We start from the raw sequence: 115,343 nt of genomic DNA, 5'->3' as shown, positions 1-115,343 counted from the left end.
ATGAAAAAATTGCTTGCCCCGCCTACATTCGATGCATTAATAATAGTTCCTGTAGAAGTCTTTATTTCAGCCGTGTTGGAATTTGAAATATTCCTCACAAAAATAATTGCTCCGGGTGCTGAAACGGGATTCGGAAGGAAAAAATCATCGTCATTAACGGAAGGATTTACGCTTACCACTGTGCTTGTGATGTTGCTTCCGTTTGCAGTTAATGTCTGCGGTGTGGAACTGATCACGCCATTTACTTCCAGCTTGGTATTGGCCGTTCTTACCGTTGGGTCTACTCCGATGCCGAAATTACCGTCTTTATCTATAGAGCTGTTATAGTGGTTGACATAATTGCTTGAATTGGTAGGCGATGTTCCGAACCAGACTTCGCCACCTCCGTTACGGCCTGTTCTCAATACCAAAGAGCCTAATAAATTGGGCGCTGCAGCGGCAACATTATAAGCATATCCTTCAAATGCAGCAATAGATCTTCCATTTCCCACAACCGTAGGTGAAGCAGGTGTTCCACCCGTCATCACATTGTGATACGCGATAGACTGCGAAGTACTGGAACCCGAAAACAGCCCGACATTGATATCAGCATCGCCCTGGCCGGCTATAGACAACAGATCTATAGGATCAGCAGTACCAATGCCAACTTTTCCATCCGATTTTACGACAAAATCATTGAGTTCCTGGGTAGCCGTAGAAATGGCAGCATTATCCTTACCTCCGTCAATATGAAAAATACCTTTAGGTGTTGTAGTGTTTATACCCACCTGAGCACTGAATAGCAGGGGGCAAAACAAAAGTAATAAGACTTTGTTTTTCATCATTTTATATTTTTTTGAACCCCAAATGTACAAATTTGTTTAAATTAAAAATAAAAAGTGTCAAAATTTCACATTAAAAATAAAAATCTGCCATTTCAGCCACTCAAAAATGGTTGGCATACAATTAGCGAATTAGAAGACAGAAATAATTAAAAAATTAAATATATTATGTCAGTAAACTTTAAACCATTAGCAGACAGAGTTTTGATCGAGCCGATCGCTGCAGAAACTAAAACAGCTTCAGGTATTATTATTCCGGACACCGCAAAAGAAAAGCCGCAGGAAGGTACTGTGGTGGCAGTAGGCCCTGGAAAAAAAGATGAGCCTACAACTGTTAAAGTAGGTGACAAAGTTCTTTATGGAAAATATTCAGGTTCTGAATTAAAACTGGAAGGAAAAGATTATTTAATTGTAAAAGAAGGAGATCTTTTAGGAATAATCGGCTAATAGCTGATGGCTTTTGGCTAATGGCTTTCCAGCATTGAAACTAGCAAAATGAGAGATTTTAAAAAGTTTGAAGTTTGGCAATTGAGTCATCAATTAACTTTAAAAATTTATACTGCAACCAAAAACTTTCTAAAGAAGAAATTTTTGGATTAACCTCTCAGATCAGAAGATCATTTGCTTCAATCGGATATAATATTTCAGAAGGAAGTGGAAGAAATTCTGATAAAGAATTTGCTAATTTCATCAATATTGCATTAGGATCGTCCAACGAAGCCGAAAACCAGTTAATTCTTGCTAAAGATTTGGATTACATTGAGGAAAATGATTATCAAAATCTTTTATCTGGATTAACAACCTTAAAAAAGAAGCTTGCAACACTTTGGAACAGGCTAAACGGAAATTAAAAAATCAAATTATAAAAATAAACCGCGAATTGCTGAAGCCAAAAGCTAAAAGCAAATCGCCAAAAGCTTAAAACAATGGCAAAAGAAATAAAATTCGATATTGAATCAAGAGACGCTTTAAAAAGAGGGGTTGATGCATTGGCTAATGCAGTAAAAGTAACGTTAGGTCCAAAAGGAAGAAACGTGGTAATCGAAAAATCTTTCGGTGCTCCTCACGTAACCAAAGACGGGGTTTCTGTTGCAAAAGAAATCGAACTTGAAGACAAAGTTGAAAATATGGGTGCTCAGATGGTGAAGGAAGTGGCTTCCAAAACCAATGACATCGCGGGTGACGGTACGACTACTGCTACCGTTTTGGCACAGGCTATCGTAAGAGAAGGTCTTAAAAACGTAGCTGCTGGTGCAAACCCGATGGATCTTAAAAGAGGAATCGACAAAGCGGTAACTGCTGTTGTTGAAAACCTTAAATCTCAGTCTAAAACAGTGGGTGATTCTACGGAAATGGTAAAACAGGTTGCTTCCGTATCTGCTAACAATGACGAAACAATCGGTGCTTTGATCGCTGAAGCTTTCGGAAAAGTAGGTAAAGAAGGGGTAATCACCGTAGAAGAAGCAAAAGGAATCGATACAACGGTAGACGTTGTAGAAGGAATGCAGTTCGACAGAGGATACCAGTCGCCGTATTTCGTGACCAACCCTGAAAAAATGTTGGCTGAACTTGAAAATCCATACATCCTTTTAGTGGAGAAAAAAATCTCTTCTATGAAAGAATTACTTCCTGTTCTTGAGCCGATTGCTCAGGGAGGTAAATCTCTATTAATCATCTCTGAAGAAGTAGAAGGTGAAGCTTTAGCAACTTTAGTGGTAAACAAATTAAGAGGTTCTCTTAAAATTGCTGCCGTTAAAGCGCCTGGATTCGGGGACAGAAGAAAAGCAATGTTGGAAGATATCGCGATCTTAACTGGCGGACAGGTAATTTCTGAAGAGCAAGGTTTCACGATGGAAAACATCTCTTTGGATATGCTGGGAACTGCTGAAAAAGTTTCTATCGATAAAGACAACACAACGATCGTAAACGGTGGTGGTGAAGACAGCAAGATCAAAGGTAGAGTAAACCAGATCAAAGCGCAGATGGAAACGACTACTTCTGATTACGACAGAGAAAAACTTCAGGAAAGATTGGCTAAGTTAGCCGGTGGTGTTGCTGTTCTTTACGTAGGTGCTGCTTCTGAAGTAGAAATGAAAGAGAAAAAAGACAGAGTAGATGATGCACTTCACGCAACAAGAGCTGCTGTTGAAGAAGGTATCGTTGCCGGAGGTGGTGTTGCTTTGGTAAGAGCGATTGCTGCTTTAGAAAACCTTACAGGAATCAATTCTGACGAAAGCACAGGGATCAAAATCGTAAAAAGAGCGATCGAAGAGCCATTGAGACAAATCGTTGCCAACGCAGGGGGTGAAGGTTCTGTAATCGTTGCGAAAGTAGCAGAAGGACAAGGTGACTTCGGGTACAACGCAAAAACCGACGAGTATGTAAATATGCTTGAAGCAGGAATCATTGACCCTACGAAAGTAACAAGAGTAGCCCTTGAAAACGCAGCTTCCGTATCCGGAATGTTATTAACCACTGAATGTGTCATCACTGAAGTGAAAAAAGACGAACCGGCCATGCCAATGGGCGGAGGAATGCCAGGAATGATGTAACGGTCAGCGACCGAGACAATTTAATATACTAACCGTTCTGATTTTCAGAGCGGTTTTTAATTAACCTATATGCTAATCAAACAAACTAAGAATATCTAGAATTTCATAACTAAAATAGCCATTCCGTTTATGAATGGCTAAAATGTGGCGGGGCACTGGCATCGAACCAGCACACTAGCATATAATATTTAAAATTTAACATAAATCTTTAGTTGGTTGGTAACCCGCCTGCAATGCCAACAGCCCCGCCAATTTGCATAAAATTAATGCTTAAAAAAGTTAGAATAATTCCAATTATTAGATGAACAATTACAGTTTTTACTATTTCCATAAAATTTATTTTTTTAAAGTGAATAATTAAGTGACTGATAATAACAACTAAAACCTCTTTTAAATGCCAAACTTCAAAGAACTTTGCTAGGGTTCCCAGATCTTCAGGTTTCCCAATACACAAAGATATATTAATTTTACGGAGTAATAATAAAAAAACCAACACCAAAAATTCCCCCGATGTCGCGGTTTTGCATTTCGTAACTTTACAGCTACAAAAGTCTTTTTCTAATGTCATAAACACAAAAAATCACGAAAAACCATTTCGATAAGATCTTCAATCAATTAAACGTGACTTCCAACTTCTTCGTTAAATACACCAAGAGCTTTTGTGAGCGGTTTTTTTCGTTTCAGATTATCAAAAATTTGTAACTTTGAATAGCAACAGAAATTTAATTTCTTTGTTAAGGAAAATATTATTATAAATTAACTAATAACTATGGCTAAAAAATCAACACAAAAGCAATCTGATAATTCTAAAAAGATTGAAACATTCAGGAGTGCAGAAACTGGTCGATTCGTAACAAAACAGTTTGCTAAAAGAAATCCGAAAAGCACTATAAAAGAAACAAGAACGGGAGGCCCAAAATCACGAAATAATGGATGATAAAGATAATATAGGTAAATCTTTAAAAGATTGGCTAACTGATTTTTATGACGATACAGGAAAAATTAGTGAGCTAATTCGAAATGCAGCATTCGCAGGAATAGGAATAATTTGGATTTTTAAAAATTCAGATTCTTCAAAGAAAATGTTACCACTTGAATTAATTTGTCCTTTAACATTTCTTGTAATTGCTTTATTTTTTGATATAGTTCAGTACATTTGGAGAGCATTAAATATATATTTCTATTATAAAAAATATGAAAGTAAATATGATAAGAATCAAATTCGAAATAAAGATTTGGACGATGTAAAACTTCCTAATTATATCGAATATGGAACTTGGATATTTTTTATATTAAAAATTTTCTTCGTTTTATTTGCTTATCTTAAAATTTATTTTTTCTTAATTGAAAAAATATAGAAGCAAAAAAATTTGTTAAAATGTTAATGGCTTAAGCTTACTTTACAAACAGCTATAAATGGAGATCTATAATAATTTTATAACAGATAGCAATTCAAAAATATTTATAAAATGAACTATGAATTTGATTTAGAAACATCTATTAAATGGATTCAATTAATTTTAAATTTTTTGGCAGTAGGAACAGGTGCCATAATTTATAAATCATACATTGAAAATTTAAGATCTACTATTTTATCCAAAGATGAACAAGTGAAAACAATAGAAAAACATTTAAATTTTTGGAAAGACAAAGCGAATGATTTGGAAAAGAAATCTCCTGAATTTATGGAGAACGCACTAAATCAAAGGATAAAAACAAGAGAAGATGAAATCAAAAGATTAAGTGAAGATAAAGGTGTACACCAGAAAGAAATTGAAATTCAAAAACAAGAGCTATCAATTTTAAAGATTGAGCTTGCAAAGACTAGGGATTTCAAAACAAATTTATCTTTTATCGGGGAAGATTTTGATGATTACTTTTTTTCACGCGAAGGCGATTTAGAAATTGTAGAAATTGGAATTGTTGGAGTTGATAGTGGACAACTTATGATTACTGATCCTTTATATATTCGAGATGAATGGCAAGAAGAAGAATTTGAAGACTTAAGAATTTACAAAGACGTTACAACTGGAAAAACTTATCAATACCAAAAAGACTTTGACAATTATCAAAATGTAATTGAAGGTTTTGATATTGACGTAAATGAATTAATTAAAATAGAAAGATTCGTTGAAGTACCAATTAAGAGAGATTTTAATTATTCATATGCAGGTGCATCCTATGCAACTTTGACAAATGAAGGATATGGAGAATTAAAATTTAAAAACGGTGAAACAGGAGCTGGCGTTTCATTTCGTACAGCTTTTGGAGACGGTATTTACCCTGTTTATGGTGAAAAATATGATGATAAGTTAATAAGAATTTATATAAACGTTATTTGAGTATTACTGCAGAGAATAACGTATTGCCAAAAGTTGGGACTGAAGTACTTATACTGAACTTTGCTTTATTGAGCTATAGTATTTATTTAAGTTTGATACTAAGGTCTTTGCCTTTGATAATGTCCGCAACATTAATGATAATCCTTAATAAACAAAACATTCAAAAACTATAATCCCCACGCTGGCGCGAGCTTCCAAGCTCGTGTCATCTCCCTTAGCAGAGCAATATTTCTCCGGATCTTTCCCACAAATTGCACAAGACCTCCGTACATCTCCGTTGGTTACCCACAACTTGTGCAAGACATCCGTAGTCCTCCGGAGGTTTCCCGCAAGTTGCGCAAGACTTCCGTACATCTCCGGAAGTGTAAAACAAGAGTGTTTGTAACCTCCGTACACTGCATTTCGTTTCCCGCAAGTTGTGGGAGACTTCCTGCAACTGCATTTAGTCATAAACATACTTGTTGTTAACCTCCTGCAATTGCATTTGGTTTCCCGCAAGCTGTGGGAGACTTCCTGCAGCTGCATTTCATCATAAACACATCTGTTGGTAATCTCCTGCAAATAGTACCCTAATGGGTTATTGATTCACTTTTGTTCCGGCTCTAATTTTACAAATAAAAAACGGGGATGCTAAAAACCGGGAACAGAGTAAGCCACAACTAAAAATTAGAGCTATGAAAAACTTATTGATCACCATTACATTATGCACAAGCTGCATTGCCTATTCTCAATGCAATTTTGACCAGACCGCATTTGACGGTATTGCTGCAAAGTATCAAAATGACTTTACTACATTAGAAAAAAGATCGCAGGACATTGCAGACGAAGCGCCGAATCCCAATGCTGTAGGAGCTGCAATAAATATGGACTTTGATTTTAAAATGGTCCGTAAAGACTTTTCATGCAGCATACCGCAGATAACGATGAAGGACAAAAAACTATCATTCGACACACCACAGGTTACCATGAAACTGAAATCCATAAAATTTAAAAAACCTGTAACCAAGATGGTACTAAAGAAAACGGGACAATATCCGGTGTTCAAAGGATGGACTGTAAAATGGAAAGACATAAAAACTTCAGTGCCGGTAGTGACCATGGAAGAACAGGAAATTAAAACAAAAATACCCGAAGTAAAAGTCGAAACTACCGACATCATAACTGCCATCCCTGAAATAAAAATGGTAAAAAAGGACATGTCTCTCAATTTGCCGTCGGTAACGGTAAAAAAAGTAACCGCTGAAGTAAAAAAAATAGAAGACCGTGCAAAAGGTGTTTCTGTGGAAAGTGAAAAGCTTCAGGAATCTCAAAATGAAGAATTTGCCCAGGCCATCCATAAAAGTTTTGAATGTCAGCGAACAGATTTGATTGTTTCCAGGACAAATCTGGAAAGTGAATTTTCAACCTCTGTTTCAGAAATTGAAAACAGTATTGCTCAGTTAAGAGCTAATGGCTTAAATCCTGAATCCATAAAGGGTGATCAGGGTGAAGATATCAACCTTATTGCGATCAGAGATGAACTGCTTTTAAAAAAGAAAGAAGCTTTTGAGCAAATCGATGCAGCCATCGAAAAAATGAATACGGAAGAAAAAAATGCAATCAGTATGCTGGCAAAGAAAACAGAAGCATAACGGCGTATCACTGAAACAGCTTCATACTGCTAACCGTTCTGATTTTTCAGAATGGTTTTTTGTTTTACAAAATAGGGTATCATAGGCAAGATTAAAAACGTGCAGCTGTTTTGCTTTTTCTATTCTTCACTTCAAAATTTTGGTTTAAGTTTGTGCTATAGAAATATGGCTTCATTCCTTCTTTTTTATTCAAATTCTTTGAAGGCTCGTTGCACATACTTCTGTGTCACACATAATTTAAATAACATTCGCTAACCATGAAATTCAGATTAACTTTTGCCATTCTTCTATTGGTTTTTTCTCACATATTTTCACAAACAAAACTTTTTGAAAGTATCAAAAATGAAAATTCAGATTCACTGAAAATAATCGGGATGTATTATAACTGGGATCAAAACAAAACATATGAGAAATATAATTTTTACATAACCGATAAAAAAACCATCGATTCTCTCATTAATAATACCTACTATAATGGATTAACAGAAAATATATCTGAACAAAACAATTTTTCAATTATTGTAACCAAGAATAATCAAATTCTTGATCGATGGTCCGTAAGTCCCAAATTTGAAAATATTAATATAAAAGGAAAGTCTCACAAATTTGATATTTCAACATTGGCCAGGCTTGCCGAAAAATTTCCATTCAAATACAACTGGTATAAGCAGGAATTCAAAAACAGAGCAGAGTTCGAAAAGTTTTACAGCAATAAAATCAAGGATAAGAATACATTATTTATTTACAAACCGGACTTTGTCTATGAGGGATCTTTCGAGATCCAATTCCCTAAAAATGAAACATTTCTTCACCCAAAAGCTATTGATGAATATTTAAGACCCAAAATAGAGAAAATAGCCAAAGATGAAAAATTTAGCATTGGCTATGTCCTGACAGAATTTAATATGAAAAACAGAGACCAGTACACCATGACGGTTTCGGGTTCAAAAAATATTTTTAACAAGCTAAAGGAAACAGAAGGGAAAAAAGGAAACTGGGTACCCACAAAACTGGAAGCGCAGATATTTGAGAAAACAGAATTTTGAGTCATGAATAAAGTAAAATTCAGACATCATCTCAATGAAGCAACAAAGCTTTTATTTGAATTAACAAAGACACTTTGCTATAATAATCTTAAAGACGACTCTAGATACATAATAACTCCAAACTCACGGACAGTTGATGAGCACTTAAATGAAAAAGAAATTGTTATCTTAAAAACATGGAATCAATATGAAGGTAAACTTTTAACAGCCGAGCAGATAATTGATCTTCTTTACCATGATAATAAAGTACCTGTCTGGATTAATATGACAATAGATGAAGCAAGACCTGATATAACCGTAATAGATTTGCTTTGTAGCAGACGGCTTAGAGATGAAACCGAATTGATGCATCCGGGAGTTCCACCATTTCACATACAAGTTGCAATACCTCCGGACAATTTAAAAATAGAAGTTGATGGAAGGTTTGATATTAATTGGAAAAAAAAGCATGACGAAAACCAAAAACCTAAAGGAATTTTAAATACTTTGAAAAAATTGATAAAGAAAAACTGATTTCCGCAGACATAAGCGTCCCGATCGTACCTACCAACCGCTGGCGCGAATGTCTCACTCGTGCCTACAACTAAAACTATTCATTCTCACCATTCAGGCGCTTCAGAATAACCGTCCGCAAATGTTCTTCATGGGTATCGCCCCAATTTCCCAACGCCGCAATGACGGGAATCAATGTTTTTCCGAAATCCGTTAGGCTGTACTCTACTTTGGGCGGGACTACCGGATAGATTTTTTTGGTAATCAATTCATGATCTTCCAGTTCTTTCAGCTGAATATTCAATACGCGTCTGGTGGCATCCGGGATTTTTCGCTGCAGCTCGCTCGGACGCAGATGTCCCTGATGAATAAACCACAGCAAACGGATTTTCCATTTGCCGTACAGCACTTCGCCTATTAGATCCAAACCGCAATTCAGGTTGGGTAAAATTTTCCGTTCATACATAAAGCAAATGTATACCTATGTTCCAAATTGTGCAATAGGGGAAAAATTGTTCCCTATCCGAATCGTAATTCCGTACTTGTGAGGCGCGTACATAAGTCTCAACTTTGCCATAAACAAAACAATCAAAATGGAACAGCAATTTAATTTCAACAATGAACTGTCAGGCAAAATCGCATTGGTAACCGGAGGCACAAAAGGAGCCGGAAAAGCAATTGCAGAAAGGCTTTTACAGGCCGGTGCAACAGTCATCATTACCGCAAGAAACACTCCCGAAGAGGAAAATGGAAACCTGCATTTTATTGCAGCGGATTTAAGCAAATCAGAAGGTTCACAAAAAGTAGTCAGCGAAGTGCTGACAACCTATGGAAGGCTCGATATCCTGGTAAACAACCTCGGTTCTTCCGAAACACCCGCGGGAGGTTTTGCCGTATTAACGGATGAAAACTGGGAATCAACGCTTCAGGCCAACCTGCTTGCTCCCGTTCGTCTGGACAGAGGATTCTTACCCCAAATGATCGGTCAGAAAAGCGGTGTTATTATCCACATTGCTTCTATTCAGGGTAAACTGCCGCTGTATGATTCTACTTTGCCTTATGCCGCTGCCAAAGCGGGATTAATCAATTACAGCAAAAGCTTATCCAATGAAGTAACGCCAAAAGGGGTTCGTGTGCTGACGGTTTCTCCGGGATGGATCAATACACAGGCATCGGTAGCATGGCTGGGCGAGATCGCAAGAAATGCAAATACTACTGTAGAAGAAGCGCAGCAGGGTGTCATGGATGCATTAGGCGGAATCCCTTACGGAAGACCTGCCGAACCGGAAGAAGTAGCGGAATTAGTCGGCTTTCTTGTTTCGCCGAGAGCCGCTTATTTAACAGGAACCAATTTTGTCATCGACGGCGGAACCATACCAACCATTTAATCAACTTAAAATTTTAATACAATGAATTTACCAAACGTAGTAACCGAATTAGTAAAAGCGCAGAACAATTTCGACAGCGCAGCATACGCCAACTGTTTTACCGAAACAGCCGTAGTGTTTGATGAAGGAAAGACACACAACGGAAGAACCGAAATAAAAGACTGGATCGACAAAGCCAATAAAGAATACCAGGCAACGATGAAACCGTTAGACTATTCGGAAGCGGAACATACCTTAAAAGCTGAAGTTGCAGGCAATTTTCCGGGAAGTCCGGCGATCCTTACCTATTATTATGAATTTGAAGACGGATTGATCCGGTCTTTGAAAATCGTATAATCCATTAAGCATAACTATTTAAATGCAAGGCTGAAGTTTGTACTTCAGCTTTTGTGCTTCTGGTAAAGTTTTGCACCTCCAAACCCTTAATGTTTATCACCATACCCAACGTCGGCGCTGGTGCCTCATACAGCAATCACTATTAATAATGCTTTAACAGGAACAATATTGTAATTTTGTTTAAAATAGACATCATGAAAAAAACCTTTGAATTCCTGAAACAACTTGAGAAAAACAATAATCGCGAATGGTTTGCATCGCACAAAGAAGAATATGAATCAGCAGTCAGAGAAAACAAAATGCTTTTCAATAAGGTGCATGCTGAACTTCAGAAATACGACAATATAAAAGGAATTCATATTTTCAGGATATACAGAGATGTCCGGTTTTCAAAGGATCAGATGCCGTACAAAACCAATTTCGGAGCCGGGTACTCCCGTGTTAAACCAATGCTGAGAGGCGGATATTATATTCACCTGGAGCCCGGTAACAGCTTTGTAGGCGGCGGATTCTGGGGACCGGATGCCAAAGATCTGCTCCGTATCCGGAAAGAATTTGAAATCAGCACCTCTGAAATTGAAAAAATTACTTCGGACAAAACGTTCATCAGGTATTTTAAAGAAATTCAGGGTGATGCAGTGAAAACAGCACCCAGGGGTTTTGATAAAAACCACCCTTCGATTGACCTGATCCGGAAAAAGCAATATGTGGTGATGAGAAAATTTACCGATCAGGAAGTTGCATCGGAAGGGTTTCTGAAAGAAGCATTACTCACTTTCCTTGCCATGCGCCCTTTCTTTGACTACATGAGCGGAGTGCTTACTACGGATCTGAACGGGGAATCTTTAATTTAAACTTTATCTGATCCTTCAGGAACTGCTCAGAAAACATTTAAAATTTAATCTTTAAAAAGAATACGTGTTTGTAATTACTTATATTAGAAAACAATAATTATGAAATACTTTATCAGCCTTGTATTACTGTGTTTTTCTATAGCTTTATTTTCACAGCAGCCATATCATCCGAAATATATTGTTCCACAAACCATAGAAATTGATTCTCTTTACCAAACGGAAGATATCAATTTATTTTATTTAAAACCGGTACAGTATATCGGCAATTTTCAAAAAGAAATATCGCTGGAGTATAATGATTCGGATAGATATAGCAAAATCCTTGAAAATAATTACAGAACCAAAAATCATAACGAACTGAATAAGGAGTTTATGACACGGAAATATGAAAACATTATCATTTTTGTGGATATATCCCAAAAGACGCCTTTAAAAAGAACAGAACTGGACACCTTAAAAATTTCTTTCGAAGAATATGATGCTAAACTCGACAGTCTAAACTCCGGAATGCAGATTGTCCATCCCATTCCTTTCCTTTCAACTTATTATGAGGGCTTTCCGGTAACTATATATAACTCAGGAAATAAAGAAAACATCATAGGCTTCGGAAATACGGTAGCTTTGGAACTGGAAGCGCTCGATAAAGAAAATAAATGGCAGAAAATCTATCCTTACCGCTACTATTCTTGTGGAACGGGCATTAAGTTTTTTGTCCTAAAACCTGATGAAATTGCTACAGTATTTGAGCCGCGCCTGAGCGGTGATTTTCATACGCGGTTCAGATACAGATTAGGAAATATCATTTCCAATGAATTTGAAGGAAACATCAACTACAATTACATAACCCATAGCCAGACCCAATAAAATAATTTAAAGATTATAGCAATGTTCATATGATTCTGATCTCAGCTTATTTTTCCATGTAAAAACAAATTCTTAAGTTTACAGGTTACTCAAAATTCAAAACAAATCACAATGGAAAACAAAGAGCAACACATTTCTGATCATGGTCCATTCTATCACGGGACAAAAGCTGACCTGAAAATCGGGGACATGCTTACCGCCGGATTTGAATCCAATTATTATCCGGAGATTATGATGAACCACATCTATTTCACAGCTTTACAAAACGGGGCCGGACTTGCAGCGGCACTGGCAAAAGGTGATGGAAAGGAACGTGTCTACATCGTGGAACCTACCGGAGCATTTGAAAATGACCCGAACGTAACCGATAAAAAATTCCCCGGAAACCCTACCCGCTCCTATCGCAGCACGGCTCCTCTTAAAATTGTGGGCGAAGTAACCGAATGGATCAGGCTTACCGATGAAGAAATCCAAAACTGGAAGGAAAGAATCGCAAAACTAAGGGAAAATCCAGGTGCGGAAATTATCAATTAAATCATCACAACAATTCTTTAGTCTTATGAAAAAAATAATCTTAGACCTTGCTGTAACGCTAGACGGGTTTATTGAAGGGCCAAACGGCGAAATCGACTGGTGTATCATGGATGATGATATGGATTTTGATGGCTTTCTTGAAAACATCGATACCATATTTTACGGAAGAGTAAGCTATGATTCCTGGGGAAATTATCATCCGGGAGAAGATGCCGGAGAAGAAGAAATACAGTTCTGGAAAAAAATACATGCTAAGAAAAAAGTAGTATTCTCCCATCATCAAAGGGAAGATCAGAATGCCGTTTTCACCAATGATATTGAGAAAACAGTGCAGGAAATAAAACAGCAGCCGGGAAAAGACATCTGGCTGTATGGCGGTGCCGGACTCATCAGAACGTGTATTAATCTGAACCTGATAGACATTTACAGAATCTCCGTTCATCCGGTTGCCTTAGGAGACGGAAAACCTTTATTTGAAGAATTGAAGGAAAGATTATATTTGAAGCTGATCAAAACCAATATTTTCAGATCCGGAGTCGTACAGCTGATCTATGAACCTTTACATCACAACCAATAACCATAACAACATGACCTATTGAGGGCAGCATTATCTCTGCTGATTATTCGGCTATAGTGCATACAGCAGCGATTCTGAAAAAAGGGAGTTTATTTAAGATTTAAATTTCTCATTGGAAACAAGTTATCCCTAAAAAAATAATTCCGGAGCAATTGTTTTTTAAGTATATTCGTTAAAAATTTAAGTATGAAAATAAATTTATTCCTTCTGCTGATGGCTTCAGGCGTCATTTCAGCACAGACAACGATTACGAAAGCGTTTAACGATCCTGTAAGCGGGGAAACCGCAAATTATTTGTCCGTTACGGGAACACCAGATAACTCGGCAACAGGTTCTAATGTAACCTTCAACAATGCTTCTCTGGGATTTGGTCCGGCGGCTGTTACCAGCTATTCAACACCCACCTCAACAGAAATTACCACCTTCCCGAATTCTACCTTAAAAATGGCAGGCCCCGGAAATACGGTATATTACAAACAATCTGCCTCCAAGCTGGAAATTACAGGATTAGTCACCACCGATGCTACCCTGAATCTTGCCGCAAACAACGGGACTTTTATTTCCTATCCTGCAGCTTTCGGGTATTCCGAGACGGATCAGGCACAGGGAACATTCAGCTCAACTGCTGCAAACGGATTGTGTAAAGGAACAGTCAGCATTTCTGCAGATGCTTCAGGAACCCTTATTTTAGGTTCTTCTAATTTTACAAATGTTCTCAGGATAAAATCTGTTCAAAGCTTCAACCTCTATGCTGCATCAGACACTTTCTTTCTATTTCCGATTGGCTCTATTGTAAATACTTCCTATTCGTATTATAACAGCACTTATAAATTTCCTTTGCTGACCACCATTCAGACCGTAGTCAATGTTCCGTTAGCCGGAATCAACAACCAGACCACCAATTCGGCACAGGCCCTGAATACCGCAAACCTGGCCACAAAGGATCTGTATGTTCAGAAAGACAGGCTGAAAGTATATCCTAATCCTGCTCAGGAATTTATTGAATTGAAAGGAACAGCAGAAAGCTATACAACGGCAAACATCTATACCCTGGACGGTAAGCTTGTAAAAACTTCCGGTATTACCTCCGGAAAAATACAGGTCTCAGACCTGCCTTCTGCTTCTTATTTTATTGAAGTTTCAACAAAAGACAAGAAGACGGAAACCTCAAAATTTATCAAAAAATAGATAAACCCGAACAATATATCCGCCAGAAACTCTGAGCGGATTTCTTTTTAAGCAGGGTGCAGATGCGTCTTTTTAGTTTGCATGCAGCGGACACGCCTGTAAACAGCTTGTAAACAGAATCTTATTCATGAAGCAAAACGGATTACCGAAATTATTTTGCCCGCTTTTTGCTTGTACCTCAATACTTCAAATCTTAACATATTAAATCATGAAAAAATTCTTACTCATCATCCCCTGCTGTATGCTGACCACAGCAAACGCACAGGAAATCCCCGCTCCGCCGTCGGAAAAAATGAACATCATTAAAACAAATGTTACGGCATACGCATTCCGAAATATAAACCTTACTTATGAACGAGTCATTAACAGATGGTTTTCAGTGAATATGGGTTTTGGCGCCATGCCGGAAGGAAAAGTTCCTTTTATCAATTCCTTTTTAAACGATGAAGACGAAAAAAGATTTCAGAACCTCGAAGCCAAATCTTTTAACTTCACCATAGAGCCGCGTTTTTATCTTGGCGCAGGATACGGAAAAGGATTCTATGTGGCCCCCTATTACCGCTATTCGAAAATTACCTCCAATACTTTTGACTTCTACTACGACTATACCTTCAGCGGAACGACCTTTCAGATTCCTCTCAAAGGTTTCGGAAACGCCAACGGAAACAGTGGCGGTGTAATGGTAGGCGCCCAGTTTTTCCTCACCACAAGCCGCAGCCTTGTCCTTGATTTCTGGATTGCAGGGGCCCACTACGGAGCAGGAAAGGGAGACTTTACGATGACCAGTGACATCCCTCTTACTCCCGATATGCAGGCTGAACTAAAAAGGCAGATCGAGGATCTTGATATTCCTTACGTCAATTATACGGTAGAAACCAATACCAACGGAGCCCGCGTGATTATAGACGGCCCCTGGATCGGTTTCAGAACAGGACTGTCCCTCGGATACCGGTTTTAAAAATGAGATCAGAATAGAAACCTACAGCAGAAGTCAGACTTCTGCTTTTTCTTTTTATCACCAGTGCCGGGACTTCGAGAGCCTCAGTCCCCGGTGCCCATCACTCCTTGTCATTTCGTGGAAGTTTTTAGGTATTATTCGTAAAGTCAGTGAGGTAAATCTTCGTTGAGATCCTTTCAGGATGACAAATGCGAAAATAATAATTAACTAGTGTCCACACCAACGACAACCGGGGACTTCGAGAGCCTCAGTCCCCGGTACCCATCACTCTTTGTCATTCCGTGGAAATTTTTAGGTATTATTCGTAAAGTTAGTGAGGTAAATCTGTGTTGAGATCCTTTCAGGATGACAACCGTGGACTTCGAGAGCCTCAGTCCCCGGTGCCCATCACTCCTTGTCATTCCGTGGAAGTTTTTAGGTATTATTCGTAAAGTCAGTGAGGTAAATCTGCGTGGAGATCCTTTCAGGATGACAAATGCGAAAATAATAATCACCTCGCAACGACAACAACGACAACACCCGTGGACTTCGAGAGCCTCAGTCCCCGGTGTGATACTACTCTTTGCCATTCCATGGGAATTGTGATATGATACTACGCTGCAGCGATATCTGCGTAATCCTCGGGAGACAAAAAACATGACAACACCTCCGTACCCCGAGTTTAATATTTTTTTAACCTGCTAAACTTTTCTGTAATGACCGGAGACCCTAACTTTGCACAAAACTTACCTAATGAAGCAAGGATTAGCAATAATAACGCTGCTTTTTTCACTATCCCTTTTCAGTCAGCATGGAAGCACGGACACCGCACAGGTGGTGATCCCCAACCGGTACAACACTGTTGAAGCCCGGGCAAAACCCTATGTCATTATGATCTCTGCAGACGGATTCCGTTATGACTACGCAAAGAAATACAATGCGGAGAACCTTCTGAATTTATCCGGCGAAGGAGTCCGGGCCGAAGCCATGATTCCCGGTTATCCCAGCATTACCTTCCCCAATCACTGGACCCCTGATCACCGGGCTTTACCCCTCTCACCACGGGCTTATTGATAATTATTTCTACGATTATAAAAGAAAGGCACCCTATGCGATGAGTGATAAAACCAATGCCGAAGACGGCAGCTGGTACGGTGGCCTCCCTCTTTGGGGACTGGCAGAGCAGCAGGGAATGCTTTCCGCATCTTTAATGTGGGTGGGCTCGGCAAGCGATGCCGGGGGAACACGGCCAACCTATTATTATCCCTACCACGAAAAATTTTCACCGCAGGAGAAAGTTGACAAAGTGATCAACTGGCTGAAGCTTCCCATGGACAAAAGACCCCATTTTATTTCTCTTTATTTCCCCGAAGTGGATGCAGGCGGACATCATTTCGGGCCTGACGCAAAAGAAACCGAAGATGCCGTTCACAAGGTGGATGCAGCCGTAGGCGAACTGGTACGGAAAGTGGGCGAACTGGGTCTGCAGAATGTCAATTTTATTTTTGTCTCCGACCACGGAATGATCAAAGTAGACGGCAGCAATCCCCTGGAAATCCCGCAGCTGCTGCTGGATAAAAACAGATTTGATATTTACAATTCCCAGACTTTATTAAGAGTGTACGTCAAAAATCCGGCTGAGGTTAAAAGCGTTTACAAAGAATTACAGGTTCATAAAACCTCAGATTATGAAGTGTATCTTGATAAAAAGTTTCCCCGATACCTGCATTTCTCCGCAAAAGATGATTACTATGGCAGAATAGGACAAATCCTCCTGGTTCCCAACGCTCCTAAGATATTCCTGGAAAAAGGCAAAAAGCCTTCCGCAGGAAAGCATGGCTATAATCCGGCAGTGGTTCCTGAAATGAAAGCCACCTTTATGGCATGGGGTCCGGCATTCAAAAGCCATAGGACTGTTGGTGAATTTGAAAATGTGAACGTTTATCCGGTGGTTGCAGATATTTTAGGTTTAAAGATCCGCCAGCCCGTGGACGGAAAGCTGAAAGTGCTGAAACAGATCATAAAATAAACCCGTTGTGCATTTGATTCTTTTCGTCACTTCGAGTAGCTTTGAAAAAGCGTATCGAGAAGCTTATAATTTTGAAGACAGGTTCCATTCTCGATACATTTGTTCTCCACTTTGTTGCGAAAAAACACTCGAAGTGACGAAGTGACTATCGAAATGACAACCGTGGACTTCGGGAGCCTCAGTTCCCGGTGCCCATCACTCCTTGTCGTTCCTTGGGAATTTTTAGGTATTATTCGTAAAGCTAGTGAGGTAAATCTGCGTGGAGATCCTTTCAGGATGACAAATGCGAAAAATAATAATCACCTTGCAACGACAACACCCGTGGACTTCGAGAGCCTCAGTCCCCGTACCCATCACTCTTTGTCATTCCTTGGGAATTTTTAGGTATTATTTGTAAAGCTAGTGAGGTAAATCTTCGTTGAGATCCTTTCAGGATGACAAATGCGAAAAATAATAATCACCTCGCAACGACAACACCCGGGGACTTCGAGAGCCTCAGTCCCCGGGTGGCTGCAGCCCTAGAAGCCACAAGTACCACTACTCTTTGTCAAAAAAAAACTCCGGCCGGGATTGCAAAGCGGACTGAAAAAAAACACTTAAAATCAGTGACGCTTTACCCCATGCCGGAGCAATCAAAAACATGATGAGTATTTCAAAATTACGTTCAGGAATAGGTTCCCGAACTTTGGGTGGTCTGCATCGTACGGTGCAGACACTCTGCATCGGTCGATGCATACCTCCTGCATGCATCGGTGCAGACCCCCTGCATGCACCGATGCAGACCCTCTGCTCTACTGTACCGTCAGCACCTTATCCAATAATGCGGTACGCGGTTCTTTGAGCATCATGCTCCCCGAGAATTGGGTAACCACCTTCAGCTGGTACGTTCCTGCCGGTAATGCCGGAATAACCACCATCAGTTCAGAAGGATTATTGGTGACGATATCGCTGACCTCTACCTGAGTGCTGGCCTGCGAAACAGTGTCTGTGAAGAATATTCCTACTGCAGGATCGTCTCCGGCCACCTTGAGCTTGCTTCCGGAAATCCTGAGGTTCCTTCCGGGAGTCAGGAGGTCGTTTACCGAGCCGCTTTTCACATCTTTCACCTGGAGGATCACCGTGGAAGCATCAGCGATCCCCAGGATGTTGACTTCAATATTCGGGATCTCTGCCCTGAGCTTCTCTCCCTGGTTGAACTGGAAAATGATGCTGTGCTTATCCTTATTAAAAGTCTCCGAAGGGCTGTCGAATACTCCGCGGATGGTAGTGCTGGCGGTAAAGTAGCCCGTATTGACAGAATACCCGTCACAAAGCTGATAGGCCATTTCTTTCAGGAAAAGCTCCGTGGCATGGGCCATCGCGGAAGCGGAGACATCGGCGCCGCCCCTGTTGACGGCGGCTTCGCAGATCTGCTGTACCGTAAGAGGACGCTCGCTCACGGTTCTCGCGATATAATCATTGGGATTGTCTTTGGTTAAAACATTGTCGTAGAGATACGCTTTAATTTTGTGTAAAATAGGCATTGTTTTAAAATTTAATGTTAGTTACTGATTTATCTGAACCCTCACGGGGTGAAGTCTTTAAGACAGCTTAATGTACTTACGGATGGCAAATCCATTTGGATGGGTCTGCTTTCCAGGTTATTATTTCCTGATCATTTTTCTTACGGTAGTAATCCCGTCATGCTCTATCCTGAGCAAATAGGTACCGCTCTGCAGGCTGCTGACATCCACCGGCTTTCCAAATTGTGCCTCCTGTTTCATCATCAGCTTACCGGAAAGATCATGCACTGTTATTTTTATGACAGCCCCTGTGTGGCTGCTGTGGTCTATGGTTATGGAAGACCCCGCAGGATTGGGAGCGAATGTTGCGGATCCTTCATTACGCTGCATCGTTTCCGTTACCGATAAGGTTCCTCCCTGCCCTGCGGTAAGCCCGGCAGAGTTTGTGGTAAAGGCATATTCCTTTATGGTAAGCGTTCTGTTGACCAGCTCTACCAGGATCCAGCCGTAATACACCGTTCCGGAGAAGGTGGCTTTAAAGCCAATGTATCTGTTTCCCAGATTCTGGAAGTTGGGCGTAAAATAATTGCCGATAAAAGGGTCTGAGTTGAGGCTGTATACCGCGGAAGAATTGATGGCAGCACCGAAATTCAGCGGGGTTACATACAAGGCATTTTCGATCACATACATCTTATCAGAAATATCGGAAAAAGAGCGAAGATGGATGTACCATTCATTGCTGTTGTAAACGTCCCATCTGAAGGAATAGTCTACGAGCCCGTCATTGTTCAGATCGATAGGATAAATACTGTTTTGTGAAGCGCTGGTCTGTGGTGAGGTAACCTGCGCGGTAAAAGAAAAATCAGGCTGTGGATTGACCAGAGTGATCTGGCTTTTCGCTGTGAATGCTGCTGAAAGCGTTAATAAAAGAAGTAATTTTTTAAGCATCGATTGTTATTTTTAGGGATTATTCTATTTATGGTTAAACTACCCGACTGGGTATGATACTGTACCGGCAGGATAACTTTACAGTTCTGTTCCTTTTTATTTTGCAATAAGCACTTTCTGTGAAGCCGAAGTACCGTCCTTATAATAGACTTCCAGTATATATTCGCCGGGCTGTAGAGAAGAAACATCAAGACGGTTTGCACTAGGATAGCTTTTTACCTGTTTTCCTTCGGCACTGAACAGCGTGGCTTGAGTAATCTTTCTGCTGGTATCGATCATGATAAAATCATGGGCAGGATTAGGATAAATTCTGAAGCTGTTTTTTACGGCAGCTTCCGCTGTTGATAATGACGTTACAATATTGACATTAAAGTCATATGGATTTCCGAACGATCCAAAACTTCCATTGGAACAGGGGCTTAAAACTACGGAACTGCTATAAGGATAGCTCGCCTGCGTTCTTACGAGTCTTGCCCGTGTAATTCCTGTAAGTGCCGTACCGGGAACGGTAAAAGTTCTTGTAAGAGGAACGGCGGTCTGAGAAAAAGCAGGAAGCGCAGCATTGATGGTATTGCTGTTCTGCAGTACAATCTCAGAGGTTTCAAAAGTATTGCTGTGGTCATAGTCTATCCACAGTGCAAAATAAATAGGCTCAAAGTCCGGTGTCGTATACGGATTAATGGTAATGGTATTGTTCCCTGATTTGGTAAGGTCTCCGAAGACGGTTGTATTAAAATATTTATACGTATTGGCTGTTCCGTACGTTCCTAAACTCCCAAACGAAAGGGTTACTCCGCCGATGGTAATGTCCTTGAACATATTATAACCGGAAAAATAGGTGCATGCACAATAAGGTGCCGGATTTGTGATCTGGCTTTTTGCGGTAAACGCTGCTGAAAGCGTTAATAAAAGAAATAATTTTTTAAACATCTTTGTTTTTCATTTGTTAAAGGGTTAATATTAAATGGTTGATGAAAGCAGCGCACGTGCATGCGCTGCTGTTGAATATTGAACTGTATCTTATGATAATAATTCTTTGATTGCTTTTATAAAACCTTCAGGGTTTCAAAACCCTGAAAGTTTGCTGGTAGTTGATCACGGATTACAAATCCGCGATATCGGACAATTAGATTAAGTTATTCTCTATAAACCAGAAGGAATTGAAGCCGAACCCGAATTTAGACCTCCAAGATTAACGGTTACATCAGGAAGCGTTTTGACAATAGAATTATTAATAACTAAACAATATATTGTCCATGTACCATTACTTGATGTTGTTCCACCGTCATAGTCGGCTTGTAATCTCCACGTACCTCCGGACTGATATGCATTTAAAATCAAAGGGTTATATACGCCACTTGCACCCGAATTAATAGTATTAACACTGAAGCTACTTCCAACTACCACTACAGTATATTGGCTTGTAGGAATATTGGTATTAAAGTTACTTACCCAATCCTGTTGAACATTTGATAATACATATCTTATATAAGTAATGTTAGAAGTATTTCCGGAAGAAGAACTTGCTATTTTAATTTCTCCTGTCGTATTATCTCTTACTAAAGTTGCTACATTCGTAGATCCGGCAGAACTGGCTGCTGTTCCTATTCTTACATTACCATTGACATCCAACGTTGTAGAGGGACTGGTTGTTCCTACCCCTACCCTGTTATTCGCCGCATCTACCGAAAGCGTGGTTCCGTCTACTGAAAAGCCATTGGTTGCCGTAGAGGTGAAAGCCAGTGTATTGGCGCCTTGGGTTACCGTAGTATTTCCGGATAGAGAACCACTGCCTTTGTAGATACCGCCCGTACCGGTTGCAAGATCTGCATTGGCCACCGTACCGTCTAAGATCTTAGCTGAGGTTACTGCATCTGCGGCAATAGCGGGAGAGGCAGCTGTCCCGGATAGGTCTCCTGCCAACTGTACAATTCCTTTCGCCGTGGTAGTAGCATCTCCTACTGCCGCACCGCTTGTAATCTTTTGCCATGCACTGCCGTCATAGAAATAATATCCTGCGGCCGTAATATTGGCAGTCTTAGTGCTGGGTGCGGTAGCGGCGGCCGTGGCATAAATAATAATCCCTGCCTGTGCAACATTGTACTGCGCATCCCCGGCTTGGATCTGGTCACCGGTTAATCTCGGCGGCAAAAGCCCCTCCGGCTTGCTGCCGTTGGTGGTCTGTGCCATAATGTCTAAAGTAGCTTTCGGGGTATTGTTATTGATCCCCACTTGCGCAAATATGGTAAGGCTGAATAAAGATACAGCCAGGGTAATGATATTTTTCATTGTTGTTGGTTGTTTGGTGTTAAGGTGAGCTTGGCTCATATTGTTATAATTTTTGTTTCTTTAAATCCTTCAGGGTTTTCAAAACCCTGAAAGTTTGCTGGTAGCTGATCACAGATTACAAATCCGCGATATCGGTGTTATTGTATTAATTTAAAATTGTGTACATATTATTCCATATGTCGTGGATGCTGAACCATTACCCATAGATAAAACTTCTACTTTTACGAGTGTTGAATCTCCTGGATAGGCAAGCCAAAAGGTGTTTTTCTCTGTATAACTGATTCCGTCACCTGTACCAAATCCCAAAGGTTGATAAGTACTCCAATTTGATGTTGTAAAGGTGTGACTAAGCGTATCGGAATAATATCCGCTCCCTTGCCAGTTTTCTTCTATACTTCTATATATTACTATACTGGCAGATGGGGGATAATTTAATCGATATTCAGGAACATTATTATTGATACGAACTTCAAATCGTCCAATTCTTACGGTCTTATTAACATCTGATAATGCAGAATTATATAAGGTTTTTAATATAATAGAACCTTGATTTGGAGAAAACTCTATTGGACTATAATAGACATTCGTCCAAGTATTTCCTGAAGCTGCATTAGTGTTGACAATTTTTGCTACAGTTTTAGCTGAAATTATAAAGCTTGTATTGCTGTTAATACTTTCCGAAGAAGCTGCATTTATTGTAATATTATATATTGTATTATTGACAATTTCATAAGCTCTACCCTTACAATTACACGAAGCCGATAAACCTGTTGGCAATGTAAAGACAGCGTCGGAACTACCATTATAATTTATATAGTAATCATTTGCAGTCAAAGTATAAGTGGATGATGTTACATTTACATAATTAGTTCCAAGGGAGCCATTGACTTGTAATTTTGATCCAGGTGAAGTAACACCGATACCTAGATTACCATTGTCCTTTACCACTACATCCGTTCCGACAGCTCTTGCAGTACCGTCTGCATTGGTTCCTACCTTTACCATCGTATTGCCGGTGTCATTCACCCAGGCATCATTGGTGGTATCTCCGGTTGCTCCAGTCAATTTCTGCCATGCACTGCCGTCATAGAAATAATATCCTGCGGCCGTAATATTGGCAGTCTTAGTACTGGGTGCGGTAGCTGCGGCTGTGGCATAAATAATAATCCCTGCCTGTGCAGCAGTGTACTGCGCATCCCCGGCCTGGATCTGGTCGCCGGTTAACCTTGGCGGCAAAAGCCCCTCCGGCTTGCTGCCGTTGGTGGTCTGTGCCGTAATGTCTAAAGTGGCTTTCGGGGTATTGTTATTGATCCCCACTTGCGCAAATATGGTAAGGCTGAACAAAGATACAGCCAGGGTAATTATATTTTTCATTGTTGTTGGTTTGTTTGTTGTTAAGTGAGCTTGGCTCGTAATTTTTATTTAATTAAATACTTTACAGTTCCATCACCTGTGCAGGCTCCGGCTTACTGTATAATCCTTCGACACCCGATTATTTTAAACGCTGTGCCGTAAAATAGAAATAATAATTGGTACCATCCCTCCTGGCATGCCAGGTACAGTTATACCATTCTTTATTTGGAAACGTAAGCATTGCGTTAACATATTCTCCCTGCCCGATCGCGGTACTGAAATTATCATCGCCATCAATATTATAGCTGTAATAACCAGATGCAATAGTGGTATCCACGCCATTCACATAAGAATCATTGGTAGACAGGGAAGATACATTATAATTAACAGGGGATGAAGTACTGTTGTACAACTTCGGACTGGTATCTCCATCTCTGTACCAGCTTTCAATAAAATCCATCCTTAATCCATTAATAAAGATAAAATCTGCCTTCTGAGCGGCTGTTGTTTCTTCGTAGGCAGCCCTTCGGTTAATGGTGGTGGTATTGTTCACTGCTTTTCCGGTCATTAATCCCCTGCTTCCGCCCTTCGATAAAAATTTCGATACCGGTACCGTGATGATCGCGGATCTTATTTCACCGATCACGAAAGGCGTGGTATTTTGCCCGATCGTTGCGTTACAGCTGAAACCCAGGAAGTTTACCGGTACCGTTATGGTTGTTGGGGAGCTAAAGTTGGGGGTTCCCGTCACTGAATAGGTAATATACCCGTTCCCTTTGTTAAGCGTACCCTCATCTAAAGTGAACGTAAGACCGTTCTGGGTAAAGGTTGTCCCGCCGGAATAGCTTCCCCCGTTTCCCCCGGAATAGTAAACCGTTAAAGTCCCGGAATAGGCGGTACCTGCAGCAAATGCGGCCGGAGTAATAAATGCCGTGTTGCAGTTCAAACCTGTAATAACAGGATTTACCGTGGTGGTATTATCTATTTTCCTCCATTCCTTACCATTCCAGAATACAAAGCCTTTATAGGTGAGCGTACCGGCACCCGTGTTATAGGCCAGCAATCCTGTTGCAGGAGATGGTATCGTCACTACATCCGTAGCGCTTGCTAATGCTACTCTCGGGATGAGCACCCCTTTGCTGACAGAGGTAATATCCAGCGCTGCGCTGGCATCAGGAGCACCCGTTCCGATACCTACAGCACCATTATCCTTTATTACGAAATCTGTTCCGGCGGCTCTTGCCGTACCATCCGCCTGGCTGCCCAGCTTTACCATGCCGGTGCCGGTGTCATTGATCCAGGCATCATTCGTGGTATCTCCTGCACCACTCCCTATTTCCTGCCATTTGCTTCCATTGAAAAAATAATAGCCTTCTTTGGTAATATCTGCTGTTTTGCCGCCCGGAGCGCTGGGTACGGTGGTTACATAAATAATGGCACCTTTCTGTGCAGATCCGTACTGTGCGTCGCCGGCTTTCAGCTGATCACCGGTTAACCTCGGAGCAATAAGACCTTCCGGCCTGCTTCCGTCTGTTGTTTTGGCTACGATATCCAATGTAGATTGAGGACGTATTGTATTGATTCCAACCTGCGCAAAAAAAGCTGAGCTTACTAGTAAAACAGGGAGTATGATAAGTTTCTTCATCGTGTGTTATTTAAAATATGTTTTTGTTTGTTATTTTTTTATTGGTTACAAATTATTCATGATTACAGCCGGTAAAAGAATACCGAACAGGAGGAGGTCTGCTGAGATGGCAGGCTATGGTCTTTGAAACCCGAAAAGGGTATATTGCTATATGGATGAGATTGTCTTTCAGGCAGAGTGGCAGAAGAACGTTCCAAACCACAGAGACTGCCGTTTTATGATGTTTCCTGAAAGAAGGAGGATCTACCGGAACAGCTATGGATGAAGAGCCATCTGCATTTCCAAAAAACAATCTGCCTTCCGGGCTGTTTCTGTACATTGCCGGAACATGCTGATTCACATGATATTTTTGAGGAGAGGCCAGGGAAGCAGAAACGCCCTGTAAAGATGTGTCTGTTTTGCCTTTCTTTCTAAGGCTTATGTCTACGTTTCTTCGTTCCGCTTTCATCACATATACCGCTGAATCTCCATGCAGGAAGCTGTCTTCTGAAATAAAAATAACGGAATCCGGCGGAGAAGAGGCCTGGAAGAACTGTGGAATCCCGGAAAAGAATAGCAGCACCCCTATCATCCTTGCGCAGAAACGCAGGAACGAGGGAAACTGTACTGTATTCATCACGGGTGTCTTCATTGTGTGTTTAAAAACAGCCCGGGATTTGACTGTTTTCTCTTACAAAGATAGATAAATAATTGAAACAACGAAATTACAATGATCTGTTTTATAACTCCTTAGTTTCGTACACTCACCCTGTGGCAGATAGAAAGAGCTTCCGCAGATATGCCGCATAAAAAAAACTCTCCGGAGAGAGTTCTTTTAAAATATCCTGTCAATCATTACAAAGACTGCATATCAATTACAAAACGGTATTTCACATCGCTTTTCAGCATTCTTTCATAAGCCTCATTGATTTCGCTCATTTTGATTAGCTCAATGTCTGAAACGATATTGTGTTCGCCACAGAAATCCAGCAACTCCTGGGTTTCAGCGATACCGCCAATCAGTGATCCTGCTACGGAACGGCGCTGGAAAATCAACGGTCTTGTGCTGGGTTCGGTTTCCTGGAATTCTCCCACAAAACCTACAAGAACTAAAGTACCGTTTAATGCCACGGTCTGCATATAAGGGTTGATATCATGCTCATAGGGAACGGTATCAATAATTACATCAAACTTACCCCTTACCGCATCCATCTGTTCCTGTTCAGTTGAAATCACTACATGATCCGCGCCCAACGTTCTGGCATCTTCGGATTTACCGGGTGTACGGGAAAACAGGGTGACCTCAGCACCCAATCCTTTAGCCAGTTTAATGGCCATATGTCCTAACCCGCCTAATCCCACTACGGCGACTTTAGAATCCGGACCTACGTTCCAGTGTCGTAGAGGAGACCATGTGGTAATTCCTGCACAAAGCAACGGTGCCACTGCAGCAAGATCAAGGTTTTCCGGAACGCTGAGAACGAAACCTTCATCTACCACCACTTTCTGGGAATACCCTCCGAATGTTTGGCCTCCCAGATGTTTGTCTTTTCCGTTGTACGTTCCTGTAAACCCCTTCTGGCAATATTGCTCCAGATCATGTTTACAGCTCTCGCATTCTCCGCAGGAATCCACCATACACCCTACTGCCGCAAGATCTCCCACTTTAAATTTGGAAACTTCACTACCGACATTGGTAATTCTCCCTACAATTTCATGCCCCGGAACAACGGGATACATGGATCCTCCCCAGTCGTTTCTTGCCGTATGAAGATCAGAATGGCATACTCCGCAATACAGGATTTCAATCTCAATATCTTTAGGGGTTACTTCTCTTCTTTCAATATTCATTTCGGCCAGGTCCGCAGTGTTGGATTCTGCACCGAACGCTTTTACTGTGAATGTATTCATATCGTATTTAAGTTTGTACTAAAATTAATAATGTTATGGCAAAAATCGTATGTTTATGATGAATTAAGCTTATATAAATTACAGAATGATATACCAATTTTACCGTGACCGCAAAATCTGCGCCTTAAATATGGTAATTTTGGTTTCTGAAGAATTAAATATATGAAAGATCAGGTTAATTTTATCGAAAGTATTTCCGAATACAATAAAATGGTAAACCATGATACGCTGCATCCTTTGGTGAGTATCATTGATTTTTCCAGATCCGGCCCTGTCTGCCAGTTCAGGAGAGCCTTCGGCTTTTATACCGTCTTTTTGAAGGATGTCCTGTGTGGAGATCTGTTTTACGGAAAACATAACTACGACTACCAGGAAGGAACGCTGGTCTTCATTGCCCCGGAACAGGAGTACGGAATAACGAATGACGGAAATCCTATACAGCCTGCAGGTTTTGCACTGCTGTTCCATCCGGACCTGATCAAAGGGACCAGCCTGGGCACTACGATTGGTGATTATAATTTCTTCTCTTATGAAGTTCACGAAGCCCTACACCTTTCCGAAAAAGAAAGAGAAATCATCCTGGATTGCTTTAAAAACATACAGCTTGAGCTGGAACAGGCTATTGACAAGCACAGCAAGTCCCTGATCGTTAACAACATTGAACTTTTCCTCAATTACTGCATGCGTTTTTATGACCGCCAGTTCATCACGAGGGACCATATCAACCGCGGCGTGATAGGAAAATTCGAAACATTACTGGATGACTATCTGAACTCTGAAAAACCCAGGACCATCGGTTTTCCTATGGTTCATTATTTTGCTGAACAGCTTAACCTGTCAGCCAATTATTTCGGAGATGTCATGAAAAAGGAGCTTGGCATTTCGGCACAGGAATTTATTCATAATAAGCTTATTGATGCCGCAAAACGGCAGATCACCGATCCTTCAAGATCCATCAGTGAAATTTCTTATGACCTTGGTTTCAGGTATCCGCAGCATTTCACCAGATTATTCAAAAGTAAAACAGGAGTATCTCCTACCGCATACAAAGCGTTGCAATAATTATCTCAGTAGGATAAGATATTAAGTATTTTTTTGGCTTAAAAAAGATTAATTGCTACATTTAAGGTAATCATAATTTTGTTGGATGACAACACAGCAACACAAGAAAATCCATACCTTTCATACTTCTTTCGGAACCATTCCGGCATTAAAGGGAAATGGGGTCATCAGGGCGAAAAGTATTCGCTATGCCCGCTCTCAAAGATTTAAAAAGCCGGAACCCTTACCATATCCGGAGCATGATGAAATTCCGGATAAAACCCCGGTATGCCCACAAAATGTAAGTCCTCTGCTGGACAGGCTGATCCAGAAAACAGATGTGGAACAGTTTGAACCGGATGAATCCCCGCAGTTTCTTACCATTACACGTCCCGAACACTTTAATGAAAACGAAAAGCTTCCCGTTATCGTCTGGATTCATGGTGGCTCCTATGAAATCGGATGCGGTGATCTTCCCACGTCTGATCCTTCCGTGTGGGTAAAGGAACAGCACATTATTGTTGTTTCGGTATCGTACCGGCTCGGGCTTTTCGGTTTTTTGGGAGGTAGTGAAGAAAGGCCGGCCAACCTGGGATTGTATGATATGATTGCCGCTCTCCAATGGATAAAACAATACATCCGCGACTTTGGCGGAGATCCTGAAAACATTACCCTGTTCGGACAGTCATCCGGAGGTGATGCCATTGCACATCTCATGATCTCGGAAGAAACGGAAAATTTATTCCGCCATGTGATTATCCATAGTGCTCCGCTGGGATTCAGGATCAACAGGCAAAAGATGTCCCATGAGTTTTTCCTCAAGACGGATATTTTAAAAGATGAACCCGATGCGCTTAAGATGGTAGCAGGATATCGCACTTTTTTACCTTCTTTCAGAAAATACGGATTGAAGACCTCCATGCCATTCTGCACGCAATATGGCCATCCTCCGTTATGCCAGGAAGAAGAAACCATGCCGAACTGGAAACAAAATGCAAAGAAGTATGATGTTTTAATAGGCTCCAATCAGGATGAAACGGCTTTTTACGTGAAAACCTCGCAAACAGGCATTTATACTTATCTACCCCAAAGAATTCTGAATAAGATTGTAAGAAAAACTACGGCGTCAATCTATGAAAAACCGGCCAAGGCGTTTGCAGAAAATCTTGCAGCCGGTGGCGGAAATGTATACCAGTTTGTTATTCGGTCTACCCTAAAGAGCAATAACATCGGCGCATCGCACTGTGTAGATCTGCCTCTGTTATTTGAAAACAAGGAAGCCTGGCAATCAGCAGAGCTGCTGAAAGATGTTCCATGGGAATATATTCAGGAAAACGGGAAAAAGCTTCGGGCGCTCTGGGCAGAATTTGCGAGATCCGGATCAATCTCAGAAGATTCAGAAAGGCCTGAAATCCTTAAGCTTAAAAAAGTTAAGAATTAAACGGATTCATCCTAAAAAATATCCGCAAGGTTTGTCATTCAACACAGCTTTTATACTCTTGCCGTACATGACAAAACTTACGGATGATCATTATAAATATTGTTGGCTTGCAGTTACAAGGCTACTCTTCGATCCAGACACTTACGTTCCCTGCAGGAACAGGGAAATTTCCCCAGCCATTTTCATCGATTGTAACTTTATCTTCAAATCTTCCCAATACATCATAGAAGGTTTTCCCGATGTATCTTTCGCCCATTTCCATAGGCTTTTCATAGGCCTCTTTATTGCTGAGCACAACCGCACATCCCGAATGTTCATCATCTCCTTCACGAACCCATCCGAGGCAATTGGCGTCTTCAAAATAATCCCGCTGCTCTCCGTACGCATGATCTTTTCTGGCTTTCAGCAACTCCTCGATACCGTCTACCTTATCCAGAAATATTTCCTGGTCATTCCCTTCCCTGTCTTTATCAACGTAATGCGCTCCGTACAAATCCGGATAAAATACACATGGATATCCGTCCTGACGAAGTAAAATTAATGCATACGCCAATGGTTTAAACCATTGTTCTACCGGTGCTTCAAGATCCTGTAAAGGCTGGGTATCGTGATTATCAACCAGGCTCACTGAATGCAGCGGATCGGCCTGGGTAAGCGTTTCATCAAAGATTCTGCGGAGATCATAAGAATCCCCTTCATTGGAAGCGGTATGGAAATTATTCTGTAATGAGCTGTCGAAAAGGCTCATACAACCCTCCGTCACATCAATATATTTCTGAAGAAGACCCAGATATCCCGGAGCCCAGTATTCTCCTACCGCAAAAATATTTTTGCCGGAGTTGGAACGCAGCAGCGTAAGCCACTCTTTATAAAAATCAAATGAAATATGTTTCAGGGCATCCAGCCTTACGCCGTCAAAATCTGTCTGATCAAAATACCATTTTGCCCAGTTGTTGAGCTCTTCTCTTACGAAAGGATTGCGGTGTTCCACATCATTAAACATGAGATAATCATAGTTTCCTTTTTCATCATCAATCATCTCTTCCCAGTCGGTTCCATATTCATTTTTAATTTTAAAAATATGAGAATCCATGCCTTCTGCATAGTCTACGCCACTGAAGCACGTATAATTCCACTCAAAGTCCGAATATTTTTTTCCGCGGCCGGGAAAAGTAAATTTGGTGTATGACTGTATCTCGATTTCGCCGGAAATTATTTTATCCCGGTTTTCTTCATCTACTTTCAGGGCCTTGAATGTTTCAAGTTCGTCCCCTCCGGCTTTGTGGCCGAGAACGATATCAACAATAATCTTGATGTTGTGTCCTTTTAAAGCCTTTATGGCTTTTATATAATCGTCTTTTGTTCCGTATTTTGTGGGAATAGTTTCTTTCTGATCAAATTCTCCCAGATCAAAAAGATCATAGGCATCATATCCGGTAGAACAACCACCTCCCGTTCCTTTGTAAGCGGGTGGAAACCATACTGATGTAATTCCTAATTCAGCCAGATATGGAGCGTTATTTTCTGCTTCTTTCCATAGTTTCCCTTCTCCTTCCGAGTACCAGTGGAAGTATTGAATCATCGTTTCATTCATAAAATTGTAAAATTTGGTTACTACAATTTACTGAAAATATTCGAGATTATTGGTCTTCAAATTCTTTGAACGGAATTTTTAGTTGAACCGACACCTGTTTTTTTTCTTCAGTATTGAGCTGGGAAAGGGATAAACCGAGTAACCGAACAGGTTTGTCGAACGGGCGTAGCTCCCAAAGCTGTTTTCCGGTATTAAAATATTCTTCTGCGGAAGAGAAATATTCTTCCCGGGTGATGCTTCTTGTAAAAAGGGAGAAATCTTTGTATTTAATTTTCAGGGTAAGCGTACGTCCGAGAATATTATTTTTCTGAAGACGGCTCTGGAGCTCTTCACTGAGACTTTGTAATTTCTCGTTGATCTGATGTTCATCAAAAAGGTCTTCAAAAAAGGTTCTTTCTACCGCTACACTTTTCTGGATCCGGTGAGGCTTTACTTCAGAATGATGAATTCCCCGAACGACATTATAGTAATAGGCTCCGGATTTTCCGAACATCCTTGTGAGGTCTTCTACAGATCTTTTTTTCAGATCTTTTCCCTTGTAAATGCCTAAGCTAAACATTTTATTCGCCGTCACCTTCCCCACTCCGTAAAACTTTTCGACCGGTAATTCTTCAAGAAAACTTTCTACCTTATCCGGATGAATGGTTTTTTGGCCATTCGGTTTATTAATATCTGATGCTACTTTAGCCAAAAATTTGTTGATAGAAATTCCCGCAGAAGCCGTTAATCCTGTCTGTTCGAAAATCTTCTGGCGAATCTCCCTGGCAATCTGATTAGCAGACTCTATTCCCTTTTTGTTTTCCGTGACATCAAGATAGGCTTCATCCAATGATAAAGGCTCTACCAGATCGGTGTATTCATAAAAAATCTCCCTTATTTTCCTTGAAATCTCCTTGTACCGCTGAAATCTGGGTGAGACGAAAATAAGATGCGGACACTTTTCTTTCGCAGTTTTACTCGGCATCGCAGACCGTACCCCGAACTTTCTTGCTTCGTAGCTTGCCGCTGCGACAACTCCCCGATGCTCTCCACCCACTGCAATAGCTTTCCCTTTTAATGCAGGATTATCATGCTGTTCTACAGAAGCATAGAATGCGTCCATATCGACATGAATAATTTTGCGAAGGAGAAAAGAAGAATCCATACCGCAAAGATATGGATTCATTTTATGTTTTCATTTCAAGCTAATTTCTTTTGTCTTGAAACAAAAGAAACAAAAGTTCAAGACTTGGAAACTCCGACTAAAAATAAATTCTGTTCTCTAAAAATTCTAAAATTCGCGCGAATCAAAATCTGCTCTTCATTTCAATTAATTTGTCGCGCTCAAACAGTAGAATTTTTTTAACGTTTGCAGATTTTATTTTCTTAACGTCTCCATTTCCTATGTCATTTTATTTCAATAAGAGATCAATGGTTGCCTGAATATCCGGATCTTCCGGCGAGATGGCGTAATATTTGGCAATGGCAGACTTCTGATCAATCACCATGTATCTCGGGATCCAGTTGAGATCGATATAGTTGTTGAAATCATTTTTCCAGCCGGAAGCGAACCAGTAATTTTCTTTGTCTTTCATATCAAATCGTTCCAGGCTTTTGTCAAAACCTTCTTTGGAACGGTCTAATGAAAGGAACACAAAATCGATATTTTTATTGCTGTCTTCTAATTCTTTGGCTTTCGGAAGCGCTTTTAAACAATCCCTGCACCAGCCCGCCCAGAAATCAAGCACTAAAACTTTTCCTTTATGCTGATCCAGGATCTGCTGTATGGTGACTGTTTTACCCTCTTCATTTTCAACCTTCTGAATTAATGCTTCTTTGGAAAAACTTGTTTTAAGAACTTCGGGAGCTTGTTGTGAACAGCCCAAACCGAAAATTCCTATCGTTAATAATAAAAACAGTTTCTTCATTTTAAAAATCGTTTCTGCAAATCTAAACAATGAAAAATAATTAGAAAGCCTCAGCCGGAAATTTGTACTATTGAAAAATTCTATAACGGTTGCGGATAGTTTTTAACGAGACCTTTTACCACCGTAATTACATTAGGCATTGCTTTATTGGCAGCATTCAGAACTTCTTCGTGAGAAACGGAGAACGCGATATCAGGTCCGCCCAGATCAGTAATTACGGAGATTCCAAAAACATTTATTCCCATGTGTCTGGCTACAATAACTTCCGGAACAGTACTCATTCCCACCATATCACCACCGATGGCTTTTATCATTCCGTATTCCGCAGGGGTTTCAAAAGTAGGTCCCTGCAGTGCCACATAGATTCCCTGGTGAATGTTGATATTATTTTCCGAGGCAACCTTTTCTGCCACTGAAATCATCTTTTTGCTGTATGCTTCGCTCATATCCACAAATCGTGGACCGAATGCATCAATATTTCTGCCACGAAGCGGATGTTCAGGCATCATGTTGATATGATCTTTGACGATGGCAATATCTGCAATTTTATATTCAGAGTTTACGCCGCCGGAAGCATTGGAAAGGATCAGATTTTTTATGCCTAGCAGATGAAAAACCCTGATCGGCAACACCACATTTTCCATAGAATGGCCTTCATAATAATGAAAGCGGCCGCTCATCATTAATACTTTTTTGCCTTCCAGCATTCCGTAGATTAATTTTCCGCTGTGGCCGGCAACTGTTGTTTGAGGAAACTCAGGGATTTCAGCATATTCCAGGGTATGAATTGTCTCTACCTCATCCTGGAGTTTTCCTAATCCCGAACCCAGAACGATGGCAAAATCAGGAGTATCGTTGATGACGCCTTGTATGAAGGCTGCTATTTTTTTAATTTTTTCTAACATAATCCAGGATGATTTGGTTAAATTCTTCCTTCTTATCTATTATTACATTGATAGGCCAGTAATAAACGATATCTCTTAAGTAATCAAAAGTTTTAAGGCGTACATAATCTTTTTCAGTGGTTAAAATCAACTTATATTCGCCCATCTTTTTATATTCTGCCACGATATTTTTAATATCCGCTTCCGTAAAGTTGTGATGATCTCTGAATTTCAAATGTTTTACTCTCTGCGAAAATTTAGCAAGATGGTTCAGTAAAGGTTTCGGATTTGCAATTCCTGTGATCAGAAGAATATCGTAATAATTCAGGTTGTTATCCGGAAGCATTTTTTCTTTCCCGTAAACATTTTCATCGTAACCTATAGATGAAAAAAATATTTTCTGACGTCCGGTAGGTCTTATTCTTGAAATATAATATTGCTTGGTTTCTTCAGTAAGTTCATCCGGACATTTGCTGACCATGATAATGTCTGCTCTTCCGGATCCGGCCCGTGACTCCCTCAAATCTCCTGCAGGAAGAAGATGATCTTTAAAATAAGGATCATTAAAATCGGTCATCATAATGGTGAATCCCGGTTTTATGGCTCTATGCTGCATCGCATCATCCAAAACCAGAACATCAAGGTCCATATCGGCAATTACCTTTTTGGCGCCGGGAACTCTCTCTTCGGAAACAGCAATAACAAAGCGGTTCTTAAAACGTTCGAACAATTGCATGGCTTCATCACCCACCATTTTATAATTGCTTTCATAATTGGTGACAGCATAGCCTTTTGTAAGCCTTCCATAGCCTCTGGAAAGGACTCCCGTTCTGTAATGTTTTGACAAAAACTGCGCAAGATACATTACCATAGGAGATTTTCCGCTTCCGCCTACAGAAAGGTTACCGACACAAATGATCGGTGTTTTGAATTTTGTTGACTTAAAGATTCCCAGATCATACATTGTGTTTCGGATACCCGTTACCATGCGATAACCTAGGGAAAAGGGATAAAGGTACCATCTTTTCATACCTTGCAAAAATAGGAATTTTCGTATGGATTTAGCTTACTATGGTACTTACTTTTCGAGATTTATTTTAAATAAATATTTAAAAGTATTCAATCTGAATTCAAACTGCAATTATTTAAACATTAAGATTTTAAAAGGTTTTGAGAGAATTAAGGAAATATCTTTGATATTTTATAGGGCGCGGCGCTACTTGTTTTACTTGTCAACCTTTACCATTTCTTTTTTAATTTTAATTTCTTGTGTCTTTATTGAAAATTTCAGGAAAAGTTGAAAGCGGTTTCTAAATTGTGTTGATGATTATCATTAATTAAAGTAATTTTGCTTACTTATTTTATCACAGTGAGGTATTTTATAGAATTTTCCTACAACGGCAAGAATTATTTCGGATATCAGATCCAGCCCAATGCTGTTTCTGTACAGGAAGAAATGGAGAAGGCACTTTCCACAATATTAAGAGAAGAAATTAAAACTACCGGCGCAGGAAGGACGGACACCGGCGTGCATGCCAAGAAAATTTTCGCACATTTTGAAACCGAGAAAGTTCTTGACGAAGATCTGCCAAGAAAATTAAACAGTTTTCTTCCGGCGGACATTTCGGTGAAAAGAATTTTTCCGGTGAAAGATGATTTTCATGCAAGATTTGATGCTACCTACAGAACTTACGAATATTATATCTCTCTGGAAAAAAACCCGTTCACGGAAGAATCTGCCTGGCAGCACTGGAGAAGACCGCTTGACATTAATAAAATGAATGAAGCCTGTAGCATTTTATTTGAATATGAAGACTTTACCAGCTTTGCCAAACTTCATACCGATAATAAAACCAACCTCTGTAAAATCTATAAGGCAGGATGGGAACAAAACGGGAGTGAGCTAAAATTTACTGTTTCAGCGAACCGTTTTCTGAGAAACATGGTAAGAGCCATTGTAGGAACGATGGTAGAAATAGGTGCCGGAAAATTACAGCCTGAAGACCTCCGTAAAGTCATTGAAAACAAAAACAGAAACTCAGCGGGTACTTCTGCCCCGGCTCACGGATTATATCTTGTTGATGTGGGCTATGATTTTGAATAATTAATCTATATCATAAATGACAGCGATCTGAAATTTTCTATGACTATTTCTATAGCTGGTAAAGATTGTCAAATTTTAAAATCTTATTTTTGCATAGAATTTCAATATAATTCTTTCTTCAATTCGTACAATGAAAAAACAAGATACCTGGGGAATTATCAAAAGGCTGTTCTTTATCGGAATGAAATTCCGTTCGTGGTTCATCCTTACGCTGATCATCTCCATCATACTGGCTATGGTTTCTACCTACAGGCCTTACCTCACCATGGAAGTGGTAGATAACGACATCACCAAGCTGAAAGACAAGGCTTTAATGATGAAGCATATCTACATTTTGGTAGGTCTGGTTTTCACAGAAACTGTTTTAAATTTTTTCCTGGTTTATTTTTCCAATTATATTTCACAGAATGTGATCCGGGATATCAGACAGAGACTTTATAATAAACTTATTTATTTTAAAACTTCATTCTTCGATAAAACACCAATCGGGCAGCTGGTGACAAGAGCAGTAGGAGACGTTGAAACTATTGCCACGGTGTATACGGATGGTTTCCTGATGGTTTTCGGGGATGTTCTGAGAATTCTTTTTGTGTTGGTGATGATGTTCAGTACCAATGTTCATCTCAGCTACATTACGCTGGCTATTCTTCCTTTAATGGTTGTTATTACTCGATTTTTTCAGAAAAGACTTAAAAAAGCATTCGGGGATGAAAGAAACTGGACGTCTAACCAGAACTCATTTGTTCAGGAAAGACTGGCCGGAATGTCGATCATTCAGGTGTTCAACAGGCAGGAATCTGAATTTAAAAAGTTTGATGAAATCAATATCACGCTAAAAGGCGCATTACTGAGAACGGTTTTTATTTTTTCCTTATTCTTCCCGGTGGTTGAATTAATCTCTTCGCTTTTCATCGGATTTATCCTCTTTTATGGAGGCTACATCACCATCAGTGCCGGAGTGGTTATAGCATTTATCCAGTATATTTCTATGCTGATCCGTCCTTTAAGACAGATTGCAGACCGGTTCAACAATATCCAGCGGGGTATCGTAGGAGCTGAAAGAGTATTGGGATTAATGGATGAGGAAAATTCGATGCCGAATACAGGAACCGTACAGAAAGATCATTTTGAAGGAAAAATTGAATTCAGAAATGTACATTTTGCTTATGATGAAAAGCAGGAAGTATTAAAGGGAATTGATTTTAAAGTAAATCCGGGCGAGACTGTCGCTATTGTTGGTGCTACCGGAGCGGGAAAATCCACGATTATCAGCCTGATCACCAGATTGTATGACATTAATTCAGGAAATATCATTATTGACGATGTGGATCTTAAAGATTATGAACTCTATTGCCTCCGAAGTCATATTGGTGTAGTGCTACAGGATGTTTTCCTGTTCCACGGAAGTATTTTTGAAAATCTTTCGTTTGGTGATAATTCCATTACGCTTGAGCAGATCAAAGCCGGAGCAAAGGAAATTGAAGTTGACGAGTTTATTGAAAGCCTTCCGGGAGGTTATGATTATGTAGTGAGTGAAAGAGGTTCTTCCATCTCCCTGGGTCAGAGACAGCTTTTATCATTCCTGAGAGCATATCTTTCAGATCCTAAAATCCTGATTCTCGATGAAGCGACCTCATCTATTGACCATGAAAGTGAGAAACTGATCCAGCGAGCCACGGAAAAAATCACAAAAAACAGAACGTCCATTATCATTGCACACAGGCTTTCCACTATTGAAAAGGCAGACAAAATTATCGTTATGGAGCACGGTAAAATTGTGGAAGAAGGAAAGCATCTTGAACTTCTGGATAAAAACGGATATTATGCTACCTTGTACAAGGCCCAGCTGAGACATGAAATTGAACTGGAAGAAGAGGATAGCAAAAAATAATACAATGAAATCTATATAGAATAAAAGGTTAGAATCTCAGGTGATTTTAACCTTTTTTGTTTTAATTCATATTTATTTTGTGTATTAATTGATCGGTTAGCCAGGTACAAAGCTTATTTTAAAGGACTTTTCATATTATAAAATTTTTTGTTTAATTTTTTTGTTCGGTAATAACATTATTCAATTCATGAAAAATTTATTAAAATGATTTAAAAACAAATAATTCATTGCTAAAATTATAAGCATTTCTTATTTTTATATAGAAAAATTCATTATCTTTATACTGATTTTCATTTACACCCCTTAATTTTGGTAGGGTGTTTGATATAAAAGTATAGTTTTAATTAAAATCCAAAAAATAGATGAAAAATATCCAAGACGAATTTCAGGTTTTTAAAGATGAATTGAGAAAGTTGAATATTGAGGTTCAGAAAGTGGTAAAAGTTGGAAATGGCAGTATGGATTTCCATGAAGTTTTTTACAAATCGCCGAGATATGAAGATGTAAAGAGCGTATATGTTCAGAGACATAATCTGGATAATATCCTCCAAAAATTTAAGCAAGCCTATCATTAAATAGAACCCGCGGCTCAGATTCTCTGAGCCGCGGGTCTTTTATATATTCTGTTTTAATCTTTATCAAGAGAAGATGTTTTCTTCGTGTCTCCCATTCTTGAGTAAACGATCAGTGAAAAGAAAATACAGCCGGTAATATACCAATAAAAATAATGCTCTACATGCTGCTGTTTAAACCATAATGCCAGATATTCTGCCGTTCCTCCGAAAACCGCTACCGTCAATGCATATGGAAGCCCGACTCCCAAAGCTCTTACTTCAGACGGGAAAAGCTCAGCCTTTACGACTGCATTGATAGATGTATAACCACTTACAATAATTAGTGCAGCCATGATCAGAAAGAAAGCACCCCACATGGAAGTGGTCGTACTTAAAGCGTCCAGCAGCGGATAAGTGAATACTGTTCCCAAGATCCCGAAACCCAGCAGCAAAGGTCTTCTTCCTATTCTATCCGAGAGGGCTCCAAAAAGAGGCTGCAGACAGGCAAAAATAAAGAGCGAAACAAAAGAGATCAATGTAGAATCTTCTTTTGTAAGATGAACGGTATTTACCAGAAATTTCTGCATGTAAGTAGTATAGGTATAGAATGCAAGCGTTCCGCCTAAGGTGAGACCTACTACTGTCAGTAGTGCTTTAGGATGTTTCAGTAATTCTTTTATAGTCCCTTTTTTATTTTCCTCTATCTTTTTTTTACTTTCAAAAGCTTCCGTTTCGTGGAGATTTGCTCTCAGGTACAACGCAATCACGGAAAGCAGTGCCCCGATGACGAAAGGAATTCTCCAGCCCCAGTTTTCAAGCTGGCTTTCCGTAAGTAATATTTTTTGTAAAATCAGCTGAATTCCGAGTGCGATGAGCTGTCCGCCAATCAAAGTCACATACTGAAAACTGGAATAAAATCCGCGTCTGTCGGAAGTTGCCATTTCACTGAGGTAAGTTGCAGATACACCATATTCTCCTCCCACACTGAGACCTTGCAGAAGACGTGCTGTTAATAAAAGTAACGGAGCCAAAACTCCTATTGCATCATACGTTGGTGTTACTGCAATCAGCAACGATCCGAAAGACATGAGCAATACTGAAAACGTCATGGCTTTTTTCCGTCCGATCCGATCTGCAATACTTCCGAAAAGCCAACCACCAACAGGGCGCATAAGAAAGCCAACGGCAAAAATTCCCGCTGTGTTCAGCAGTTGTGCCGTCATATCAGAATCGGGGAAGAAAGAGTTTGAGAAGTAAATGGCAAATGCGGCGTACGCATACCAGTCGTACCATTCAACAAGATTTCCGATGGATCCGCCTACAATAGCTTTTATTCTCCCGGCGGTAGTGATTTGAGTAGTTTTCATGCCGGAAAGATATTTCTTTTTCGATATATGTAAAAGATGGTTGAGTAAAATTTGCAATGAAAGTGGCTTGACGATAATAATTATTTATCTGAATGTCTATTGCTGCAAAGCTAAAGACGGCTTTATTCACGTAAAAACAAATAACGTCTGAAAAATTAAACTGATAAAAATATCCAAAAAAACTGTAGTAAGTATGGGTAATGATGGGATAAATTTCGGGGCGGCAAAGTCACGCCTGAAATTATTTGTAAAGAGTTTTGTTATTATTCTTTAATAAGCTGTTCAAAAGTAGTTGATCCGTCTTTTAAAGTGATTTCCAGATAATAACTTCCGGATTTCAAATCTGAAATATTGATTTCTTTCCCATCCACTTTCACGGTTCTGATTTTTCTTCCTGCAGAATCAAAGATGTCTGCCGATTTGATCTTATCAGCATTTTTGAAGCTTACCGTTTCTTTTGCAGGATTAGGATACAGCATTATCTTCTGTTTTTCCGCTACAACTTCTCCTGTTGCCAGCGCTGAAGCTCTGGTGAGAGTAGCATAGTCTCTTAAAGAACCATGATAAGCAAGACCTAATGCACCAGCTCTTCTTGCATAGAAAATATCAATATTTGAATTGGTGTTGGACAATGCGAAATCTCCTGCACCTCCTGCTAAGCTTCTGGTGGCTATAACCGTTCTTGTACTTCCGGAAACCGTGTCCGATGTTACAGTCCAATCCTGGGAAGAGTCAGCAGAAGGAGTTACACCTATTCCACTAAATGTGTAATCCCTGTTTGCAGAAGAATTATAAATAAATCCGTCTGCTCCGGAGGCCATTCCACTTGTTCCAAAACCTATGGCCAGCATGGAATTGCTGTCTCCTGTGAGTACCAGAGTCACTGTAGTAGGATTGGTAACGATTCTTACTGTCATACCTGTAGTCGGCAGACTTATTGTTCCTGTCGAAAAAGTCTGTGCTCCGATCAAAGATGCCAGAGCCATTGATAAAGTAAGTAAAACTTTTTTCATATGTTAATTTTTTAAGAGATTAATGATTTCTTTATTATTGGTCTGCAAGGCATACTCGAAAGGAGTCATTCCCTGTGAATCTTTTAAGGTTTTATCAGCTTTGTATTTTAGTAACAGTTCGGTTAATTCTTTATTACCGGACTTTACTGCCCAAAATAGCGGAGTTATTCCTGTGGCATCAGCAATATTAGGATTCGCATTTTTCTTCAGAATATATTCTACCAATTCTTTATTGTATCTAAAGGCGAGTCCGGCGAGAGCGGTACCTTCCCTGCTTTTATAATTTACATCTTTTACATGATCAATCAGAAATTTGGCCACCTCAACATTTCCTCTATAGCATGCAAGAATGAGTGGTGAGAATCCGTTTTCATTGGTTTGGTTAATGACATCCGGGTCCTTTTTCATAAGTTCTTTTACTTCCTCAACAGTTCCGGTACGGGCGACATCAAAAATTGATTTTGCGTTGTCCTGGGCAAATGTCAAAGTAAGTCCCAGGAATATACTTAATATTATAATGATCTTTTTCATTGTTTAACCAAAATATAATTATATTCAACATTCACTGTTTCCGCTACTTTTTTCATTACCATTTTAGGGATTGTCACTTTATGATCCGCAGCTTTTACCGTAAATCCTCCTGACATAAAAATTTTTCCGTCTTTGGCATATATTGTTGCAGTTGAGGTGTAAGCCTTTGCCACTCCGTGGAAATTAAGAGTTCCCTGAACCGTAAATTTCTGAGGTGAAGCCGTAAGTTTCGACTTATCAAAATTCACAATTTTACCGGTAAATGTAGTTTTTGGAAATTTAGCCGTTTCTGCATAGCTTTCATTAAAATGCTCTTCCATGAGTTTGGTTTTAAAATGAAAGTTTTTAACCACTGAAACAGAGGCAACATCTCCGTTATCGGCGTTGAGAACAACAATATTATTGTCGTCCTGTGCAAATACATCTTCAAAAAGAGGAACTGAGGCTTCAAAGGTCACTTTTCCTGTTTTAGACATATATTTTTGGGCAAAAAACAAGTTGCCCGTTATCATTAACATGATGAAAATAATCAGCTTTTTCATAATAGATATTTAGTTTTCGGAAAGGCCGTCGGCTTTCCATTTGGTGATGATATTGATTTGTGCAGGTGACAAACTTCCGCCCTGCGGCATTTTCAGAGGATCTCCATTGGGCCTGCTGATTCGGTCTATAATATTATTGATATTATTTTTCACCTGATTATAATTGGTCAAAGCCTGAGCACCGGGAGAATGGCAACTCACACAGTTGGCATCAATAATTGCTTTAACATCTTTATTATAAGTTACTTTTTCAGCAATAGGCGTATTATCCGAGATCTCTTCATAGGTTCTGCTTTCACAGGCAATAAATACTGCTGCCGTTGAAATGATATATACAAACTTTTTCATATTAAAAAACTCTATAAAGATTAAATCCGAAGAAAATCTGTCCTTTTTCCCACTTTCCCGTAGCATTGGTGAGATACCCAATATCTGAATTGATTTGCGAATTGGTAAACAACAGTTGAAAAACGTGGCCTCCCGTTTCAATATCCATCCCTACGGACAGAGGATTTTTATAAAAACTGTGGTTATCAAAATTCACGAAATATTCTGCATTAATCGATATTCTTTTTGAAATCTTGTATCTTCCCCCGATACCTGCCAGAAACTGATCTTTATCTTCAATTGTCGGTTCGTAAAGATTTTTATGAACATAAGAAGGAGTTAGCTGCAGTGAAAAATCATCATTAAATCTTCTGGAAATCAAAGCCTGAGTAAGATAAGAAAGTCTGTCTGCGAACTTTAAATGAGGATAATTATCCGTGCTCAGATCTGTATTTACGGCCAATACATTGTACCCTACAATATCCACCGGGAAATTATCATTTTGCTTCACCAATCTGTATTTTGCGCCGCCCTCAAAAGTTTTCTGATTGGTTTCTCTTGATAAATTTAATGATAGCCAGTCTGTAGCTCCATAAATAACCCCAAGTTTGGTTGAGGCATCATCCAGTCCGAAAAAATCTTTGAAGCCTTTGCTTACATCACCAAAACGGTGTGCCACAACAATGTACCACTCTTTTTTTGCGGGTAATTTAGTAGATTGTCCGGTTACAATCTGCAATGCCTTAAAAGCAGGCTGGGAAGTATCGGTATTTTTTGTTTGAATGGTGTCAATATCTTTCAGCAGATCCTCCTGTGCAAAGGTGAAACCTGAGATCAATACCGACAAAAATAGTAAGGTTTTTGTCATACAATTTCTATTAAAGTTTAGTATGACAAACTTATATACTTATGCTATCAAAAGTGCGTGATAAAAGTCACCGACCGGATTGTTTTTATCAATCAAATTGTTAAATTAATTAAATATAATTTATTAGCCTTGTATAACATTTTCATTAAGAGGTAATTTTATGCCTTCTTTGGTTTGTGAAATGTCGCCTTCATTCTCAATTTTTTTCAAAACACGGCTTACTACTTCTCTGGAAGTCCCCAGATTGCTTGCTATTTCGCGATGGGTAAGTTTTATAGGATTACAGCCGGTGATTGAAATCTGCTGCCGGATATAATTTAATACTCTTTTATCAAGTCTGTGAAAAACGGCATCGTTTACCATACTCATGACGTCTGAAAATCTTTTGTCATATTCATGGTAAAAAACACGATTGATTTCCGGATATGCAATCAGCCAATCGTGGATTATTGATACCGGAACAAGCATGATTTCAGAATCTTCTTCTGCTACGGCATATACCCTGCTGATATAGTCTGTAAAAATAGATGAAAAAGTCATCAGACAGCTATCATTAGTTCTGATGTAATAATAAATAAGTTCACGGCCGTCATTTAAAGTAAAAACCCTTACAGACCCTTTAATGAGAAAGGGTACAAATTTGTTTTTCTGACCTTCACGAATAATTTCAGTCTTTGCCTTTACTTCTGTGACGACTGCATTTTTATTAAGTTCACCTAAAAATTGTTCGCCTAAAAAACCAAATTTATTACGAACAAACTGATTATTTACCATATCCTAATACCATATCTTGAAGCAAAGATATAAAATTGTGACATGGATTTTATATTTTTTTAATCTATTAATAAGAATTATAAAATAATAGGAAATTACAAACAATATACAATTCTAATTAGTAGCAACGTATGAAATAAAGCATTTATATCATATAACAGCAATCTATCAGCATAAAAAAATGCCCCATTAAAAATGGAGCACTTCTGTATGTTTATGAGTAAATCTTAAGCGTTTACGTTGTTTCCTCCTAATACGAAAGGTTCAACTTCTTTGATTTCTCCGAATTGTTGCTCATAGTTAGCAATATTCTGTTGAAGAGCAGAAAGTACTCTTTTTGCGTGAAGTGGAGCAAGGATAACTCTTGATCTTACTTTCGCTTGCTGTACACCCGGCATTAACTGGATGAAATCTACTACAAACTCAGATGGAGAGTGGTTTACCAAAGCTAAATTAGCATAGATACCAGCCGCTACCATTTCGTTTAATTCGATGTTGATGTTTCCGTCTTGTGGGTTTTGATTGTTGTCCATTTGTTATAAATTATATTTTAAAAAATTCGAAATTTGAGATTGTGAAAGTATAAAAATAATTTCAAACCTCAAATTTCAAATTATAAATTTTAGTTAAGATCTTCGAATTCTTTCTTAGAACCAACGATTACATTCTGGTATTCTTTAAGACCTGTACCTGCAGGAATTCTGTGTCCTACAATTACATTTTCTTTAAGACCGTGCAGATCATCAACCTTACCTGCAACTGCTGCTTCATTAAGAACTTTCGTTGTTTCCTGGAACGATGCGGCAGACATGAATGATTTAGTCTGAAGAGCTGCTCTCGTAATACCCTGCAATACTGGCGTTGCCGTAGCTGGTAAAGCTTCTCTTACTTCCACTAAAGCCTGATCTTCACGCTTTAACTTAGAGTTTTCGTCTCTTAATTCTCTTGCCGTAATCATCTGACCCGGTTTGAATACTTTAGAATCTCCCGCCTCTACTACAACTTTAAGACCGAATACTCTGTTGTTTTCTTCCAAGAAATCATATTTATGTTCAAGAGCACCTTCAAGGAACTGAGTATCACCTCCGTCAACGATAGATACTTTCGTCATCATCTGTCTTACGATGATTTCGAAGTGCTTGTCGTCAATTTTTACCCCTTGTAAACGGTAAACTTCCTGAATTTCATTTACCAAATATTCCTGAACAGCTGTTGGGCCTTTGATTCTCAAGATATCGTCCGGTGTGATAGATCCGTCAGAAAGTGGCGAACCAGCTCTTACGAAGTCATTCTCCTGTACAAGGATCTGGTTGGATAATTTAACCAAATAAATTTTTCTCTCCCCAGTTTTAGCTTCAACGATCAATTCACGGTTACCTCTCTTGATTTTTCCGTAAGAAACTACCCCGTCGATTTCTGTAACCACCGCTGGGTTTGAAGGGTTTCTTGCTTCGAATAATTCGGTAACTCTCGGAAGACCTCCGGTGATATCCCCTGCTTTTGCAGATTTTCTAGGGATTTTAATTAAGACTTTACCAGCCTTAATTTTTTCACCATCGTTTACCATTAAGTGGGCTCCTACCGGTAAGTTGTATGCTTTCTGCTCAACTCCTTTAGAATCTACCACTTTTAATGTTGGTACGGCTTTCTTATTTCTGGATTCAGAAATTACTTTCTCTTCAAATCCTGTCTGTTCGTCAATTTCCAATTGGAATGAAACCCCCTGGATGATATCTTCGTATTCTACCTTACCTGCTGTTTCAGCAATAATAACGGCGTTATACGGATCCCATCTACAGATTACATCTCCTTTTTTCACTTTATCACCAGGTTTTACTGCTAATATGGAACCATAAGGTACGTTGGCTACCATTAATGGTGTTCTTGACTCATTATCAGCAACCAATCTGAATTCCGTTGAACGGGAAACAACCACTTCAGCAGTATTACCGTTTTCATCTTCAGAAGTAATGGTTCTTACTTCATCCATTTCAACGATACCGTCTCTTCTTGCAACGATTGATGGGTTTTCTGATACGTTTCCTGCAGTACCCCCTTGGTGGAATGTTCTCAACGTAAGCTGAGTTCCCGGTTCCCCGATGGATTGTGCTGCAATTACACCTACCGCTTCACCCATGTGAATCATTTTACCTGTTGCTAAGTTTCTACCGTAACATTTCGCACAGATACCTTTCTTAGCTTCACAAGTTAATGGTGAACGAACTTCAACAGCTTCTAATCCTGCTTCCTCGATTCTCTTAGCTAATGCTTCAGAGATTACCTGGTCAGCTTCAGCGATTAGTTCATCACTTTCAGGATCGTAAATATTATGTAAAGAAACTCTACCTAAGATTCTTTCGGAGATTTTTTCAACGATCTCGTCATTTTTCTTAAGTGCAGTAACTTCTGTTCCTCTTAACGTTCCACAGTCTTCTTCTGTAACGATAACGTCCTGTGCAACGTCTACCAATCTTCTCGTTAAGTAACCGGCATCGGCCGTCTTAAGAGCGGTATCCGCAAGACCTTTACGGGCACCGTGGGTAGAGATAAAGTATTCTAGGATGGAAAGACCTTCTTTAAAGTTTGCAAGAATCGGGTTTTCAATGATCTCCGCTCCGGTAGAACCGGCTTTCTGCGGTTTTGCCATCAAACCTCTCATCCCTGATAACTGACGGATCTGTTCCTTAGAACCCCTCGCCCCGGAATCAAGCATCATGTATACAGAGTTGAAACCACCCTGATCAACTTTCATTCTGCTCATGATCATCTCCGTTAATCCTGCGTTGGTGTTTGTCCAAACGTCGATTACCTGGTTATAACGTTCTGTATCGGTAATTAGACCCATGTTATAGTTGGCTCTAATTTCGTCTACAGTTTCGATTGATTGTGCAATCATCTGCTTTTTCTCAACAGGAACTACAATATCACCTAATGAGAAAGAAAGACCTCCTTTGAATGCGTTTGAGTAACCTAAGTCTTTCATCGCATCAAGGAACTTCACAGTGGTAGGGAAATCCGTATCAGCAAGGATCTTACCGATAACGTTTCTTAATGATTTCTTCGTTAAAAGCTCATTAATATATCCTACCTGTTTCGGTACAATCTGGTTAAACAAAATTCTACCTACAGAAGTTTCGATCAGTCTTGTAACGATTTCACCGTCTTCTTTAACCGGAAGTCTACATCTTACTTTAGCATTTAAAGATACTCTTCCTTCAGCATAAGCGATTTCCGCTTCTTCAGGAGAATAGAATGCAAGACCTTCGCCTTTTACTTTCATATCTTCTGTAGAGCTCAATTCTTTGGTCATGAAATAAAGACCAAGAACCATGTCCTGAGAAGGTACCGTAATTGGAGAACCGTTTGCTGGGTTCAAGATGTTCTGAGAACCTAACATCAATAACTGAGCTTCAAGGATTGCTTCTGGGCCTAACGGTAAGTGTACCGCCATCTGGTCACCGTCGAAATCCGCGTTGAATGCTGTCGTTACCAATGGGTGAAGCTGAATTGCCTTACCTTCGATCATCTTAGGCTGGAATGCCTGAATACCCAGTCTGTGAAGCGTAGGTGCCCTGTTCAATAGTACCGGGTGACCTTTCATCACGTTTTCAAGGATATCATATACTACAGGTTCTTTTCTGTCGATGATTCTCTTTGCAGATTTTACGGTCTTTACAATTCCTCTTTCAATCAGTTTTCTGATAATGAACGGTTTGTAAAGTTCAGCAGCCATATCTTTAGGAATACCACATTCGTGAAGCTGTAAGTTCGGACCTACAACAATTACAGAACGCGCAGAGTAATCTACCCTTTTCCCTAATAAGTTCTGACGGAAACGACCTTGCTTACCTTTCAATGAATCTGAAAGGGATTTCAATGGTCTGTTAGATTCAGATTTTACAGCTGAAGATTTTCTTGTATTATCGAATAATGAATCTACTGATTCCTGAAGCATACGCTTCTCGTTTCTCAAGATTACTTCAGGAGCTTTAATCTCCAATAATCTCTTCAAACGGTTGTTTCTGATAATAACTCTTCTGTAAAGGTCATTCAAATCGGAAGTTGCGAAACGTCCACCATCCAACGGAACCAATGGTCTTAATTCCGGCGGAATAACTGGAAGCACACGCATAATCATCCACTCAGGCTTGTTGATCATTCTTGTATTAGCACCTCTTAATGCTTCTACAACGTTCAATCTTTTTAAAGCCTCAGTTCTTCTTTGTTTTGAACCTTCATTGTGAGCTTTATGTCTTAAATCGAAAGACAATGCATCAAGATCGATTCTTTTTAATAACTCCTCAACAGCTTCAGCACCCATTTTAGCGATGAATTTGTTTGGATCGGAATCATCAAGATATTGATTCTCAATTGGAAGAGTTTCCATGATATCAAGATACTCTTCTTCTGTCAAGAATTCCATATTCTCGAAATCGGAACCGTCTAATTTTTTAGCAATCCCCTGCTGAATCACTACATATCTTTCGTAGTAGATGATCATATCCAATTTCTTGGAAGGAATTCCTAAAAGGTAACCGATTTTGTTCGGTAAAGAACGGAAATACCAGATGTGAGCAATTGGAACTACCAAATTGATATGTCCGATTCTCTCTCTACGTACTTTTTTCTCCGTAACCTCTACTCCACAACGGTCACAAACGATCCCTTTGTAACGAATTCTCTTGTATTTACCACAAGCACATTCGTAATCTTTTACGGGACCGAAGATTTTTTCACAGAACAAACCATCTCTTTCAGGCTTATGCGTTCTGTAGTTAATGGTTTCCGGCTTAAGAACCTCCCCTCTCGATTCCTGAAGAATCGATTCCGGAGAAGCTAAACCGATGGTTATTTTATTAAATCTACTTGATTTATTTTTATTTGACATTTGTTAGATTTTAAATTTTAGATTTTAGATTTTAGATTAATTTCAGAATGTCTCCATTCAGCATTGATAATTTAAAATTTAAAATTATTCCTCTAGTCTTACGTCTAATCCAAGACCTTGTAACTCATGAAGTAGTACATTGAATGATTCCGGAATACCTGGTTCAGGCATCGATTCACCTTTAGCAATGGCTTCGTAAGTTTTCGCTCTACCAATTACGTCATCCGACTTCACGGTAAGGATCTCTCTCAGGATATTTGATGCTCCGAATGCTTCAAGAGCCCAAACCTCCATCTCTCCGAATCTCTGACCTCCGAACTGAGCTTTACCTCCTAACGGCTGCTGAGTAATCAATGAGTATGGACCGATCGAACGTGCGTGCATCTTATCATCAACCATGTGTCCTAATTTCAACATGTAGATCACACCCACTGTCGCTGCCTGTGTAAATCTTTCTCCGGTACCACCATCATAAAGATAGGTGTGACCAAATTTAGGAAGACCTGCTTTCTCAGTATATTCAGTGATCTGATCAAGACTTGCTCCGTCGAAGATTGGTGTCGCGAACTTCAATCCTAATTTCTGACCAGCCCATCCAAGAACGGTTTCATAGATCTGACCGATGTTCATACGTGAAGGTACTCCAAGTGGATTCAATACGATATCTACCGGTGTTCCGTCTTCAAGGAATGGCATATCTTCTTCACGAACGATTCTTGAAACGATACCTTTGTTACCGTGACGTCCTGCCATTTTATCTCCTACGTTCAGCTTACGTTTCTTAGCGATGTAAACTTTAGCCAACTTCATGATACCTGCAGGAAGTTCATCTCCGATTGAAATTGCGAATTTCTCACGGTTTTTAACCCCTTGAATATCGTTGTACTTGATTTTGTAGTTGTGAATTAATTGTTTGATTAATTCATTTTTATCGTTATCAACCGTCCAGTCTGAACCGCTAACGTTTACATAATCTTCAACTGAAGTCAATAATTTGTGAGTAAACTTCACTCCTTTACCGATGATTTCCTCATCAAGGTCATTTTTAACCCCTTGAGAAGTTTTACCGCTTACGAGTGTATTTAATTTTTCAATTAAAGTGTTTCTCAAATCATCAAACTTAGCTTTGTAAGTGTTTTCAATTTCTTCAAGCTTAAGTTTTTCTTCAGTTCTTTTCTTTTTATCTTTAATGTTTCTTGAGAACAATTTCTTGTCGATCACAACACCTCTTAATGAAGAATCTGCTTTTAATGAAGCATCTTTTACATCACCAGCTTTGTCACCGAAAATCGCTCTAAGAAGTTTTTCTTCAGGAGTCGGGTCAGATTCACCTTTTGGAGTGATTTTACCAATCATGATATCTCCAGGCTTCACTTCAGCACCGATTCTGATCATACCGTTCTCGTCAAGATCTTTAGTAGCTTCTTCAGAAACGTTTGGAATATCTGCTGTAAGCTCTTCCATACCTAATTTGGTATCACGAACTTCAAGAGAATATTCATCTACGTGGATTGAAGTAAACCAGTCTTCACGAACAACTTTTTCGTTGATTACGATCGCATCCTCGAAGTTGTATCCTTTCCAAGGCATGAACGCAACCACTAAGTTTCTACCAAGAGCCAATTCTCCTTTTTCAGTAGCATACCCGTCGCAAAGTACCTGTCCTTTTTCCACTACGTCACCTACTCTTACATTTGGTCTTAGGGTAATGGTTGTACTTTGGTTGGTTTTTCTAAACTTAGTTAAGTTATATGTTTTAGTAGCAGACTCGAATTGTACTAAATCTTCGTCTTCGCTTCTTTCATATTTAATTACGATTCTGTCAGCATCAACATACTCTACAGTTCCTGTACCTTCAGCGTTAATCAAAATTCTTGAATCTCTTGCAACCTGCTGCTCAAGCCCTGTACCCACTACCGGAGCCTGTGGCTTCAATAGAGGAACTGCCTGACGCATCATGTTAGATCCCATCAATGCACGGTTAGCATCATCATGCTCCAGGAACGGAATCAATGAAGCTGAAATACCGGAAATCTGGTTTGGTGCTACATCAATAAGATTAACCTGAGAAGGTTCAACTACCGGATAATCACCATCCAATCTTGCAATAATTCTGTCTGTTAAGAAGTCACCATTATCACTCAATTCAACGTTTGCCTGAGCAATTACTTTATCTTCTTCATCTTCAGCATTTAAGTAGATAGGATCAGCATTAAGATCAATCTTGCTGTCTGCTACTTTTCTATACGGCGTTTCTATGAAACCAAGTCTGTTGATTTTAGCATAAATACCTAAAGATGAAATCAAACCGATGTTCGGTCCTTCCGGAGTTTCGATCGGACAAATTCTTCCGTAGTGCGTATGGTGAACGTCTCGAACCTCGAAACCTGCTCTTTCTCTTGATAAACCTCCAGGCCCTAGTGCAGAAAGTCTACGCTTGTGCGTGATTTCTGAAAGCGGGTTGGTCTGGTCCATGAACTGAGAAAGCTGGTTGGTACCAAAGAACGAGTTGATTACTGATGTTAACGTTTTAGCATTAACAAGATCAAGCGGAGTAAAGATTTCGTTATCTCTAACGTTCATTCTTTCCTTGATTGTTCTTGCAATTCTTGAAAGACCTACACCGAACTGTCCTGCCAACTGCTCACCAACCGTTTTAATTCTTCTGTTTGATAAGTGGTCGATATCATCAACTTCAGCTTTAGAATTTACCAATTCGATCAAGTGTCTTACGATCGCGATGATATCTTCTTTGGTAAGAACCTCAGTTGTCGTAGGAATATTAAGACCTAATTTTTTATTTAGTCTGTAACGTCCAACTTCACCTAATGAATATCTTTGCTCAGAGAAGAATAATTTTTCAATGATTCCTCTTGCTGTTTCTTCATCTGGCGGATCTGCATTTCTTAACTGACGATAGATGTACTCTACCGCTTCTTTTTCAGAGTTGGTAGGGTCTTTCTGTAATGTATTCTGGATGATAGAGAATTCATTGCTGTTTTCTTTGTGAATCAGGATTGATTTCACACCAGCATCAAGAATAAGATCTAAATGTTCTTTTTCAAGAATAGTTTCTCTGTCTAAGATGATCTCGTTTCTTTCGATAGAAACTACTTCACCTGTATCTTCGTCTACGAAATCTTCAAACCAAGTGTTCAAAACTCTCGCAGCTAATGTTCTTCCTTCTACTTTTTTAAGGGCAGCTTTAGAAACTTTCACTTCCTCAGCAAGGTCGAAGATCTGAAGGATATCCTTATCAGATTCGTATCCGATTGCTCTTAATAAAGTTGTTAATGGTAACTTTTTCTTACGGTCGATATACGCGTACATAACGCTGTTGATATCGGTTGTAAATTCCATCCAAGATCCTTTAAAAGGAATGATTCTTGAATAATATAATTTGGTTCCGTTTGCGTGGTACGTCTGTCCGAAGAATACACCAGGCGAACGGTGTAACTGGGTAACGATAACTCTCTCAGCACCATTGATGATGAAAGATCCACTAGGAGTCATATAAGGAACCGGACCTAAGTATACATCCTGAACTACGGTTTGGAAATCCTCGTGTTCTGGGTCTGTACAATACAATTTAAGCCTTGCTTTAAGAGGAACTGAATAAGTCAATCCTCTTTCCACACACTCATCGATTGAATAACGCGGAGAATCTACCAGATAATCCAGGAATTCCAACACAAATTGGTTTCTGGAATCCGTAATCGGGAAGTTTTCCTGAAAAGTCTTGTAAAGACCTTCATTCGTTCTGTCTTCAGGAAGCGTATCAAGCTGGAAAAACTCTCTAAAAGACTCGATCTGGATGTCCAGGAAGTCAGGAGTGATGATTTTTCCTTTTGCTGACGAGAAATTAATTCTCGGCGTTCCCTTAGTTGTTGCTGTTGTTTTACTCATAAAACTTTTAAGAAAGGGTTAAAAAATATTTTGATTTATTAAAAAATATCAGGAGCTGAAAAAGAGAATTATGAAAAGATAAAGACTTCAAATGTTGGCGCTATTAGAAATTGTCTTTGCTCTTTTACATTCTTAAGATCTGATCCTAACTGCAACACTGGTATATCTTTTCACAGCGTAATGCAAAATATTTTTTACTTTTGAAGCGGAAAGCCATAATATCTATATACAACAAAGCCCTTTCATAATATGAAAGAGTTGATTCACAGTATATTATTGATTTATAAACAAATTTTCGCGCCAAAAGAGAATGCAAATTTACAAAAACTTATCCACATTTACAATTTTTATTAAATAATTTAGTTTTAATGAGTTGAGTATTTGCTAATGTGAAATTCTTACACTCCATAAAAAAAATTCTTTGAATTTTGACATTCCTATCGGAGGAGCTAACAGGGTTTCTTTAGTGATCATAAGGATTTATTTGTGTAAAGGCTAAAATCTCAACCATTGCACAAATAGCACTAGCCCCGATAGAAGCAATTGTTTGAGCTCATTTTTCTTTGTTTTGGCTCGGCGGCTTTGCCGCCGGGCCGAAACAAAGAAAAATAGCGAGTGCGGATAGCGGGATTAAGCTCCTCAACAAAAAAAGCCCGGACAATGTCCAGGCTTTATATCTATAGAGAAATTGAATTACTTCACTTCTACTTCAGCACCAGCTTCTTCTAATTGCTTCTTAAGCGCTTCAGCTTCGTCTTTAGAGATACCTGTTTTGATTGGAGCAGGAGCACCATCTACGATATCTTTAGCTTCTTTAAGACCAGCACCAGTTAAATCTTTTACCAATTTAACGATCGCTAATTTAGAAGCACCTGCAGACTTAAGAATTACGTCGAATTCAGTTTTTTCTTCAGCAGCTTCAGCAGCACCTCCACCTGCAACTACAACTGCAGCAGCAGCTGGCTCAATTCCGTACTCATCCTTAAGGATAGCAGCTAATTCGTTTACGTCTTTTACTGTTAAGTTTACTAGCGTTTCAGCTAAATTTTTTAAATCTGACATTGTTGTAATGTTTTTGTTGATTATTTATTTAATTTTTTGAGTGTAATTATTCAGCAGCTGGAGCCTCACCTTCGGCAGCTGGAGTTTCTGGAGTTTCAGCAGCCGGAGCTTCTTCAACTGCAGGTGCAGCTTCTTCAGCTTGAGCTTCTGTACCTTCAGATTTGTTTTGAAGAGCAGAAACAACTCTCTGGATTGGAGACTGAAGTAATCCGATGATTTCACCGATCATTTCTTCTCTAGACTTGATACTAACTAAGGCATCAAGGTTGTTGTCACCAAGGTAGAAAGTTTCCTGTACGAAAGCTGATTTCAATGCAGGTTTTTCTTCTTTCTTTCTGAAGTCTTTGATTAATTTTGCAGGAGCGTTAGCTGTTTCAGCAATCATTAATGCAGAGTTTCCTTTGAAAGTTTCGAACATTTCAGAGAAATCTACTCCATCAATCTGCTCCATTGCTTTTTGCAAAAGTGTATTTTTCACCACTTTCACTTTGATATTTTGCTTGAAAGCCTGTCTTCTGAATTCAGAAGATTTAGCCGCGTTCAAACCGTCCAGATCAGCTACATATACTACTTTAGCATCCTGAAGCAAATCTTTGATCTCTTGTATCGCTACAACTTTTTGGTCTTTTGTCATTGTCTTAGGATTTAGTATTAGTTAATAGCTTTAGTATCGATTGCAATACCAGGACTCATTGTAGAAGATAAATAGATAGACTTCACATAAGTACCTTTAGCAGCAGTTGGCTTCATTTTGATCAAAGTAGAGATCAATTCCTGAGCATTTTCCTTGATTTTAGCAGCATCAAAAGATACTTTACCAATACCAGCGTGGATAATTCCGTATTTGTCTACTTTAAAGTCAATTTTACCTGCTTTTACTTCAGTTACTGCCTTACCAATTTCCATGGTTACAGTTCCTGATTTTGGGTTCGGCATTAAACCTCTTGGTCCTAATACTCTACCTAATGGTCCTAATTTACCCATTACAGCCGGCATTGTAACGATAACGTCAACATCTGTCCAACCTTCTTTGATTTTTTGTAAATATTCATCAAGACCTACATAGTCAGCTCCTGCTTCTTTAGCTTCTGCTTCTTTATCCGGAGTTACTAAAGCCAACACTTTAACATCTTTACCAGTACCGTGAGGAAGAGATACAACACCTCTCACCATTTGGTTTGCTTTTCTTGGATCTACCCCTAATCTTACAGCGATATCTACAGAAGCATCAAACTTTGCAGTGTTTACTTCTTTTACAAGAGCTGCACCTTCTTCAAGGTTATAGATTCTTCCTTTTTCTACTTTGCTTAAAGCTTCCTTTTGCTTTTTAGTTAATTTTGCCATTTCTTTAAGTATTAAGCGTTAAAAGTTGGTTTAGTTCCTGTTACTCTTAATCCCATAGATCTAGCAGTACCTGCAACCATAGAAACTGCAGAATCCATTGTAAAGCAGTTAAGGTCAGTCATTTTATCTTCAGCGATTTTCTTCACTTGATCCCAAGATACAGAACCCACTTTGTTTCTGTTTGGTTCTCCGGAACCACCCTTGATCTTAGCCGCATCCATTAACTGGATTGCTGCAGGAGGAGTTTTAATTACGAATTCAAAAGATTTGTCTTCGTATACTGTAATTACTACAGGTAAAACTTGTCCCGGCTTATCTTGAGTTCTTCCGTTAAATTGCTTACAAAACTCCATGATGTTCACACCTGCAGAACCCAAAGCTGGACCTACTGGTGGAGAAGGGTTAGCTGCGCCACCTTTCACCTGAAGCTTTACCATTTTAAAGACTTTTTTAGCCATTGTTTGTTTTTTAAATTTGAATAATTAATGAGTTTGGAAGCATTATTATTCAGTAGGTTACCCATTCTCACATTAAGTATGCCTACTTTTCGGACTGCAAAATTATAAAATATTTTTGAAATAGCAAATTGATATTATTATTTTTAGTAAATATTTAAAATAAAAATCCACTTACCGTTTTGATAAGTGGATTTTAAAATATCTTTAAGTATGTTTTATACTTTTTCTACCTGTACGTAGCTGAGTTCCATTGGGGTTTTTCTACCAAAGATCAGAACCGAAACTTCAATTTTCTTTTTATCTTCAAGAATTTTCTCTACAGTTCCGTTGAATCCGTTGAATGGTCCGTCAATTACTTTAACGTTTTCACCCACTACATATGGGATTTCAACATCGCTTGCAAATTCAGAAAGCTCATCCATTCTTCCCAGCATTCTGTTCACTTCAGATTTTCTCATCGGAACAGGATCCCCTCCTTTTGTTAAGCTTAAGAAAGAAATAACTCCTGGAATGTTCTTAATAACGTGAGGAATTTCTCCCATCAAATCAGCTTCAATCATCAGGTACCCAGGATAGTAAGGTCTTTCTTTAGGAACTTTTTTACCGTTTCTGATCTGAATAACCTTTTCCATAGGAATAACTACCTGAGTAACGTACTGCTCAAACCCTAAACGTTTGATTTCCGTCTCAATGTAGTTTTTCACTTTATTTTCCTGTCCGCTGATTGCTTTCAGCACATACCATTTCAATTCGCTCATTATGGGAAAATACTTTTATTATTAATTGAACAAGTTGATAAGCATTCCTATTATGTTGCTGATTGCTTTAGAAAACAACTCGTCAACACCAAAGGTAAATAGAGCCAAGATCACTGTCGCTACGGTCACTACAATTGTAGAAGACTGCAGGTCAGACCATTTTGGCCATTCAACTTTATGTCTGAATTCGTTATAAGAACCTTTTAAAAAATTGATTAATGAACTCATAATTGTTATTTGCACGGGCACAAGGATTCGAACCCTGATCAACGGTTTTGGAGACCGGTATCCTACCATTGGACGATGCCCGTAGTTAAAAAGCTTCCGTAAAGAAGTTCCTTACGGAAGCTTTTATATTGTAATAGATGATTAGTCTAAGATTTCAGTAACCTGACCTGAACCAACTGTTCTACCTCCTTCTCTGATCGCGAATCTAAGACCCTCGTTAAGAGCGATTGGTTGTAACAATTCTACAGTGATCTCTAAGTTATCACCAGGCATTACCATTTCTACACCTTCTGGTAAGAAGATCTCACCTGTAACGTCAGTAGTTCTTACGTAGAACTGAGGACGGTATTTGTTGTGAAATGGAGTGTGACGTCCACCTTCTTCTTTAGAAAGAATATAAACAGATGCTTTGAATTTTTTGTGTGGCTTCACAGAATCTTTCTTAGCGATTACCATACCTCTCTTGATGTCAGTTTTTTCAATACCTCTCAACAATAGACCTACGTTATCACCAGCTTCACCTCTGTCTAGGATTTTTCTGAACATCTCAACCCCTGTAATTGTAGAAGTTAATTTTTCATCACCCATCCCTACGATATCTACAGGATCACCAGTGTTGATGATACCAGCTTCGATTCTACCAGTTGCTACAGTACCTCTACCTGTAATAGAGAATACATCTTCGATTGGCATCAAGAATGGCTTATCAGTATCTCTGATTGGCTCTTCGATCCACTCATCAACAGCATCCATTAATTGCTCAACAGACTTAAACCACTTATCGTCAGAGTTACCTTCAGTAGCAGCAGTAAGTGCACCAAGAGCAGAACCTTGGATTACAGGAGAGTTATCTCCATCAAATTCATAAGTAGATAATAAGTCTCTAAGCTCCATTTCAACAAGCTCTAATAACTCAGCATCATCCACCATGTCAACTTTATTCATGAAAACAACGATTCTTGGTACGTTTACCTGACGGCAAAGTAGAATGTGTTCTCTTGTTTGAGGCATTGGTCCGTCAGTCGCAGCACATACCACGATAGCTCCATCCATCTGAGCAGCACCTGTTACCATGTTCTTTACGTAATCCGCGTGACCTGGACAGTCAACGTGAGCATAGTGTCTTTTTTCAGTTTCGTATTCGATGTGAGCTGTATTGATAGTAATACCTCTTTCTTTTTCTTCTGGAGCAGAGTCAATTGCAGAGAAGTCTTTTTTCTCAGCAAGACCTTTGCTAGCTAATACAGCAGAAATAGCAGCTGTAAGAGTAGTTTTACCATGGTCAACGTGACCAATAGTACCAATGTTCAAGTGTGGTTTGTTACGATTAAACGTTTCCTTTGCCATGATTTAAAATTATTTATTTATTGTTTTTCAAATTTTCGGTGTGCAAATATAATGAATTTTTAAATACCAAAACCTTTTTCTTTAAAAAAGTTTCAATATTCAAATCCAATGAAGTACAAACCTTATATTTCAATGTATTGAGATTGCAAATTTACACAAATTTCTTAATTGAAAAAATCCCTGTGAACCTTTTCATTAAATTATAAACTATCTCTTTAATTCTTAATCACATAAATCCAATTAAAAAAAACTAAATATAATAAAAACCATCATTCACATTTTATCGTAAATGGAAATACGAACCTTAAATATTAATATTATGAGAAAACTACTACATTTATTTACAGTGCTGTTCAGCATTGTCATTTTATTTTCGTGTGATGAAACCGAAGATCCGATGCCATCAGATATGATTGCTCAAGGACCGGATCTTATGGCATATGGAATTACATCAACCAACGAACTCGTATCTTTTAATGCCAATAATCCTAAAAATTTCGTCTCCAAAGTAATGGTTACAGGGTTGGTTTCCGGTGAAAAACTGATGAGCATAGATTTCCGTCCTGCTACGGGAGAGCTTTATGCCCTGTCGAATGCAAGCAAGCTGTACATCATCAATACATCCAGTGCGTCTGCAAGAATGGTTGGTACCACCGCTTTTTCACCTGCAATTTCAGGAAGTATTGCTTCAATAGATTTTAATCCTACGGTAGACAGAATCCGTTTGGTAAGTAATACCGGACAAAATTTAAGACTTCATCCGGAAACCGGAGCAGTAGCGGCAACCGATCTGAATATCAACGGAGGCGGAAATCCATCAATTACCGGAATTGCTTATACCAACAGTAAATCCGGAGCTTCAACTACTGTTCTGTACGATATTGATATGGCTTCCGGAAAATTATTTAAACAAGATCCTCCCAATAATGGAGCATTAGTGGAAATCGGAAGTTTAGGAACAACTTTTTCAGGACAGGCCGCTTTTGATATTAAATATGACAACAGCACAGCTTTATTAGCTTTAAATAACAACCTTCATATAATTGACCTTAATAATGGAAAGGCAACGAATATAGGGATGCTTCAGCAGCAAATTATTGATCTTGCCATCCCTACGGAGCCGGTTGCTTACGCGGTGGACAATTCTAACAATCTCCAGATTTTTAATCCGAATAGTCCGATGCCTGTTGCTAAAGCAATTACAGGGCTTCAGACCGGGGAAAACATTCTGGGCATCGACTTCAGACCGCTTAACGGACAACTTTATGCATTGGGCAGCACGAGCAGACTGTATACCATTAATTTAGGAACAGGAGCTGCAACGGCTATAGGAGCCTCTCCTTTTCCAACATTACTTGCAGGAACGGATTTCGGATTTGATTTCAACCCTACTGTTGATAAAATTAGAGTCATAAGCAATACGGGACAGAATCTTCGTTTAGATCCTGTTACAGGAGGAATTACCGCTGTAGACGGAACTCTTAATCCTGGGACTCCAATGGCTGGAGCTGCTGCCTATACCAATAATTTTGCCGGGGCAACATCAACAACGCTATTCATTATCGATCACAATACAGATAAATTGTATCAGCAGAATCCGCCTAACAACGGAACATTAGTAGAGACTGGTTCTTTAGGAATCAATATTACCAGTGCGAATGGCTTCGATATCGGAAGCATGAGCCAGAAAGCATATTTGCTGGCAACCGTAGGAGCGGCGACGAAAATTTACAGCATTAATACCTCAACAGGTGCCGCAACCTCTGTTGCAGATTTCCCAAATGCAGTGAGAGGTTTTGCTGTGGGATTAGGATTTTAACCTCATAATAATTATTTCAATAGCAGTCAGGGCGGAAAACTTTGTTTTCCGCCCTGACTTTTGAATATAAATGAAAGATTTAGATCTGCTGGGATTTTTTTGTCCTGTTGAATATCCAGAAGATGATCGGGAATATTAATAAGGTGAGAACGGTAGCCGTAATTAATCCTCCGATAATTACAATCGCCAAAGGTTTCTGCGATTCTGAACCGATACCCGTTGACAAGGCTGCCGGCATCAATCCAATGGATGCCATTAAAGCGGTCATGATCACAGGACGGGTTCTTGATTTTACTCCCTGTAAAATGGCATTGTCAAGATGTAATCCGTTTCTTACGTTCTGATGAAATTCCGTGATCAGGATTACCCCGTTCTGAATACAGATTCCGAGAAGGGCAATCATTCCTACACCAGCTGAAATTCCGAAATTAATTCCCGTTACATGAAGTGCTATAATTCCGCCGATCAGCGCAAAAGGCACGTTGGCCAATACCAATAAAGAATCTTTCATATTTCCGAAAAGCACAAATAAAAGGAAAAAGATTCCGAGAATACTTACAGGAACAACCTGCGCCAGTCTTTTTGAAGCCCGCTGCTGGTTTTCAAACTGACCGGTCCACCCTACTGTATAACCATCCGGCAGATCAATTTTAGAAACGGCCTGCTGTGCATCTGCAATCGTACTTCCCAAGTCACGGTCACGGATAGAGAATTTGATTCCGATATATCTTTTGATATCATCTCTGTAAATAAAAGCGGCTCCGTTGTCCTTTTCAATGGTACTGATTTCTTTTAGCGGAATTTTCGTACCATCCTGTGTAGGAACCATTAATGCGGCAATATCATTTTCATCTTTTCTATACTCCTGTGAATATCGCAGACGAATCGGAAACTTCCTTTCTCCGTCAAACATTTCAGAAGCCGTTTTACCCCCGAAAGCCATTTCAAGAACAGACTGTGCATCATCCGGCATTACTCCGTAGGCCGCCATTTTATCCCTGTCGAGCACAACGCTTACTTCCGGCTGACCAATATTTTTAATGATCCCGGCATCTTTTACTCCCTGAATATCTTTAACTTGTTTTAGTACTTTTTCGGCCAGAATATCGAGGGTTTGAAGATTGTCTCCATAAATTTTAATTCCGTTTTCGGCTTTGAATCCTGCCACTGCTTCAGCAACGTTATCCGATATCGGCTGGGAATAATTGAAGGTAATCCCCTGGTAATTTCTGAGTTTTTTATCAATTTCTTCAATGAGTTCTTCGTATGTAATTTTCCGTTTCCAGTCTTCTTTAGGCTCCAGATTGACGGCAAACTGCACGAAACCGAAACCATTCGGGTCTGTTCCGTCATTACTTCTCCCCGTTTGTGCAAGAACATCGGTTACTTCCGGGAAGCTCATAATGTCTTTCTTGAGAAGATCTGCCGTTTTTAAAGATTCTTTTAAAGATGAGCTCATCGGCATTTCTGCAGTGATCCATAATGAACCTTCGTTGAGTTGTGGTAAGAATTCCGTTCCTAAAAATTTTGCAGAGAATAAGGTTAGTCCTAAAAATGCCAGAGAAACCATTAAACTTATTTTTTTATGTCTGAATGTAAAATTGAATCCCTTTAAAACAATTCTGTCCCAGAAATTCACAAACGGATTGTTTTTTTCTTTAACATTTTTATTTAACAAAATATGAGAAAGTACCGGAACCAGTGTTAAAGTAAAAATCAGGGCACCCATTAAAGCAAAACCTAAAGTAAATGCCAATGGTGAAAACATTTTCCCTTCAACTTTCTGGAAGGAGAAAATAGGAATCAAAGAAGTGATGATAATTAATTTTGAAAAGAAAATTGCTTTACCGAGGCCTGTTCCGGTTTGCTTTATCCAGCCGGCTTTTGCTAATTTATTAAACCTTTCTTCACCATATTTATGTGCCTTGTGGTCAAGCATTACAAAGAGTCCTTCCACCATGACGACGGCCCCGTCGATAATAATTCCGAAGTCAACCGCTCCCAGTGACAATAAATTGGCGCTCATTCCAGCCATTTTCAGACATAAAAACGCAAACAATAACGACAAGGGGATGATGATAGAAACAATCAGAGTTGTACGCCAGTCGGCCATGAAAATCAAGACAATTACTGTAACCAAAATAATACCTTCCAATAAATTGTGCATTACCGTCTCCGTTGTAAAATCCATCAGATTATCACGATCGTAAAATGTTACCATTTTGACATCTTTCGGGAGTATTTTTTCGTTTAGCTCTTTAATTTTAGCTTTTACCCCTACTAAAACCTCACGGGGATTCTCGCCTTTTCTCATTACGACAATTCCTTCCACGGTATCTTCCTGGTGATTCAGTCCGGCCTGCCCTACTCTCGGCATTGAACCTTCATGAACTTCTGCAACATTTTTCACTAAAACAGGGTTTCCGCTGTCATTCTGTATGGTAATATTTCCAATATCTGCAATTGATTTCACCAAACCAATCCCCCGAACGACGTAAGCCTGGCCGTTTTTTTCAATAACATCGCCTCCGACATTCAGGTTGCTTTTGGTAACAGCATCATACACCTGGAGTGGAGTAAGGTTATATTTATCCAAAGCCCTTGGATCGGTACTTAATTCAAAAACTTTATCCTGCCCTCCGAAAACGTTGATGTCTGCCACTCCGGGAACACCCCTCAACGCACGGTCAATCACCCAGTTTTGTAAAGTCAGCAATTCCCGGGAATCTTTAGTTTTACTCTGTAAAGTATATCTGAAAATTTCTCCAGTGGGACCATAAGGCGGCTGTACTTCCGGATCCACCTCATCAGGAAGACTCACTGTTCTTAACTGGTTATTCACCTGATTTCTGGCAAAAGTATCGTCTACGCCATCATCAAAAAGTATTTTGACAATGGAAAGACCAAACATGGTAGTACTTCGTACGCTGGTTTTTTTCTGAACCGGACTCATTGCCAATTCAATGGGTGTTGTTACAAAACGTTCTACTTCTTCTGCGCTTCGGCCGTTCCACTGGGTAATGATAACGATCTGGGTATTGGTGACATCGGGAAAAGCTTCAATAGGCATATTTTTGAAACTGATGAACCCAGCCACTGCAAGAACAGCTACCCAGATAAAGGTAAACGCTTTATTTTTTAATGAAAAAGCAATTATATTTTTAATGAATTTGTTCATGATGGATTTTTTTTGACCTGAAAAGTCATTGAATTTATTTTAAACGCAAAGAGCGCAAAGATTTTCCGACAAACTCTACATTTTTAAGTTCGAAGGCGTTTCACTTAACAAAGAACTTTCATTTTTGAACCATTAAGGACTTAAGAATTACTAAGTGACTCATAACGAGTTTAAAATCGATGCTTATAATATTTTTAGATATTTCTTAATGAGACTTCACTTCTGAATACATTATTAAAATTCTTAATGGTTTAAAAATTAACTATTCAGTGAGCGGTAAATCAGCAGCTGATTATTGGTAACCACCTGCTCTCCTTCAGATAGTCCTTCGGAAACATACGTAACATCGCCGACCTGCTTCAGCACTTTTATTTCACGCACCTTTACATCCGTCCTTGATTTATAAATAATCACAAAACTTCTGTTGTCATCAAAAATCACAGCTTTAGATGGAACAGTAAGTGCCGTAGTATTTTCCGAGCTGGTTACTTTAATGGTTGCTTTACTTTCCGGGATCAGCAATCCGCTTTGGTTATCGAGTACCACCCTGGCCTGCATGGCATTGGTTTCCGGATCGATGATCTTAAAAATTTTGTCGATTTTCCCGTCAAAAACCTTATCAGGATAAGACAGCGTGGATACCTGGGCTTTCATACCAAGACTGATTTTATCAATATCAGATTCGTTGACATTCATAATGGCCCAGACGTTGGTAGTATTGGCTACATCGAAGATATTTTCGCTTCTGTCGCTTCTCAGCTGCATATCTTTATTGATGTTTTTCTGAACAATATATCCGCTGATGGGAGCTATGACACTGTAAATATTTCCTTTTTTAACATTATAAACCGTACTTACGGCATTGGCTCTCTGCATCTGGTCCTGGGCTTTCTGCAATTCGCTTTTTGCTTCAAGCACATCTCTTTCAGTATTCAGTTTTCCTTCATACATTTCTTTAGCCACCCGAAGATTGTTCTGTGCTACCACAAGATCCGTTCTCGCATCACTTACATCTTTCTGAACTTCAGCCATTTCTGTACTTCTGATGGTTGCCAGTACCTGTCCTTTTCTTACGTAATCTCCCAGTTCTACATTTACACTCAGAACATTTCCTCCTACCAGGGGATAAACATCGATATAACTGTTTTTATCTGCCGAAATCTTTCCGTAAAAATTAAAATCGTCCTCAATATATTTTTTTTCAACTTTTGCGAGAGAAATAGATTGAAGCATGGTATTGCTCAGTTCAAAGCCTTTTTTTGACTGCGGCTGTGCCGTTTCTTCTTTCTTTGAGCAAGAAAGCACTGATAATGATATAATTATGGGAATGATATATGTTTTCATGTTAATAGAAGATTTTTGTTTGTATAAGTTGATTGAGTTGTTCTGCAGACTGCATGATTCCGTTTTTCATATCATAGATCTGAAGTGCCGTTTCCCTGTAGCTGTCCATAAAGTCTACAAATTCAATAAGACTTATGTTTCCTTTCCGGAAGTTATTCAGCATCCCATTATAAACCAGTTCCATATTATTAAGATCATCAGATTTTATCTGGGAAAGTTGGTCATACTGCGTTTTCCAGGTTTTATAAGCTGCCTGAACTTTTGTTTCTAAGCTAAGTTTTTGAAATTCTGCATTCTTCTGGTTTTGCTGTATGGCAAAATTTGCTTTTTCAACATTTCCTTTATTTGATTTCCATAAAGGCAGGGGAATACCTACTGTAAGATTTATTTCATTCTTAAATGTTCCACCGTTCTGGTCCCATGCAGCTCCTAGATTAAGATCGGGAACGTTTAAGGATTTCTGCCATTGGGCATACAGCTTACTGTTGTCAATTAATTTCAGGTTGTACTGATAATCGGCATTATTTTCAACTGCTTTTTTCTGCAATTCCGTTTCGTCACCAAAAGGCTGTGCTGCCAGAATATCATGTGCTTCCGAATCCGAAAGTTTTGGTTCGATATCATCGGTGATCCCCGTTAAAACTTTAAGATCCTGTTCAAATTCAAGAATATTTTTATTGATTGCTATTTTATCGTTACTTAACTGAATAACAACACTTTGAAGCCTTACCTCATCCTTAAGCGATACATTTCCTTTTGCAGACTGTTGCTTATAGGCAGCGAGAAGATCACTCATGTATCCGAGTTGTTTCTCAGTATTTTTAAGTTTAAGCCTTTCGTAATAAAGATTATAGTAAGTAGTGTGAAGCTGTACCCGAAGATCTATAAGCAATTGGGAAAACTGAAGCTGGGCGAGTTCTTTATTTGATTTTGCAAAAGCAATTTCATTCTTCTTTTTTCCACCCATGTAAATAAGCTGGGTAATTTCCGCACCTTTTGCCCGACCTACATCAAAAACTTTGCGATCTTCAGGGTTGTAGGCATTGATTTGCCCGCTCAATTGCGGAAGTTCCCAGATTTTGGCCTGCAAAATATCTGCATCAGCCATGTTGATGTTGTACTGTTCGGCGAGCAGTTGTAGATTGTTTTTCTGAAAAGCTTCTTCGCAATCCGAAAGTGACATTTGCTGTTGTGCCGCCACCAGTGAGGAAGCAACAATCAACAGCCCTGCAATTCTGTTCATTTTTTTATTTTATGATACAAAGTTGCTTTTATGGTATTAAAATGCTCTTAAAGAATGCTTAAAAAAAAATTAAAATGGGCTTATGGACTAATTTAAATGCATTATAAATCAGTGTAAATGGAAGTTAACCGCAAAGTCACAAAACATTTAAACACATAAGTCACATTAGGTTTAAGGATAAAGTTTGCGCATATTTTAGAACACATAAGTTTTAAAAATCTTTGATTTTTCTAATGTATCTAAAAATTATGAAAATTCTTCTGTGAAAATCCTTGCAATCCGTGGTAAATTTAACGAATGTCTTTTGGCTACTTCGCGCTCAGGGTGACAATGCAGTAAATTTTTTAGAGATTTAAGATGCTTAAAATTACTTATAAAAAATAACACTGAATTTATTCAACAGATCTCCGGGAGCCGTATAAATGATTTCAGCACCGTGGTATTCCAGAATTCTTTTTACAATACGAAGTCCAAGACCTGATCCGGAAGTATTCTGAGAATTGTTACCTCTCATGAACGCTTCAAAAAGTTTCGGCTGCTCTTCTTTAGGAATTGTATTTCCGTGGGAAATAACATCAACAATAAGCCTGTTATCCGTTTCGGTAATCAGTACGTCCACCTCAGTATCATCAGAATAGATAGCGGCATTTTTGAATAAATTAATAAAAACAATATCAAGTAATGACTGTACGCCATTTATAATAAGCAAAGCATTTTCGGAGGTATTTTCGGAAATCAGAAAATCCATCTTCAGTTTCGGATAGCTTTTTTCCACAGCTTCAAAAGACTCAAAAATAACTTCATCGATCCTGACTTCTTCGTAGATGCTCTGGATATTTTCTTTGTCGAACTTCGTTAACAGGAGCAATGAATTGGTAAGATCCGATAATTGATAAACATCTCTTTTAATCTGTTGAAGTGAAGATAATGTTTCCGGAGAATGCTGTCCAAACTTAATTAAATTTTCGAGCTGAAATGCCATTCTGGTAATAGGTGTTCGGATTTCATGAGAGGCACTTGCCGTAAAATCTTTCTGCGACTGAAATACATCATCCAGTCTTTTGATCATGGTATTGAATGATTTCGCAAGAACATCAATCTCATCATTGGAATCACGAACGGGAATTTCTGTTGTCAGTTTGTGGGCCGTTACTTCTGAGATCTCTTTATTAAGATCTTCAAGAGGTTTCAGGAACTGCCCCATAAAGTAATAACTGAAAAAACCGATAAATAACGTGCTCATTACATAAGCCGTAATCAGCAGATACTTCAGATACTCCAGTTTGGAATTTCCATTGGTATCGTAAGCACTGGTAAGAATGTAATAATTTTGTCCATTAATGTTTTTGAGGGCAGCATAAATTTCAGGAACCGTTTTTTCAGAGTAAATAACCTTTTTCTCATCGAGCTCTTTTAGCAGCTCATTATCCCAGGTAACATTCCGGTCTTTAATCGTACTGTAGATTAATTCTTTATTGCCGTTGAAAATCAGAATCGTTTCATTCAAAAGAATATTGTCTGAGTTTTCATTAAAAAAAACGGGCGCTTCCTCTTCGAAGTCTTTGGATTTTGCAATAAAGTGGGAGGTAAATTCGAGCCTCTGCCTGAATCTTTCTTTAAATTCATCTTTCCTGAAATCATTAAAAGATATATAAATCACAGCCATCACAATACCGAAAAGTAATGAAAAAGCAATACTGAGATTGAGGGCGATTTTTCTTTTTAAAGACATGTTACAGCGGGCTTAAATAATATCCGAATCCGGAACGTGTATGAATAAGCTTAATTTTAAAATCTTTATCTATTTTCTTTCTTAAAAAGTTGATATAAACTTCCACCGTATTGGTGTTGGTATTGAAATTATGTTCCCAGACATGTTCCGTGATCTGCTGTTTTGAAACCGTTCTTCCCTGGGCCTCGGCCAGATAAACCAGCAGCTGAAATTCCTTTAGGGTGAGTGCAATTTCGTTCCCGGCACGGAAAACTTTCTGTTCTGTTTTATTGATAATAAGATCATCCACCCTTATAATATCCTGATCGCTGTTTTCAGAGGGAGATTTCCTTCTCAGAAGAGAATTCATACGCAACAACAATTCTTCGAACTGGAAAGGTTTTACCAGGTAGTCATCCGCAAGTCTCGTAAAAGCGTCTTTTTTATCCGAAAGATCTCCGTAAGCAGAAATAATAATGATGGGGGTATTTTTATCGAAAGAACGAATCGTCTGGCATACATCGAGCCCATTGATCTTAGGAACATTGATATCGAGAAGATATAAATCATAAGAACTGTTTTTTATCTGACGCAGAAAGGTTTCGCCGTCATAGATTTTATCACAGGTAAAATTATTTGATTCTAAAAACTTGCAAAGTTCCGCAGAAAGAATAAGATCATCTTCCAATAAAAGAATATTCATCAAAAATTATTTTATACGAATGTAAAGAAAATTTTCATGACCGTAAAGGAATTCAAAATTACGGGAAGTATTTTAATTGAATTTTAAGGTGGTAGGATTGGAAGAAGGCGGCTGGATGATGGAAGTTTTTGGCCAATATTACAGCTATGCTATCATTTGCTGAGTGAAACGCCCTTGCGAACGAAAGTATATGCGATGCTTAATAAGCTAATCCTTGCGTCGATAGCGTTAAAAATTAAAATATTATTGGATTTCTGCTATCATGTGCTTTAGTTCGTGCTTACTGGTCATTCCATAAAATAGAACTTTACCTATTTCTCTCAAGTTTGTGTTTGATCCTCACTAACTGATTTTCGAATATGAAAATAAAAAAATCCCGAAAAAATCGGGATTAGAATCTGAGCCAACTACGGGACTTGAACCCGTGACCTCTTCCTTACCAAGGAAGCACTCTACCGCTGAGCTAAGTCGGCAACAATCAAAAAAATCACACTAAAAGCGTGATTTTATGAGAGCGGAAGACGGGGGTCGAACCCGCGACATTCAGCTTGGAAGGCTGACGCTCTACCAACTGAGCTACTTCCGCAATTTTGTTTCCAAAATTATTGGTAACGCTGTGCAAACTTAAGGAAAATCCTTTATTCATGCAACTTTTTTTTCTAATATAAAATGTGGGGAGAGCAGGATTCGAACCTACGAAGCCGAAGCAACTGAGTTACAGTCAGTCCCATTTAGCCACTCTGGAATCTCCCCAGATATTTTATATTAAATGAGCCTCCAGAGGGATTCGAACCCACGACCCCGAGATTACAAATCACGTGCTCTGGCCAACTGAGCTATGGAGGCATTTAACAAATGGACTGAAAGCTGTGAGAAAAGCTACTCTACATCATTTCAGTAGTTAAAAAAAAATCACCCTACAATAAGTGTGATATTCTGAGCGGAAGACGGGGGTCGAACCCGCGACATTCAGCTTGGAAGGCTGACGCTCTACCAACTGAGCTACTTCCGCAATTTTGTTTCCAAAATTATTGGTAACGCTGTGCAAACTTAAGGAAAATCCTTTATTCATGCAACTTTTTTTTCTAATATAAAATGTGGGGAGAGCAGGATTCGAACCTACGAAGCCGAAGCAACTGAGTTACAGTCAGTCCCATTTAGCCACTCTGGAATCTCCCCAGATATTTTATATTAAATGAGCCTCCAGAGGGATTCGAACCCACGACCCCGAGATTACAAATCACGTGCTCTGGCCAACTGAGCTATGGAGGCATTTTATAAAAAAGAATTCAAAAGATCACTGTTCCTTTTTGCGAGTGCAAATATAGAACGGATTTTTTGAATTCTCAAATTTTTTAATAATTTTTTTTGACTTTTTTTGCTATGCCATTTCCTTTTTCTTGATTAGTAGCTTTTTAGCAGCATCAACGCACAGGTCTAAGCTTTCTTCAAAACTTGTTGTTGTCTTTTTTACCACGATATCGTCTCCCGGAACCGCTAAAATAATCTCGGCCGTTTTATTGGCCTTATCCGAGTTATTTTCCACTTTTAAAAACACTTTGCAGTCCTGGATTTTATCATAGAACGTATCCAGCTTGCTTACTTTTTTTTCGATGTGTGACTCTAGTGGTTCGTGTGGAGTTAAACCAATTGATTGTACTGTGATCTTCATAATTCGTCATTTTTTGAGGCTCTTGGGTGAGCCTGATTAAAAACTTTTTTCAATTGTTCGATATTGGCATTCGTATAGACTTGAGTACTTGCAAGGCTGGAATGTCCTAATATTTTTTTTACTTTAGAGATCTCTGCCCCATTATCCAAAACGTGTGTAGCAAAGCTGTGACGAAGGATGTGAGGACTTCTTTTTTCCTTTGTTGTTATAAGACTAAGGTACTTATTAACCACCAAATAAACAAATTTTTCGGTGAGTTTTTTACCTTTCCTGTTGACAAAGAAGTATGATTTAAATTCTGTTGCCGGTTTGCGGATTTGTACGTAGCTTTTTAAAACCGCTGCCAGATTTTCGGAAATCGGAATAACTCTTTGCTTGTTTCCTTTCCCGATTATTTTTATTTCGCCGGCGTCTAAGTTTACATTTTCAAAAGTCATACCACAAAGCTCCGACTTACGGATACCGGTTTGGTAAAGTACTTCCAGAATACATTTTTCGAGAAGATCCTGAACATGTGTAAACACCTGATCACTTAGGTTTTGCATTTCCTGTTCAGACATGGGAATTTGTTTTTCCGGGTAGAACTTCAATGAAGAAATATTTTCGGTAGGAGAAACTTCAATATCACCGATTTTTAAAAGAAAAAGATAAAAACTTCGGAGAGAGGAAAGCTTTCGGTTGATGCTTCTTTTGGCTATCCTGTTCTCGCTCAATTCAACAATAAAATTCCGGATGATTTTTTTATCGGCTTTGGAGATATCTTCTGAAGCTTCGGTTTTAAGGTAAAAACGGCAGAAGTCTTCAAGATCTTTTCTGTAACTTGTAATCGTATGAGGCGAATACCTCTTTTCGAGTTCTAAATATTCTAAGAATTTGTCCAGCATCATTAAAGGTATAAAAACAAAAATTCACTCTTCAAATATAACTATTTAAAGAGTGAATTCGTATGCGAATTAAGAAAATTTCTTAAGCCTGCTCTTCTTTGCTAAGCGCTCTTTGTTTGTGAGCAGCTTTCAATCTAGCTTGTCTTAACGTTACAGAAGGCTTGATAAACTGTTGTCTGGCTCTTAACTGACGAACCGTCCCTGTTTTATCAAATTTTCTTTTATATTTTTTTAATGCTCTGTCGATGGATTCACCATCTTTAACTGGAATTATTAACATATTTTACATCTCATTTTGGATTGCAAAAATACTAATTTTTTATAAATCTGCAAATTTTTATCCGAATTGTTTGATAATCATTTCTCTTTTAAAGTACCATACGAATAGAAAATATTCAAAACCAGAACGATATTTAAATCATATTACAATTATTTAATTGATTTTTGTAAATAAATTTTAATTAAATTTGCCGAAAAACTAACATTAAATAAAATGGCCCCTTTTTCTTTACCAATTGCTTCCGGCAAAACCTAGCTTTTGCTCTATTCCTTTATTATTCAATGATCCTACATATTCACCTTTAAAACTTGTAACCAGGGCATGATAAAAAGATTACTGTTTTCTTTGCTATCCATTTTTTATATTTCCCTTTCTGCTCAGGAAGATTGTATTTCAGCAATCACCGTGTGCGGAAATTCCAATATTAATTATACACCTTCCGGAGTCGGAAATGAGTATGAAGATCTCGGCGGATGTTTATCTTCCGGTGAACACCACTCCGTGTGGTATAAATTTACCATTGCCACCAGCGGAACGCTTACTTTCAACCTTACTCCTACCGGGCCTGTTGATTACGACTGGGCGATTTACGGCCCGAATACAACATGCGGCAGCTTGGGTGCTCCTATAAGATGCAATGCATCCGGAACCCTTGCAAGTACGGGAATGAACATGACCAATACAAACACAACTTCGGGTGGGGGCAATACTAATCCATATTGTAAATATATGGATGTCAATGCAGGAGAAACCTACTATTTATATATAGATAACTGGTCTACTACCGTTTATACATTCAACCTGACCTGGGGCGGAACGGCTACTTTTGTATCTCCTTTCAGTTCCGCTAATGCTCCCAATCCTTTTATTGCGCCTGGCGTACCGGGACCAACTCCGAATTCGCCAAGAGTGATATCAATTTGCGACACCAATACCCCTTTTGATTTCACTACCTTATCTCCCGGAATCATCAATGGAAACACAAACTTTGTTGTAAGCTATTATGATAACGCCAATGATGCTGCAACAGGAACGAACCCGATCACGACTCCCACTCCTGCAACAATCGGCACTTTCTATTACTATAACATTAATTATAATAACCCAAGTAATCCGGCAAGCGGTCTTAATGCCTGCAAACAGACGGGGTCTTTTGTTTTTGAAGCCAGTAATTTAACGGCTTCCATTACTGCTTCATCTATGACGTTATGCCCGGGAGGAAATGTTACTTTAACTTCAGGCAGCACCACAGGAAATACATGGTCTACAGGCTCTACAAGCCCTTCCATATTAATTACCACACCCGGAACCTACACACTGGTAACTACAAATGGCAATTGTACAAGTCCGCCGGCATCCGTAACCATTACAGCCGCTCCGGATCCCAATGTACAGATTAACGGCAACCTTTTATTATGCGACACGCCTACACAGCTTACCGCGACTTCCATAGGAATCGGGAACATTTATACATGGTCTACAGGCGCCACCGGAAGCAGCATTTCAGTGACTACAGCGGGAACCTATACAGTAACGGTTAAAACCCCTGCGAACTGCACCTATCAAAAATCGGTTACGGTTACTCAGGGAATTGTTCCGGTTGTTCAGAATACAAGTCTTAGTATTTGTTCCGATACGCCGACTGCTACTTTTAATTTAACATCGGCTCAGAACAATATAAGCACCACAGCCGGAGTAACCTTTGATTATTACCTTAATCAGGCCGATGCGGTGGCAGGAAATACCAACACCATTACCAATACGACTGCACATGTTTCCGGAAACGCAACAGTGTATGTCCGGGTAAAATCAAGCACCTGTTCGAAAGTGGCTAACCTGCAATTGATCGTCAACCAAAAACCGGTTGCTGCAATTACCGCTTCTTCCACAGTTATCTGTAATAACGGAAACATTACCCTCACCTCCAATTATGCCACCGGAAACACGTGGTCAACAGGACAAACTACGCAAAGTATCACGGTAAATGCTCCCGGAGTTTATACTTTAACCAACAATAACGGATTATGTACGAGTAATACAGCTTCCGTTACCATCAGCAGCAGCCCGAATCCAAATGTTCAAATTACAGGAAACCTAACCTTCTGTGAAGGAGCTTCAACAGTGCTGACAGCTTCTGCAACCGGAACCGGAAATACCTTTTCTTGGTCCAATGGTACAACAGGAACCACCAATACGGTAACTGCATCCGGAACCTATACTGTTACGGTAACCACTTCTTTAGGATGTCAATACCAAAGTTCAGCAACAGTTACAATGGATCCTGCAATTGCGGTAAACATTGCCACACCATCTGAAATCAACTGTACCAATACACAGGTTACCCTTAATGCATCCGCTTCAACCTTTCCGCCTGGTTCAACTTTCCTGTGGACAGCAGCCGGCGGTGGAACCATTGTTTCAGGAGCCAACACGCTAACCCCTGCAGTGAATAATGCCGGAACTTATACCCTGAAAATTACCAGCCCGCTAGGTTGTACAAAGCAATCTTCAGTAACGGTTGTGAAAAATATTACGCCTCCAACAATTATATTAAATGCTTCATCCATCAATATCTGTAAAGGAGATTCTGTTGTGCTTACCGCATCAGGAGCCGCAAGTTATACCTGGACAGGACTTCCGGGCAATGGAAACACGCAAACCGTTTCTCCTATCACTACCACGACATACACGGTAACAGGAATCGGAAGCAATGGCTGCCCTGCCCAGACTACCACTTCGATTACGATCAATGTTGTTCCTGCGATTTCAGCGTCTTTACCGAATGTTGAAGTATGCCAGGGAGACAATGCAATTCTGGATGCCGGCGCCGGACAGAATTATTCTTACAGCTGGAATACCGGAGCCACTACCCAAACCATAAGCACAGCAATTCCCGGAACATATACAGTGACCATCAACAACGGATCTTGTTCCAAGGTACTTACTGCCGTGGTTTCTTATATTAAAACTCCTGAAATTACAGGGATCACTTATGAAAATGGCATATTAACCATCAACGTTAAAAACCCGGCCGGCGATCCTCTGGAATATTCTATTGACGGCGGTGTAACGTGGCAGGCCTATAATATTTTCAAGAATGTTTTGAGAAATACGCAGTATTCCATCAGGGTGAGAAAGAGAGGGATTTTATGTGATAGCCACACGGAATATTATACGTTCTTAATGAACAACACCATTACTCCAAACAGCGATGGTATCAACGACAATATCGACTTCAGCGTTATCAGCAAGTTCGGAAATTTCAAAGGAAGTATTTTTGATAAATACGGTAAAGTTGTTTTCGAGCTAAGTTCTAAAAATCCGGTATGGAATGGAAAATACGTCGGAATGCCATTACCAACCGACACGTATTGGTACAGCTTATCCTGGACCGACCAGATTACGAAACAGCCTGTACAATTATCCGGCTGGATCTTATTAAAGAACAGGGAGTAACAGCGCTTCTTCAAAAAGATTGGCGTATGTTAATTATATTTGAATAAAAAGCCTTATTTTTGCATACTCTATTCATGGGGTTGACTGGTTTCGACAGCAAGACCAATGGGTAAGTAAGCATGCAGAGAACCGTAGCGCGATCTCTATAATCCCTTGCTACACAATTTTAACTGGCAACGAAGAGTTCGCTCTTGCAGCTTAATATCGAAGTATAGTAGATCAAGCGTTTTCCCGAAGACTTTAGTAGGGAAGCAAGATATTCCACAAATGCTCTGTTCTGCGGCGTTTGATCCTGGGATATAGGAATGCGGAAATAAGGCTTTAGATGCTTCGGCTAAAGCTTGAAAACCTCAGAAGATAAGCTGAATGTTGGGTGTCTGCTCTCTGCATTCAGTCGAAAACCAATAGCAGAATAAGCATGTAGAAAGCTTATGTATTGCTTGTTTGGACGAGGGTTCGAATCCCTCCAACTCCACAGAAAACCCTGTAAATTATTGATTTACAGGGATTTTATTTAGCAATTTCTAAGTATTTTTTGTAAAATCTATGAGGAGTTAATTGAGATTTTTTTGCTACACAAATTATTGGTCTTTTTCAGCAATAGAAAAGTGATAATAAAATTGAAAATATCTTTTATCTTGAACCAACCTATATCGAGATTCTTTAAAATCCCAAACTCTACCACACCAATGATTGTTTTCGTCAATTTCTGATTCATCAAAGTATCCTCTATCATTATTGTCAGTTCCTAAATAATCAACTATAATTTTAACCATTTCTTTAATTTCTTTATAAAATACTCCTAAGCAATTTGTTGGTAATTCCTTACCAAACATAAGAGTATAAGAATTTTTATCAGTATCTGAATTAAAAATATAAATTCTATTAAAATATCCAAAATAATAGAAATTAGAGAAATGAACATGATAAAAGTTGTTTGGATTACCTGTAACATCATAGAAATTTCCTAATCTTAATGCATCAGTAAACTTATTCCAGCTTGTTGTAAAATCTTTTTTTTCAATATTTTCATGATAAAATTTGATAAATTCCTCAGGTTTTAACACATGAGTGAAAATATCCTTTTTTTGGTAAACAGCTTTAGCTTTCTGATAATTCTTTTTATCATTGGTAATATAAATATCACATGATGAAGCAAATGCAGTATGAAATGCATCTTGAGTAGTATTTTTAAAAGTATTTTTCTCTTTGTCCGTAACTTTTACTTTATCTGAATAAAAACCATGCATATCCAAATTAATATAAGCAGAACTTAAATCATTAAACCATTTAGGAGCATGTTTTTCATCCATATAATCTTTTTCTAATGGGCTTTCAACCCCTAATTTTATATATGTCTCTTTTAAAACTTCAAATGGATTATTATTAGGATCATTAAGCTTTCCTTGATTGATATTTAGGTTTTTAAATGGATTTTTTAAATCTTTATAACCTTCTTTTTCATTAATGTTTTCCAACATTTTTCCCATTGAATCAAAAAAACCTTCCATAGTTGGATTTTCTTTTAAACCTGGAAACATAACATTCATAAAGTCTGCACTTTGAGGGTTCTCGAATGCATCTTTAAAAATATTATCGAGAGGGAATGACTTCAAAGATGTTTTAATAGGATCAATTAATTCGGTATCTTTATCATTATTACTAATTGAGCTGAATATTTTATCAAATGAAAAATCATTCATGAGATTTTTACTATCAATTTCATTCTCAAATAAATGAAAAGGTTCATTATGTTGGATAACTATATCTTTGCCATTATTGAAAATACAAAGGTCTTGTGTTATTTCAGATAGAAATTCCAAATCAGATTGTATTTCTGTATTTACTTTATCATCCGAATAACTTGAGGCAATATCTGAAATATGTGAAGTAGAATAAATAATAATAAATTTTTCTGATTGTCGTATTATTTTTTCTAATTCCTCAAATCTTCCATTTTTGATTCCATTTAGAACATTCCAATCAATATATAGTTTCATTGCTAAAATTATTTTTTCTTTTACTTCACTTAATGATTAATTCCGACATATGATTCATTTGTAATTCTTATATACTATATTTTTAATTAAGACTTTGCATACTGAGTTAAAAGTTCTATTTTACTAATTATTATCTTTTAAAGATACAACATTATTTATCAATATTTTATGGTTTTCCATACATAAAACATAACAACTCAAACCAATGAGACATACTCACAAGAAATAGATATAATTAAAAAATGAAACATATTTGCACTAAATATCCTTAAAAAAATGAAGTTCATCTATTACTTAGTTTACAAATTCATTTATAGAATTCGAATACTTCTACCCTACCCCCTCCGTACAAACACCTAATCCTCCAATTGGTCATTTCCACGCTATCCCGGATGTTTTTTTCTGCGTTACTTTGACATACAAAACAACCTATAAAAAACAAACATCATGGAAGCAAACACAAGCTACAACGCAAATTCTACGGGAGAATTAAAACTAGGAGGAGGTGCTCAATTTTGGGTATACCTTTCACCGCAAAATGACACGGCAAAAATGATCGGACAGTGGAGAGTAACCTTTTCACAAGGAAACTGGAAAGACATGATCTCCAGTGAAAATCCAACCAAGCAACTTCAGACTCCGGGTCTTTCAGGAATTTTTGATATTAAAGTAGAATTGTTAAGCGGTTCTACCGGAACATGGAGAGAAATCCCGGCTCAGGAAGGAAGCAGAAACCAGATCGGATGCAACTCCAACTGCGCTTCTATGGTAGGAATCGTGGCCGACAGCACCCACCCGGCTCCGGGAGCGATCAACGCTCATTTCTGGACCACATGGGACGCATTCTGCAAAGCATAAAAGTTGCTGTCACCTGAAATATTATTTATTTTCACCAATGATTTGGTGGGATGATTTTATCAACATGATACACTCCAGCACATTTGGAGTGTATTTTATTTCGTCTTATTCTTTTTATTTTTTCTGAATTCCCACGGAGCAATCGCTTTTGTATCACTCCACAAACCCAGTTTCTTCTGCTTTGCTTCATCCTGGAGCTTTTGCAGTTCCGTATTTTTAGAAGCCTTAAAATACCACCACCCGAATCCGGCTTTCACAATTTCCCTTGACAAATATTTATCTCCGTCATAGAAAACACCGGCAACACTTCTTCCATACCGGTCCTTCCCTATTTTGTAAAAGACAACCGTTTTTCCGAAAACCTGATTGGCGGTAAATTGTCTGGCATTGCTCCCGAAGGCCTGTCCGTTTTCCGGGCAGTCGACTTCCGCGACTCTTAAAGTTTGCTGGGTTTTATCGGCCAATAAAACCACTACTGTATCACCATCTTTTATTTTGATGACTTTTCCTTTGATCTGCGCCGATAGAGATCCCGCAACGAATAAGGATATACCGTAAATAATTTTTATCATTAAATGTAGAATGAGGCGCAAAACTAGTAATAATGTGCTTACATTTTAAAAACATATTGCTTATTAATTGAAATTTCCAAGAAAATTCCCATGAAGATAACGGCAATTTTTTATACTTAAATAACATCACGAAACAACAAAATCTAAAGCTCTGAAAACTAAAAGACTAACGCGCAACGTAACAAAATACATCCCTATGCACCACAAAAAGCATGAAAAAAATGTTTTATCGTAAAGAATTTTATATATTTGCACCATCTAACAATTAAAAAAAAATTTACTATGTCAGACATTGCATCAAGAGTAAAAGCTATCATCGCTGATAAGCTTGACGTTGAAGAAACAGAAGTAACTCCTGAAGCTAGCTTCACTAACGATTTAGGAGCTGATTCATTGGATACAGTTGAACTAATCATGGAGTTTGAAAAAGAATTCAACATTCAAATCCCTGATGATCAGGCTGAAAAAATTACTACTGTAGGACACGCTATCGCTTATATCGAAGAAGTAGTAAATAAATAATATTCTTCAACAAAAAAGAAAATTAAACTAAGTTTATGGAATTAAAAAGAGTAGTTGTAACCGGTTTTGGAGCAATAACACCGATTGGAAATAATGCAAAAGAATACTGGGAAAATCTTGTGAAAGGTGAGAGCGGTGCCGCTCCGATTACTCTTTTTGATGCCACAAACTTTAAAACAAAATTCGCCTGCGAAGTAAAAAATTTCGATCCGCTGCAACATTTCGATAAGAAAGAAGCCAAAAAGATGGATAGAAATACACAACTCGGGCTGGTAGCTGCAAGAGAAGCAGTACAACATTCAAGAATTATTGAAGACAGCGTAGACAAAAACAGAGTCGGCGTGATCTGGGGTTCCGGAATCGGAGGTCTGGAAACATTTGAAACCGAAGTTTTAGGATGGGCCAACACGGAAATTCCGAGATTCAACCCTTTCTTTATTCCTAAAATGATCGCAGATATCACACCAGGACATATCTCCATTGAGTACGGTTTCCACGGTCCCAATTACACTACAGTCTCTGCGTGTGCCTCATCGGCCAATGCTTTAATTGATTCCAAAATGCTGATCCAGCTTGGTAAAGCAGACGTTATTGTTTGTGGTGGCTCAGAAGCAGCCGTTACGGCAAGCGGCGTCGGCGGATTCAATGCAATGATGGCATTATCTACAAGAAACGATGATCCTAAAACAGCTTCAAGACCTTTTGACAAAGACAGAGACGGCTTTGTACTGGGTGAAGGTGCGGGATGTATCATTCTTGAAGAATATGAACACGCTGTAAAACGTGGTGCAACAATTTATGCAGAATTAAAAGGCGGAGGTCTGAGTGCAGATGCACATCACATGACCGCACCGCATCCTGAAGGATTAGGCGCTTATCTGGTAATGAAAAATTGCCTGGAAGATGCAGGGTTAACTGCTGATGAAGTAGATCATATCAATATGCATGGTACTTCTACTCCATTAGGAGACATCGCAGAATCCAATGCTATTTCAAAGTTATTGGGAGAGCATGCTTTTGACATTCAGATTAATTCTACAAAATCAATGACCGGCCACCTGTTGGGTGCTGCAGGAGTTATTGAAGCTATTGCTGCGTTGGGAACGATTATTCATGGTATTGTTCCTCCTACCATCAACCATTTTACGGATGATGAAAATATCGACAGCAGACTGAATTTCACATTCAACGAAGCTGCGAAGAAAGATGTAAAAGTAGCCATGAGCAATACTTTTGGATTTGGCGGGCACAATGCCTGCGTTCTATTTAAGAAAATCTAAATTTACTGAATGGAGTTACAGAAATACTTTTCTAAATTCCTTCTCAAAAAAAGAAAAAGAAAATTAACGGAGAGAGATTATTTTCTCAGTATCGAATTAAATAAAATTCTGGGTACTGAGGTGCAAAATGTTGCTCTTTACCGCGAAGCTTTTTCTTTGAAAAACTCTTCTAAAAATAAAGACAGCAATTATGAAAGGCTTGAATTTTTAGGAGATTCTGTTTTGGGCACAATCATTTCATGCCACTTGTTTCAGACGTATCCTCAGGCTAATGAAGGCTACCTGACCCAAATGAAATCCAAGATTGTGAATAGGAAAAATCTTAATAAATTAGGAGAAGACCTAAAACTTACCGACCTTTTGCAAAAGCAGACTTCTGTAGCATTAGGCGAAAACATTTCCGGAAATTTATTTGAGGCTCTCATCGGTGCCGTTTACCTGGATTTTCAGTATGAAATATGCAGGAAGATCATTTTGGAAAGGCTTCTTACGCCCACTGAAATGAATAAGCTTGAAAATAAAATTGTAAGCTATAAAGGCCTTCTGCTCGAATGGAGCCAAAAGAAAAAATTAAATATAAAGTACGAAACCTGTGAAGAGATACAGGTGAACAAGTCGATTGTTTTTCGCTGCCACGTGTGGCTGGGTGAAGAAAAAATTGCCAACGCTACCGAAACTTCCAAGAAAAAAGCGGAAGAAAAAGCAGCACAAAGAGCATTTTATATTTTAAACAAAAAAGAAAACATACTTGGAAATTCAAAAGCTTTATGATCTCGATGAAACAGAATTTGAAGATGTTACCATAGGATTGGTAAGATTAGCCAAAAATGTACCCGATCATGAGTTTTTCTTTACAGTAAATCAAAAGAACGATCTTAATTTTAAACGGATTGATGACCTCATCTATCACGGATCATATTATGATTACTTTTTTCCAAGATTTGAAGCATATCATAAGTTTACAAAAACATGCTTCACTTTCATCTCCAACCGATGTTCGGAAAGTAAACAAAAAAAATTACAGACCGAGCTCTTTACAGGAGAAGAAAATATTAAATTTTTATTAAATAATCAGGTAGAAGTACAATATATTTTGCATAGTTCGGAACAGTTTCCTGATTTTTCCGTAATTTTGCTCCCTGAAAATCTTGTGTTTCCTATTCAAGATTATACACTAGGTTCTGAAGAAGAACTTTATCAAATTATCCAGTATTATGAATAAGTATTTAAAGAAGACAAAAATTATCGCAACACTTGGTCCGGCTTCATCGTCGAAGGAAGTAATGTTAGGGTTAATGAAAGCAGGTGTTGACATTTTCAGAATCAATTTTTCACACGCAGATTACGACTTAGTTCGTTCAAATATTGAAATCATCAGAGCGCTTAATAAAGAGTACGGATTCTCTGTTGGTATTTTAGGAGACCTTCAGGGCCCTAAACTGAGAGTTGGGGTGGTAAAGGAAGGTTCTTACCTTAATCCCGGCGATATTCTTACCTTCACCAATGAAAAGATTGAGGGGGACTCTACAAAAGTTTATATGACTTATCAGCAGTTTCCTCAGGATGTAAAAGTTGGGGAAAGAATCCTGATCGATGACGGTAAACTGGTTTTGGAAGTTATGGAAACCAACCTTATCGATACTGTAAAAGCAAAGACTATTCAGGGTGGACCTTTAAGCTCCAAAAAAGGGGTTAACCTACCGAATACGAACGTTTCTCTTCCTGCATTAACGGAAAAGGATATTCAGGATGCCAATTTCATGCTGGATCAGGATGTAGACTGGATCGCATTATCTTTCGTACGTCATGCACAGGACATTATTGACCTGAAAGAGTTGATTGCAAAACACCCGAACGGAAAATTCAAAACTCCGATTATTGCTAAAATTGAGAAACCGGAAGGCGTTAAAAATATCGATGAAATCTTATTGGAATGCGACGGTTTAATGGTTGCCCGTGGAGATTTAGGGGTTGAAGTTCCGATGGAAGAGGTTCCGGCCATCCAGAAGACTCTGGTAGAAAAAGCAAGATTCTACTCAAAGCCGGTTATTATTGCCACACAGATGATGGAAACAATGATCAACAGCCTTACGCCAACAAGAGCGGAGGTAAACGACGTTGCCAACTCTGTATTGGACGGTGCCGATGCAGTGATGCTTTCAGGAGAAACTTCCGTAGGAAGATACCCGGTGCAGGTTGTGGAAAACATGACCAAAATTGTAAAAAATATTGAAACTACACACTTTTATCAGCATAAAAACGAGCCGATAGAAAAAGATTTCAACTGTATTGATGAGCGGTTCATCACCAACAGAGTTTGTCTTGCAGCGGTAAGAATTGCAAAAACAACGAACGTTTCTGCCATCGTTACTTTAACGAGTTCAGGATATACGGCGTTTCAGCTTTCGGCACACAGACCAAATTCTCACATCATCGTTTACAGCGGAAACAAAAGAGTAATCACCATGCTGAACCTTCTTTGGGGAGTTCATGCCTATTACTATGATATGAAGAAATCTACTGATGAAACGATTATCCAGGTAAATATGCTAACGCATAATTATGGGTATATTGAAGCCGGAGATTTTGTAATTAACATCAATGCAACTCCATCTTATGAAGGTGGAAAAACAAATACATTGAGATTGACTACCGTTTAATGAAAACTCGGTTCACATAAAATAAACTCCCGAATAATCGGGAGTTTTTTGTTTTATTTCTTTTCTAATAATGGCAAAACGATTCTTTTTATCGTGGAACTATCGTCTTTCCATTCAGGATATTCTTTATTATCTTTCCAGGAAGTGACCAATTGTACTTCTCCTGAGATGTTTAAAACAATATACTTAGACATATCCGTCACCAATTCAGACTGACTCGGGGTAATTTCTTTCAGAAAATCCTTATACTTTCTTCCGTTCTTTTTCTCTTTATCTTTAAGAACTACAATTTTTGCATTAGGATAGCCTTCTAAAACATAATCAACGGCTAATTTTGTCATGTTACTGCCTTCGTTATCTATTAACAATACATAAGAATCAACATTATAGAACTCCTCTATCTTCTTAAAGTTTGGAAGATGATAAAGACAAGGAGTACACCAGCGGGCAAATGTAAAAAAAATAGTATTCCTTTTATCGGAATTTTTTGCTAAGCATTTTACATCTTCAGCATTAACTTTATAAATATTAAATTCTGATTTCTGTAAACCACATTTTTCTTCCTGAGCTAATACATTTTGTAAGAATAATATTCCTATAAGAATACTAAGTTTTTTCATAGTTATTACTTTTCTTCAAAACTAATAAAATCCAATTTAAAATTAGTTTTATTACTGACCTAAAATCGTTTTCACATTAACAAATTCCTTTAAAGCCAATAAGGAAAGTTCGGTTCCATATCCGGAAGACTTAGTACCTCCAAAAGGAAAACGAGGATCAGAACTTGTCATTCTGTTGATATTTACCGTTCCTGATTCTAAATTTTCAATAAAAAATAATTGGCGGTCTTTATCTTGAGTCCAGACAGAATTTGAAAGTCCGAAAGGAATATCATTGGCCAACTGTAATGCTTCCTCATCATTTTTGGCAGTCATTACCATTCCCAACGGTCCAAACAACTCTTCCTGCAGGATCGGGTTACCTTCTTTTACCCTTATTAAACCAGGCTTGAATTCGTTATCAGAAATTCTTTCCAGCGGGAGAATAATTTCAGCACCATTTTCCAATGCCTTACGGAATTGATTCTCTAAGTCATCTGCAAGATCAGGCCTCGCCATTCCTGCAATTTTCGTTTCCTTATCCATGGGATCGGCAGGAACATATTTTTTATACTCTTCGATAAATTTTGGAAGAAAAACATCCTCTATTTTTTCATCAATGATAAATCTTTTTGCCGCTACGCATGTTTGCCCGCAATTCTGAAGTCTCGCCAAAGACCCTACTTTAGCCGCTTCATCCAGATCAGCATCATCCAAAACAATAAATGCATCGCTGCCGCCTAATTCCAGTAAGGATTTTTTAATATGCTGTCCGGCAATGGAGGCTACTTCTGCTCCTGCTTTTTCGCTTCCTGTAAGACTTACCCCGGAAATAATTTTATGCTCAAGAACTTCTTTTACATCTTTATGCCCAATCTCAAGATTCTGGAAAACGCCTTCAGGAAAACCAGCTTCGATAAAAACTTTTTCAATAGCATTCCCACTCCCAAAGCAGATGGATGCGTGTTTTAATACAACGGTATTTCCTGCAAGAATAGCAGGAACAGCAAATCTCAGAACCTGCCAGAAAGGAAAATTCCATGGCATAACACCAAGGATCACACCTTTAGGGACATAATGAATTTCGGAATAAGAATACTCGGACTGTATTTTTTCCGGTTGTAAAATGTTTTCGGCATCTGCATAATAATTCATCATTAAAGCGCACTTCTCTACTTCAGCAATAGCCTGGGAAATCGGCTTGTTCATTTCCGAAGTTATGATGGTACCGAATTCTTCAGATCTTGTTTTTAAAATTTCAGCTGCTTTGGCAATGAGTTTCTGCCGGTGATCGAATGGAATTTTCTTCCATTCTGAAAATGCCTTATCTGCTTTGATAAGTTTATTTTCAATTAATTGTTCCATAAAATAGTCTCTGTTTTTAAATTCAAAATGAATTTATTATTGCTTTAAAAGCATGATGAAAGGAGCAAAATATGTTCCTTAAGTTTTAGTAAAATAATGATTCTCTCTATCAGATTGATGCTAAATCATAAACCATTCGTTAACAAGTGTTGCCGCAAGTCTTGCCGTTCTGTCCTGAATATCATATAGCGGATTAACTTCTGCCACGTCCAGCGCTACAAGCTTTTCACTTTTTAAAATATGCTTATAAAGATGCATAAATGCAGCATCCGCGAAGATTCCGTTATATGCAGAAGCAGAAACTCCGGGAGCTATTGACGCATTGAAAACATCCATACAGATGGTAAGATAAAGATAGTCTACACTTTCTGCCAAATCATTAATTCTCTGGTAAACAGAAGGCAGGTTTTCAAAGAAGATTTCATCTGCTAATATGTATTTCATTCCGTATTGGTGAGCCGTATCAAATAATTTAAGCGTATTGGAATTCCTTTGGATCCCGATGTGTAAAGAACTGATGGGACCTTCCTGTGCGATCTGCCAAAATCCTGTACCTGAACTTGCTCCTACCCCATTTTCAGGCTCACGGTTATCAAAGTGGGCATCAATATTAATAATTCCTATTTTTTGTTCCGGAAATGCAGTCTTTAAACCAAGGTAATGTGCATAGGTAACCTCATGTCCACCACCGAGAACAACAGATCTACCGTTTTTAAGCAATACTTTAGATACATTTTTTGCAAGGTTATTCTGGGCATCTTCCAGGTTATGCCCACCACACATAATATTTCCGAAATCCAGCAAGGTAAAATCAGGCCGGATAACCGGAAAATTTGCCATATTTTTCCTGATAATATCCGGTGCATCTTTTGCACCTTGTCTTCCTTTATTTCTGAGAACACCTTCATCCACAGCAAAACCGTGTAAAACGAAATCCTTCGTTGAAATAAGATCATAGTTCTTTTCCTCTCTAACTCTCTGAAATATTCTGTGGAAAAGCAAATCTTCTCCGTCTAATCTTCCGTGCCAAATCATTATCGTATAATTTACAGATTATTCTCTGAATTTTCCTTTTAATGTCGGAATAAATGTTCTCAAAAATAAGACCAAAAAAGGGATTAATGCAAAGCTAAGTTTAATGACTAAACTATCATTGTTAGAAAATGTTATAAGCAGAAGTAAAACAACAATAGCAATTAAATAAAATACAGAATATATATAGCCTCCTCGGTTTTCATATTTAAACTCACCACCATTTGCCGAAAACATTTCATCAAGCATTTCATCTGCCAATTTATAATCAACCCTTCTTACATCGGAAGTTAAATTTTTAAAGATAAGCTCTTTCTTAACTCCTGATTTAACTGCATTAAATGCATAATTAATATGCTTTTCCGGTACTTCCAGAGAAATATATTTTTCTTTTATGTTAATAAAATTTTTCATGTATAGTTCCTATATATTTAAATTCTTTCTCCATTAACATAAACATTATCCGCTTTTAAACTCCCCTGATTATATAAAACATTCTGGAAATTATTCGTTTTGAAAGTTACAAAATCTGCTTTTATTCCAGGTTCAAGTTTTCCTCTGTCTTCCAGTCCGAGCGCAAAAGCCGAGCGGAAAGTAATTCCGGCTAAAACTTCAGCGGTAGTCAGTTTTTCAAAAGTTGCTAAAATCGATGCCTGTGTAATGAGATTACCCATTGGTGCCGAACCGGGATTCCAGTCGCTGGCAATAGCCAAGATAGCTCCTGCATCCAAAAGCTTTCTGGCAGGCGTAAATTTTTCTCCCAGTCCCAGACTTGCACCCGGTAAAGCAGTTGCAACCGTTTCCGATTGTGCTAAAAATTCAATATCTTCATCAACAGTTGCTTCCAGATGATCTGCAGATTTTGCACCCACCTCTACTGCAATCCTTGAACTTCCCGGTGTAAACTGGTCTGCATGAACGGTAATATCAAAACCTAAATCTTTAGTTTTAAGTAAAAACACTTTACTTTCTTCCGGCTGGAACGCTGACTTTTCAATAAAAATATCTACACGTTTCGCCAGATTCTCTTCTTTTACTTTAGGCAATATTTCTGTTAAAATATATTGTAAATATTCCTGATTACTCCCTTCAAAATCGCGTGGTTTTAAATGAGCTGAAAGACACGTAGGAATGAGCGTTGCTTTGGTTTGCTGCTGCGCTTTTTTTATAATTCGTAACATCTTGAGCTCATTTTCAGCATCGAGCCCATATCCGCTTTTTATTTCGATTGTGGTAATACCAAGGGCTAATAAAAAATCAATTCTCTGTAATAATGTCTGTAATAGTTCTTCTTCAGAAGCATTTCTCGTATGCTGAACCGAACTCCAGATTCCACCTCCGCTTTCTGCAATTTCGAGATATGTTTTCCCTGCGTTGCGCATTGCAAAGTCATTAGCACGATTGCCCCCGAAACAGATATGGGTATGAGAATCCGTAAATGTCGGCAATACAATTTGTTCCCCTTCTATTTTTTCAATTTCTACATTAGGGTTTTCGGATTGTAAAGTTTCAAAATTTCCAATCTGCCGGATTTTATTATGATTGATTATAATTCCGCCATCTTCAATAATTTCAAGCTGCTCATCGGATATTTTTCCTCTTAAAGGAAGGTTGGCAAGTGTTACGATTTGTTTAAAAGGACCAATTAGTTTCATTAACATTAAGTTTAGGCTGAGGCTTAGATTAAGGTTTAATGGCACTTAAACGATTTGTGATTTTATTTAAATCGTGTAAAACTTCACCAATCAAATTCTGAATTCCAAACTCTCCTGTTCTGAAAAATATTTTACTCTGTTTCCGTATATTACATGGTTTTTTGTTTCAAATGCAGATCTCTGAAATATCATAAAACCTGCTTTGGCTTTTGAAGTTCTTCTGCCAAACCTTCCGCTATATTTGAAGAAATATTTTCGGCAGATTTTCTTAATTGTGAAATTAGTGCGTAATCTTCTTTTGGGTAAATCCCCTGATAGATTGAAACACTTTTCAGCAATATCCATTGCCTTTTGCCATACGGGCATCAGTAAAATCTTTTATCATTTCTTATTAATTATTTTCCTCTCAAAATTACTTAAAATAAATTAATATGATAACTTGTAAAACGATATACATTTATCTTAATCTTAACCTCAATCTTTATTCTTAACCTCAATTTTCCTATCTTTACAGTAAATGAAACTGAATTAATGCCAGACTTTTTACATCCGGATAAAGACAATTATTCCCGTGAAGAACTTGCACAGGAAGAACAGATCCGCCCGCAGAGTTTTAAAGATTTTGCAGGGCAGAGAAAAACACTGGAAAATCTCGAAGTTTTTGTAACTGCTGCCAAAAAACGTGGCGGAGCATTAGACCATGTACTACTTCATGGCCCGCCAGGACTTGGTAAAACGACACTGGCCAATATTATTGCCAATGAGCTCGGAGTAAACTGCAAAATTACTTCCGGTCCCGTGCTGGATAAACCGGGAAGCCTTGCCGGGCTGCTGACCAATCTTGAAGAAAATGACGTCCTTTTTATTGATGAAATTCATCGCTTGTCTCCTGTTGTAGAAGAATATCTTTATTCTGCAATGGAAGACTATAAAATTGATATTATGCTGGAAACCGGACCGAACGCGAGAAGTGTTCAGATTGGTTTAAATCCTTTTACCTTAGTAGGTGCTACCACAAGAAGCGGAATGCTTACCAAACCGATGCTTGCAAGATTCGGTATCCAGAGCAGACTGGAATATTATACCATTGAGCTTTTATCAATGATCATCCAGAGAAGTTCCAGGGTTTTAGGAATAAAAATCTATGAAGATGCAGCGATTGAAATTGCACGCAGAAGCCGTGGAACCCCGAGAATTGCCAATGCTCTTTTGAGAAGGGTTCGTGATTTTGCAGAAATCAAAGGAAATGGGGAAATTGAAATCAACATTACCAAATATGCACTTGATTCCCTAAACGTAGATGAATTTGGGCTTGACGAGATGGATAACAAAATCATGCGGGTAATGATTGAAAATTTTAAGGGAAAACCCGTAGGCATTTCTGCACTGGCAACGTCCATCGGGGAAAATCCTGAAACGCTGGAAGAAGTGTATGAGCCTTTTTTAATTCAGGAAGGTTTTATCATCAGAACGCCGAGAGGACGTGAAGTAACCGATAAAGCCTATAAACATTTAAATATTTCCAGATCAAAAAATCCGGGAGAACTTTTTTAAGTGCACATGCTATGACATATTTATGCGTCAACAAAAAATTACTAAATTATTTTTCAGGTTGGCGTGAAAATCTTATTTTTCAGAAATAAACAAACATTATAAATCTTAATATGAAACTATATCCAATACAGTGCGGAAAATTTAAACTGGATGGCGGCGCCATGTTCGGAGTCGTCCCGAAGAGTCTGTGGGAAAAAACCAATCCTGCAGACGAAAGAAACCTGATTGAGCTGGGAACCCGTTCCCTTCTTGTTGAAGACGGCAAAAAGCTGATTTTAATAGATTGCGGACTGGGAAACAAGCAGGATGAAAAATTCTTCAGTCATTATTCTCTTTGGGGAGATGATACTTTAGATAAAAATTTAAAGAAATATGGTTTTGTAAGAGAAGACATTACGGATGTATTCCTTACGCATCTTCACTTCGATCATTGCGGTGGTGCTATTGAATGGAATGATGACAAAACAGGATACCGCCCGGCTTTCAAAAACGCACAGTTCTGGACCAATGAAAACCACTGGAAATGGGCAACGGAACCTAATGCAAGAGAGAAAGCAAGTTTTTTAAAGGAAAACATCATTCCGATTCAGGAAAGCGGGCAGCTTAATTTTTTACCTCTTCCTACCACCGGAAATTACGGTTTCGCACCGGATCTTAAAATGGATGTTATTTTTGTTGACGGCCACACTGAAAAACAGATGCTTCCCGTGATTCAATATCAGGAAAAAACCATTGTTTTTGCAGCAGATCTTATCCCGACCGCAGGGCACATCAACCAGGTATATGTAATGGGATATGATACCAGACCTCTTCTTACTCTTGAAGAAAAGGGAAAATTCTTAAAACAGTGCGTGGATAATGAGTACTTGTTGTTTTTTGAGCACGATGCCCACAACGAACTTGCCAGTCTTAAGATGACGGAAAAGGGTGTAAGACTTGATGAGACATTTAGTTTTAATGATGTTTTCGGATATTAATTCAAACTATGGAAGAACTACATTCAGAAACTCAGAAAGCTGAGCCGGAACCATTGTCAGCACCCAAGATCATCGGTCTTACAGGTGGAATAGGATCCGGAAAAACCACGGTGGCAAAATTTATCGAAGAGTTTGGATTTCCCGTCTATTATTCAGATGACAGAGCCAAAGATATTGTAAACGAAAATGAAGCCCTGAAAGCAAAAATTAAAGAACTTCTCGGTGAAGAGTCATATGACGAAAATGGAATTTATAACAGGAAATTTGTCGCTGAAAAAGTTTTCACCAACCAGAATCTACTGGAGCAGTTAAACCAGATTATTCATCCTGCAGTACGTCTTGATTTCGAAGATTGGATTAAGAAGCAGACAAAATATCTGATTTTTAAAGAAACCGCTTTATTATTTGAACTGAAACTTAATAAAGAATGTTATAAATCTATTTTGGTAACGGCAGAAGATAATATCAGAATGAAGAGGGTAATGGACAGGGATGGTAAAACGTACAGAGAGGTACAGGCCATCATGGAAAAGCAAATGCCTGAAAAAGATAAGATAAAACTGGCAGATTGCATTATCTATAACAATACCAATCTCGAAGATTTAAAAGAAATTACAGAAAAGATAGTTTTCGACATTGAATAAAATATAAAAGCCCGCTGAATATACAGCGGGTTTATTGTTAAAGTTTAGAAGTCATATCCTAATTTAAAGCTAATTTCAGGGATAACTTGCAAATCATAATCTTCTTTTAGAATTTTACCAATGCCTAATCCTAATCTTAACTCATAATTAAAGTTTTCTGAAAAATTTCTTCTTAAACCCCAATTAGGTATTATAGCTAAAGTTGGATTTACATGAATGTCTTTAGTATTCGATATAACAAACCAATCAGGTATATATTCTAACTTCGCTGATAGATAATTACCTGAATTATTTTTGGTTCTTTTTCCATCATTTGATCTTTTCTTTAAATTATAGTACCATTTTGGAGAAAGAGAAACTGCAGGAGCAAGTGCAAATCCTGTTTTTGAATATAAATCTCCTCCCCAGATAGATGGGTAAAGTGATACTTCGCTACGCAGACTTAAATTTTCATCTAATCGAACTTCGTTATATATATTTGCTCCCAATATACCTATTTGAACTCCCGTTAAGGATTTTTCTATATCTTCCTTTTCTTGAGCGGTTGTAAAAACACTTGTTATTATTGATAAAGCCAAAACAAATTTTCTCATACTATTTTTTATTAATTGTAAAATTTCCAGAAATATACGAATTAGAAGATTCTAACTTTTTCCATTTGCCTTTTGCCGGAGCAGATGTATTAAGAATTCCGGAAAAATAATATTTATTAGGAGAATTAATATCAAACTTTCCATCAAAGGCAACATAGCACTGAAATTCTTCTGATAAATTGTTTGATGAAAATACTAAAATACCATTTATTGTTCCTTCCTTGTCAACAATAAAATCTATAGTTCCAGTGTTACCCCCATCAAAGTTTCCGCCCCACTCTCCCTGATAAGGGGAGTTTAATTGCCTTTTACTTTCTTCATCAGAAATACAAGCAGTCATAAAGACCAAAAAAAATAAAAAAGTAATTGAAATTTTCATTATTTATTTTGCAATCAATTTAACACCATGCCAACCTCCATTCTTTTTCGCAATACCGTACATGCTTACAGATGTTGCTTGGGGCTGCATAAAATTAAAACTATAACTTGTGGTAGCAACTCCATTTCCAGTACCTCCACCAAATGTGTAAGTAAATTGAGGAGTGGCTATTCCAAAGTCAAAAACCCTTTCTATAACATCCTGATTATCTTCAATCTGACTAAAATCATAATAACGAATGTATGTTGAAGTATATGAATCGACAACGAAAGCAACTCTGTTTAATTTTTTATTTTGTCCTTCTAAAAACTTATTTGCTTGTTTCCAAGCATTTTCCCAGAATAATTTATCTAATTGCTCTTCGGTAAGCCCTGTAAAATCTGTAATAAATTGTATTACTCCGTCCAGATTAGATGCAAAAGGTAAGGATGGAATATTTTGATTTTGCTGAAAGGTAAAAGAAATTCCGTTCGTTGATGTATACATATTACTTCCCAACCAATAGGCTTGCTTAGGTACTCCAGCAGGTGAACTCATGTTCATCGAATGGCTAAAAGTCCAACTGATAGAATTAACTCCAATACCTAATTTATCAGCATTTTCTTTTCTCCACAAACCAGTCCAGCCTTTGTATTGATGTTTCACTTTGCAACCAACAGCATAAACTAACCATAAATTTTGACTGTAAAATTTAACTTTTACTCTTCTATGACTTTCATATTTATCATCTGTTTCCCAAGTGGTGCCAAAGAGATTACCTAAAAAAGGTTTTCTCACTGTGCCGATAGGTAAATTTTGCACAATAGTTCCCATAGAAGGCTCTATTGGTGGTGTATATGTTGAATTATTTCCAGATCCTCCAGATGATCCAACTGGGTAATTATACCCTCCGTTTGGTCCAGTACTATCATCAATGGGTTCTAAAGCATTAAAATAAAGTATCTTTGATGTTGCAGAGGTTAGTTGTTTCGCCGGCATTGATTCTATATATGCTTCTTTAATTGATTCATCCGTAGGTAAAAGCATGTTATCTGAAATATTTTTAACTTCAAGATAATTTTGTAAGTCTGAGTACTCCTGCTGCTTGACGATGAACAACCCTACATCAGTGTATTTATAAATATCTTGTGCAACTTGTATTTCTGCACCATCATTAAGCATTGCAGAATAAACATCATCTCCCACAATTTCTTCTAAATCATCCAAATCTTCTATTAATTCTTCATCAGTGATGTTTGCATCTGTTGTTTTAAATGCTGCATTATTCTTTAAAAGTGTGGATTTCCTCTGTCTAATTTCGTTAATAACTTCTTCTTCATTATTATTAGTAATAATTGGTCTTAATGAATGGATTCCACTGTCTTCTATATATTCCTCAATTTCTTCTTTACTTTTATTTTTGAGTGATTGGTAAGTTGCCTTTAAAGATTCTTTGTTCGGGAAATAAAATCTTCCATTTTTAACAGTGGCATCAACAATTTGTATGTCGTCATCTTCATTTTTTTTGTAAAAGGTCTTCGTTCATACAAGATACTACAAGGAATGCTACACCAAAGCAGGCAATTTTAAAAAAATTACTTTTTTTCATCATTTAGTTTATGTTTAAAAAATTTAATTCAGATTAAATGAAGAGCATATACTAATTACAAATTCAACAATATTTACATACCGCATATTGTTAATAATAAATACTTTTTCCTTTTCTGGTGACAAATATATATATTCTCTACATTTTTTATTATCTTTTTTTTTAAAATTATATTATGATAAATTAGTTTAAGAATTCTAATCAATCCCTTCAGAAATAGCATGCATATATAATAAAAAAAACAGGTTCCCATTACTGAGAACCTGTTAAATGATTAATAATTAAATGATTATTCTTTGATGAATTTCTTCTGAGCGGTAACTTCATTTCCATCCTGAATATCGATCACATAAACACCATTGATCAAAGTGTGTACATCAATCTTATTATTCAGAATAATTCCGCTTGACACCAACTGTCCTGCCGCATTGTAGATCTTATAATTCGCTTTTTTGCTGATATTTTTCACATACAATATTGAACTAACCGGGTTAGGATATATTAAGATATCCGTCTGATTAATTGGGTTAGGAACAGGAAGTTTAGAAATCCTTACGGTATAATCTTCAACTTCTCCGTTAGGAATGTTTGTACAGTTCACCGGAATAGCATCTTTTGACAATGCCACTCTCATTACTACGTATTTGTAGTCTGTTAAGCTCACGAAAGCATCTGCCGGCACTGTGAACGTTCCGCTAACGGTAGCATCAGTATTCGGAGCAACAGCCATCACTCTTTCGTTAATATCGAAGTATCCGTTTCTGTTGAAATCAATCCAGACAGCTACACCAGCCTCAGTGTTTCCTGAAAGTTTTTTATCAATTGTAATCTGGTTGTTTGAAGAACCCTGAATCAATTCTATAAACTTGGCAGAAACACCTGTATAGTCTGTATAGTTGGATGCACCTGATGCGTTTTCCATTACAGGTTTCCCGTTTGGTGTAACTTTCACTTTCGAAACATACCCTGCAGCGGATGAAACCGCTGACATCTGACAGTACACTACCGTAGGAGTTGTAAAGAAGTATGGTAAAGTATATGTTCCCGGTGTTCCGCTACATACATTAGCCACCTGCAACTCGTATTGCGTTAATTCCAACAATCCTGTAAGTGTAATTGTATTTGTGTTTGAAGTGACTGTTGTCCAGCTTGGAATACCTACTTTTCTATATTTCAAGATATAGGTTGCTCCAGGGAAAGAATCCCATACCACGACTGCTGTTGTAGGAGTAAGGTTGGTAATTGTTAATCCCGGAGGTGGTAGTTCACACGTTCTTTCAGTTGTGAATACTTTAGGGTTAGACCAGGCGTTCACTGTTGTTTCTCCGTTACATTGATTAGCAACCTGCACTTCATATGTTGTATACGGACTTAAACCTGTAAGAGTATATGTATTTAAAGGTGCTGCAGTAATATTTACAGTAGTCCATGCACCCGTTCCTACAACTCTATATCTTAATACATAAGTTGCACTCGCTACTATCGGAGACCAGCTTATTACAGCAGAGTTTGTAGTTACAGTACCGACAGTTACATTCGGAGGTGTAGGATCACATCTCGTTGTGAATGTCTGAACCGGTGTAAATGTTCCCGGTGTTGTACCACAGCTTGCGGCAATCTGTACTTCGTAAGTTGTTGCAGGAGTTAATCCTGTAAGAGCCAATGGCGGGTTTCCGGTTAATGTAGAAGCCACTACCTGTGACCATGTTCCAGTACCGGCTACTCTGTATCTTACAATAAATGTAAGTCCTCCCGCAGGAACAGTCCAAGTTACATTAGCAGACGTATGAGTAATCGTATTGAATGTTACGTTTGTAGGGGTGGTGGTTGCACATGGTCTTAATTTCACCGCGTAGTCTTCCACTTCTCCGTTTACGGCATTCTGACACATTACAGGAGCACTTGTACGCTTGAGAACAACTCTCATTGTCGTGTTAAGATTTCCGTTGTATGCATTTGCAGGCACACTAAATAATGCGGTTACCGGGCTTGTTGTACTCGCGGCAGAAGCCATAATCTGCTCTGAGGTTTCAAAGACTCCGTTTCTGTTGAAATCTATCCAGGCAGATACGGCATCATTTTGTGTTGCTCCTTTTGATACGGAGATTTGATTACCTGTAGATCCTATTTCCAGATTAATTAAAGTAGCCGGAGTTGTATAGCTAATATAATTGGTCTGAACGGATGTATTGCTCATTGGAGGAATACCTGGATTCACTGAAGTTACCGTAACATTAGAGATAAAATCAGTTGTACCCGTACCGGTCATATTACAATAGGTAATAGGCGTTGTAGTAAAAGGTGTAGAAGCAGACCAAGGTCCCTGAACTCCACCACAAATTGTAGCAACCTGTACTTCATAAGCTGTTTGTTCCGTAAGACCTGTAATATTATAGCTGTTTCCGGTAATCGGTGCAGGAGATACAGTCCAAGCCCCCACAGGGTTTGTTGTTCTCCATCTAACAAGATAGGTAGCTCCTGTTGAAGAAATCCATGATATAGTAGCTGTAGTAGCTGTGATATTTGACACAGTAATTCCTGAAGGAGCTGCTGTAGTACAAGGCTGAATATCTACAAATTTCACCTGATAATCCTCAACTTCTCCATTGCTTGTAAGAGGTGAACATGCATCTGTTGGTGTAAGGAAATACACAATAACACGCATTTTCACTTTATTGGTCCCTGCATAAGCTCCTGCCGGAACCGGGAATGTTGCCGTTACAGGTGTAGTAGAAGAATATCCAAGGTTCATAATTCTTTCTCCTCCCGCTACCGTAGTTGGATTATTATTAAATATTCCGTCTCCGTTGAAATCTATCCATGCATAAGTAGAATATGTGCTTGATAATATTGTTCTCCCTACAGAAAGTACATTACCCGTAGAGTTTCGGGCTAACGTGATGATTTTTGCAGGATCATTAGAATAATCGGTATAAGTACTTGCCCCAGAGTTGTTAGACATCATAGGTGTAGCTGTACCTGTTACCGTAATATTATTAATAAATCCGTCACTAACCGTTGCCGTACCCGAATTACAGTATGATATAGCAGGTGTGGTAAAGTTGACGGAACTTGACCAAGCGCCTGTGGTACCGCCACAAGTAGTTGCTACCTGTACTTCATAAGTAGTAGATCCGTTTAGGTTGATAATCGTGTAAGGGTTTGTTGTCGGCGCAATAGTTGTCCAGGCACCAGTTCCTGTTCTGTATCGTAAAGAATAGGTAGCTCCGGTAGCATTAATCCATGAAACTAAAGCTGTAGAAGCGGTAATATTCGAAACAACAATTGGAGATGGAGGAGCTGTTGTACAAGGTGAAAGATCAATAATCTTAACCGCGTAATCTTCAATCTCTCCGTTGGCAACTGTTGCACAAGGATCTGTAATACTGCTGGTAGAGAAAATAACTCTCATTCTTAAGGTCAGCGGCCCATTGTATGAAGTTGCCGGAACAACAAATGTAGCACTTATCGGAGTAGTAGTATTTGCTGTAGTGCTGATTACTCTTTCCGTAGTTTCAAAAATTCCATTTCTATTAAAGTCAATCCATGCCCCAACAGCTAATGAAGAAGTAGTTGTTGTTAACCATGATTTGGAAACGGAAATACTGTTATTTGTGGTATTACGAACTAATGTAATTAATTTAGCAGGGTCAGCTGAATAATTTGTATAGGTATCTGCACCTGAATTATTACTCATTACATATGAATTGGTAGGAGTAACTGTTACATTAGAAATATAACCATTGGTATTATTGTTTGAATTAATTGTACAATAAGTTACCTGTGGCGTTGTAAACTGGTAAGGTGCCGTAAAGGTCCCTGTTGTTCCCGAACATACGTATGCAACCTGAACTTCATAAGATGTCTGCTCAGTTAGACCATTTATTGTATATGCATTAGCTGTTAATGGAACTGTAGTCCATGTTGTAGAACCTACCGGTCTGTATTGTAATACATAGGTTGCTCCTGCTGCCGGATCCCACATTACGTAAGCAGAAGTTGCAGTAAGGTTGGTAACCGTAAGGTTTAATGGAGCGTTACTTGTACAAGGAATCGGCTGTATTAATTTCACCGCATAATCTTCAACCTCTCCAAATGTAAAACTTGTACACATTGTAGGTGAAGTATTAAACTGCATTGCCACTCTCATTCTCGTGGTAGCAGGTCCGTTATAGGCATTTGCCGGTACTGCGAAAGTAGCTGAAACCGGAGTTGTTGTACTAGCCGGCGAGTTCATTACTTGTTCGGAAGCTTCAAAAACACCGTTTCTGTTGAAGTCAATCCAAACACCTACTGCTTCACTGAATGCAAAACCAGTCCAGAACTTATTAACAGATACCGTATTATTTGCTGATCCTATTACAAGATTTACAAGAGCACTTGGCGTAGTTGTATAATCTGTATAAGTAGAACCTCCAGAGTTATTGCTCATTACTGCAGCACCATTCGGCGTAACTGTAACATTAGAAATATATTCATCATTAAAGTTATTTGATGTCATATTACAGTAGTTCAGACCCAATGTTGTAAAGTTTGTTGATGCAGAGAAAGCGCCCTGAACACCATTACAAACTGTTGCCACCTGCACTTCATATTGAACTCCATCATTTAAACCTGTAAGATTTACAGAATTTCCTGTTGAAGTAACAGTAGACCATGTAGTACCTCCAACAGGACGATACTGAATGACATATGTGGCATTTGCCGCGGCAGTCCATGTTACAGTAGCGGTAGTTTGTGTAATTGCAGATACTGCAATACCTGTCGGGGCTGCACCTGTACAGCTGGCCAAGCTCGTTACTGTAGCACTTCCGATTGCATAGAATACGTTTCCTATAGAACTTACTCTGATTTTAACGGTGGCTCCAACCGTAAGGCCGGTTAGTGTTAAAGACTCATTACCATCGTTAGCGGTAGAAGCAGTTGCTACTGTCCATGTAACTCCATTGTCGGTTGTATAATCAATTTTTACATTTGCTACGTTATAAGGTGCTGCTGTAGTATTAACAACATCCCATGTAATAGCTGTTGGTGCATTGTTATAAGCAGTCGTAGAAGTTACTTTGAAAGGTCCGTCATTCCCAACAATAATCTGCTGATTGGCAAATTGCGTCTGCTGCTGAGTAGGATCAGGATTGTTATCTCTAACCGTTACTCTGAAATTTGTTGTTCTCGCAACAGTAGAAACAGACTCCCATCCATTATTGGAATTATTTAGCACACCAGCTAATACTGATGCTAGTTTAGGGAAATATCTTGTAGGGCTTGTCGTCGGATTAAATGATCTGAATGTAGCTCCACTTGCAGTTGTTCCAAGATTATTTTTATTAATGGTAACGTTTGCGTTATCCACCTCTTCCCAGCAATACGTCATAGGATCGTTTTCTGCGTCTGTAGCAGAAGCTGTTAATACGAATGCCGTACCTTTAGGAATATTATAAGAAGGTAAAGGAGTAATTACAGGCGGATTATTGGCAATTACCGTTTCAACATCGCATGTTTTACTGGTAAGATTATTCTGAACCTGGGTAATACTTACTGCGTGGAAATAAGGATCTGAATGAGCCTGAACATCAGTGTTGGTTCCTGTGATTCCGGCATATCCCATAATAGTAGAGCCGGAACCCGGTTCTACGTTTACACCTGCAGTTTCCAGGCCGTGTGAAAATGTATGATTTGCACCTAGCTGGTGTCCCATTTCGTGTGCTACATAATCAATATCAAAATTATCTCCCTGTGGAATACCATCCGCAGGAGAAGTATATCCCGAGCCTTTCTGGGTTGCATTATTATTAGCAGGATCGATACATACACATCCTATACATCCAGCATTTCCTCCCCCACCTGAAGCTCCGAATAAGTGACCGATATCATAATTGGCACTTCCTACATTTGCTGTAAGTGTTTGCTGTAACTGAAGATTCCAGTTATTCATCTGCGCAGCAGGAGAATACGGATCTGTGGCGGGATTTGTATATATTACTCCCGGAAAGTTCTGTAAATTAAGATGTAAGGCAAAATCTTTTTCAAATACGCCGTTTACTCTCGTTAAAGTAGCATTCACGGCAACCAGTGCATTGGCTACTGTACCCCCAAAATATTGGGTATACTCTCCGGTTACCGACATTGCCAATCTCATCGTTCTGTATTTTTTATCAGAAGATTTCGAAAAATCGGTTGTTTGGTTGGTGAATGTTTTTCCAGCTTTATAAAGCTTATCGATTTCCATTTTTGTCAAACGGTCTTCGTTCATAGAGCAAAGAAAGCCTTCGTTGCTTTTATCAGTTTTTGGGTGCACACCATAAACCGTTTTGCCTTTATCGGCCGGCTCTATAAATTCATAGACACCGTTTTTGATTATCATCGACTGAAAATCATCCGGTGCTAAGCTGAATCTCAGGTATTTTCCGGGATCATCAATCCCAACACCTACATAAGATCCCAGTTGATACTCGTCTGCCAGTTCCTTAACTACCACAGGGAAGCTGTAAACGGCAAACTTTTCAATTTTTCCTTCTAAAGTTGGCAAGGAAATGGTAACGGGCTTTGCATTTTTACCCGTTTCCTGCGCTTTTGCCAATTGAGACTTTAGCAAAGAAATGTTTAGAGTGTAATAGCTCTTAATATCGGAGCCTGCTCTTGTTTTTTCTCCCCTGAATGTTGTAGGACTCCATTGTGCACTGGTAATCGCAAACAAAAAGAGGAAAAAGAAAGAAGTAAAATTTTTCTTCATAACTTTCTCAATATTATATTAATTATACAAATCTAATCATTTTTTATTATTAATATGAAAATGCAAATATTTTTTTCATACTAAATTCACAATTATTCAAACCAACTCTTGCAATAGTTATTTTTCACAAATGCATTTACCGTATTTTAAAATTATTCATAAATAATAGCAGATTTATTCAAGCCCTTTACAGCACAATAAAAAAATCCCCGGGCTTCCCCGGGGATTGAATTAATCATTTAAAATTATCTTATTATTTCTTGATGAATTTGGAAGTGAATAAATCTTTTCCTTTTTCTTCAACAGTAATTATATAACCACCTTTGATCAGTTCGGAAACATTGATTTTTCCGTCAATAATATTCCCTTGTCTTACCAATTGACCGGCAGCGCTGTAAATTTTATAAGATGCCTTATCAGAAACTTTGGTGATATTTAAGATATCTGATACAGGATTCGGATAAATTTGAATATCATTTTTAGGTCCGGCAACATCGTTTGTTCCTAAAACCGTTGGTGTCACGAAAACGTTATAGTCTTCAACTTCACCATAATCGTATGATGTACATGCAGTAGCAGAGGCATTATAACGAAGCGCTACTCTCATTTTAAGCATCTTATTCTGAACTGCAGTTGTTGGTACTGTAAATGTAGCACTTACTGTTGGAGTTACACTTGGTGCTGAATTCAATACCAATTCTGATGATTCAAATGTACCATTTCTATTGAAGTCAATCCATACTCTTACTCCTTCCAGATAAGTATTTCCTGTCCAAGTCTTGGTAACCGAAACAGTATTCCCTGTAGATCCGCTAACCAGATGGATTGTTTTTGTACCATCCAAACCATAGTCAGTATATGTTGATGCTCCGGTAGTATTATTTACGTTGGCCAATGTTACATTAGAAATATATTCGTCTGAAGAATCAGCTGATGTAAGAGAGCAATATGTTAATGAAGAAGCTGTTACAAATGGAGTATTAGCACTATAAGTACCAGGAGTTCCAGAACAAAATGTCAATACCTGAAGATCATATTTTGTTCCTTCTTCCAATCCTGACAAAGTAACAGCATTTCCGGTTGCAGTAGTCTGCTGCCAAACTGATTCTGTTACTTTTTTATATCTTACTGCATAAGAAGTTACCCCTATTGAAGGATTCCAGCTTATCATTGCAGAAGATGAGGTAATAGCGCTTACCGCAATATTTGTTGGAGCTGCAGAACTACATGGCGCTGCTGCGGTTACCAACACCTGCTTAATAGCATAGAAGATATTGCCGATCGATGAAATTCTTATTTTAATATTTTGACCGTTTAATGATGAAGGGAAAGTATAACTTTCAGATCCGTCATTTGGTGTAGATGCAGAAAGCACAGTCCATGTATTACCATTATCGGTCGTATAATCGATTTTTACATTCGATACATTATATGGTGCAGCACTAGTACCTGCAGTATCCCATATTAAAGCCGCCGATGTATTGTGATATACCTGCGTTGAACTTACTTTGAAGGGGCCATCACTTCCTACTGTAACATTCACAATATCACTTTGTGTTTGCTGTGATGTAGAAACAGGATTATTATCTCTTACAGTCAATACGAAACTGGTTGTTCTTGCCACATTTGATACCGTTTCCCAAATAGAGGGAACTGTTAAATTTCCGGCTAATACTGAAGATAACTTAGGAAAATATCTTGTATTTCCGGTAGAAGTTGGCACTACAGATCTGAACAGCGCCCCTGTCGTATTATTTCCTGTAACACTTGTTACTGGAGTATTTGCGCTGTCAAACTGTTCCCAGGTGTATGTCATAGGATCATTTTCAGGATCTGTAGCTGTTGCAGTAAGAACAAATGCTGTTCCTTTCGGAATAGTATAATCATTTAATGCTCCTATTATAGGTGGATTGTTCGTAATATTTGTTTCAATATCACATGTCTTACTAGATAGATTGCTTTGTACCTGTAAAATACTCGCTATGTGAAAATAAGGATCTGAATGAGCTTGTACATTCGCTCCCGGAACAATTCCTGCATACCCCATAATTGTTGATCCGGACCCTGGCTCCATATTCACTAATGTTCCTTCAATATTATGAGAGAAAGTATGATTAGCTCCCAACTGATGCCCCATTTCATGAGCCACATAATCAATATCGAAGTTATCCCCCTGAGGAATAGCGTCGGCAGGAGACGTATATCCTGAACCTTTACCTGGAGATTGGGAATCGGCAGGATTTAAACACACACAGCCTATACAGCCTGCATTACCTCCACCTCCTGAAGCACCAAATAAATGTCCTATATCATAATTTCCGTTTCCGACATTTGTTGTCAAAACATTTTGAAGTTCAAGATTCCATGCACCTGCAGCTCCTGAAGAAGCTGGAGAATAAGGGTCCGTCGCAGGGTTTGTATAAATCACCCCGGGAAAACTCTGAACAATCAGATGTAAAGCAAAGTCTTTTTCAAAAACACCATTTACCCTTGTCATCGTAGCATTAATAGCCGTAAGAGCTCCTGCCACTGTCCCTCCAAAAAACTGCGTATATTCTCCGGTTACAGACATTGCCAGCCTCATAGTTCTGTATTTCTGGTCTGAGTTTTTCGCAAAATTTGTTGGGTTGTTCTGAAAGCTTTTTCCTTTTGAGTAAAGCTCACTGATCTGTTGTTTTGATAAAGGACTTTCATTAGTACCACATACGAATGCTTCTCCTTTTGACTTATCTGTTTTAGGATGCACTCCGTAGATCGTTTTATCAGCATTCTGAGGTTCTATAAATTCATAAACCCCGTCTTTAATGATCATTGACTGAAAATCATTAGGCGCTACAGAAAATCTCAAATACTTAGAAGGATCATCAATACCAATTCCTACATAAGATCCCAGCTGATATTGGTCGGCCAGTTCTTTTACCACAACCGGCTGACTATAAACTGCAAATTTTTCTATTTTACCATCCATCGTTGGCAAAGAAATTTCCACGGGCTTTGCATTTTTCCCTGTCTCCTGAGCATCTTTAAGCTGGGTTCTTATTTTATTAAGATCCAACTTATAATAACTTCTCACATTAGAAGATTTCTCTGACCTTCCTTCATAATTAGCCGGAGTCCACTGCGCAAACATTGTTCCCCCGACCAAACTACAAATTAAAGTAGTAATAAGTTTTTTCATAAAAGGATAATTTTATCAATTGCAAATATATATCATTTGCGAGTTTTCACCTAATAAAAACGCAGTATCAGGAATGTTTTAATGTTAAAAAATAAAAAATAATTAATTATTATTATAAATAAAAACGCATAAATTAACAATTTTAAGATATAATATATTTTACAAGCATCAAATTATTTTAAAATACATAATAAAACAGAAAAAACATTAAAAATTCAGCAATAACAGCTTAATTGATATTTTAACATTAAGAAATATAAAATCCTTCCTGATAACAGGAAGGATTAATTTTTATGATACCGTAATTTAAAACTTATAAGCAATATTCCATGCGAACCCCATATTGAATTTTGATGAACTTCTTCCGAATCCGGGTACAATCATTGGCTGAATATCTTCTTGCTTGCTTGTGGCAACAAGGTATCGTGGCTGAAGGTTTACATCAATGAAAAAATTGGATTCAAAGAGCTGAACTCTCCCACCTATGGTTCCTTCCAGCCAGTAAGATGACTGTGAAGATGACGGAAAAGAAACAGAAGAACTACTCCCGCCAAAACCGCGGACAGGAACCGCCATATATTCCTGAGTATAAAAAGATCCTCCGATTTTACCTCCGGCATAGAAACCGTTAAATTCATTTTCCGGATCTTTTGCAAGCATATAAAAAGCCCCGATTTTCAGAAAAGGTCCGTTCGCCTTTACGTCATACCCGTTTTTCTGGTAAATATTGGATTCAAATCCGGCTTCTACAATACCATGAATATTATTTTTTATTTTAGAAGAAATAAATCCCTGGTAAAGCTTTCTGTCTGAAAAAAAAGATACGCCTGCATTCAGTACATCGCCGCCTACCATAAAATTAGGTTCATATTTCCATTTTTCTTTTTTTGTTTCCTGGGTATTCTGAGCAAAACTCAGGATATAGATTACACTAAAAAAGAAGGTAAAGATTGGTTTTGTCTTCATTTTCAATAAAATTTTGTCCGTCCTGAATAGCTTTTACAGGAGCATTTGCAGATGTCGTTAGTACCGAATTTAAATTTTCATATGTTTTTTTAATTCCGCATCCCGGGGAAACATAAACAGCTTTGGTGGTATAATTTACCCTTACCCTGGATTCTGTTCCCAGATTAGTGGTTCTAAAGTAAACATCCGTATATGGTGAATCATCTACTCTTAAAGGAATTATTCTGGAAGTTATTTTCGCCTCACCCCCCAGCTGAACTTTTCCGGTGCCGTAATCTACGGCAACATAAAGAGAGTCAAGAGTTCTTTCTTTACCGTTTTCTGCGTTAAGGAAAGAGAATTTCATTCTTGGCGTTCCTTCTCCGCTTTCACAGATATCATCATCAGCACCGCATGAAAAAAGCAGGCTGATACAACATAAAGCAAACAGAAATTTAAAAGATTTCATATTATAGATGATGTTTGTCAAATTTAAATAAATTATTTCTTAAGGAGCAATGCAATATTCTCTACATGGTGGGTTTGCGGGAACATATCCACAGGCAAAATTTTAACAACATCATAATGATCTTTCATTAATGCCAGGTCACGCGCCTGTGTAGCAGAATTACAGCTCACATATACTACCTTCTGCGGCGCCAGCTTCAGGATCTGCTCTACCACTTTCTGATGCATCCCGTCTCTTGGGGGATCCGTAATAAGAACATCCGCTTTTGGATGATTGGCAAGAAATTCATCATTAAAAATATCCTTCATATCACCACAATAAAATGTTGTGTTGGTAAGCCCGTTCAGCTGTGCATGTTCTATTGCTGCATCAATTGCTTCCTGAACAGATTCTATCCCAATAACCTGCTTTGCTTTTCTTGCCACATATTGAGCAATCGTTCCCGTTCCGGTATAAAGATCATACACTACTTCATCACCCTTCAAATCTGCAAATTCCAATGTTTTTCTGTAGAGTTCAAGCGCCTGTTTGTAATTGGTCTGAAAGAAGGATTTCGGACCGATTTTGAATTTCAAGCCATCCATTTCTTCCATTAGATATCCTTCCCCAAAGTAAACGTTGATATCCAAATCATAGATGGAATCGTTCGCTTTCGGATTGATGGCATAAACCATTGTTTTAATCTGAGGAAATGTTTCAAGCAGAAATTGGAAGAGTTTTTCCCTGTTTTCTTTTTCTTCTCTGAAAAGCTGGAAAAGGACCATCCACTCCCCTTGTGAGTTTTGTCTCATCATCAGAGTTCTTAGAAAGCCTTCATGATTTCTAACATCAAAGAAGTCAAGACCATTTTTCACGGCATACTCTTTTACAGCAAGCCTGATGGTGTTTGAAGGTTCCTCCTGAAGGAAGCATTCTTTAAGATCCAGAATTTTACTCCACATTCCGGGAATGTGAAAGCCCAGCGCATCTCTGTTTCCGAAATTTTCTTCCGAACTGATTTCATACTGCGTAAGCCAGCGGGAATTTGAAAAAGAGAACTCCATTTTATTTCTGTAATAATACTGCTCTTCCGAACCTAAAATAGGCACTGTTTCAAAATGATCAATCCCTCCGATTCTCTTGATATTATTATAAACTTCTTCCTGTTTGAAATCCAGTTGCTTTTCATAGCTCATATTCTGCCATTTGCACCCTCCGCAAACCCCGAAATGGATACATTTCGGATCTACTCTGTACGGTGATTTTTCAAGAAGATCTACTGCTTCTCCTTCGTAATATTTTGATTTCGCTTTCTTTACTTTTACATTCACGATATCCCCGGGAATTGCACCCGTTACCATTACGGTTTTTCCTTCTTCGGTTCTGCCAATAGCAACACCTTTTGCACCTGCATTTAAAAGTCTGATATTTTCAAGAATAATATTTTTCTTATTTCTCTTTTTCATTAAGAATTTTTTCTGTTTTACTGTTTAAATTGCCAGAGATCTGAACTTTGACAAATGCCCGAAAAAAAACAACTCTATTCCGGTCTGCAAAAATACAATAAAAAAAACCTTATCCGAAGACAAGGTTTTTATCTATATTCAATTTAAATTATTTTGTCTGAGCCGGCTGAGGATTTGCCTGTTGTTGCGGCACTTGCTGGGGTGCAGCAGAAGGATCCATCCCTAATCCCGGCTGCAATTGAGCATTAGGATTTACCTTTGGTGCAGAAAGTCCTGTTTGTTTATCCAGAGCGATTACCAATTCAGGATCTCCAAGATTAAAGAACGGCTTGCTTGCTATTTTTCCGTCTTTATCAACAACAATGAAGCATGGTAATTTGAAACCGTACACTCCATATTTTTTAGCAATATCTGAATTTAATCCGCCTTCACCGTATACATTGGTTCCGGTAATTCCTTTCATCAGCGAATTGCTAGTTTTTACAAACTGATCTTTTGTATCATCAACATTTACAAAAACGAAGTTCATTTTTGACTTATAGAAATTCACAACTTCTTTTAAAACAGGAATTGAGGCTTCTCCGATATAAGGATTCCAGGATGCATAAAACATCATCATGTAAGGTTTTCCTTTGTTTGAAGAAAGACTGTACGATTTTCCGTCTGCTTTGATAAGAGATGCTTCAGGAGCCTGCTCTCCGATTTTGAAACCGTTGATAGCAAACTGAATTTTCTTTAAATCTTCTTTAATGGTAGCGTCTTTGATATCCGTATCGATAATTTTTTTAATTTTCTCTATTGTTTTTTCAGGAGTTCCCGGATGAATATCAGATTGCGCCATTACAAAAGCCAATAAGTAATCTTTAGCAGTTTGTGAAAGATCTTTCTGATTTTTCTTTAAATAATCAGAAAATAATTCAGAAGTGGTAACATCTGTTTTCCCAGCGCTGTTTGCTTGTGCATACTTCTGGAAATCCGGGCTCATTTTTGTTAAAAGATATTGTCTGTAGAAAGGATTTTCTTTTACCATTACCTCTTTATTTTCCTGAAGCTTGTTTTCATAATCCGTGAACGCTTTTGTCACTTTGAATGAAGGGTTACCCATTTGTTTGTGACTCATTTCGTATTGATTCAGGATCGTAAGCAATGTGCTTGCAAGGTCATTCTTTTTCCACTCCACTAATCCGTTGTCCGGGCTGAATTTTTTAACGTTTTCTTCTATGTTTTTATTAACATCGGCCTGAACTTTTTCAATGCCTTTAAGAAAAGTTTTTTCATCTTTTGTCATCAGCTCATTCATATTCACAGTCTGAGCATAGGTAGAAAGATATTTTTGTGTAGCCGTAAAGAAATCATTATTATTTTTAGCATCACCTGTAACCACAAATTCTGACGGGAAGCTTATTCCGTTGCCTGTAATTTCAAGTTTCTGGCCACCTTTAAGATAGATCAGGTTTTGTTTTCCGCCATACGACATTACATACATTCCGCTTTTCGGAGCCTCAAAGCTTCCGGAGAACGTTCCGTCTTTGTTGATCCCAATGTTAATCAGTGGTAAAGTAGCAACACCTGATGCTTCAATAAATTCGATTCTTTCTAATGGAGAACCGCCGGTAATTTTTCCTTTTACTTCTACTTTTTTAGAGCAAGACATCGCAAAAACAGCGATGATAAACAATAAAAGATATTTTTTCATTTCGAATTTTATAATTACGCAAAAATAAGTTTTTCATCTCAACTAAATATCATATTCCATGGTAATTTATGAAACATTTAACTAAAAGAAATAAAAGCCATGATTTCGCGTAGTAAACAATTAAATTTATTAGAATGTGTATTTGAAATTACGTTAATTTTCCATGATTATTCAATCAATAAAAACAATATAAAATGTTTATAAGTTTCCATTTGTAAATTGAAAACATCTGTATTAATTTTTTTCAGAAGAATATTGCTGTAACCAAAAAGCAGCCTTCTTATGAAAGCTGCTTTTATTTTATTTTAATAATTTTTTATCCTCTGTCAACAAATGCTGCCATATATTCCCTGTTCATTCTGGCGATGTTCTCAAGAGAAATTCCTTTCGGACATTCTACTTCACACGCACCGGTATTGGAACAGTTTCCGAATCCTTCTTCATCCATGGCTTTTACCATATTCAGCACTCTTCGCTTCGCTTCTACTCTACCTTGAGGTAAAAGTGCATACTGAGAAACTTTTGCACCCACAAACAGCATTGCAGATCCGTTTTTACAAGAAGCTACACAGGCACCGCAAGAGATACATGCTGCAGCATCCATTGCCTTATCAGCATCTTCTTTTGGAACCGGAATCGCATTGGCATCCAATGTATTTCCTGAAGTGTTTACTGAAATAAAACCACCAGCAGCCATTACTCTGTCGAATGCGCTTCGGTCTACAATTAAATCTTTAATTACCGGAAATGCAGCACTTCTCCAAGGTTCAATAACGATGGTCTCACCGTCTTTGAACATTCTCATGTGAAGCTGACAGGTTGTAATCCCTGTGTCCGGACCGTGCGCTCTACCATTGATGTAAAGAGAACACATTCCGCAGATCCCTTCACGACAGTCGTGATCGAAAGCGATAGGCTCTTTTCCTTCGTTAATAAGATTTTCATTAAGGATGTCCAACATTTCCAGAAATGAAGAATCTGTAGAAACATCCGATATTTTATAAGTCTCAAACTGACCTTTAGATTTATTATTTTTTTGTCTCCAAATTTTCAGCGTAAGATGTAAGCCTTTTTTTGCACTCATAATTTTATATTTATAGGTTGGAGATTATTTTGTTGGTTTGTCTGCATTTTCAAATTTCATATCTGAACTTAAAACTGCAATTTTATTAGAATTTCTGCTTTTCAGCTCCTGATATTTTTCCATTGCTTTGGCGATATTCTCAGCTTTGTCGTCCTGTGATGGCTGATATATTGTCTTAGTGTCATTTTTTACCACCTGATAAAAAAGCTTTTTATCTCTGAATTCTGTAGGTTTCAAAGGTCTAAGGTTAACACTTGCGATGAAAGCTCCCATTTGGCCTTCCGCATTAATCACATATACCATATTGGGTTCGAGGTTGGCTTCAACATAATCTCTGTTTTCTGATGTAGCCCAAAATAAATGTTCACCAGGCTCACATTCATAAACTAAATATTTCCCGCTAGGAATAGCTCCCAGGAATTTATCTTTATCATAAACCCTGAAGTTAAGCAGCATACCCGCTCCGGTTTTTAAAATATACACCAGAGATTTTCCTTCAGCAGGTTTATCAATAGCCTGTGTTGTTACTTTCTGAGCAAAAACAGAACATCCGGAGAGGATTACAAAAAACAAAAGTACTTTTTTTAAACTCTTCATATCTGTTATTTGTAACTTCTAGTTTTCACCTCAATATTTTCGTAGATCAGCTCTTCTTTGTGCAATACTTCTGTATTGATATCTTCTCCCTGATATTCCCATGCTCCTACATATTTGAAGTTTACGTCATCTCTTTCAGCTTCTCCGTCCGGAGTTGAGTGATCTTCACGGAAATGTCCTCCACAAGATTCGTTTCTATGCAATGCATCGATAGCCATCAATTGTCCAAGCTCTAAGAAATCTGCGACTCTGAATGCTTTTTCCAGCTCGGTATTCATACCATCATTATCTCCGGGAACTTTTACATTTTTCCAGAAATCATTTCTTACTTCTTCAATTTCTCTGATGGCTTCTCTTAAACCTTCAGGTGTTCTTCCCATACCTACTTTATTCCACATAATGTTTCCTAACCTTTTGTGGAAGTGGTCAACAGAATGTGTTCCGTTATTATTAAGGAAGAAATCTATTTTTTCTTTGATTCCTTTTTCTGCTTCATCGAAAGATGAAGAATTGGTAGGAATAGATCCTGTTCTGATGTCTGCAGAAAGATAATCTGCAATCGTGTAAGGAAGCACGAAATATCCGTCTGCAAGTCCCTGCATTAGAGCAGAGGCTCCCAATCTGTTGGCTCCGTGATCAGAGAAATTTGCTTCTCCAATTACGAAACATCCCGGAATGGTAGACTGAAGGTTGTAATCTACCCAAACTCCACCCATGGTGTAGTGAACGGCAGGATAAATCTTCATTGGGGTTTTATATGGATCATCAGCCGTAATTTTTTCATACATTACGAATAGATTACCATATTTTTCTTCAACCCAGCTTTTCCCTAAATCATAGATCTGCTGATCAGTAGGATTATGAATATGCTTTTCAATAGCGGCTTCTCTACCTTTTTTCATGATCTCTGTAGAGAAATCCAGGTAAACGCCTTCCTGAGTATCATTGTTTTCGATTCCGTATCCGGCGTCACATCTTTCTTTAGCAGCTCTTGATGCAACGTCTCTAGGTACAAGATTACCGAAAGCAGGATATCTTCTTTCAAGATAATAATCTCTGTCTTCTTCTTTAATATTTTCAGGTCTAAGCTTTCCTGCTCTGATGGCTTCTGCGTCGGCAATGTTTTTAGGAACCCAGATTCTTCCTGAGTTTCTTAAAGATTCAGACATCAAAGTCAGTTTAGACTGCTGTGTTCCGTGAACCGGAATACATGTAGGGTGAATCTGCACATAACAAGGGTTTGCGAAGTACGCTCCTTTTTTGTGGATTTTCCAGGCTGCAGAAACGTTGGAGCCCATTGCGTTGGTAGAAAGGAAATATACATTTCCGTATCCTCCGGATGCAATTACTACGGCGTGCGCAGAATGTCTTTCGATTTCACCTGTTACAAGGTTTCTGGCGATAATCCCTCTTGCCTTTCCGTCTACAATCACAAGATCCATCATTTCATGACGGTTGTACATCTTAATTCTTCCTTTACCGATCTGCCGGCTCATGGCTGAATAAGCTCCTAATAATAACTGCTGTCCCGTCTGTCCTTTAGCATAGAATGTTCTTTTTACCTGAACCCCACCAAATGAACGGTTATCAAGCTGGCCTCCGTACTCACGTCCGAAAGGAACACCTTGAGCAACACACTGGTCGATAATATTTGCAGAAACTTCTGCCAATCGGTATACGTTTGCTTCTCTTGCTCTATAGTCACCACCTTTGATGGTATCGTAGAATAATCTGTAGGTAGAGTCTCCGTCTCCCTGATAATTTTTAGCTGCGTTGATACCTCCCTGAGCGGCAATAGAGTGTGCTCTTCTTGGAGAATCCTGATAACAGAACGCTTTTACATTGTATCCCTGCTCTGCTAGTGTAGCAGCAGCAGAACCTCCTGCCAAACCTGTTCCAACAACAATAATATCAATCTTGTCTCTGTTGTTTGGTGCAACAAGGTTCATATGGTCCTTATGATTTTTCCACTTATCCTTTAAAGGACCCGCCGGAATTTTTGAATCTAATTTACTCATATTAGTATATTGATATTATTGAGTTACAAAGTGATAAATTGCGATAAAGATAAAACCTGCAGGAATCAGGATGGAATACCATTTTCCAAATGCCATGATTACAGGAGTATATTTAGGGTGTCTTGCACCGATAGACTGGAATGAAGACTGGAAACCGTGTCCCAGGTGTAATCCCAGCAAAATGAAAGATATTATATAAATAATTACTCTCCATGCATCTGCAAATTTAGCATGCAGATCTCCCCAGAAGCGTGATTCTTCAATTGGCAACCCGTCAAGATACTTGTAGTTCATTTCATGAAACCAGAAATCATACATGTGAAGAAAAATAAAAGCCAAGACCACGGCACCTGAAATAATCATATTTCTTGACATCCATGTAGAATTGTGAGAAGGATTATTAGCTTCATATTTAACAGGACGTGCTTTCTGATTTTTAATTTCCAAAACAAATCCCATTACAAAGTGGAAAACAACAGCAAATATCAATACCGGCTGCATTACAAATTGAATAAGAGGATTATACCCCATAAACTGCGAAGCATTATTGTAAGCATCTGCTCCAAAAACCGACAAAAGGTTTACAGAAAGGTGCATTACCAGAAATATCAGCAAAAAGATAGCCGACAATGCCATAGCATATTTTCTACCTATTGTAGAACTCGTTAAACCTGCCATATAAGTTTAAATTTGATTTTCCACAAAATTAAGAAATGTTAACTACAACAAAAAGTGAGAAATCTCACATATAGCCAGTTTGTAATCTTTCTAAATAAGTCTTAAAATATTATAAATAAAGGAAAATATTACGTATCAAAATTAATTTATTTCATAAATTTTATGTTTATAAACAATTTTTCGAACTGCATTAGGAATCCTTCTTATCTCCGTTCTTTTTATACGCCGTGAGGCACAGTAAGGGTTTACGATAAACTTTACAATTTTAGATTTATCCGAATTTTCTTCAATCCAGAAACAGGCATCATTATTTTTCTTAATGGATAATACTTTATTTTTAGAGAAATCATGAACAAGAACTTCAGATTTATTCATTTCATACAGATCAAAACCCCATCGCAATATAAAAAAAGCAATAACAGCCATCATACATCTCACGAAGTTTTTAAGATTACATTTTAAAATAACAGGTCTTAGCAACATGACTATTAAAAACAGGGAAAAGACCTCAGGCAAATTCAATGGAATATTTTCAAAAAAAACATGATTAAATCCGGCAAACCAATGGATTATCGTGAGCAATATGTCAATGATAAATTCATACAATCTATTCAAATATTCGAAATTTATGTTGAAAGCTATTAAAGTAGTCATTAAAAATGAAAACATAATGATCATCTCAGAAAAAGGAACAATAAAGAAATTTGCAATAATAGAAATGAATGAAAACTGATGAAAGTAATACAGCACAAGAGGAAGCGTTGCCAGCTGAGCCGAAATGGAAACGGAAACCGTATTAAAAATAACCTTTTTTAGCCAATTGTCCTGTTTTGGAAGCATATTCAGAATCGGTTGATTGAGCCAGAATATTCCTAAAACCGCAAGGAAACTCAACTGGAATCCCACATCGAATATTTGCTGTGTGTCCGAAATCAAAATGACAAATGCGGACAACGCCAAAGAATGAAGAAGATCTGACTTCCGCTGAAGCAGGACATAAATAAAATAATTGCTCAGCATCAGGCTTGAACGCACCACTGAACTGCCAAAGCCAATAAAAGCAGTAAAAAGCCAAATGAAAATAAGACTTGAAACAATCGCATATTTTCTATGCTTTACCGGTAAAATTTTAATCAATAAGAAATAAAACAACCCGAAAATCGCAACAATATGTGTTCCCGAGATAGCCAGAAAATGCACCAGTCCGGATCTGCTGAAATCCTGAGCCGTCTGCACATCAATTTCCGTACGGTCAGCAAGAATAATTCCTTTTAAGAATTCTTTAGCCTTTGAAGACATCTGGGTATGGTCAATATTCTTGAGAACTTCCCATCGTTTCTGATAAAACTTTTCTTTCAAACTTAAATCATTTCTTCCCGCAGCATGGACCTCACCATTGATATAACATTGAAAATCAATGTTTTTACGTTTTAAATATTTCGAATAATCAAACTGAAAATCATATTGCGGAGCTTTGGGTTTGGAAATAAAAGCTTTTGCCTGGTAATAATGATTAAAGTCCAGTGTTTTTTCAATTTTAGGGTGATAAACAATGGCTTTAAAGATTTTGTTTTCGGCTTGTACTACGGCTTCATATTTCCTGCTCTTTTCGGTTGAATTCAACTTTCCGGAAATTTTGAATGTGATGACGTGATTTCCGGCAACAGAAACCGGATTTTCATCAGTATTTAGAAAATGCAGTATTATTCCGACTCCAAAGAACATTGAGCACAGCACATAAGGCTTTAGCCTGTGCAGAAAATAGTTTTTAAAAAATATTGAAGCTAAAATCAGCAGGATTATTCCTGCAATCGTTAAAATATAAGTTTCATTAAGAGAAAATGTATCCTGAAAGAAAATTCCAAGAATAAAAAAGATAACAAGAATAAGAAGAGGCTGCTTTTTCAACAGTTTGTGTTTTCCCAAAAATATTTATTTCATGGAAAATTCGCACAGCAATATTTTAAAACTTCAAAAAATTTCCAAAATTCTTTTAGTAAAAGAAAAATCGCAGAAAAATTTTCCACGATTAATGAGTATTTATTTAAATTTTACATGTTTAAAATGACGTCTGCAGCATTTTCACTAGCTCCTTTCCCGCCAAGCATTTCCCGTAACAGCTCATAATCCCTGAATACTTCAAATCTTTTTTCGGTCGCCAGTATTTTTTTCAGTTCTTCCACAAGATTATTGGTATTTAAATCATTCTGAATCAATTCCTTCACTACTTCACGATCCATAATGAGATTTACCAGGGAAATGTATTTTATATTCTTCACCAGCCTTTTGGCAATAGCATAAGAGACTTTACTTCCGCGGTAGCAGACTACTTCAGGTATATTCAGTAAAGCGGTTTCAAGAGTCGCTGTTCCGGAGGTTACCAAAGCCGCTTTTGAACACCTCAGCAGATCGTACGTTTTATTGGACACAAAATGCACATTATCATCTACATATTTTTCGTAAAACTCTTTGGGAAGACTTGGCGCACCGGCTATGACGAACTGATATTCTTTAAAATAAGGACGTACTGAAAGCATGATTTGCAGCATTTTTTCTACTTCCTGTTTTCTTGAGCCCGGCAGTAATGCAATAATTTCTTTTTCGTTTAACCCGTTCTGTATTTTAAAATCCTCAGTATTAATCTCTTCTAATGTAGAGATGGCATCCAGTAAAGGGTGACCAACAAAATGGGAATAAACACCGTGTTTACTATAAAAATCTTTTTCAAAAGGAAGAATTACCATCATCTCATCCACATATTTCCTGATGATCTCTACCCTGCCCTCCTTCCATGCCCAGAGTTGGGGTGAAATATAATAGACAACCTTTATGCCCTGTTCTTTCGCAAATTTTGCAATCCTTAAATTAAAACCAGGATAATCTACCAGAATAAGAACATCCGGTTTATTGTTTTGAATATCTTCTTTACAAAATTTAATATTATTCAGAATAGTACGAAGGTTCATGGCAACTTCCAGAAAGCCCATAAAAGCAAGATCACGATAATGTTTAACCAGAGTCCCGCCCTGTTTTGCCATAAGATCGCCTCCCCAGAACCTGAACTCCGCATTGGGATCCTTCTGTTTCAGCGCTTTCATTAAATTACTTCCGTGCAAGTCTCCGGATGCTTCTCCGGCAATGATATAATATTTCATTTCTGGTGAAATCTTTAATTTTAAATTGCCATTATGAATCTCTTTTTAATTTTTTAAATGAAATTATGGGAGGTTTCTATAACAGCTATAGAAAACAAATTAGGACTTCATTGCATCTTAATTTGTAAATTTGTTCAAAGATAATGATAAAAATGTCAGAAGAATTTGAAATCCGGAATAAAGTTGCAGAGAGCGGACTGATCAATTTTGATCTAACCGATCTCGTACCGAAAGGAGTAAGGAAAGGTCTTGACCTTAAAGATTTTCTTTTTATGGAAATGATTCTAAAAGAGAAAGATTTCCGTGAAAAAGTTGCAGCGATTGATGTTGAAGAATACCGCGATGCTTATATATACATCTACAATTCGGCAGATGCTATTGTTCCGCTTTGGGCGTACTTTTTAATCACTGCCAGATTAACGGATGTTGCTAAAAAAATTGTCTTTGGAAACCGGGAAGATCTGGAAGTAATTCTGATGCATAACGCAGTTAAAAATTATGATTTTGAGGAGATGCGCGGCAAAAGAGTCCTGGTAAAAGGATGTTCGGACAAAGAAATCCCTGAAAACGCCTATATTGAGCTTGTTGAACAACTGAAACCTATCGTAAAATCATTAATGTTTGGCGAAGCCTGCTCAAATGTACCCATTGTTAAGCATTAACAGCATAATGACATTTACGCCTGGTTTAATATTCATATAATTATTAGGAATATTTTTTGATGATCTGA

Annotated in this window: 100 protein-coding genes, 8 tRNA genes and 1 other RNA gene (1 of these 109 running past the window's edge); 37 read left to right on the top strand and 72 right to left on the bottom strand. The window is 38.3% G+C overall.

Translation table 11 applies throughout. The features are described 5' to 3' along the window. Positions 1-824, bottom strand: the 5' portion of a protein-coding gene (locus ODE14_RS17050; protein WP_263602270.1) for a hypothetical protein. It extends 91 nt beyond the left edge of the window; 824 of the gene's 915 nt are visible here — the first part of the coding sequence; the start codon lies at positions 822-824; its stop codon lies off the left edge, out of view. Positions 825-989: 165 nt separating this feature from the next. Between ODE14_RS17050 and groES the strand changes: the two genes are divergently transcribed. The 3 genes from groES to groL all read left to right on the top strand — a co-directional run bounded on the left by groES (position 990) and on the right by groL (position 3,373). Further along, complete coding sequence (groES, locus tag ODE14_RS17045) at positions 990-1,268, top strand: co-chaperone GroES (RefSeq protein WP_029295711.1); 279 nt, start codon at positions 990-992, stop codon at positions 1,266-1,268. 74 nt (positions 1,269-1,342) lie between these two features. Next, positions 1,343-1,672: a four helix bundle protein gene (locus ODE14_RS17040; protein ID WP_318173660.1), complete on the top strand. Its 330-nt coding sequence runs from the start codon at positions 1,343-1,345 to the stop codon at positions 1,670-1,672. 75 nt (positions 1,673-1,747) lie between these two features. Beyond that, positions 1,748-3,373, top strand: coding sequence for a chaperonin GroEL (groL, locus tag ODE14_RS17035; protein ID WP_248394928.1), 1,626 nt, complete (start codon positions 1,748-1,750; stop codon positions 3,371-3,373). Positions 3,374-3,581: 208 nt separating this feature from the next. On the opposite strand, the gene ODE14_RS17030 is transcribed toward groL, so the two are convergent. Continuing rightward, positions 3,582-3,941, bottom strand: coding sequence for a hypothetical protein (locus tag ODE14_RS17030; protein ID WP_263602269.1), 360 nt, complete (start codon positions 3,939-3,941; stop codon positions 3,582-3,584). Between the two features lie 201 nt (positions 3,942-4,142). Between ODE14_RS17030 and ODE14_RS17025 the strand changes: the two genes are divergently transcribed. From ODE14_RS17025 to ODE14_RS17000, 6 genes are all read left to right on the top strand, one after another. Further along, entirely contained in the window at positions 4,143-4,310 is a 168-nt protein-coding gene (locus ODE14_RS17025; RefSeq protein ID WP_263602268.1) for a hypothetical protein, read from the top strand. Next, positions 4,303-4,731 (top strand): hypothetical protein, encoded by a 429-nt coding sequence (locus ODE14_RS17020; RefSeq protein WP_263602267.1) that lies wholly within the window; start codon positions 4,303-4,305, stop codon positions 4,729-4,731. The genes ODE14_RS17025 and ODE14_RS17020 overlap by 8 nt, the downstream gene beginning before the upstream one ends. Positions 4,732-4,842: 111 nt before the next feature. Beyond that, complete coding sequence (locus ODE14_RS17015) at positions 4,843-5,715, top strand: ELKS/Rab6-interacting/CAST family protein (protein ID WP_263602266.1); 873 nt, start codon at positions 4,843-4,845, stop codon at positions 5,713-5,715. A 674-nt stretch (positions 5,716-6,389) separates the two neighbouring features. Further along, positions 6,390-7,346: a hypothetical protein gene (locus tag ODE14_RS17010; protein WP_263602265.1), complete on the top strand. Its 957-nt coding sequence runs from the start codon at positions 6,390-6,392 to the stop codon at positions 7,344-7,346. A gap of 257 nt (positions 7,347-7,603) precedes the next feature. Next, complete coding sequence (locus ODE14_RS17005; protein WP_263602264.1) at positions 7,604-8,392, top strand: hypothetical protein; 789 nt, start codon at positions 7,604-7,606, stop codon at positions 8,390-8,392. Positions 8,393-8,395: 3 nt separating this feature from the next. Beyond that, positions 8,396-8,905, top strand: a complete 510-nt coding sequence (locus ODE14_RS17000; protein WP_248394934.1) for a hypothetical protein — start codon at positions 8,396-8,398, stop codon at positions 8,903-8,905. Positions 8,906-8,981: 76 nt separating this feature from the next. Here ODE14_RS17000 and ODE14_RS16995 read toward each other — a convergent pair whose 3' ends face one another. Then, the gene (locus ODE14_RS16995) at positions 8,982-9,350 is read right to left on the bottom strand and encodes a winged helix-turn-helix transcriptional regulator (RefSeq protein ID WP_248394937.1); all 369 of its coding nucleotides are present in this window, start codon (positions 9,348-9,350) and stop codon (positions 8,982-8,984) included. A gap of 127 nt (positions 9,351-9,477) precedes the next feature. Here ODE14_RS16995 and ODE14_RS16990 point away from each other — a divergent pair, with 127 nt between their 5' ends. From ODE14_RS16990 to ODE14_RS16945, 10 genes are all read left to right on the top strand, one after another. Next, the gene (locus ODE14_RS16990) at positions 9,478-10,272 is read left to right on the top strand and encodes an SDR family oxidoreductase (RefSeq protein ID WP_248394938.1); all 795 of its coding nucleotides are present in this window, start codon (positions 9,478-9,480) and stop codon (positions 10,270-10,272) included. A gap of 21 nt (positions 10,273-10,293) precedes the next feature. Further along, positions 10,294-10,608, top strand: coding sequence for a nuclear transport factor 2 family protein (locus tag ODE14_RS16985; protein ID WP_263602263.1), 315 nt, complete (start codon positions 10,294-10,296; stop codon positions 10,606-10,608). A 194-nt stretch (positions 10,609-10,802) separates the two neighbouring features. Beyond that, positions 10,803-11,462 carry a DUF2461 domain-containing protein gene (locus ODE14_RS16980; RefSeq protein WP_263602262.1) on the top strand — a complete coding sequence of 220 codons (660 nt, stop codon included), beginning with the start codon at positions 10,803-10,805 and terminating at the stop codon, positions 11,460-11,462. A gap of 99 nt (positions 11,463-11,561) precedes the next feature. Then, positions 11,562-12,326, top strand: coding sequence for a hypothetical protein (locus tag ODE14_RS16975; RefSeq protein WP_263602261.1), 765 nt, complete (start codon positions 11,562-11,564; stop codon positions 12,324-12,326). A gap of 111 nt (positions 12,327-12,437) precedes the next feature. Further along, positions 12,438-12,860 (top strand): NAD(+)--rifampin ADP-ribosyltransferase, encoded by a 423-nt coding sequence (gene arr, locus ODE14_RS16970; RefSeq protein ID WP_263602260.1) that lies wholly within the window; start codon positions 12,438-12,440, stop codon positions 12,858-12,860. Positions 12,861-12,885: 25 nt separating this feature from the next. Then, positions 12,886-13,437, top strand: coding sequence for a dihydrofolate reductase family protein (locus tag ODE14_RS16965; protein WP_263602259.1), 552 nt, complete (start codon positions 12,886-12,888; stop codon positions 13,435-13,437). A gap of 186 nt (positions 13,438-13,623) precedes the next feature. Beyond that, on the top strand, positions 13,624-14,625 hold the full coding sequence (locus tag ODE14_RS16960) for a T9SS type A sorting domain-containing protein (RefSeq protein WP_248394944.1): 1,002 nt from the start codon (positions 13,624-13,626) through the stop codon (positions 14,623-14,625). A gap of 208 nt (positions 14,626-14,833) precedes the next feature. Next, on the top strand, positions 14,834-15,583 hold the full coding sequence (locus ODE14_RS16955) for a DUF3575 domain-containing protein (RefSeq protein ID WP_248394945.1): 750 nt from the start codon (positions 14,834-14,836) through the stop codon (positions 15,581-15,583). A gap of 816 nt (positions 15,584-16,399) precedes the next feature. Next, the gene (locus ODE14_RS16950) at positions 16,400-16,636 is read left to right on the top strand and encodes an alkaline phosphatase family protein (RefSeq protein ID WP_263602258.1); all 237 of its coding nucleotides are present in this window, start codon (positions 16,400-16,402) and stop codon (positions 16,634-16,636) included. Continuing rightward, positions 16,563-17,591: an ectonucleotide pyrophosphatase/phosphodiesterase gene (locus ODE14_RS16945; RefSeq protein WP_318173679.1), complete on the top strand. Its 1,029-nt coding sequence runs from the start codon at positions 16,563-16,565 to the stop codon at positions 17,589-17,591. The genes ODE14_RS16950 and ODE14_RS16945 overlap by 74 nt, the downstream gene beginning before the upstream one ends. Positions 17,592-18,382: 791 nt before the next feature. On the opposite strand, the gene ODE14_RS16940 is transcribed toward ODE14_RS16945, so the two are convergent. The 8 genes from ODE14_RS16940 to ODE14_RS16905 form a co-directional block, all read right to left on the bottom strand. Then, the gene (locus ODE14_RS16940; RefSeq protein ID WP_263602257.1) at positions 18,383-19,114 is read right to left on the bottom strand and encodes a DNA-binding domain-containing protein; all 732 of its coding nucleotides are present in this window, start codon (positions 19,112-19,114) and stop codon (positions 18,383-18,385) included. Between the two features lie 120 nt (positions 19,115-19,234). Continuing rightward, positions 19,235-20,041 (bottom strand): T9SS type A sorting domain-containing protein, encoded by an 807-nt coding sequence (locus ODE14_RS16935; RefSeq protein ID WP_263602256.1) that lies wholly within the window; start codon positions 20,039-20,041, stop codon positions 19,235-19,237. A 96-nt stretch (positions 20,042-20,137) separates the two neighbouring features. Then, a complete protein-coding gene (locus ODE14_RS16930; protein WP_263602255.1) occupies positions 20,138-20,971 on the bottom strand; it encodes a T9SS type A sorting domain-containing protein in 834 nt (277 codons plus the stop codon). Between the two features lie 213 nt (positions 20,972-21,184). Next, positions 21,185-22,369 carry a hypothetical protein gene (locus ODE14_RS16925; protein WP_263602254.1) on the bottom strand — a complete coding sequence of 395 codons (1,185 nt, stop codon included), beginning with the start codon at positions 22,367-22,369 and terminating at the stop codon, positions 21,185-21,187. Between the two features lie 111 nt (positions 22,370-22,480). Continuing rightward, positions 22,481-23,704, bottom strand: coding sequence for a hypothetical protein (locus ODE14_RS16920; protein ID WP_263602253.1), 1,224 nt, complete (start codon positions 23,702-23,704; stop codon positions 22,481-22,483). Positions 23,705-23,822: 118 nt separating this feature from the next. Then, positions 23,823-25,328: a hypothetical protein gene (locus ODE14_RS16915; protein ID WP_263602252.1), complete on the bottom strand. Its 1,506-nt coding sequence runs from the start codon at positions 25,326-25,328 to the stop codon at positions 23,823-23,825. A 52-nt stretch (positions 25,329-25,380) separates the two neighbouring features. Further along, entirely contained in the window at positions 25,381-25,959 is a 579-nt protein-coding gene (locus ODE14_RS16910; RefSeq protein WP_263602251.1) for a hypothetical protein, read from the bottom strand. 203 nt (positions 25,960-26,162) lie between these two features. Then, a complete protein-coding gene (locus ODE14_RS16905; RefSeq protein ID WP_263602250.1) occupies positions 26,163-27,218 on the bottom strand; it encodes an NAD(P)-dependent alcohol dehydrogenase in 1,056 nt (351 codons plus the stop codon). Positions 27,219-27,380: 162 nt separating this feature from the next. On the opposite strand from ODE14_RS16905, the gene ODE14_RS16900 reads away from it, so the two are divergent. Continuing rightward, entirely contained in the window at positions 27,381-28,280 is a 900-nt protein-coding gene (locus ODE14_RS16900) for a helix-turn-helix domain-containing protein (RefSeq protein WP_263602249.1), read from the top strand. Positions 28,281-28,365: 85 nt separating this feature from the next. Continuing rightward, positions 28,366-29,700, top strand: a complete 1,335-nt coding sequence (locus tag ODE14_RS16895) for a carboxylesterase family protein (RefSeq protein WP_263602248.1) — start codon at positions 28,366-28,368, stop codon at positions 29,698-29,700. A 121-nt stretch (positions 29,701-29,821) separates the two neighbouring features. Here ODE14_RS16895 and ODE14_RS16890 read toward each other — a convergent pair whose 3' ends face one another. From ODE14_RS16890 to lpxK, 5 genes are all read right to left on the bottom strand, one after another. Continuing rightward, a complete protein-coding gene (locus ODE14_RS16890; protein ID WP_263602247.1) occupies positions 29,822-31,294 on the bottom strand; it encodes an alpha-amylase in 1,473 nt (490 codons plus the stop codon). Positions 31,295-31,340: 46 nt separating this feature from the next. Continuing rightward, positions 31,341-32,438: a DNA polymerase IV gene (gene dinB / locus ODE14_RS16885; RefSeq protein WP_263603851.1), complete on the bottom strand. Its 1,098-nt coding sequence runs from the start codon at positions 32,436-32,438 to the stop codon at positions 31,341-31,343. Positions 32,439-32,685: 247 nt separating this feature from the next. Continuing rightward, entirely contained in the window at positions 32,686-33,201 is a 516-nt protein-coding gene (locus ODE14_RS16880; RefSeq protein ID WP_263602246.1) for a TlpA family protein disulfide reductase, read from the bottom strand. Positions 33,202-33,281: 80 nt separating this feature from the next. Then, a complete protein-coding gene (locus ODE14_RS16875; protein WP_248388400.1) occupies positions 33,282-34,106 on the bottom strand; it encodes a purine-nucleoside phosphorylase in 825 nt (274 codons plus the stop codon). After that, positions 34,090-35,115, bottom strand: coding sequence for a tetraacyldisaccharide 4'-kinase (gene lpxK / locus ODE14_RS16870; protein ID WP_248388402.1), 1,026 nt, complete (start codon positions 35,113-35,115; stop codon positions 34,090-34,092). Before lpxK ends, ODE14_RS16875 begins: the two co-directional genes overlap by 17 nt. Positions 35,116-35,454: 339 nt before the next feature. Between lpxK and truA the strand changes: the two genes are divergently transcribed. From truA to ODE14_RS16855, 3 genes are all read left to right on the top strand, one after another. Continuing rightward, on the top strand, positions 35,455-36,189 hold the full coding sequence (truA, locus tag ODE14_RS16865) for a tRNA pseudouridine(38-40) synthase TruA (protein ID WP_409515140.1): 735 nt from the start codon (positions 35,455-35,457) through the stop codon (positions 36,187-36,189). Positions 36,190-36,319: 130 nt separating this feature from the next. Next, positions 36,320-38,080 carry an ABC transporter ATP-binding protein gene (locus ODE14_RS16860; protein ID WP_263602245.1) on the top strand — a complete coding sequence of 587 codons (1,761 nt, stop codon included), beginning with the start codon at positions 36,320-36,322 and terminating at the stop codon, positions 38,078-38,080. 362 nt (positions 38,081-38,442) lie between these two features. Next, positions 38,443-38,655, top strand: coding sequence for a hypothetical protein (locus ODE14_RS16855; protein WP_072883545.1), 213 nt, complete (start codon positions 38,443-38,445; stop codon positions 38,653-38,655). Between the two features lie 53 nt (positions 38,656-38,708). Here the strand turns inward: ODE14_RS16855 and ODE14_RS16850 are convergent, their stop codons facing one another. From ODE14_RS16850 to tuf, 18 genes are all read right to left on the bottom strand, one after another. Then, on the bottom strand, positions 38,709-40,001 hold the full coding sequence (locus ODE14_RS16850) for an MFS transporter (protein WP_248388409.1): 1,293 nt from the start codon (positions 39,999-40,001) through the stop codon (positions 38,709-38,711). Positions 40,002-40,264: 263 nt separating this feature from the next. Next, a complete protein-coding gene (locus ODE14_RS16845) occupies positions 40,265-41,014 on the bottom strand; it encodes a T9SS type A sorting domain-containing protein (protein WP_263602244.1) in 750 nt (249 codons plus the stop codon). A 3-nt stretch (positions 41,015-41,017) separates the two neighbouring features. Beyond that, positions 41,018-41,545, bottom strand: a complete 528-nt coding sequence (locus tag ODE14_RS16840) for an ankyrin repeat domain-containing protein (RefSeq protein WP_248388413.1) — start codon at positions 41,543-41,545, stop codon at positions 41,018-41,020. Continuing rightward, positions 41,542-42,087: a YceI family protein gene (locus ODE14_RS16835; protein WP_263602243.1), complete on the bottom strand. Its 546-nt coding sequence runs from the start codon at positions 42,085-42,087 to the stop codon at positions 41,542-41,544. The genes ODE14_RS16840 and ODE14_RS16835 overlap by 4 nt, the downstream gene beginning before the upstream one ends. A gap of 9 nt (positions 42,088-42,096) precedes the next feature. Continuing rightward, positions 42,097-42,435 (bottom strand): hypothetical protein, encoded by a 339-nt coding sequence (locus tag ODE14_RS16830; RefSeq protein WP_263602242.1) that lies wholly within the window; start codon positions 42,433-42,435, stop codon positions 42,097-42,099. A gap of 1 nt (position 42,436) precedes the next feature. Then, positions 42,437-43,282: a DUF5777 family beta-barrel protein gene (locus tag ODE14_RS16825; RefSeq protein ID WP_248388417.1), complete on the bottom strand. Its 846-nt coding sequence runs from the start codon at positions 43,280-43,282 to the stop codon at positions 42,437-42,439. Positions 43,283-43,405: 123 nt separating this feature from the next. Continuing rightward, entirely contained in the window at positions 43,406-44,056 is a 651-nt protein-coding gene (locus ODE14_RS16820) for a Crp/Fnr family transcriptional regulator (RefSeq protein ID WP_263602241.1), read from the bottom strand. Between the two features lie 227 nt (positions 44,057-44,283). Further along, complete coding sequence (locus tag ODE14_RS16815) at positions 44,284-44,589, bottom strand: DUF3467 domain-containing protein (protein WP_029295596.1); 306 nt, start codon at positions 44,587-44,589, stop codon at positions 44,284-44,286. A gap of 89 nt (positions 44,590-44,678) precedes the next feature. Continuing rightward, a complete protein-coding gene (gene rpoC / locus ODE14_RS16810) occupies positions 44,679-48,944 on the bottom strand; it encodes a DNA-directed RNA polymerase subunit beta' (RefSeq protein WP_248388421.1) in 4,266 nt (1,421 codons plus the stop codon). An 84-nt stretch (positions 48,945-49,028) separates the two neighbouring features. After that, positions 49,029-52,850 (bottom strand): DNA-directed RNA polymerase subunit beta, encoded by a 3,822-nt coding sequence (rpoB, locus tag ODE14_RS16805; protein ID WP_263602240.1) that lies wholly within the window; start codon positions 52,848-52,850, stop codon positions 49,029-49,031. 693 nt (positions 52,851-53,543) lie between these two features. Continuing rightward, positions 53,544-53,912, bottom strand: a complete 369-nt coding sequence (gene rplL / locus ODE14_RS16800; protein ID WP_248388426.1) for a 50S ribosomal protein L7/L12 — start codon at positions 53,910-53,912, stop codon at positions 53,544-53,546. Positions 53,913-53,958: 46 nt separating this feature from the next. Continuing rightward, a complete protein-coding gene (gene rplJ / locus ODE14_RS16795) occupies positions 53,959-54,546 on the bottom strand; it encodes a 50S ribosomal protein L10 (protein ID WP_263602239.1) in 588 nt (195 codons plus the stop codon). Positions 54,547-54,563: 17 nt separating this feature from the next. Continuing rightward, a complete protein-coding gene (gene rplA, locus ODE14_RS16790; protein WP_072883535.1) occupies positions 54,564-55,256 on the bottom strand; it encodes a 50S ribosomal protein L1 in 693 nt (230 codons plus the stop codon). A gap of 11 nt (positions 55,257-55,267) precedes the next feature. Next, a complete protein-coding gene (gene rplK / locus ODE14_RS16785; RefSeq protein ID WP_034702033.1) occupies positions 55,268-55,714 on the bottom strand; it encodes a 50S ribosomal protein L11 in 447 nt (148 codons plus the stop codon). 215 nt (positions 55,715-55,929) lie between these two features. After that, the gene (gene nusG, locus ODE14_RS16780) at positions 55,930-56,472 is read right to left on the bottom strand and encodes a transcription termination/antitermination protein NusG (RefSeq protein ID WP_072883530.1); all 543 of its coding nucleotides are present in this window, start codon (positions 56,470-56,472) and stop codon (positions 55,930-55,932) included. A gap of 21 nt (positions 56,473-56,493) precedes the next feature. Then, the gene (gene secE, locus ODE14_RS16775) at positions 56,494-56,700 is read right to left on the bottom strand and encodes a preprotein translocase subunit SecE (RefSeq protein ID WP_072883529.1); all 207 of its coding nucleotides are present in this window, start codon (positions 56,698-56,700) and stop codon (positions 56,494-56,496) included. 12 nt (positions 56,701-56,712) lie between these two features. Further along, positions 56,713-56,783 (bottom strand) — tRNA-Trp (locus ODE14_RS16770). 58 nt (positions 56,784-56,841) lie between these two features. Then, positions 56,842-58,047, bottom strand: coding sequence for an elongation factor Tu (gene tuf, locus ODE14_RS16765; protein WP_042721320.1), 1,206 nt, complete (start codon positions 58,045-58,047; stop codon positions 56,842-56,844). Between the two features lie 319 nt (positions 58,048-58,366). On the opposite strand from tuf, the gene ODE14_RS16760 reads away from it, so the two are divergent. Continuing rightward, on the top strand, positions 58,367-59,866 hold the full coding sequence (locus ODE14_RS16760; protein WP_263602238.1) for a DUF4394 domain-containing protein: 1,500 nt from the start codon (positions 58,367-58,369) through the stop codon (positions 59,864-59,866). A 79-nt stretch (positions 59,867-59,945) separates the two neighbouring features. Here the strand turns inward: ODE14_RS16760 and ODE14_RS16755 are convergent, their stop codons facing one another. The 15 genes from ODE14_RS16755 to rpsU form a co-directional block, all read right to left on the bottom strand. Then, positions 59,946-63,044: an efflux RND transporter permease subunit gene (locus ODE14_RS16755; protein ID WP_263602237.1), complete on the bottom strand. Its 3,099-nt coding sequence runs from the start codon at positions 63,042-63,044 to the stop codon at positions 59,946-59,948. Between the two features lie 258 nt (positions 63,045-63,302). Continuing rightward, the gene (locus ODE14_RS16750) at positions 63,303-64,388 is read right to left on the bottom strand and encodes an efflux RND transporter periplasmic adaptor subunit (protein WP_263602236.1); all 1,086 of its coding nucleotides are present in this window, start codon (positions 64,386-64,388) and stop codon (positions 63,303-63,305) included. A 1-nt stretch (position 64,389) separates the two neighbouring features. Continuing rightward, the gene (locus tag ODE14_RS16745; RefSeq protein WP_248388441.1) at positions 64,390-65,631 is read right to left on the bottom strand and encodes a TolC family protein; all 1,242 of its coding nucleotides are present in this window, start codon (positions 65,629-65,631) and stop codon (positions 64,390-64,392) included. 367 nt (positions 65,632-65,998) lie between these two features. Next, complete coding sequence (locus ODE14_RS16740; protein WP_263602235.1) at positions 65,999-67,363, bottom strand: HAMP domain-containing histidine kinase; 1,365 nt, start codon at positions 67,361-67,363, stop codon at positions 65,999-66,001. A 1-nt stretch (position 67,364) separates the two neighbouring features. Then, complete coding sequence (locus tag ODE14_RS16735) at positions 67,365-68,045, bottom strand: response regulator transcription factor (protein WP_072883523.1); 681 nt, start codon at positions 68,043-68,045, stop codon at positions 67,365-67,367. Between the two features lie 401 nt (positions 68,046-68,446). After that, positions 68,447-68,518 (bottom strand) — tRNA-Thr (locus ODE14_RS16730). 40 nt (positions 68,519-68,558) lie between these two features. Beyond that, positions 68,559-68,631 (bottom strand) — tRNA-Gly (locus ODE14_RS16725). Between the two features lie 86 nt (positions 68,632-68,717). Beyond that, a tRNA-Tyr gene (locus ODE14_RS16720) sits at positions 68,718-68,798 on the bottom strand. A 19-nt stretch (positions 68,799-68,817) separates the two neighbouring features. Further along, a tRNA-Thr gene (locus tag ODE14_RS16715) sits at positions 68,818-68,891 on the bottom strand. Positions 68,892-68,984: 93 nt separating this feature from the next. After that, positions 68,985-69,057: transfer RNA gene (locus ODE14_RS16710), tRNA-Gly, on the bottom strand. 86 nt (positions 69,058-69,143) lie between these two features. Next, positions 69,144-69,224, bottom strand: a tRNA-Tyr gene (locus ODE14_RS16705). Positions 69,225-69,243: 19 nt separating this feature from the next. Next, positions 69,244-69,317 (bottom strand) — tRNA-Thr (locus tag ODE14_RS16700). Between the two features lie 109 nt (positions 69,318-69,426). Beyond that, a complete protein-coding gene (locus ODE14_RS16695) occupies positions 69,427-69,717 on the bottom strand; it encodes an HPF/RaiA family ribosome-associated protein (protein WP_248388446.1) in 291 nt (96 codons plus the stop codon). Then, complete coding sequence (locus tag ODE14_RS16690) at positions 69,714-70,601, bottom strand: tyrosine-type recombinase/integrase (RefSeq protein ID WP_263603850.1); 888 nt, start codon at positions 70,599-70,601, stop codon at positions 69,714-69,716. Before ODE14_RS16690 ends, ODE14_RS16695 begins: the two co-directional genes overlap by 4 nt. 82 nt (positions 70,602-70,683) lie before the next feature. Further along, positions 70,684-70,881 carry a 30S ribosomal protein S21 gene (rpsU, locus tag ODE14_RS16685; RefSeq protein WP_007846872.1) on the bottom strand — a complete coding sequence of 66 codons (198 nt, stop codon included), beginning with the start codon at positions 70,879-70,881 and terminating at the stop codon, positions 70,684-70,686. 321 nt (positions 70,882-71,202) lie between these two features. Here rpsU and ODE14_RS16680 point away from each other — a divergent pair, with 321 nt between their 5' ends. Then, on the top strand, positions 71,203-74,337 hold the full coding sequence (locus ODE14_RS16680) for a T9SS type B sorting domain-containing protein (protein WP_263602234.1): 3,135 nt from the start codon (positions 71,203-71,205) through the stop codon (positions 74,335-74,337). A 76-nt stretch (positions 74,338-74,413) separates the two neighbouring features. Next, positions 74,414-74,815, top strand: a transfer-messenger RNA (tmRNA) gene (gene ssrA, locus ODE14_RS16675). 103 nt (positions 74,816-74,918) lie between these two features. Here ssrA and ODE14_RS16670 read toward each other — a convergent pair. After that, the gene (locus tag ODE14_RS16670; RefSeq protein WP_248388450.1) at positions 74,919-76,337 is read right to left on the bottom strand and encodes a hypothetical protein; all 1,419 of its coding nucleotides are present in this window, start codon (positions 76,335-76,337) and stop codon (positions 74,919-74,921) included. A gap of 447 nt (positions 76,338-76,784) precedes the next feature. On the opposite strand from ODE14_RS16670, the gene ODE14_RS16665 reads away from it, so the two are divergent. Continuing rightward, complete coding sequence (locus ODE14_RS16665) at positions 76,785-77,195, top strand: hypothetical protein (protein WP_248388454.1); 411 nt, start codon at positions 76,785-76,787, stop codon at positions 77,193-77,195. Between the two features lie 95 nt (positions 77,196-77,290). Here ODE14_RS16665 and ODE14_RS16660 read toward each other — a convergent pair whose 3' ends face one another. After that, on the bottom strand, positions 77,291-77,767 hold the full coding sequence (locus ODE14_RS16660; RefSeq protein ID WP_263602233.1) for a thermonuclease family protein: 477 nt from the start codon (positions 77,765-77,767) through the stop codon (positions 77,291-77,293). A gap of 282 nt (positions 77,768-78,049) precedes the next feature. Between ODE14_RS16660 and ODE14_RS16655 the strand changes: the two genes are divergently transcribed. From ODE14_RS16655 to pyk, 5 genes are read left to right on the top strand one after another with little or no spacing between them, the layout of a single operon-like run. Continuing rightward, positions 78,050-78,289, top strand: a complete 240-nt coding sequence (locus ODE14_RS16655) for an acyl carrier protein (protein ID WP_002976354.1) — start codon at positions 78,050-78,052, stop codon at positions 78,287-78,289. 35 nt (positions 78,290-78,324) lie between these two features. Further along, on the top strand, positions 78,325-79,569 hold the full coding sequence (fabF, locus tag ODE14_RS16650; RefSeq protein WP_029295536.1) for a beta-ketoacyl-ACP synthase II: 1,245 nt from the start codon (positions 78,325-78,327) through the stop codon (positions 79,567-79,569). 9 nt (positions 79,570-79,578) lie between these two features. Further along, complete coding sequence (gene rnc, locus ODE14_RS16645; RefSeq protein ID WP_248388460.1) at positions 79,579-80,340, top strand: ribonuclease III; 762 nt, start codon at positions 79,579-79,581, stop codon at positions 80,338-80,340. Then, complete coding sequence (locus tag ODE14_RS16640; protein ID WP_263602232.1) at positions 80,318-80,791, top strand: IPExxxVDY family protein; 474 nt, start codon at positions 80,318-80,320, stop codon at positions 80,789-80,791. Before rnc ends, ODE14_RS16640 begins: the two co-directional genes overlap by 23 nt. Then, positions 80,784-82,229 (top strand): pyruvate kinase, encoded by a 1,446-nt coding sequence (pyk, locus tag ODE14_RS16635; protein ID WP_263602231.1) that lies wholly within the window; start codon positions 80,784-80,786, stop codon positions 82,227-82,229. Before ODE14_RS16640 ends, pyk begins: the two co-directional genes overlap by 8 nt. A 53-nt stretch (positions 82,230-82,282) precedes the next feature. Here the strand turns inward: pyk and ODE14_RS16630 are convergent, their stop codons facing one another. The 6 genes from ODE14_RS16630 to ODE14_RS18755 form a co-directional block, all read right to left on the bottom strand. Next, on the bottom strand, positions 82,283-82,849 hold the full coding sequence (locus tag ODE14_RS16630; RefSeq protein ID WP_263602230.1) for a thioredoxin family protein: 567 nt from the start codon (positions 82,847-82,849) through the stop codon (positions 82,283-82,285). Positions 82,850-82,900: 51 nt separating this feature from the next. Then, entirely contained in the window at positions 82,901-84,193 is a 1,293-nt protein-coding gene (locus ODE14_RS16625) for an NAD-dependent succinate-semialdehyde dehydrogenase (RefSeq protein ID WP_263602229.1), read from the bottom strand. Between the two features lie 120 nt (positions 84,194-84,313). After that, a complete protein-coding gene (gene hutG / locus ODE14_RS16620) occupies positions 84,314-85,228 on the bottom strand; it encodes a formimidoylglutamase (protein ID WP_263602228.1) in 915 nt (304 codons plus the stop codon). Between the two features lie 18 nt (positions 85,229-85,246). After that, a complete protein-coding gene (locus ODE14_RS16615) occupies positions 85,247-85,639 on the bottom strand; it encodes a hypothetical protein (protein ID WP_263602227.1) in 393 nt (130 codons plus the stop codon). A 17-nt stretch (positions 85,640-85,656) separates the two neighbouring features. Beyond that, positions 85,657-86,880 carry an imidazolonepropionase gene (gene hutI, locus ODE14_RS16610; RefSeq protein WP_263602226.1) on the bottom strand — a complete coding sequence of 408 codons (1,224 nt, stop codon included), beginning with the start codon at positions 86,878-86,880 and terminating at the stop codon, positions 85,657-85,659. A 188-nt stretch (positions 86,881-87,068) separates the two neighbouring features. Then, positions 87,069-87,218: a four helix bundle protein gene (locus ODE14_RS18755; RefSeq protein WP_412059341.1), complete on the bottom strand. Its 150-nt coding sequence runs from the start codon at positions 87,216-87,218 to the stop codon at positions 87,069-87,071. Between the two features lie 193 nt (positions 87,219-87,411). Here ODE14_RS18755 and ruvB point away from each other — a divergent pair, with 193 nt between their 5' ends. The 3 genes from ruvB to coaE all read left to right on the top strand — a co-directional run bounded on the left by ruvB (position 87,412) and on the right by coaE (position 90,055). Beyond that, positions 87,412-88,434, top strand: coding sequence for a Holliday junction branch migration DNA helicase RuvB (gene ruvB, locus ODE14_RS16605; RefSeq protein WP_263602225.1), 1,023 nt, complete (start codon positions 87,412-87,414; stop codon positions 88,432-88,434). Positions 88,435-88,544: 110 nt separating this feature from the next. Then, a complete protein-coding gene (locus ODE14_RS16600) occupies positions 88,545-89,411 on the top strand; it encodes an MBL fold metallo-hydrolase (protein ID WP_248388486.1) in 867 nt (288 codons plus the stop codon). Positions 89,412-89,419: 8 nt separating this feature from the next. Beyond that, positions 89,420-90,055, top strand: a complete 636-nt coding sequence (coaE, locus tag ODE14_RS16595; RefSeq protein WP_263602224.1) for a dephospho-CoA kinase — start codon at positions 89,420-89,422, stop codon at positions 90,053-90,055. A 44-nt stretch (positions 90,056-90,099) separates the two neighbouring features. Here coaE and ODE14_RS16590 read toward each other — a convergent pair whose 3' ends face one another. From ODE14_RS16590 to lpxB, 15 genes are all read right to left on the bottom strand, one after another. Continuing rightward, complete coding sequence (locus tag ODE14_RS16590; RefSeq protein ID WP_263602223.1) at positions 90,100-90,648, bottom strand: hypothetical protein; 549 nt, start codon at positions 90,646-90,648, stop codon at positions 90,100-90,102. A 1-nt stretch (position 90,649) separates the two neighbouring features. After that, on the bottom strand, positions 90,650-91,027 hold the full coding sequence (locus tag ODE14_RS16585) for a hypothetical protein (RefSeq protein WP_263602222.1): 378 nt from the start codon (positions 91,025-91,027) through the stop codon (positions 90,650-90,652). 3 nt (positions 91,028-91,030) lie between these two features. Continuing rightward, positions 91,031-92,233: a hypothetical protein gene (locus tag ODE14_RS16580; RefSeq protein WP_263602221.1), complete on the bottom strand. Its 1,203-nt coding sequence runs from the start codon at positions 92,231-92,233 to the stop codon at positions 91,031-91,033. A 671-nt stretch (positions 92,234-92,904) separates the two neighbouring features. Further along, positions 92,905-99,348: a GEVED domain-containing protein gene (locus tag ODE14_RS16575; RefSeq protein ID WP_263602220.1), complete on the bottom strand. Its 6,444-nt coding sequence runs from the start codon at positions 99,346-99,348 to the stop codon at positions 92,905-92,907. Between the two features lie 253 nt (positions 99,349-99,601). Beyond that, positions 99,602-102,526 (bottom strand): reprolysin-like metallopeptidase, encoded by a 2,925-nt coding sequence (locus tag ODE14_RS16570; RefSeq protein ID WP_263602219.1) that lies wholly within the window; start codon positions 102,524-102,526, stop codon positions 99,602-99,604. A gap of 306 nt (positions 102,527-102,832) precedes the next feature. Continuing rightward, entirely contained in the window at positions 102,833-103,492 is a 660-nt protein-coding gene (locus ODE14_RS16565; protein WP_263602218.1) for a DUF6048 family protein, read from the bottom strand. Continuing rightward, positions 103,458-103,940, bottom strand: a complete 483-nt coding sequence (locus tag ODE14_RS16560; protein WP_263602217.1) for a hypothetical protein — start codon at positions 103,938-103,940, stop codon at positions 103,458-103,460. The genes ODE14_RS16565 and ODE14_RS16560 overlap by 35 nt, the downstream gene beginning before the upstream one ends. A gap of 32 nt (positions 103,941-103,972) precedes the next feature. Then, the gene (gene rlmD, locus ODE14_RS16555; RefSeq protein WP_263602216.1) at positions 103,973-105,385 is read right to left on the bottom strand and encodes a 23S rRNA (uracil(1939)-C(5))-methyltransferase RlmD; all 1,413 of its coding nucleotides are present in this window, start codon (positions 105,383-105,385) and stop codon (positions 103,973-103,975) included. Between the two features lie 148 nt (positions 105,386-105,533). After that, a complete protein-coding gene (locus tag ODE14_RS16550; RefSeq protein WP_263602215.1) occupies positions 105,534-107,081 on the bottom strand; it encodes a TlpA family protein disulfide reductase in 1,548 nt (515 codons plus the stop codon). Between the two features lie 316 nt (positions 107,082-107,397). After that, the gene (locus tag ODE14_RS16545) at positions 107,398-108,165 is read right to left on the bottom strand and encodes a succinate dehydrogenase/fumarate reductase iron-sulfur subunit (RefSeq protein WP_072883500.1); all 768 of its coding nucleotides are present in this window, start codon (positions 108,163-108,165) and stop codon (positions 107,398-107,400) included. 24 nt (positions 108,166-108,189) lie between these two features. Further along, positions 108,190-108,762 carry a hypothetical protein gene (locus ODE14_RS16540; RefSeq protein WP_263602214.1) on the bottom strand — a complete coding sequence of 191 codons (573 nt, stop codon included), beginning with the start codon at positions 108,760-108,762 and terminating at the stop codon, positions 108,190-108,192. A gap of 5 nt (positions 108,763-108,767) precedes the next feature. Continuing rightward, positions 108,768-110,780: a fumarate reductase/succinate dehydrogenase flavoprotein subunit gene (locus ODE14_RS16535; RefSeq protein ID WP_248388517.1), complete on the bottom strand. Its 2,013-nt coding sequence runs from the start codon at positions 110,778-110,780 to the stop codon at positions 108,768-108,770. Positions 110,781-110,795: 15 nt separating this feature from the next. After that, complete coding sequence (locus ODE14_RS16530) at positions 110,796-111,458, bottom strand: succinate dehydrogenase cytochrome b subunit (protein ID WP_248388519.1); 663 nt, start codon at positions 111,456-111,458, stop codon at positions 110,796-110,798. Between the two features lie 141 nt (positions 111,459-111,599). Beyond that, entirely contained in the window at positions 111,600-113,384 is a 1,785-nt protein-coding gene (locus ODE14_RS16525; protein ID WP_263602213.1) for a ComEC/Rec2 family competence protein, read from the bottom strand. A gap of 125 nt (positions 113,385-113,509) precedes the next feature. Continuing rightward, positions 113,510-114,613 (bottom strand): lipid-A-disaccharide synthase, encoded by a 1,104-nt coding sequence (lpxB, locus tag ODE14_RS16520; RefSeq protein WP_263602212.1) that lies wholly within the window; start codon positions 114,611-114,613, stop codon positions 113,510-113,512. 152 nt (positions 114,614-114,765) lie between these two features. Between lpxB and ODE14_RS16515 the strand changes: the two genes are divergently transcribed. Beyond that, complete coding sequence (locus tag ODE14_RS16515) at positions 114,766-115,275, top strand: DUF2480 family protein (protein WP_263602211.1); 510 nt, start codon at positions 114,766-114,768, stop codon at positions 115,273-115,275. Positions 115,276-115,343 lie beyond the last annotated feature (68 nt).

It is taken from the genome of Chryseobacterium sp. PET-29 (genome assembly GCF_025736815.1).
GTDB lineage: Bacteria > Bacteroidota > Bacteroidia > Flavobacteriales > Weeksellaceae > Chryseobacterium > Chryseobacterium nepalense.
The sequence above is the reverse complement of the archived record's forward strand: the minus strand, read 5'-3'. Positions and strand labels throughout refer to the sequence as shown.

Excerpts from the sequence above, each read along its gene's own strand:
- groES (WP_029295711.1), top strand. The coding sequence starts at position 990 with ATGTCAGTAAACTTTAAACCATTAGCAGACAGAGTTTTGATCGAGCCG.
- groL (WP_248394928.1), top strand. The coding sequence starts at position 1,748 with ATGGCAAAAGAAATAAAATTCGATATTGAATCAAGAGACGCTTTAAAA.
- ODE14_RS17030 (WP_263602269.1), bottom strand. The coding sequence starts at position 3,941 with ATGACATTAGAAAAAGACTTTTGTAGCTGTAAAGTTACGAAATGCAAA.
- ODE14_RS17025 (WP_263602268.1), top strand. The coding sequence starts at position 4,143 with ATGGCTAAAAAATCAACACAAAAGCAATCTGATAATTCTAAAAAGATT.
- ODE14_RS17020 (WP_263602267.1), top strand. The coding sequence starts at position 4,303 with ATGGATGATAAAGATAATATAGGTAAATCTTTAAAAGATTGGCTAACT.
- ODE14_RS17015 (WP_263602266.1), top strand. The coding sequence starts at position 4,843 with ATGAACTATGAATTTGATTTAGAAACATCTATTAAATGGATTCAATTA.
- ODE14_RS17010 (WP_263602265.1), top strand. The coding sequence starts at position 6,390 with ATGAAAAACTTATTGATCACCATTACATTATGCACAAGCTGCATTGCC.
- ODE14_RS17005 (WP_263602264.1), top strand. The coding sequence starts at position 7,604 with ATGAAATTCAGATTAACTTTTGCCATTCTTCTATTGGTTTTTTCTCAC.
- ODE14_RS17000 (WP_248394934.1), top strand. The coding sequence starts at position 8,396 with ATGAATAAAGTAAAATTCAGACATCATCTCAATGAAGCAACAAAGCTT.
- ODE14_RS16995 (WP_248394937.1), bottom strand. The coding sequence starts at position 9,350 with ATGTATGAACGGAAAATTTTACCCAACCTGAATTGCGGTTTGGATCTA.
- ODE14_RS16990 (WP_248394938.1), top strand. The coding sequence starts at position 9,478 with ATGGAACAGCAATTTAATTTCAACAATGAACTGTCAGGCAAAATCGCA.
- ODE14_RS16985 (WP_263602263.1), top strand. The coding sequence starts at position 10,294 with ATGAATTTACCAAACGTAGTAACCGAATTAGTAAAAGCGCAGAACAAT.
- ODE14_RS16980 (WP_263602262.1), top strand. The coding sequence starts at position 10,803 with ATGAAAAAAACCTTTGAATTCCTGAAACAACTTGAGAAAAACAATAAT.
- ODE14_RS16975 (WP_263602261.1), top strand. The coding sequence starts at position 11,562 with ATGAAATACTTTATCAGCCTTGTATTACTGTGTTTTTCTATAGCTTTA.
- arr (WP_263602260.1), top strand. The coding sequence starts at position 12,438 with ATGGAAAACAAAGAGCAACACATTTCTGATCATGGTCCATTCTATCAC.
- ODE14_RS16965 (WP_263602259.1), top strand. The coding sequence starts at position 12,886 with ATGAAAAAAATAATCTTAGACCTTGCTGTAACGCTAGACGGGTTTATT.
- ODE14_RS16960 (WP_248394944.1), top strand. The coding sequence starts at position 13,624 with ATGAAAATAAATTTATTCCTTCTGCTGATGGCTTCAGGCGTCATTTCA.
- ODE14_RS16955 (WP_248394945.1), top strand. The coding sequence starts at position 14,834 with ATGAAAAAATTCTTACTCATCATCCCCTGCTGTATGCTGACCACAGCA.
- ODE14_RS16940 (WP_263602257.1), bottom strand. The coding sequence starts at position 19,114 with ATGCCTATTTTACACAAAATTAAAGCGTATCTCTACGACAATGTTTTA.
- ODE14_RS16935 (WP_263602256.1), bottom strand. The coding sequence starts at position 20,041 with ATGCTTAAAAAATTACTTCTTTTATTAACGCTTTCAGCAGCATTCACA.
- ODE14_RS16930 (WP_263602255.1), bottom strand. The coding sequence starts at position 20,971 with ATGTTTAAAAAATTATTTCTTTTATTAACGCTTTCAGCAGCGTTTACC.
- ODE14_RS16925 (WP_263602254.1), bottom strand. The coding sequence starts at position 22,369 with ATGAGCCAAGCTCACCTTAACACCAAACAACCAACAACAATGAAAAAT.
- ODE14_RS16920 (WP_263602253.1), bottom strand. The coding sequence starts at position 23,704 with ATGAAAAATATAATTACCCTGGCTGTATCTTTGTTCAGCCTTACCATA.
- ODE14_RS16915 (WP_263602252.1), bottom strand. The coding sequence starts at position 25,328 with ATGAAGAAACTTATCATACTCCCTGTTTTACTAGTAAGCTCAGCTTTT.
- ODE14_RS16910 (WP_263602251.1), bottom strand. The coding sequence starts at position 25,959 with ATGAAGACACCCGTGATGAATACAGTACAGTTTCCCTCGTTCCTGCGT.
- ODE14_RS16905 (WP_263602250.1), bottom strand. The coding sequence starts at position 27,218 with ATGAATACATTCACAGTAAAAGCGTTCGGTGCAGAATCCAACACTGCG.
- ODE14_RS16900 (WP_263602249.1), top strand. The coding sequence starts at position 27,381 with ATGAAAGATCAGGTTAATTTTATCGAAAGTATTTCCGAATACAATAAA.
- ODE14_RS16895 (WP_263602248.1), top strand. The coding sequence starts at position 28,366 with ATGACAACACAGCAACACAAGAAAATCCATACCTTTCATACTTCTTTC.
- ODE14_RS16890 (WP_263602247.1), bottom strand. The coding sequence starts at position 31,294 with ATGAATGAAACGATGATTCAATACTTCCACTGGTACTCGGAAGGAGAA.
- dinB (WP_263603851.1), bottom strand. The coding sequence starts at position 32,438 with ATGGATTCTTCTTTTCTCCTTCGCAAAATTATTCATGTCGATATGGAC.
- ODE14_RS16880 (WP_263602246.1), bottom strand. The coding sequence starts at position 33,201 with ATGAAGAAACTGTTTTTATTATTAACGATAGGAATTTTCGGTTTGGGC.
- ODE14_RS16875 (WP_248388400.1), bottom strand. The coding sequence starts at position 34,106 with ATGTTAGAAAAAATTAAAAAAATAGCAGCCTTCATACAAGGCGTCATC.
- lpxK (WP_248388402.1), bottom strand. The coding sequence starts at position 35,115 with ATGAAAAGATGGTACCTTTATCCCTTTTCCCTAGGTTATCGCATGGTA.
- ODE14_RS16860 (WP_263602245.1), top strand. The coding sequence starts at position 36,320 with ATGAAAAAACAAGATACCTGGGGAATTATCAAAAGGCTGTTCTTTATC.
- ODE14_RS16855 (WP_072883545.1), top strand. The coding sequence starts at position 38,443 with ATGAAAAATATCCAAGACGAATTTCAGGTTTTTAAAGATGAATTGAGA.
- ODE14_RS16850 (WP_248388409.1), bottom strand. The coding sequence starts at position 40,001 with ATGAAAACTACTCAAATCACTACCGCCGGGAGAATAAAAGCTATTGTA.
- ODE14_RS16845 (WP_263602244.1), bottom strand. The coding sequence starts at position 41,014 with ATGAAAAAAGTTTTACTTACTTTATCAATGGCTCTGGCATCTTTGATC.
- ODE14_RS16840 (WP_248388413.1), bottom strand. The coding sequence starts at position 41,545 with ATGAAAAAGATCATTATAATATTAAGTATATTCCTGGGACTTACTTTG.
- ODE14_RS16835 (WP_263602243.1), bottom strand. The coding sequence starts at position 42,087 with ATGAAAAAGCTGATTATTTTCATCATGTTAATGATAACGGGCAACTTG.
- ODE14_RS16830 (WP_263602242.1), bottom strand. The coding sequence starts at position 42,435 with ATGAAAAAGTTTGTATATATCATTTCAACGGCAGCAGTATTTATTGCC.
- ODE14_RS16825 (WP_248388417.1), bottom strand. The coding sequence starts at position 43,282 with ATGACAAAAACCTTACTATTTTTGTCGGTATTGATCTCAGGTTTCACC.
- ODE14_RS16820 (WP_263602241.1), bottom strand. The coding sequence starts at position 44,056 with ATGGTAAATAATCAGTTTGTTCGTAATAAATTTGGTTTTTTAGGCGAA.
- ODE14_RS16815 (WP_029295596.1), bottom strand. The coding sequence starts at position 44,589 with ATGGACAACAATCAAAACCCACAAGACGGAAACATCAACATCGAATTA.
- rpoC (WP_248388421.1), bottom strand. The coding sequence starts at position 48,944 with ATGTCAAATAAAAATAAATCAAGTAGATTTAATAAAATAACCATCGGT.
- rpoB (WP_263602240.1), bottom strand. The coding sequence starts at position 52,850 with ATGAGTAAAACAACAGCAACAACTAAGGGAACGCCGAGAATTAATTTC.
- rplL (WP_248388426.1), bottom strand. The coding sequence starts at position 53,912 with ATGTCAGATTTAAAAAATTTAGCTGAAACGCTAGTAAACTTAACAGTA.
- rplJ (WP_263602239.1), bottom strand. The coding sequence starts at position 54,546 with ATGACAAAAGACCAAAAAGTTGTAGCGATACAAGAGATCAAAGATTTG.
- rplA (WP_072883535.1), bottom strand. The coding sequence starts at position 55,256 with ATGGCAAAATTAACTAAAAAGCAAAAGGAAGCTTTAAGCAAAGTAGAA.
- rplK (WP_034702033.1), bottom strand. The coding sequence starts at position 55,714 with ATGGCTAAAAAAGTCTTTAAAATGGTAAAGCTTCAGGTGAAAGGTGGC.
- nusG (WP_072883530.1), bottom strand. The coding sequence starts at position 56,472 with ATGAGCGAATTGAAATGGTATGTGCTGAAAGCAATCAGCGGACAGGAA.
- secE (WP_072883529.1), bottom strand. The coding sequence starts at position 56,700 with ATGAGTTCATTAATCAATTTTTTAAAAGGTTCTTATAACGAATTCAGA.
- tuf (WP_042721320.1), bottom strand. The coding sequence starts at position 58,047 with ATGGCAAAGGAAACGTTTAATCGTAACAAACCACACTTGAACATTGGT.
- ODE14_RS16760 (WP_263602238.1), top strand. The coding sequence starts at position 58,367 with ATGAGAAAACTACTACATTTATTTACAGTGCTGTTCAGCATTGTCATT.
- ODE14_RS16755 (WP_263602237.1), bottom strand. The coding sequence starts at position 63,044 with ATGAACAAATTCATTAAAAATATAATTGCTTTTTCATTAAAAAATAAA.
- ODE14_RS16750 (WP_263602236.1), bottom strand. The coding sequence starts at position 64,388 with ATGAAAACATATATCATTCCCATAATTATATCATTATCAGTGCTTTCT.
- ODE14_RS16745 (WP_248388441.1), bottom strand. The coding sequence starts at position 65,631 with ATGAACAGAATTGCAGGGCTGTTGATTGTTGCTTCCTCACTGGTGGCG.
- ODE14_RS16740 (WP_263602235.1), bottom strand. The coding sequence starts at position 67,363 with ATGTCTTTAAAAAGAAAAATCGCCCTCAATCTCAGTATTGCTTTTTCA.
- ODE14_RS16735 (WP_072883523.1), bottom strand. The coding sequence starts at position 68,045 with ATGAATATTCTTTTATTGGAAGATGATCTTATTCTTTCTGCGGAACTT.
- ODE14_RS16695 (WP_248388446.1), bottom strand. The coding sequence starts at position 69,717 with ATGAAGATCACAGTACAATCAATTGGTTTAACTCCACACGAACCACTA.
- ODE14_RS16690 (WP_263603850.1), bottom strand. The coding sequence starts at position 70,601 with ATGCTGGACAAATTCTTAGAATATTTAGAACTCGAAAAGAGGTATTCG.
- rpsU (WP_007846872.1), bottom strand. The coding sequence starts at position 70,881 with ATGTTAATAATTCCAGTTAAAGATGGTGAATCCATCGACAGAGCATTA.
- ODE14_RS16680 (WP_263602234.1), top strand. The coding sequence starts at position 71,203 with ATGATAAAAAGATTACTGTTTTCTTTGCTATCCATTTTTTATATTTCC.
- ODE14_RS16670 (WP_248388450.1), bottom strand. The coding sequence starts at position 76,337 with ATGAAACTATATATTGATTGGAATGTTCTAAATGGAATCAAAAATGGA.
- ODE14_RS16665 (WP_248388454.1), top strand. The coding sequence starts at position 76,785 with ATGGAAGCAAACACAAGCTACAACGCAAATTCTACGGGAGAATTAAAA.
- ODE14_RS16660 (WP_263602233.1), bottom strand. The coding sequence starts at position 77,767 with ATGATAAAAATTATTTACGGTATATCCTTATTCGTTGCGGGATCTCTA.
- ODE14_RS16655 (WP_002976354.1), top strand. The coding sequence starts at position 78,050 with ATGTCAGACATTGCATCAAGAGTAAAAGCTATCATCGCTGATAAGCTT.
- fabF (WP_029295536.1), top strand. The coding sequence starts at position 78,325 with ATGGAATTAAAAAGAGTAGTTGTAACCGGTTTTGGAGCAATAACACCG.
- rnc (WP_248388460.1), top strand. The coding sequence starts at position 79,579 with ATGGAGTTACAGAAATACTTTTCTAAATTCCTTCTCAAAAAAAGAAAA.
- pyk (WP_263602231.1), top strand. The coding sequence starts at position 80,784 with ATGAATAAGTATTTAAAGAAGACAAAAATTATCGCAACACTTGGTCCG.
- ODE14_RS16630 (WP_263602230.1), bottom strand. The coding sequence starts at position 82,849 with ATGAAAAAACTTAGTATTCTTATAGGAATATTATTCTTACAAAATGTA.
- ODE14_RS16625 (WP_263602229.1), bottom strand. The coding sequence starts at position 84,193 with ATGGAACAATTAATTGAAAATAAACTTATCAAAGCAGATAAGGCATTT.
- hutG (WP_263602228.1), bottom strand. The coding sequence starts at position 85,228 with ATGATTTGGCACGGAAGATTAGACGGAGAAGATTTGCTTTTCCACAGA.
- ODE14_RS16615 (WP_263602227.1), bottom strand. The coding sequence starts at position 85,639 with ATGAAAAATTTTATTAACATAAAAGAAAAATATATTTCTCTGGAAGTA.
- hutI (WP_263602226.1), bottom strand. The coding sequence starts at position 86,880 with ATGAAACTAATTGGTCCTTTTAAACAAATCGTAACACTTGCCAACCTT.
- ruvB (WP_263602225.1), top strand. The coding sequence starts at position 87,412 with ATGCCAGACTTTTTACATCCGGATAAAGACAATTATTCCCGTGAAGAA.
- ODE14_RS16600 (WP_248388486.1), top strand. The coding sequence starts at position 88,545 with ATGAAACTATATCCAATACAGTGCGGAAAATTTAAACTGGATGGCGGC.
- coaE (WP_263602224.1), top strand. The coding sequence starts at position 89,420 with ATGGAAGAACTACATTCAGAAACTCAGAAAGCTGAGCCGGAACCATTG.
- ODE14_RS16590 (WP_263602223.1), bottom strand. The coding sequence starts at position 90,648 with ATGAGAAAATTTGTTTTGGCTTTATCAATAATAACAAGTGTTTTTACA.
- ODE14_RS16585 (WP_263602222.1), bottom strand. The coding sequence starts at position 91,027 with ATGAAAATTTCAATTACTTTTTTATTTTTTTTGGTCTTTATGACTGCT.
- ODE14_RS16575 (WP_263602220.1), bottom strand. The coding sequence starts at position 99,348 with ATGAAGAAAAATTTTACTTCTTTCTTTTTCCTCTTTTTGTTTGCGATT.
- ODE14_RS16570 (WP_263602219.1), bottom strand. The coding sequence starts at position 102,526 with ATGAAAAAACTTATTACTACTTTAATTTGTAGTTTGGTCGGGGGAACA.
- ODE14_RS16565 (WP_263602218.1), bottom strand. The coding sequence starts at position 103,492 with ATGAAGACAAAACCAATCTTTACCTTCTTTTTTAGTGTAATCTATATC.
- ODE14_RS16560 (WP_263602217.1), bottom strand. The coding sequence starts at position 103,940 with ATGAAATCTTTTAAATTTCTGTTTGCTTTATGTTGTATCAGCCTGCTT.
- rlmD (WP_263602216.1), bottom strand. The coding sequence starts at position 105,385 with ATGAAAAAGAGAAATAAGAAAAATATTATTCTTGAAAATATCAGACTT.
- ODE14_RS16550 (WP_263602215.1), bottom strand. The coding sequence starts at position 107,081 with ATGAAAAAATATCTTTTATTGTTTATCATCGCTGTTTTTGCGATGTCT.
- ODE14_RS16545 (WP_072883500.1), bottom strand. The coding sequence starts at position 108,165 with ATGAGTGCAAAAAAAGGCTTACATCTTACGCTGAAAATTTGGAGACAA.
- ODE14_RS16540 (WP_263602214.1), bottom strand. The coding sequence starts at position 108,762 with ATGAAGAGTTTAAAAAAAGTACTTTTGTTTTTTGTAATCCTCTCCGGA.
- ODE14_RS16535 (WP_248388517.1), bottom strand. The coding sequence starts at position 110,780 with ATGAGTAAATTAGATTCAAAAATTCCGGCGGGTCCTTTAAAGGATAAG.
- ODE14_RS16530 (WP_248388519.1), bottom strand. The coding sequence starts at position 111,458 with ATGGCAGGTTTAACGAGTTCTACAATAGGTAGAAAATATGCTATGGCA.
- lpxB (WP_263602212.1), bottom strand. The coding sequence starts at position 114,613 with ATGAAATATTATATCATTGCCGGAGAAGCATCCGGAGACTTGCACGGA.
- ODE14_RS16515 (WP_263602211.1), top strand. The coding sequence starts at position 114,766 with ATGTCAGAAGAATTTGAAATCCGGAATAAAGTTGCAGAGAGCGGACTG.